This window comes from Ramlibacter sp. GCM10027632 (assembly GCF_042675325.1).
GTDB lineage: Bacteria > Pseudomonadota > Gammaproteobacteria > Burkholderiales > Burkholderiaceae_C > Ramlibacter.
Genome location: NZ_JBHTGW010000006.1, coordinates 109,011 through 218,191, shown reverse-complemented (window position 1 = coordinate 218,191; position 109,181 = coordinate 109,011). Strand labels below are relative to the sequence as shown.

The 109,181-nt window shown below is 71.5% G+C and carries 103 protein-coding genes and 1 riboswitch (2 of these 104 cut by a window edge); of the genes, 48 read left to right on the top strand and 55 right to left on the bottom strand.

The genetic code is table 11. The features are described from left to right. A protein-coding gene (locus tag ACFQZY_RS11445) for an SDR family NAD(P)-dependent oxidoreductase (RefSeq protein ID WP_377415797.1) crosses the window boundary here: on the bottom strand, nt 1-161 show its beginning. Its footprint begins 757 nt before the window's first position; only the first 161 of its 918 coding nucleotides appear in the window; it begins with the start codon at nt 159-161; the stop codon falls past the left edge of the window. Then, nucleotides 158-958, bottom strand: coding sequence for a citryl-CoA lyase (locus tag ACFQZY_RS11440; RefSeq protein WP_377415795.1), 801 nt, complete (start codon nt 956-958; stop codon nt 158-160). The genes ACFQZY_RS11445 and ACFQZY_RS11440 overlap by 4 nt, the downstream gene beginning before the upstream one ends. A gap of 111 nt (nt 959-1,069) precedes the next feature. Between ACFQZY_RS11440 and ACFQZY_RS11435 the strand changes: the two genes are divergently transcribed. Then, nucleotides 1,070-1,990 carry a LysR family transcriptional regulator gene (locus tag ACFQZY_RS11435; RefSeq protein ID WP_377415793.1) on the top strand — a complete coding sequence of 307 codons (921 nt, stop codon included), beginning with the start codon at nt 1,070-1,072 and terminating at the stop codon, nt 1,988-1,990. A gap of 28 nt (nt 1,991-2,018) precedes the next feature. On the opposite strand, the gene ACFQZY_RS11430 is transcribed toward ACFQZY_RS11435, so the two are convergent. After that, nucleotides 2,019-2,996, bottom strand: a complete 978-nt coding sequence (locus tag ACFQZY_RS11430) for a Bug family tripartite tricarboxylate transporter substrate binding protein (protein ID WP_377415792.1) — start codon at nt 2,994-2,996, stop codon at nt 2,019-2,021. Nucleotides 2,997-3,183: 187 nt separating this feature from the next. Here ACFQZY_RS11430 and ACFQZY_RS11425 point away from each other — a divergent pair, with 187 nt between their 5' ends. Beyond that, entirely contained in the window at nt 3,184-4,173 is a 990-nt protein-coding gene (locus ACFQZY_RS11425) for a Bug family tripartite tricarboxylate transporter substrate binding protein (RefSeq protein ID WP_377415790.1), read from the top strand. A 12-nt stretch (nt 4,174-4,185) separates the two neighbouring features. On the opposite strand, the gene ACFQZY_RS11420 is transcribed toward ACFQZY_RS11425, so the two are convergent. Continuing rightward, nucleotides 4,186-4,632, bottom strand: a complete 447-nt coding sequence (locus ACFQZY_RS11420; RefSeq protein WP_377415871.1) for a MaoC family dehydratase — start codon at nt 4,630-4,632, stop codon at nt 4,186-4,188. Between the two features lie 68 nt (nt 4,633-4,700). After that, on the bottom strand, nt 4,701-5,678 hold the full coding sequence (locus ACFQZY_RS11415; protein ID WP_377415788.1) for a Bug family tripartite tricarboxylate transporter substrate binding protein: 978 nt from the start codon (nt 5,676-5,678) through the stop codon (nt 4,701-4,703). Nucleotides 5,679-5,899: 221 nt separating this feature from the next. On the opposite strand from ACFQZY_RS11415, the gene ACFQZY_RS11410 reads away from it, so the two are divergent. From ACFQZY_RS11410 to ilvB, 5 genes are all read left to right on the top strand, one after another. Continuing rightward, nucleotides 5,900-7,405: an aldehyde dehydrogenase family protein gene (locus ACFQZY_RS11410; protein ID WP_377415786.1), complete on the top strand. Its 1,506-nt coding sequence runs from the start codon at nt 5,900-5,902 to the stop codon at nt 7,403-7,405. Beyond that, nucleotides 7,402-8,475, top strand: a complete 1,074-nt coding sequence (locus tag ACFQZY_RS11405; protein WP_377415784.1) for an alcohol dehydrogenase — start codon at nt 7,402-7,404, stop codon at nt 8,473-8,475. Before ACFQZY_RS11410 ends, ACFQZY_RS11405 begins: the two co-directional genes overlap by 4 nt. Before the next feature lie 73 nt (nt 8,476-8,548). Next, nucleotides 8,549-9,859, top strand: a complete 1,311-nt coding sequence (locus ACFQZY_RS11400; RefSeq protein ID WP_377415782.1) for a M16 family metallopeptidase — start codon at nt 8,549-8,551, stop codon at nt 9,857-9,859. A gap of 89 nt (nt 9,860-9,948) precedes the next feature. After that, the gene (locus tag ACFQZY_RS11395) at nt 9,949-12,675 is read left to right on the top strand and encodes a response regulator (RefSeq protein ID WP_377415780.1); all 2,727 of its coding nucleotides are present in this window, start codon (nt 9,949-9,951) and stop codon (nt 12,673-12,675) included. A gap of 113 nt (nt 12,676-12,788) precedes the next feature. Continuing rightward, the gene (gene ilvB, locus ACFQZY_RS11390) at nt 12,789-14,561 is read left to right on the top strand and encodes a biosynthetic-type acetolactate synthase large subunit (RefSeq protein WP_377415779.1); all 1,773 of its coding nucleotides are present in this window, start codon (nt 12,789-12,791) and stop codon (nt 14,559-14,561) included. Between the two features lie 51 nt (nt 14,562-14,612). Here ilvB and ACFQZY_RS11385 read toward each other — a convergent pair whose 3' ends face one another. Then, nucleotides 14,613-16,064 carry a PLP-dependent aminotransferase family protein gene (locus ACFQZY_RS11385; RefSeq protein ID WP_377415778.1) on the bottom strand — a complete coding sequence of 484 codons (1,452 nt, stop codon included), beginning with the start codon at nt 16,062-16,064 and terminating at the stop codon, nt 14,613-14,615. Between the two features lie 192 nt (nt 16,065-16,256). Here ACFQZY_RS11385 and ACFQZY_RS11380 point away from each other — a divergent pair, with 192 nt between their 5' ends. Beyond that, nucleotides 16,257-16,604, top strand: a complete 348-nt coding sequence (locus ACFQZY_RS11380) for a DUF2917 domain-containing protein (RefSeq protein WP_377415776.1) — start codon at nt 16,257-16,259, stop codon at nt 16,602-16,604. Here ACFQZY_RS11380 and glcF read toward each other — a convergent pair. Genes glcF through ACFQZY_RS11365 form a run of 3 tightly spaced genes read right to left on the bottom strand, consistent with a single transcriptional unit; the run spans nt 16,541 to nt 19,822 of the window. Next, entirely contained in the window at nt 16,541-17,764 is a 1,224-nt protein-coding gene (gene glcF / locus ACFQZY_RS11375; protein WP_377415774.1) for a glycolate oxidase subunit GlcF, read from the bottom strand. The two genes, ACFQZY_RS11380 and glcF, sit on opposite strands and share 64 nt — an antisense overlap. A gap of 10 nt (nt 17,765-17,774) precedes the next feature. Then, on the bottom strand, nt 17,775-18,860 hold the full coding sequence (gene glcE, locus ACFQZY_RS11370; protein WP_377415773.1) for a glycolate oxidase subunit GlcE: 1,086 nt from the start codon (nt 18,858-18,860) through the stop codon (nt 17,775-17,777). 53 nt (nt 18,861-18,913) lie between these two features. After that, nucleotides 18,914-19,822, bottom strand: coding sequence for an SMP-30/gluconolactonase/LRE family protein (locus tag ACFQZY_RS11365; RefSeq protein WP_377415771.1), 909 nt, complete (start codon nt 19,820-19,822; stop codon nt 18,914-18,916). A 72-nt stretch (nt 19,823-19,894) separates the two neighbouring features. Between ACFQZY_RS11365 and ACFQZY_RS11360 the strand changes: the two genes are divergently transcribed. Then, on the top strand, nt 19,895-20,593 hold the full coding sequence (locus tag ACFQZY_RS11360; RefSeq protein WP_377415769.1) for a hypothetical protein: 699 nt from the start codon (nt 19,895-19,897) through the stop codon (nt 20,591-20,593). A gap of 86 nt (nt 20,594-20,679) precedes the next feature. Here the strand turns inward: ACFQZY_RS11360 and ACFQZY_RS11355 are convergent, their stop codons facing one another. From ACFQZY_RS11355 to ACFQZY_RS11345, 3 genes are read right to left on the bottom strand one after another with little or no spacing between them, the layout of a single operon-like run. Continuing rightward, the gene (locus ACFQZY_RS11355) at nt 20,680-22,194 is read right to left on the bottom strand and encodes an ammonium transporter (protein ID WP_377415767.1); all 1,515 of its coding nucleotides are present in this window, start codon (nt 22,192-22,194) and stop codon (nt 20,680-20,682) included. A 25-nt stretch (nt 22,195-22,219) separates the two neighbouring features. Next, on the bottom strand, nt 22,220-22,558 hold the full coding sequence (glnK, locus tag ACFQZY_RS11350) for a P-II family nitrogen regulator (protein ID WP_377415766.1): 339 nt from the start codon (nt 22,556-22,558) through the stop codon (nt 22,220-22,222). A 21-nt stretch (nt 22,559-22,579) separates the two neighbouring features. Further along, nucleotides 22,580-23,326 carry a TorF family putative porin gene (locus ACFQZY_RS11345; RefSeq protein ID WP_377415764.1) on the bottom strand — a complete coding sequence of 249 codons (747 nt, stop codon included), beginning with the start codon at nt 23,324-23,326 and terminating at the stop codon, nt 22,580-22,582. A 217-nt stretch (nt 23,327-23,543) separates the two neighbouring features. Here ACFQZY_RS11345 and ACFQZY_RS11340 point away from each other — a divergent pair, with 217 nt between their 5' ends. Beyond that, nucleotides 23,544-25,073, top strand: coding sequence for a YifB family Mg chelatase-like AAA ATPase (locus ACFQZY_RS11340; RefSeq protein WP_377415762.1), 1,530 nt, complete (start codon nt 23,544-23,546; stop codon nt 25,071-25,073). 79 nt (nt 25,074-25,152) lie between these two features. Here the strand turns inward: ACFQZY_RS11340 and ACFQZY_RS11335 are convergent, their stop codons facing one another. From ACFQZY_RS11335 to ACFQZY_RS11300, 8 genes are read right to left on the bottom strand one after another with little or no spacing between them, the layout of a single operon-like run. Then, nucleotides 25,153-26,514: an MmgE/PrpD family protein gene (locus ACFQZY_RS11335; protein ID WP_377415761.1), complete on the bottom strand. Its 1,362-nt coding sequence runs from the start codon at nt 26,512-26,514 to the stop codon at nt 25,153-25,155. Beyond that, nucleotides 26,511-27,452 (bottom strand): NAD(P)-dependent oxidoreductase, encoded by a 942-nt coding sequence (locus ACFQZY_RS11330; RefSeq protein WP_377415759.1) that lies wholly within the window; start codon nt 27,450-27,452, stop codon nt 26,511-26,513. The genes ACFQZY_RS11335 and ACFQZY_RS11330 overlap by 4 nt, the downstream gene beginning before the upstream one ends. 22 nt (nt 27,453-27,474) lie before the next feature. After that, nucleotides 27,475-28,767, bottom strand: coding sequence for a TRAP transporter large permease (locus ACFQZY_RS11325; protein ID WP_377415757.1), 1,293 nt, complete (start codon nt 28,765-28,767; stop codon nt 27,475-27,477). 6 nt (nt 28,768-28,773) lie between these two features. Next, nucleotides 28,774-29,286, bottom strand: a complete 513-nt coding sequence (locus ACFQZY_RS11320) for a TRAP transporter small permease (RefSeq protein ID WP_377415870.1) — start codon at nt 29,284-29,286, stop codon at nt 28,774-28,776. Nucleotides 29,287-29,288: 2 nt separating this feature from the next. Next, nucleotides 29,289-30,305 carry a TRAP transporter substrate-binding protein gene (locus ACFQZY_RS11315; protein ID WP_377415756.1) on the bottom strand — a complete coding sequence of 339 codons (1,017 nt, stop codon included), beginning with the start codon at nt 30,303-30,305 and terminating at the stop codon, nt 29,289-29,291. A 36-nt stretch (nt 30,306-30,341) separates the two neighbouring features. Next, complete coding sequence (gene styD / locus ACFQZY_RS11310) at nt 30,342-31,823, bottom strand: phenylacetaldehyde dehydrogenase StyD (RefSeq protein WP_377415754.1); 1,482 nt, start codon at nt 31,821-31,823, stop codon at nt 30,342-30,344. A gap of 36 nt (nt 31,824-31,859) precedes the next feature. Then, nucleotides 31,860-32,876: a fumarylacetoacetate hydrolase family protein gene (locus tag ACFQZY_RS11305; protein WP_377415752.1), complete on the bottom strand. Its 1,017-nt coding sequence runs from the start codon at nt 32,874-32,876 to the stop codon at nt 31,860-31,862. Nucleotides 32,877-32,880: 4 nt separating this feature from the next. Next, entirely contained in the window at nt 32,881-33,408 is a 528-nt protein-coding gene (locus ACFQZY_RS11300) for a VOC family protein (RefSeq protein ID WP_377415750.1), read from the bottom strand. A gap of 146 nt (nt 33,409-33,554) precedes the next feature. Between ACFQZY_RS11300 and ACFQZY_RS11295 the strand changes: the two genes are divergently transcribed. From ACFQZY_RS11295 to ACFQZY_RS11275, 5 genes are all read left to right on the top strand, one after another. Further along, nucleotides 33,555-34,310, top strand: coding sequence for a helix-turn-helix transcriptional regulator (locus ACFQZY_RS11295; protein WP_377415749.1), 756 nt, complete (start codon nt 33,555-33,557; stop codon nt 34,308-34,310). Nucleotides 34,311-34,414: 104 nt separating this feature from the next. After that, nucleotides 34,415-36,076, top strand: a complete 1,662-nt coding sequence (locus ACFQZY_RS11290; protein WP_377415748.1) for an FAD-dependent oxidoreductase — start codon at nt 34,415-34,417, stop codon at nt 36,074-36,076. 7 nt (nt 36,077-36,083) lie between these two features. Next, complete coding sequence (locus ACFQZY_RS11285) at nt 36,084-36,296, top strand: DUF2783 domain-containing protein (RefSeq protein ID WP_377415747.1); 213 nt, start codon at nt 36,084-36,086, stop codon at nt 36,294-36,296. Nucleotides 36,297-36,299: 3 nt separating this feature from the next. Continuing rightward, complete coding sequence (locus tag ACFQZY_RS11280; RefSeq protein ID WP_377415745.1) at nt 36,300-37,253, top strand: MBL fold metallo-hydrolase; 954 nt, start codon at nt 36,300-36,302, stop codon at nt 37,251-37,253. A 46-nt stretch (nt 37,254-37,299) separates the two neighbouring features. Then, nucleotides 37,300-38,514 (top strand): MFS transporter, encoded by a 1,215-nt coding sequence (locus ACFQZY_RS11275; protein WP_377415743.1) that lies wholly within the window; start codon nt 37,300-37,302, stop codon nt 38,512-38,514. Here ACFQZY_RS11275 and ACFQZY_RS11270 read toward each other — a convergent pair. The 6 genes from ACFQZY_RS11270 to metH form a co-directional block, all read right to left on the bottom strand. Continuing rightward, entirely contained in the window at nt 38,511-39,068 is a 558-nt protein-coding gene (locus tag ACFQZY_RS11270; protein WP_377415741.1) for a VOC family protein, read from the bottom strand. The two genes, ACFQZY_RS11275 and ACFQZY_RS11270, sit on opposite strands and share 4 nt — an antisense overlap. Then, the gene (locus ACFQZY_RS11265; protein ID WP_377415740.1) at nt 39,065-40,249 is read right to left on the bottom strand and encodes an alpha/beta hydrolase family protein; all 1,185 of its coding nucleotides are present in this window, start codon (nt 40,247-40,249) and stop codon (nt 39,065-39,067) included. Before ACFQZY_RS11265 ends, ACFQZY_RS11270 begins: the two co-directional genes overlap by 4 nt. 1 nt (nt 40,250) lies before the next feature. Continuing rightward, nucleotides 40,251-41,753, bottom strand: a complete 1,503-nt coding sequence (locus tag ACFQZY_RS11260; protein WP_377415738.1) for a bifunctional 3-(3-hydroxy-phenyl)propionate/3-hydroxycinnamic acid hydroxylase — start codon at nt 41,751-41,753, stop codon at nt 40,251-40,253. A 26-nt stretch (nt 41,754-41,779) separates the two neighbouring features. Then, nucleotides 41,780-42,715: a tripartite tricarboxylate transporter substrate binding protein gene (locus ACFQZY_RS11255; protein ID WP_377415737.1), complete on the bottom strand. Its 936-nt coding sequence runs from the start codon at nt 42,713-42,715 to the stop codon at nt 41,780-41,782. A 148-nt stretch (nt 42,716-42,863) separates the two neighbouring features. After that, nucleotides 42,864-43,625 (bottom strand): IclR family transcriptional regulator, encoded by a 762-nt coding sequence (locus ACFQZY_RS11250; RefSeq protein WP_377415735.1) that lies wholly within the window; start codon nt 43,623-43,625, stop codon nt 42,864-42,866. Nucleotides 43,626-43,752: 127 nt separating this feature from the next. Beyond that, nucleotides 43,753-46,449: a methionine synthase gene (gene metH / locus ACFQZY_RS11245; RefSeq protein WP_377415733.1), complete on the bottom strand. Its 2,697-nt coding sequence runs from the start codon at nt 46,447-46,449 to the stop codon at nt 43,753-43,755. A gap of 73 nt (nt 46,450-46,522) precedes the next feature. Next, a riboswitch (S-adenosyl-L-homocysteine riboswitch) is annotated at nt 46,523-46,594 on the bottom strand. A gap of 94 nt (nt 46,595-46,688) precedes the next feature. Here metH and ACFQZY_RS11240 point away from each other — a divergent pair. Continuing rightward, complete coding sequence (locus tag ACFQZY_RS11240; protein ID WP_377415732.1) at nt 46,689-47,828, top strand: hypothetical protein; 1,140 nt, start codon at nt 46,689-46,691, stop codon at nt 47,826-47,828. Between the two features lie 21 nt (nt 47,829-47,849). Here ACFQZY_RS11240 and ACFQZY_RS11235 read toward each other — a convergent pair whose 3' ends face one another. After that, nucleotides 47,850-48,899 (bottom strand): homocysteine S-methyltransferase family protein, encoded by a 1,050-nt coding sequence (locus tag ACFQZY_RS11235; RefSeq protein WP_377415730.1) that lies wholly within the window; start codon nt 48,897-48,899, stop codon nt 47,850-47,852. Between the two features lie 93 nt (nt 48,900-48,992). Between ACFQZY_RS11235 and recQ the strand changes: the two genes are divergently transcribed. Then, on the top strand, nt 48,993-50,870 hold the full coding sequence (gene recQ / locus ACFQZY_RS11230) for a DNA helicase RecQ (RefSeq protein ID WP_377415728.1): 1,878 nt from the start codon (nt 48,993-48,995) through the stop codon (nt 50,868-50,870). 33 nt (nt 50,871-50,903) lie between these two features. On the opposite strand, the gene ACFQZY_RS11225 is transcribed toward recQ, so the two are convergent. Genes ACFQZY_RS11225 through ACFQZY_RS11215 form a run of 3 tightly spaced genes read right to left on the bottom strand, consistent with a single transcriptional unit; the run spans nt 50,904 to nt 53,625 of the window. Continuing rightward, the gene (locus ACFQZY_RS11225; RefSeq protein WP_377415726.1) at nt 50,904-51,887 is read right to left on the bottom strand and encodes a tripartite tricarboxylate transporter substrate binding protein; all 984 of its coding nucleotides are present in this window, start codon (nt 51,885-51,887) and stop codon (nt 50,904-50,906) included. A 33-nt stretch (nt 51,888-51,920) separates the two neighbouring features. Beyond that, nucleotides 51,921-52,412, bottom strand: coding sequence for a MaoC family dehydratase (locus tag ACFQZY_RS11220; RefSeq protein ID WP_377415724.1), 492 nt, complete (start codon nt 52,410-52,412; stop codon nt 51,921-51,923). Nucleotides 52,413-52,464: 52 nt separating this feature from the next. Further along, nucleotides 52,465-53,625, bottom strand: coding sequence for a CaiB/BaiF CoA transferase family protein (locus ACFQZY_RS11215; protein WP_377415722.1), 1,161 nt, complete (start codon nt 53,623-53,625; stop codon nt 52,465-52,467). A 134-nt stretch (nt 53,626-53,759) separates the two neighbouring features. Here ACFQZY_RS11215 and ACFQZY_RS11210 point away from each other — a divergent pair, with 134 nt between their 5' ends. Continuing rightward, a complete protein-coding gene (locus tag ACFQZY_RS11210) occupies nt 53,760-54,698 on the top strand; it encodes a LysR family transcriptional regulator (RefSeq protein ID WP_377415720.1) in 939 nt (312 codons plus the stop codon). Between the two features lie 15 nt (nt 54,699-54,713). Here ACFQZY_RS11210 and dbpA read toward each other — a convergent pair whose 3' ends face one another. After that, a complete protein-coding gene (gene dbpA / locus ACFQZY_RS11205; RefSeq protein ID WP_377415719.1) occupies nt 54,714-56,102 on the bottom strand; it encodes an ATP-dependent RNA helicase DbpA in 1,389 nt (462 codons plus the stop codon). Nucleotides 56,103-56,231: 129 nt separating this feature from the next. Here dbpA and ACFQZY_RS11200 point away from each other — a divergent pair, with 129 nt between their 5' ends. The 3 genes from ACFQZY_RS11200 to ACFQZY_RS11190 are packed head-to-tail and all read left to right on the top strand — an operon-like array spanning nt 56,232 to nt 58,059. Beyond that, the gene (locus tag ACFQZY_RS11200) at nt 56,232-56,462 is read left to right on the top strand and encodes a hypothetical protein (RefSeq protein ID WP_377415717.1); all 231 of its coding nucleotides are present in this window, start codon (nt 56,232-56,234) and stop codon (nt 56,460-56,462) included. A gap of 15 nt (nt 56,463-56,477) precedes the next feature. Further along, nucleotides 56,478-57,755 (top strand): DEAD/DEAH box helicase, encoded by a 1,278-nt coding sequence (locus tag ACFQZY_RS11195; protein ID WP_377415716.1) that lies wholly within the window; start codon nt 56,478-56,480, stop codon nt 57,753-57,755. 46 nt (nt 57,756-57,801) lie between these two features. After that, entirely contained in the window at nt 57,802-58,059 is a 258-nt protein-coding gene (locus tag ACFQZY_RS11190) for a DUF3297 family protein (RefSeq protein WP_377415715.1), read from the top strand. Between the two features lie 16 nt (nt 58,060-58,075). Here ACFQZY_RS11190 and ACFQZY_RS11185 read toward each other — a convergent pair whose 3' ends face one another. Continuing rightward, nucleotides 58,076-58,972: a LysR family transcriptional regulator gene (locus tag ACFQZY_RS11185; RefSeq protein WP_377415714.1), complete on the bottom strand. Its 897-nt coding sequence runs from the start codon at nt 58,970-58,972 to the stop codon at nt 58,076-58,078. Between the two features lie 106 nt (nt 58,973-59,078). On the opposite strand from ACFQZY_RS11185, the gene ACFQZY_RS11180 reads away from it, so the two are divergent. The 3 genes from ACFQZY_RS11180 to ACFQZY_RS11170 are packed head-to-tail and all read left to right on the top strand — an operon-like array spanning nt 59,079 to nt 62,240. Further along, the gene (locus ACFQZY_RS11180) at nt 59,079-60,038 is read left to right on the top strand and encodes a hydroxymethylglutaryl-CoA lyase (protein ID WP_377415713.1); all 960 of its coding nucleotides are present in this window, start codon (nt 59,079-59,081) and stop codon (nt 60,036-60,038) included. Then, nucleotides 60,035-61,237, top strand: a complete 1,203-nt coding sequence (locus ACFQZY_RS11175; RefSeq protein WP_377415712.1) for a CaiB/BaiF CoA transferase family protein — start codon at nt 60,035-60,037, stop codon at nt 61,235-61,237. Before ACFQZY_RS11180 ends, ACFQZY_RS11175 begins: the two co-directional genes overlap by 4 nt. 34 nt (nt 61,238-61,271) lie before the next feature. After that, nucleotides 61,272-62,240: a Bug family tripartite tricarboxylate transporter substrate binding protein gene (locus tag ACFQZY_RS11170; RefSeq protein WP_377415711.1), complete on the top strand. Its 969-nt coding sequence runs from the start codon at nt 61,272-61,274 to the stop codon at nt 62,238-62,240. Between the two features lie 18 nt (nt 62,241-62,258). Here the strand turns inward: ACFQZY_RS11170 and ACFQZY_RS11165 are convergent, their stop codons facing one another. Continuing rightward, on the bottom strand, nt 62,259-62,759 hold the full coding sequence (locus tag ACFQZY_RS11165; protein WP_377415709.1) for a prepilin-type N-terminal cleavage/methylation domain-containing protein: 501 nt from the start codon (nt 62,757-62,759) through the stop codon (nt 62,259-62,261). Between the two features lie 143 nt (nt 62,760-62,902). Next, complete coding sequence (locus tag ACFQZY_RS11160) at nt 62,903-63,883, bottom strand: tripartite tricarboxylate transporter substrate binding protein (protein ID WP_377415707.1); 981 nt, start codon at nt 63,881-63,883, stop codon at nt 62,903-62,905. A 132-nt stretch (nt 63,884-64,015) separates the two neighbouring features. Here ACFQZY_RS11160 and ACFQZY_RS11155 point away from each other — a divergent pair, with 132 nt between their 5' ends. The 5 genes from ACFQZY_RS11155 to ACFQZY_RS11135 all read left to right on the top strand — a co-directional run bounded on the left by ACFQZY_RS11155 (nt 64,016) and on the right by ACFQZY_RS11135 (nt 69,734). Next, nucleotides 64,016-64,813: an enoyl-CoA hydratase/isomerase family protein gene (locus ACFQZY_RS11155; protein ID WP_377415706.1), complete on the top strand. Its 798-nt coding sequence runs from the start codon at nt 64,016-64,018 to the stop codon at nt 64,811-64,813. Nucleotides 64,814-64,834: 21 nt separating this feature from the next. Beyond that, nucleotides 64,835-66,025, top strand: a complete 1,191-nt coding sequence (locus ACFQZY_RS11150; RefSeq protein ID WP_377415705.1) for a CaiB/BaiF CoA transferase family protein — start codon at nt 64,835-64,837, stop codon at nt 66,023-66,025. Nucleotides 66,026-66,086: 61 nt separating this feature from the next. After that, the gene (locus ACFQZY_RS11145) at nt 66,087-67,247 is read left to right on the top strand and encodes an acyl-CoA dehydrogenase family protein (protein ID WP_377415703.1); all 1,161 of its coding nucleotides are present in this window, start codon (nt 66,087-66,089) and stop codon (nt 67,245-67,247) included. Nucleotides 67,248-67,330: 83 nt separating this feature from the next. Beyond that, nucleotides 67,331-68,689: an MmgE/PrpD family protein gene (locus ACFQZY_RS11140; RefSeq protein WP_377415702.1), complete on the top strand. Its 1,359-nt coding sequence runs from the start codon at nt 67,331-67,333 to the stop codon at nt 68,687-68,689. 25 nt (nt 68,690-68,714) lie between these two features. Continuing rightward, entirely contained in the window at nt 68,715-69,734 is a 1,020-nt protein-coding gene (locus tag ACFQZY_RS11135) for a Bug family tripartite tricarboxylate transporter substrate binding protein (protein WP_377415700.1), read from the top strand. Between the two features lie 16 nt (nt 69,735-69,750). On the opposite strand, the gene ACFQZY_RS11130 is transcribed toward ACFQZY_RS11135, so the two are convergent. Then, a complete protein-coding gene (locus ACFQZY_RS11130) occupies nt 69,751-70,152 on the bottom strand; it encodes a YkgJ family cysteine cluster protein (protein WP_377415699.1) in 402 nt (133 codons plus the stop codon). Between the two features lie 78 nt (nt 70,153-70,230). Beyond that, a complete protein-coding gene (locus tag ACFQZY_RS11125) occupies nt 70,231-72,531 on the bottom strand; it encodes an ATP-binding protein (protein ID WP_377415698.1) in 2,301 nt (766 codons plus the stop codon). A gap of 121 nt (nt 72,532-72,652) precedes the next feature. On the opposite strand from ACFQZY_RS11125, the gene ACFQZY_RS11120 reads away from it, so the two are divergent. The 3 genes from ACFQZY_RS11120 to ACFQZY_RS11110 all read left to right on the top strand — a co-directional run bounded on the left by ACFQZY_RS11120 (nt 72,653) and on the right by ACFQZY_RS11110 (nt 76,270). After that, the gene (locus ACFQZY_RS11120; protein WP_377415697.1) at nt 72,653-73,855 is read left to right on the top strand and encodes a threonine ammonia-lyase; all 1,203 of its coding nucleotides are present in this window, start codon (nt 72,653-72,655) and stop codon (nt 73,853-73,855) included. 70 nt (nt 73,856-73,925) lie between these two features. After that, entirely contained in the window at nt 73,926-74,066 is a 141-nt protein-coding gene (locus ACFQZY_RS11115) for a hypothetical protein (protein WP_377415696.1), read from the top strand. Nucleotides 74,067-74,413: 347 nt separating this feature from the next. Then, nucleotides 74,414-76,270 carry a phosphoenolpyruvate carboxykinase (GTP) gene (locus ACFQZY_RS11110; protein ID WP_377415695.1) on the top strand — a complete coding sequence of 619 codons (1,857 nt, stop codon included), beginning with the start codon at nt 74,414-74,416 and terminating at the stop codon, nt 76,268-76,270. A gap of 102 nt (nt 76,271-76,372) precedes the next feature. Here ACFQZY_RS11110 and ACFQZY_RS11105 read toward each other — a convergent pair whose 3' ends face one another. Beyond that, on the bottom strand, nt 76,373-76,534 hold the full coding sequence (locus tag ACFQZY_RS11105) for a hypothetical protein (RefSeq protein ID WP_377415694.1): 162 nt from the start codon (nt 76,532-76,534) through the stop codon (nt 76,373-76,375). Between the two features lie 19 nt (nt 76,535-76,553). After that, the gene (locus tag ACFQZY_RS11100; RefSeq protein WP_377415693.1) at nt 76,554-76,862 is read right to left on the bottom strand and encodes a hypothetical protein; all 309 of its coding nucleotides are present in this window, start codon (nt 76,860-76,862) and stop codon (nt 76,554-76,556) included. A 115-nt stretch (nt 76,863-76,977) separates the two neighbouring features. Here ACFQZY_RS11100 and ACFQZY_RS11095 point away from each other — a divergent pair, with 115 nt between their 5' ends. From ACFQZY_RS11095 to ACFQZY_RS11085, 3 genes are all read left to right on the top strand, one after another. After that, complete coding sequence (locus ACFQZY_RS11095) at nt 76,978-77,955, top strand: LysR family transcriptional regulator (protein WP_377415692.1); 978 nt, start codon at nt 76,978-76,980, stop codon at nt 77,953-77,955. Continuing rightward, nucleotides 77,952-78,797 (top strand): metallophosphoesterase, encoded by an 846-nt coding sequence (locus ACFQZY_RS11090; RefSeq protein ID WP_377415691.1) that lies wholly within the window; start codon nt 77,952-77,954, stop codon nt 78,795-78,797. The genes ACFQZY_RS11095 and ACFQZY_RS11090 overlap by 4 nt, the downstream gene beginning before the upstream one ends. Before the next feature lie 93 nt (nt 78,798-78,890). Further along, nucleotides 78,891-79,868, top strand: coding sequence for a Bug family tripartite tricarboxylate transporter substrate binding protein (locus ACFQZY_RS11085; protein WP_377415690.1), 978 nt, complete (start codon nt 78,891-78,893; stop codon nt 79,866-79,868). 45 nt (nt 79,869-79,913) lie between these two features. Here the strand turns inward: ACFQZY_RS11085 and ACFQZY_RS11080 are convergent, their stop codons facing one another. The 5 genes from ACFQZY_RS11080 to ACFQZY_RS11060 all read right to left on the bottom strand — a co-directional run bounded on the left by ACFQZY_RS11080 (nt 79,914) and on the right by ACFQZY_RS11060 (nt 86,783). Beyond that, the gene (locus ACFQZY_RS11080) at nt 79,914-80,828 is read right to left on the bottom strand and encodes a LysR family transcriptional regulator (protein ID WP_377415689.1); all 915 of its coding nucleotides are present in this window, start codon (nt 80,826-80,828) and stop codon (nt 79,914-79,916) included. 60 nt (nt 80,829-80,888) lie between these two features. Beyond that, the gene (fahA, locus tag ACFQZY_RS11075) at nt 80,889-82,244 is read right to left on the bottom strand and encodes a fumarylacetoacetase (RefSeq protein WP_377415688.1); all 1,356 of its coding nucleotides are present in this window, start codon (nt 82,242-82,244) and stop codon (nt 80,889-80,891) included. 41 nt (nt 82,245-82,285) lie between these two features. Beyond that, nucleotides 82,286-83,473, bottom strand: coding sequence for an FAD-dependent monooxygenase (locus ACFQZY_RS11070; RefSeq protein WP_377415687.1), 1,188 nt, complete (start codon nt 83,471-83,473; stop codon nt 82,286-82,288). Nucleotides 83,474-83,587: 114 nt separating this feature from the next. Beyond that, a complete protein-coding gene (locus tag ACFQZY_RS11065) occupies nt 83,588-85,921 on the bottom strand; it encodes a xanthine dehydrogenase family protein molybdopterin-binding subunit (protein ID WP_377415686.1) in 2,334 nt (777 codons plus the stop codon). A gap of 88 nt (nt 85,922-86,009) precedes the next feature. Beyond that, entirely contained in the window at nt 86,010-86,783 is a 774-nt protein-coding gene (locus ACFQZY_RS11060; protein ID WP_377415685.1) for an alpha/beta fold hydrolase, read from the bottom strand. A 79-nt stretch (nt 86,784-86,862) separates the two neighbouring features. Here ACFQZY_RS11060 and ACFQZY_RS11055 point away from each other — a divergent pair, with 79 nt between their 5' ends. From ACFQZY_RS11055 to ACFQZY_RS11025, 7 genes are all read left to right on the top strand, one after another. Beyond that, nucleotides 86,863-87,372, top strand: coding sequence for a flavin reductase family protein (locus ACFQZY_RS11055; RefSeq protein WP_377415684.1), 510 nt, complete (start codon nt 86,863-86,865; stop codon nt 87,370-87,372). Nucleotides 87,373-87,507: 135 nt separating this feature from the next. Then, nucleotides 87,508-88,797: a solute carrier family 23 protein gene (locus tag ACFQZY_RS11050; protein ID WP_377415868.1), complete on the top strand. Its 1,290-nt coding sequence runs from the start codon at nt 87,508-87,510 to the stop codon at nt 88,795-88,797. A gap of 21 nt (nt 88,798-88,818) precedes the next feature. Then, nucleotides 88,819-89,241: a hotdog fold thioesterase gene (locus tag ACFQZY_RS11045; protein ID WP_377415683.1), complete on the top strand. Its 423-nt coding sequence runs from the start codon at nt 88,819-88,821 to the stop codon at nt 89,239-89,241. 216 nt (nt 89,242-89,457) lie between these two features. Continuing rightward, nucleotides 89,458-90,015, top strand: a complete 558-nt coding sequence (locus ACFQZY_RS11040; RefSeq protein WP_377415682.1) for a TPR end-of-group domain-containing protein — start codon at nt 89,458-89,460, stop codon at nt 90,013-90,015. A 91-nt stretch (nt 90,016-90,106) separates the two neighbouring features. Beyond that, the gene (locus tag ACFQZY_RS11035; protein WP_377415681.1) at nt 90,107-91,816 is read left to right on the top strand and encodes a hypothetical protein; all 1,710 of its coding nucleotides are present in this window, start codon (nt 90,107-90,109) and stop codon (nt 91,814-91,816) included. Between the two features lie 2 nt (nt 91,817-91,818). Then, on the top strand, nt 91,819-93,945 hold the full coding sequence (locus ACFQZY_RS11030; protein WP_377415680.1) for a hypothetical protein: 2,127 nt from the start codon (nt 91,819-91,821) through the stop codon (nt 93,943-93,945). Nucleotides 93,946-93,959: 14 nt separating this feature from the next. Next, complete coding sequence (locus ACFQZY_RS11025) at nt 93,960-94,619, top strand: hypothetical protein (protein WP_377415679.1); 660 nt, start codon at nt 93,960-93,962, stop codon at nt 94,617-94,619. Between the two features lie 6 nt (nt 94,620-94,625). On the opposite strand, the gene ACFQZY_RS11020 is transcribed toward ACFQZY_RS11025, so the two are convergent. After that, complete coding sequence (locus ACFQZY_RS11020; RefSeq protein ID WP_377415678.1) at nt 94,626-95,189, bottom strand: cob(I)yrinic acid a,c-diamide adenosyltransferase; 564 nt, start codon at nt 95,187-95,189, stop codon at nt 94,626-94,628. A 173-nt stretch (nt 95,190-95,362) separates the two neighbouring features. On the opposite strand from ACFQZY_RS11020, the gene ACFQZY_RS11015 reads away from it, so the two are divergent. Beyond that, entirely contained in the window at nt 95,363-96,787 is a 1,425-nt protein-coding gene (locus tag ACFQZY_RS11015; protein ID WP_377415677.1) for an FAD-binding oxidoreductase, read from the top strand. A 92-nt stretch (nt 96,788-96,879) separates the two neighbouring features. On the opposite strand, the gene ACFQZY_RS11010 is transcribed toward ACFQZY_RS11015, so the two are convergent. From ACFQZY_RS11010 to ACFQZY_RS10975, 8 genes are all read right to left on the bottom strand, one after another. Beyond that, on the bottom strand, nt 96,880-97,809 hold the full coding sequence (locus tag ACFQZY_RS11010; protein ID WP_377415676.1) for a ParB/RepB/Spo0J family partition protein: 930 nt from the start codon (nt 97,807-97,809) through the stop codon (nt 96,880-96,882). A gap of 29 nt (nt 97,810-97,838) precedes the next feature. Beyond that, nucleotides 97,839-98,378 carry an RBBP9/YdeN family alpha/beta hydrolase gene (locus tag ACFQZY_RS11005; protein WP_377415675.1) on the bottom strand — a complete coding sequence of 180 codons (540 nt, stop codon included), beginning with the start codon at nt 98,376-98,378 and terminating at the stop codon, nt 97,839-97,841. A 48-nt stretch (nt 98,379-98,426) separates the two neighbouring features. Then, on the bottom strand, nt 98,427-99,206 hold the full coding sequence (locus tag ACFQZY_RS11000; RefSeq protein WP_377415674.1) for a ParA family protein: 780 nt from the start codon (nt 99,204-99,206) through the stop codon (nt 98,427-98,429). 79 nt (nt 99,207-99,285) lie between these two features. Beyond that, nucleotides 99,286-99,900 carry a LysE family translocator gene (locus ACFQZY_RS10995; RefSeq protein WP_377415673.1) on the bottom strand — a complete coding sequence of 205 codons (615 nt, stop codon included), beginning with the start codon at nt 99,898-99,900 and terminating at the stop codon, nt 99,286-99,288. Nucleotides 99,901-99,943: 43 nt separating this feature from the next. After that, nucleotides 99,944-100,600, bottom strand: a complete 657-nt coding sequence (gene rsmG, locus ACFQZY_RS10990) for a 16S rRNA (guanine(527)-N(7))-methyltransferase RsmG (RefSeq protein ID WP_377415672.1) — start codon at nt 100,598-100,600, stop codon at nt 99,944-99,946. A 26-nt stretch (nt 100,601-100,626) separates the two neighbouring features. Next, entirely contained in the window at nt 100,627-102,582 is a 1,956-nt protein-coding gene (mnmG, locus tag ACFQZY_RS10985; RefSeq protein ID WP_377415671.1) for a tRNA uridine-5-carboxymethylaminomethyl(34) synthesis enzyme MnmG, read from the bottom strand. A gap of 2 nt (nt 102,583-102,584) precedes the next feature. Further along, nucleotides 102,585-103,004 carry a type II toxin-antitoxin system VapC family toxin gene (locus ACFQZY_RS10980; protein ID WP_377415670.1) on the bottom strand — a complete coding sequence of 140 codons (420 nt, stop codon included), beginning with the start codon at nt 103,002-103,004 and terminating at the stop codon, nt 102,585-102,587. Next, nucleotides 103,004-103,204, bottom strand: a complete 201-nt coding sequence (locus ACFQZY_RS10975; RefSeq protein ID WP_377415669.1) for a type II toxin-antitoxin system Phd/YefM family antitoxin — start codon at nt 103,202-103,204, stop codon at nt 103,004-103,006. The genes ACFQZY_RS10980 and ACFQZY_RS10975 overlap by 1 nt, the downstream gene beginning before the upstream one ends. A 124-nt stretch (nt 103,205-103,328) precedes the next feature. On the opposite strand from ACFQZY_RS10975, the gene ACFQZY_RS10970 reads away from it, so the two are divergent. The 5 genes from ACFQZY_RS10970 to ACFQZY_RS10950 all read left to right on the top strand — a co-directional run bounded on the left by ACFQZY_RS10970 (nt 103,329) and on the right by ACFQZY_RS10950 (nt 106,989). Beyond that, nucleotides 103,329-103,919: an NADPH-dependent FMN reductase gene (locus tag ACFQZY_RS10970; protein WP_377415668.1), complete on the top strand. Its 591-nt coding sequence runs from the start codon at nt 103,329-103,331 to the stop codon at nt 103,917-103,919. A gap of 5 nt (nt 103,920-103,924) precedes the next feature. Then, on the top strand, nt 103,925-104,206 hold the full coding sequence (locus ACFQZY_RS10965) for a YkgJ family cysteine cluster protein (protein ID WP_377415667.1): 282 nt from the start codon (nt 103,925-103,927) through the stop codon (nt 104,204-104,206). Between the two features lie 94 nt (nt 104,207-104,300). Continuing rightward, entirely contained in the window at nt 104,301-105,194 is an 894-nt protein-coding gene (locus ACFQZY_RS10960) for a DUF4382 domain-containing protein (RefSeq protein WP_377415666.1), read from the top strand. A gap of 69 nt (nt 105,195-105,263) precedes the next feature. Further along, complete coding sequence (gene gstA / locus ACFQZY_RS10955) at nt 105,264-105,869, top strand: glutathione transferase GstA (RefSeq protein ID WP_377415665.1); 606 nt, start codon at nt 105,264-105,266, stop codon at nt 105,867-105,869. A 13-nt stretch (nt 105,870-105,882) separates the two neighbouring features. Then, nucleotides 105,883-106,989, top strand: a complete 1,107-nt coding sequence (locus ACFQZY_RS10950) for an alkene reductase (RefSeq protein WP_377415664.1) — start codon at nt 105,883-105,885, stop codon at nt 106,987-106,989. A gap of 15 nt (nt 106,990-107,004) precedes the next feature. Here the strand turns inward: ACFQZY_RS10950 and gloA are convergent, their stop codons facing one another. The 3 genes from gloA to ACFQZY_RS10935 form a co-directional block, all read right to left on the bottom strand. Next, the gene (gene gloA / locus ACFQZY_RS10945; RefSeq protein WP_377415663.1) at nt 107,005-107,541 is read right to left on the bottom strand and encodes a lactoylglutathione lyase; all 537 of its coding nucleotides are present in this window, start codon (nt 107,539-107,541) and stop codon (nt 107,005-107,007) included. Between the two features lie 53 nt (nt 107,542-107,594). Then, nucleotides 107,595-108,161 carry a hemerythrin domain-containing protein gene (locus ACFQZY_RS10940; RefSeq protein WP_377415662.1) on the bottom strand — a complete coding sequence of 189 codons (567 nt, stop codon included), beginning with the start codon at nt 108,159-108,161 and terminating at the stop codon, nt 107,595-107,597. Between the two features lie 119 nt (nt 108,162-108,280). After that, nucleotides 108,281-109,181, bottom strand: the final stretch of a protein-coding gene (locus ACFQZY_RS10935) for a heavy metal translocating P-type ATPase (RefSeq protein WP_377415661.1). 1,343 nt of this gene lie beyond the right edge of the window; only the last 901 of its 2,244 coding nucleotides appear in the window; the start codon falls outside the window, past its right edge — the gene reads right to left on this strand; the stop codon is at nt 108,281-108,283.

Below are 109,181 nucleotides of genomic sequence, written 5' to 3'. Positions count from 1 at the left end.
GCGCGGGCCAGGTCGCAGCCCTCGCCGTTGACCGTGGCGCCCAGGTCGTTCACCACCACCTTGGCCCCCTCGCGGGCCAGGGCCAGCGCGAAGTCGCGGCCGATGCCGCCGCCCGCGCCGGTGACCAGGACCACCTTGTCCTTGACGAAGGTTCCGCTCATTTCGATTCCTCCCCGGAAGCCGGTCGCATGTGCGCGGTGGCGATCTCGTCGATGTGGTGCCAGATCTCCTCGCCCATGGGCCGCCGCGACTCCTCGAGGATGTGGCCGACCAGGCCCACCGCACGGGCCATCACGCCCAGGCCGCGGCAGATCTTCCAGTCGAAGCCCATCGTGCAGCACAGCGCGCCGATGGCGCCGGTGGCGTTCATGGGAAGCACCTTGCCGGTGGCGCGCCCGGCCTCCTCGGCGATCGCCTCCATCAGGCGCATGTACGGGCCGTCGAAGCCGGTCTCGCGGGCGATCTCCTGCAGGCGCGGGGCGCGCGGGTCCACCGGCTTGTGCACCGGGTGGCCGATGCCGGGGATGATGCGCTTGCCCTCGTGGGCGGACTTGACGACCTGGCGCGCGATCGCGGCGAAGTCGGCCTGCGCGTCGGCCTGGGGCATCACCTCGTACAGCAGCTTGGCCACCGCCTCGATGCTGCCCACGAACACGGTACCCAGGCCATTGAGGCCGGCGGCCACCGCGGACTGCATGGCCTCGGGCGCGCCCAGGTAGGTCAGGCGGGCGACCAGGGCGCTGGGCGTGATGCCGTGCTCCACCAGCGTGACCACCATCGCGTTGAACATGCGGGACTCGTCGGGCGAAGGGAAGCGCCCGGTCAGTTCCAGGAAGCCCATGTCGCCCAGGTTCAGGTTCCCCAGGATGTCGCGGGTGAAGTCACGCCCGAAAAGCGTGATGCTGCTGGCATTGCTCCAGCCGATGTCGGTGCGTATTTCCTTCTTCCTGCGCGGCATGGTTCTTTCCTGGTCTCCGGGTTGGCGATGCTAGGATCGGCACCGCCCAGGCACAAGTCAAATAATCTGAGTGATTGTTCATATCGGAACAGGCATTCCCACGGAGACGGCATGAAGGTCAACTTCAAGGTGCTCTCGACCTTCCTCTCGGTCGCCGAGCACACCAGCTTTCGCAAGGCCGCCGAGCAGCTGCACCTGTCGCTGCCGGCGGTGAGCATGCAGGTCAAGCAGCTCGAGGAGCGCCTGGGCGTGGCGCTGTTCCAGCGCACCACGCGGCGGGTGGAGCTCACGCCCGAGGGCGAGCAGCTGATGATCAGCACCCGCAAGGCAATGGCCGAGATCGACGGCGCGCTGGCGCGCCTGCAGCAGGCGGCCGACGCGCAGCAGGGCCACCTTTCCTTCGCCTGCGTGCCCACCATCGCCAGCACCCGGCTGCCGGCCCTGCTGGTGGAGTTCTCGCGCCAGTACCCCGGCATCACCGTGCGGGTGTTCGAGCTCACGCAGCCCGAGCTGCTGGAGGCGGTGCGCCGGCGCGAGGTGGACTTCGGCATCGGCCCCGCGCCCGACCGGCCCGGCGAGCTGGAGGTGCAGGCGCTGTTCGACGACGACTACGTCGCGGTGCTGCCCGCCGGGCATCCCTCGGCGGGCAAGTCCGGCATCACGCTGCGCGAGCTGTCGAAGATGCGGATGCTGGCGCTGGGCACCTCGCAGTTCCGCAAGCACCTGCACGCCACGCTGGAGGCCGAGGGCCTGCAGCCCGACCTGGGCTACGAGTTCACCCACGTGAGCACCACGATCGCGATGATCGAGGCCGGCCTGGGCGTGGGCATCCTGCCCGGCGTGGCGGTGCCCCGGCGCACCTCGCTGGCGGTGGTGCGCATCGTGCGGCCGGTGATGACGCGCACGATCTCCGTCATGACCATCCGCGGCCACACGCTCTCGCCCGCGGCGGCGCGCTTCGTGGCGATGTGCGGGCTGCTGGCGCCGCCGCCCGCGCCCAAGGGGCGCCGGGGGGCCCAGGCCGCGGCCTGAGGCCGGCGGCGGCCCGGGCGGAGCGGCGTTACTGCGGCTCGATGCCGGCCTGCTTCATCAGCCGCTCCCAGCGCGGGTTGTCGGTGCGCAGGCGCGCGGCCAGGTCCTTGGAAGACAGCGGCAGCACCGAGGTATTGAGCACCTGGAATTGCGCCTTGACGGGCGTGGTCGCCAGCGCCTGGCCGAGGGCGGCTTCCAGCTTGGCCACCACCGGCGCGGGCGTGCCGGCCGGCGCCATGATCGCGATGATCGTCTCCAGCGAGCCGGCGGCGCGCGGAAAGGCCTCCTGCAGCGTGGGCACCTCGGGCGCGCCGGCATAGCGCTGGGCCGAGGAGATGGCCAGGGCGCGCGCGGTCTTGCCGTTGATCTGCGCCAGGGCGCTGCCGATGTCCACCGCCGCCACCTGCACCTGGCCGCCGATCAGGTCGGTGATGGCCTGGGGGATGCCGCGGTAGCTCACCGCGATCGGCTTGGAGTCGGTGACCGTGGAGAACAGCGACACCGCCACCTGCCCGCTGGGCGAGCCGTAGGCCATGCTCACCGGCGGCTGGGCCTGCTTCGAGGCCTTGGCCAGGTCGGCGATGCTGCGCAGGGGCGAGTTCGCGGCGACCAGGAACATCATGGCGGTGGAGCCCACGCCGGCCACCGGGGTGAAGCTCTCCATCGGGTCATAGGGCAGCGTCTTGTACAGGCTGCGGGCCACGAACATGCCCGAGGAGCCGACCAGCAGGGTGTAGCCGTCCGGCTTGGCATTGGCCACGTAGGCCGCGCCGATGGTTCCCTGGGCGCCGGCCTTGTTCTCCACGACCACCGGCTTGCCCAGCGAGGTGGACAGGGCGGTGGCGAGCACGCGGGTGACGGCGTCGGTCACCGAGCCGGCGGGGAAGGGGGCGACCAGGGTCACCGGGCGGGAGGGGAAGTCGTCGGCCTGGGCGTGTACGCCAGCGGCGGCCGCGGCCAGCAGCGGCGCGGCGACGCAGGCCAGCAGGCTCCTGCGAGGGAACATCGTGTCTCCTGGTTGGAATAGGTTTTGCCGCAAGCCTAGGGCTTCGCACACGGTCGGACAAATCAAAGAATCTGAACGATTGTTCAGGCGCGAGTTCAGCCGCCCTGAACTATCCTTCCAATCATCTGAGTTGTGACGGCGTCGGGCGCTGCCTAGCATCCCGCAACCAGACAGGAGACCCGCCGCCATGGAGACGCCCCGCCCCAACCGACGCACCGTGGCCGCCGGCCTCGCCGCTGCCCTCGCCACCCTGCCGGCCCTGGCGCCCCTGCCGGGCCTCGCGCAGGACTTCCCTTCGCGCCCGGTGACCATCGTCGTCCCCTATGGCCCCGGCAGCTACACCGACCTGGTGCTGCGCCCCTTCGCGCCGGTGCTGCAGAAGCTCCTCGGCCAGCCGGTGGTGATCGACAACAAGGCGGGCGGCAACGGCGTGATCGGCAGCCAGTTCGTGGCCCGCGCGCGGCCCGACGGCTACACCCTGCTGGCCGGCTCCTCGACCACCCTGGCGGCCAATGCCGGCCTGTTCAGGGCCCTGCCCTACGACCCGCTCAAGGACTTCCAGCCGGTGGCGGGCCTGGCCTCCACCTCGATGATGTTCCTGGTACGCGCGGACGCCCCGGCGCGGGACCTCAAGTCCTTCCTGGCCCATGCCGCGCGCCAGCCCCAGCCGCTAGCCGTGGGCTACGGCTCCTCGAGCGCCCAGGTGGCGCTGGCGCAGCTGGCCAAGGCCAGCGGCGTGCGCTTCACGCCGGTGCCGTACAAGGCCACGCCGCAGGCGATGACGGACCTGATCGGCGGGCAGGTGCCGGCGGCGATCTCGGATGTGAGCAACGGCGTGCCACACGTGCGCGCCGGCAAGCTGGCCGCCCTGGCGATCTCGGCGGGCAAGCGCAGCCTGGCCGCGCCCGAGGTGCCCACGCTCGACGAGGCCTTCCCCGGCACGCAGCTGGTCACCTGGATCGGACTGGTCGCGCCGGCAGGCACGCCGCCCGCGGTGGTGGAGCGCATCGGCCAGGCCGTCACCGCCGCCCTCGCCTCGCCGGAGTTGCGCCAGCAGATGGCGGCGCTGTCCACCGACCTCGAGCCCATGTCCGCAACCGAGATGGGCCGGCGCATGCAGCAGGACCACGCCCAGTGGCTGGACCTGATCAGGGCCGCCGGCATCCAGCCCGAGTGACCCGGGCCGCCCTCAGGCGGGGCGTTTGCGAATCAGGTATTTCTGCAGCCCCTCCATCACCAGTTCACCGCGCTGGTTGTGGACGGTCGATCGCAGCGTGAGCACGCCGGTCGTGCGATTGGGCTCCAGCCCCGTGACCTCGAGCGCGGGGTAGACCGTGTCGCCTACGAACACCATCCCGAGGAAGCGGCTGCTCTGCTCGATGAAGCCCTTGAGCGAGTCCTCCACGTAGTAGGCGAACAGGCCCGCGCCGCCGCAGGTCTGCGCCAGCACCTGGAATCCGTGGGCCAGCATGTGCGGCATGCCGCGGGCCCGGCAGTACTCCACGTCGTAGTGGACCGGATGGTTGTCGCCGCTGGCCATCTGGAAGGCGGCGAAGACGCCGTCGGTCATGGTGCGCGAGGGCAACACGAAACGGTCACCGAGCCTGAAGTCCTCGAACCAGCGGGTCTCGACCATCCGGTGCTGGCGCGGATCGAAAGGCGGCTGCGCAGCGCCGCCGGCCGAGGGGGTATTCGTGCGCACACTCATTGCGGGCGCAGCCCCAGCTCGCGCACCAGTGCGCCGGTCGCCGCGCTCTCGACCTGGACCGAGCGGGCCAGCTCGGCGCCGTCGCGCCAGGCCGCCTGCACGCCCAGGGCTGCGAGCTTGTCGACCACGTCGGGCTTGTTCATGACGAACTGCAGGTCAGCCTGGATCCGATCCTGGACCACCTTGGGCAGGCCCTTGGGCGCCAGCACGATGTGCGAGAGCGAGATGCGCTGGTCGCGGATGCCCTGCTCCTGCAGCGTGGGCACCTGGGGCAGCGTCTTCAGGCGCACCGGCGTGGTCACCGCCAGCGCGCGCAGCTTGCCCGATTGCAGGTGGGGCAGGTTGTTCACCACCGCGTCCACGCCGACCTGGATTTCACCACCCAGCAGGGCCTTGGTCACGTCCGGCCCGCTCTTGTAGGGAACCCAGGTGAACTTGACCTTGGCCTCACGGGCGAACTGCTCCTGCACCAGCTGCGTCACCGTGGCCGGGCCGCCGGAGTTCAGCGCGCCAGGCTTGGCGCGGGCCTGGTCCACCAGCTCGGACACCGAACGCGCAGGGAACGCGTCGGGCACCAGCACCAGCATGGGCACGTCGGTGGCCTGGCCGATGAAGGTGAAGTCAGTCATCGGGTCATAGGGCACCTTGAGGGTGTGGGGCGTGAGCGTGAGCGTGGAATTGATCGCCATCAGCAGCGTGTAGCCGTCGGGTGCGGCGCGCTGCACCTCGGCGGCGGCGATCACGGTGTCGCCGCCGGGCTTGTTGTCGACGATGACCTGCTGGCCCCAGCGCTCGGACAGTTGCTGCGCGATGGTGCGGGCCGTCACGTCCGCGGTGCCGCCGGCCCCGAACGGAATGACCAGTCGCACGGAGCGCGCCGGCCAGGCCGGGGACTGGGCGTGCGCTGCCAGCACGGGCGCGAGGAGAGCGAAGCCGGCCGCGCACGCGGCGAGGCGACGACTGATGCGAGTCATGGGGATATCTCCTGGTGTAGTTCTGCGTCACAAGCGAAGACGCGGTGCCTGCACTCCACGCAGTGCCGCGCCAGTGTCTGGCAGGCGCAGGCCCGACCACAATTCATTTAAGTTGAAGCGGTGTTCAGGCTGCGGCGCGCATGGCGCAGCCTCAGGAAAACCGAACCACTCTTCACCAAATCTGACTTGTGCGCGGCGCGGAGGCGTCACTAGGATCGCTCATGCTTTCTCCTGCTGACTCCACGGCGGGCGCGCTGCCCCGCCCTGCCCTCGTCACTTCCCGCGAGGACAAGCGCCTGCTCATTGGCGGGCGCTGGGTGCCCTCGCTGTCGGGCCGGACCTTCGAGACCGCCGACCCGGCCACCGGGGAGGTGCTGGCGCGCCTGGCTCGCGGCAGCGCCGCCGATGTGGACGCCGCCGTCACCGCCGCGCGCCGAGCCTTCGAGAATGGCTGGAACCGCGCCAAGCCGTTTGAACGCCAGCGCCTGCTGCTGCGGTTCGCCGACCTGGTGGAGGCGCACTACGATGACTTCGCCATGCTCGACACGCTCGACATGGGCATGCCGATCTCCCGCAGCACGCTCAATCGCAACCGCGTGGTGGGCATGATCCGCTTCTACGCCGGCCTGGCCACCGCGCTGCAGGGCCAGACCATCGAGAACTCGCTGCCCGGGTCCTTCCTGTCGTACACGACCAAGGAGCCCGTGGGCGTGGTCGGCGCGATCACGCCCTGGAACGGGCCGACCACCCAGGCGGTGTGGAAGATCGCGCCGGCGCTGGCCGCCGGCTGCACCCTGGTGCTCAAGCCGGCGGAGCAGGCCAGCCTGTCATCGATCCGGCTCGCGGAATTGATCCAGGAGGCGGGCTTTCCCGACGGCGTGCTGAACGTGGTCACCGGCGACGGCGAACCCGGCGCCGCGCTGGCCGCCCACCCCGGCGTGGACAAGGTCGCCTTCACCGGCTCCACCGAGACCGGCCAGGCCATCGTGCGCGCCTCCGCCGGCAACGTGAAGCGGCTGTCCCTGGAGCTGGGGGGCAAGTCGCCCGACATCGTCTTCGCCGATGCCGACGTCGAGGCCGCCGCGGCCGGCGCGGCGGCGGCCATCTTCGCCAACTGCGGGCAGCTGTGCGTGGCCGGCAGCCGGCTGTTCGTGCAGCGCGGGATCTATGAGGAGTTCGTGCAGCGCGTGGCCGACATCGGCAGCCGGCTGAAGATCGGCTCCCCCCTGGACCGTGCAACCGAGCTGGGCCCGCTGGCCTCCCCCGAGCAGCTGGACAAGGTTGCCGGCTTCCTCGATGCCGGCCCGCGCGAAGGCGCCCGCACCATCACCGGCGGGCGCCGCCTCACCGAGGGCGCGCTGGGGCGCGGCTGCTTCGTGCAGCCCACCGTGTTCGCCGACGCCGACGAGCGCATGCGCATCGTGCGCGAGGAGATCTTCGGCCCGGTGCTCAGCGCCATGCCCTTCGACACCGAGGAGGAAGTGGTGCGCCGCGCCAATGACACGCCCTACGGCCTGGGCTCGGGCGTATGGACCCGCGACATCGGCCGCGCCCACCGCATGGCCGGCGCGCTTCGCAACGGCACGGTGTGGATCAACTGCTACCTGCAGATCGACCCGGCCATTCCCTTTGGCGGCTACAAGATGTCCGGCTACGGGCGCGAGTCCGGCACCGAGCACATGGACCACTACCTGCAGACGAAATCCGTGGTGGTGAATCTCGCATGAGCGCCGCCATGCAGACCATGGAAAGCTACCAGCTGGTCGAATGGGGCAAGCCCCTGCAGCTGCGCCTGCGCGAACGGCCCCGGCCGCAAGGGCAGGAGGTGCTGGTCAAGGTGGAGGCCGCGGGCGTGTGCCACAGCGACATCCACCTGCGTGACGGCTACTTCGACCTGGGCGGCGGCAAGCGCCTGACCGCGGCGCAATACGGCGCCAAGCTGCCCATGACCCTGGGCCACGAGATCGCCGGCACGGTGGCCGAGGTCGGCCCCGAGGTACAGGGGCTGGCGGTGGGCACGCGGGTGGTGGTCTACCCCTGGATAGGCTGCGGTCGCTGCGAGGCCTGCCAGGAGGAGCGCGACACCGACTGCGAAGCCCAGCGCAGCCTGGGCGCCAAGGGCGATGGCGGCTTCAGCGACCACGTGCTGGTGCCCAAGGCACGCTACCTGGTGCCCACCGGCGCGCTGGACCTGCGCCTGGCGGCGACCTTCGCCTGCTCCGGCCTCACCGCCTACGGCGCCCTCAAGAAGATGCCGCCGATGCGGCCGACCGACCGCCTCCTGGTCATCGGCGCCGGCGGCCTGGGGCTGGCCTGCCTGTCGGTCGCGCCGCAGGTGACTCAGGCGACCACCGTGGTGGCCGACATCGACCCGGCCAAGCTGGAGGCGGCGCGGCGCCAGGGCGCGGGCATCACCTTCGACTCGCGCACGCCGGACACGGCATCGGCGCTCAAGGCGGCGGCGGGCGGGCCGATCCGCGGGATCATCGACTTCGTCGGCTCCAGCGAGACCGCGGCGCTGGCGATGGCCGTCAGCGTCAAGGGTTCGGTGATCGTCATCGTGGGCATGATGGGGGGCAGCCTGGAGGTGCCGCTGCCGCTGCTGTCGCCGCGCAACCTCACCCTCCGCGGCTCGCATGTGGGCACGCTCGACGAGCTCAAGGCCCTGGTGGCCTTCGCCAACGAGGGCCGCATGCAGCCCCTGCCGGTGGGCACGCGGCCGATGCGGGAGGTGAACGAGGCGATCGACGACCTCGAGGCCCGCCGCACGGTGGGCCGGGTGGTGCTGACGCCCTGAGTTCCCGCGCGGCGGCACGGACCGCGCGCGGATGCGGGAAAATCGGGGCCGTTCGCCACTTCCCCCTGCGCGCGTGCCCTCCTCCCCGAACGCCCCCGCCCGGGCCGCCCCCTCGCCCCGCTTCGAGACCCTGCCCAACGGCCTGACCCTGCTGGCGGTGCCCATGCCGCAGCTGGCCAGCGCCAGCGTCGCCATCTTCGTGCGCGCCGGCTCGCGCGACGAGGCGGCGGCCCAGGCCGGGGTGAGCCACTTCCTGGAGCACATGGCCTTCAAGGGCACGGCCACGCGCACGGTGCAGGCGATCAACCTGGCCGCCGAGTCGCTCGGCGCGGACCTCAACGCCTACACCGACAAGGACGCCACCTGCTACTACCTCGAGGGCCTGGGCGAGCACGCGCCGCAGATGCTGGAGCTGCTGGCGGACATCGTGCTGGCCAGCACCTTCCCGGCGGACGAGATCGAGCGCGAGCGCGACGTGATCCTGCAGGAGGCCACCGAGTACGACGAGGACCCGCAGCAGCTGTCCTACCAGCTGCTGGACGCCGCGCTGTGGGGCGACCACCCCATGGGCCGGCCCATCATCGGCACGCCCGGGACCATCGGCGCGATCACCCGCGACGACCTGGTGGCCCATGTCGGCGCGCACTACCGCGCGCCCCGCATCGTGGTGGCCTGCGCCGGCCACTTCGACGTCGACGCCTTCCTGGCCCAGGCCGCCCGCCTGTTCGCCGCCGCGGCGGCGGGCGAGGCCCCCGGCCGCACCCCGCCGCGCGCCCCGGCGCACCGCGGCCAGGCCAAGGCCCGGCGCCTGCCCGGAATCTCGCAGACCTGGGTGAACGTGGCCTGGCCCACCGCCAGCCGCGCCGAGCACCCGCACCTGGCCAGCCTCGCGGCCACGCTGTTCGGCGGCGGCATGAGTGCGCCGCTGGTGGACGCCGTGCGCGAACGCCTGGGCCTGGCCTACTCGGTGGGCGCGGCCGCCGAGGTCGGCGACCTGCACGGCGTGTTCATGGTCGACGCCACCACCACCCCCGACAAGGTCGAGGCCTTCACGCGGGAGCTCGCGCGCCTGATGGCCGTGCATGCGCAGGGCATCGCGCCGGTGGACTTCGAACGCGCGCGCAACCAGGTCCGCGTGGGCCTGGTGCGCACGGCCGAACGGCCCCTGCGCATGCTGCAGCGCTGCGTCGACCAGCTCTGGGCCGGCGGCGGCACCTTCACCGTGCGCGAGGCGATCGAATCGGTGGACGCCATCGGCCCCGAAGCGCTGCGCCAGGCCTTCGAGGCGATGCGGGCCCACCCGCCGGCGACGGTGCTGGTGGGGGCCGGCGCGACCGCCCGCGCCGCCCGCGAGGTCCAGGAGCGCCTGCGCCTGGGCGCCTGAAAGCGCTTCTTCAGCGCCGCCGTATTCCGTAAGATGGGCAGCCCGGCCCGGGGAGCCCTGCCGGGGCTGCCAGCCGGACGGAGTCACACATGAGTGAACTGCTGCCGCTCGAGCTGCGGGGATTCCAGCGCAAGGTGCTGGCCATCTTCGGGATCGTCGCGGTTCTCATTGCCGGCCTGGCCGGCGTCACCTGGAAGGTGGCGGCCGACGCCGCCGACGCCGCGAAGTGGGTGAACCACACCTACGAGGTGCTGGACCACCTCGGGCGGATCCAGCTCGACACCGTGCGCATCGAGCTCGCCACGCAGGGCTTCCGGGTGTCCGGGGACCCCGCCCGGATCGAGGAGCGCGACCGCCTCGCCGATGCCCGCGAGCGGTCACTGGCGCAGGTCGAGGCCCTGGTCCGCGACAACCCGGCGCAGGAAGACCGGCTCGCGACGCTGCGCGCAATCATCGCCCAGCGCCTGGCCATCAGCCGCGAGGTGGAGGCCGTGCGCCGGTCCGCCGGCGCCGAGGCGGCCAACGCGCACGTGCAGACCCTGCCGCTGGCGCAGACCCGCCAGGCCGCCGCCGGGATCCTCGACGCGATGATGGGCGAGGAACGGCGCCTCCTGCGGGAGCGCCAGGAGCTGCGCCAGAGCCGCCAGCGCCTCGTGGTGGCCGGGAGCGCGGCCTCGGCCGTCCTGGTGCTGGCGCTGCTGGCGGCCACCTACGTCCTGATCCGCCGGCAACTGGGGCTGACGGAAGCCAGCCGCCAGGCCCTGGCGCGCAGCGAGCGCAGCCTGCAGGCGACGCTGCTGTCCATCGGCGACGGCGTGATCGCCACCGACACCGGGGCCTGCCTGGTCCACATGAACCCGGTGGCCGAGGCGATGACGGGCTGGAGCGCCGAGGAAGCCCGGGGCCGGCCGATCGCCACGGTGTTCCGCATCATCAACGAGCACACCCGCGAGCCCGCGCCCATCCCGGTGCAGGAGGCGCTGGCGACCGGCGAGGTGCGCGGCCTGGCGAACCACACGGTGCTGGTGGCGCGCGACGGCGTCGAGCGGCCCATCGCCGACAGCGCCGCCCCGATCCGCAACCTGGACGGCCAGATCACCGGCGTGGTGCTGGTCTTCCGCGACATGACGGCCGAGCACGAGGTGGCCCGGCTGGTCCAGGAACGCAATACCCGCCTGGAGAGCGAGGTCGCCGCGCGCACGCAGGAGCTGCGCGAGAGCCAGGCCCGCCTGCAGGCCTACCAGGCCGAGCTGGAGGTGGCGAACCAGGAGCTGCAGGCCCTGTTCGATCATGCGCCGGTGGGCATCCTGGTCAGCCGCCAGCGCCGGGTGGTCAGCTGCAACCGCAAGCTCGAGGAGCTGCTCGGGTACGACGCCGGCGAGCTGCAGGACCAGGTCACGCGCCCCTGGTACGGCAGCGAGGAGGAATTCCTCGCCGTGGGCGCCGAGGTCCGCGAGGCCCTGGCCGCCGAGGGCACGAGCTCGCGCGAGATGCCCCTGGTGCGCAAGGACGGGACGCGGCGCTGGTTCCGCTTCCGGATGCAGGCGCTCAACCCAGGCGAGGCCGCCGGCCTGGTGCTGACCATCATCGAGGACGCCAGCGAGGAGCACGAGACCCTGGAGCGGCTCGAGCAGCAGAAGGCCCGGGCCGTCGCGGAGAACGCGGCCAAGGGCTCCTTCCTCGCCAACATCAGCCACGAGATCCGCACCCCGCTCAATGCCATCACCGGCATGGCGCAGCTGATGCGCCGGCGCGGCCTGGAGCTCGACCAGCGTGCCCGCCTGGACAAGATCGAAACGGCCGCGGAACACCTGCTGTCGGTGGTGAACGACGTGCTGGACCTGTCGAAGATCGACGCCGGAAAGTTCGTGCTGGACGACCAGCCGATGCAGGTCGGCGCGGTCATCGCCAACGTGGTCTCCATGCTGCAGGACCGCGCCGCGGCCAAGCAGCTCGAGCTGGCCAGCGAGGTGCAGGCCCTGCCCCCCAACCTGTGCGGCGACGCCACCCGCGTGCAGCAGTGCCTGCTCAATTACGCGGGTAACGCGATCAAGTTCACGCACCGCGGCAAGGTCACCCTGCGCGCCCTGCTGGCGGCGGAGGACGACGAGGGCGTGCAGGTGCGCTTCGAGGTGGCCGACACCGGCCCCGGCATCGCCCCGGCGGACCTGGACCGCCTGTTCGCCGCGTTCGAGCAGGCCGACAACTCCATCACCCGCCAGCATGGCGGCACCGGCCTGGGCCTGGCCATCACGCAGCGCCTGGCCAACCTCATGGGCGGCGAGGCCGGGGCCTCGAGCACGCCGGGCCAGGGCAGCACCTTCTGGTTCACGGTGCGGCTTCGCAAGGCCGCCGGCGAGGTGGCGGCCCCGCCCGAACAGGCCTGGGAAGACGGCGAGCTGGCCCTGCGCGCGCGCTGCGCCGGCGCCCGCGTGCTGGTCACGGACGACGACCCGATCAACCGCGAGCTGACCAGCATCCGCCTGAAGGAGGCCGGCCTGCTGGTGGACCTGGCCTGCGACGGCGAAGAGGCCCTGGAGATGGCGCGCGCAGCCCCCTACGACCTGATCCTCATGGACATGCAGATGCCCCGCGTGGACGGGCTCGAGGCGACGCGTCGCCTGCGCCGCATGCCCGGGCTGGCCGGCATCCCCGTGGTGGCCATGACGGCCAACGCCTTCGCCGAGGACCGCATCCGCTGCCTGGAGGCGGGCATGAACGACTTCATCCCCAAGCCCTGCAAGCCCGAGCAGTTCTACGGGACCATGCTGGCGTGGCTCAAGCCGCGGCCCGGCGCCGGAGGTTTTTCCGGATAAGCCGCCTTGCGCGGTCATCCATCCGGATTTCGGCGGAATCGCCGAATGATTTTCGGAGTCCGTCCGGATGCATGACGCGTTTCCGAAGCCCTTTCTGCGCGGCCGGGCGAACAATGCTCTCCATGGAACAGCAAGAACTCGACCGCCCGGCGGCCCCGCCCGCCACGCCCGCGGCCCGCTCCCGCAACGGCGCCGAAACCCTCCTCGACACCCTGGTGGCCTGCGGCGTGGACACGATCTTCGGCTACCCCGGCGGCGCCGCGCTGCCCCTGTATGACGCGCTGCACGGCCAGCCCGCGATCCGCCACATCCTCGTGCGCCATGAGCAGGCCGCGGTCCACGCCGCGCAGGGCTATGCCCGTAGCACCGGCCGCCTGGGGGTGGTGCTGGTGACCTCGGGGCCGGGCGTGGGCAACACCATGACCGGCCTGCTCGACGCGATCAGCGACTCGATCCCGGTGCTGTGCATCAGCGGCCAGGTGGCGACCTCGGTGATCGGCACGCAGGCCTTCCAGGAGAGCGACGCCCTGGGCATGTCGCGGCCGGTGACCAAGTGGAACTGCCAGCCCTGGCATGCCAACGACGTGGCGCAGGCGGTGCGCACCGCGGTCCACACCGCGCTGTCGGGCCGCCCCGGCCCGGTGCTGATCGACGTGCCGAAGGACGTGCAGCTGCAGCGCGTGGACGAGCCCTCGCCCGCCACCCCCGCCCCGCCGGCGGCGCGCCCCGCCCTGCCGGCCGAGGCCGACCTGCGCCGCGCCGCCGAACTGATCGCCGGCGCCAGGCGCCCGGTGCTGTACGGCGGCGGCGGCCTGGTGAACGCCGGGCCGGCGGCCTGCGAGGCCTTCACCGCCCTCGCCCGGGCCTGGGACCTGCCCACCACCCTCACCCTGATGGGCCTGGGCGCCTTCCCCGGCTCGGACCCGCGCTTCCTGGGCATGCTGGGCATGCACGGCACGCTGGAGGCCAACCTGGCCATGCACCATGCCGACCTGGTGGTCTGCGTGGGCGCGCGCTTCGACGACCGCATCACCGGCCGCCTGGCCGACTTCTGCCCCGGCGCGCGCAAGGTCCACATCGACATCCACCCCGGCAACATCAACAAGGTGGTGCCGGTGGACGTGGCCCTGGCCGGCGACTGCGGCGAGGTGCTCGCGGCCCTGGCGCCCCACCTGCCCGCGGGGCCGGCGCCGGACCGCGGCGACTGGTGGGCCCGCATCGGCCGCTGGCGCGCGCAGGACTGCCTGGCCTTGCGCGAGGCGCCGGGCCAGATCCTGCCGCAGCGCCTGATGTCCGAGCTGCAGCGTCAGCTGGCCGGGCGCGACGCCATCGTCTCCACCGACGTCGGCCAGCACCAGATGTGGGCCGCCCAGTACCTGCGCTTCGACCGGCCCCGGCGCTGGCTCACCTCGGGCGGCGCGGGCACCATGGGCTACGGCCTGCCGGCGGCGATCGGCGCGCAGGTGGCGCACCCGGGCGCGCTGGCGGTCTGCGTCAGCGGCGACGCCTCGATCCTGATGAACATCCAGGAGCTGTCCACCGCCATGCAGCACCGCGCGCCGGTGAAGGTGGTGCTCTCGAACAACGGCTACATGGGCATGGTGCGCCAGTGGCAGGAACTGATCCACGGCAACCGCCTGAGCCACAGCTGGAACGCCGCCCTGCCCGACTTCGTGGCGCTGGCGCGGGCCTTCGGCTGGGGCGCAGGCGTGGTGGAGCGGCCCGAGGACCTGGCCGGGGCGCTGGCGCAGTGCCTGGCCTGGGAAGGCCCCTACTTCCTGGATGTGCGCGTCGCCGCGCAGGAGAACTGCTACCCGATGATGCCCGCGGGCCGCGGCCACCACGAGATCCTGCTGGCGGACGGGCACTGGTACCGGGAGGACTGAGCGCCGGGACCGGGCGCGCCAGGCTTCAGCGCCGGGCCTCAGCGCCAGGCCTCAGCGCCGCGGCCCCATCGTCCGCGCCAGCTCGCCGATGCGCGCCAGCCCGCGGCGCTCGGCGTCCCCCCAGGTGCCGGCGAAGCTCAGTCGCAGGCAGTGGCCGAAGCGGTCCGTCGCGGTGAACAGCGAGCCCGGCCCGAAGATGATCCCCTCGGCGCGGCAGGCCTCGAACAGCCGCATGGTGTCGAAGCCCTCGGGCAGCTCGACCCACAGCGTGTAGCCGGTCCACGGCGCGCTGACCCGCGTGCCGCGCGGGAAGGACTCGCTGACGATGCGGCGCGCCTCCCCCAGGCGCTCCTTCATCTGCGCGCTCAGGCGGCGCAGGCGGGCCTCGTGGCTGCCCTGCGTGAGCAGGTCGGCCAGCGCATGCTCCAGCACCGGGTTGGTGGGCACGCCCTGCACCCGCTTGAGGCGGGCCACGGTGTCCTTCCAGCGCCCGCCCTCCACCCACCCCAGGCGCATGCCGGGCGCCACGGTCTTGGAGAAGGAGCCGCACAGCATCACCCAGCCGCCGGTGTCGAAGGCCTTGGCGGCCTTGCGGCGCTCGTCGGAGGCGAGCAGGTCGTTGAAGATCACGTCCTCGATCAGGGGCACCTCGCGCGCGGCCAGCATCTCCACCAGGGCGCGCTTGTCGGCATGGCGCATCACCGTGCCCAGGGGGTTGGACAGCGTGGGCACCGCCAGCACCGCCTTCACCGGCTGCGTGTCCAGCGCCAGCTGCAGCGCCTGCAGCGACAGGCCGTCGCGCGGGTGGGTGGGGATCTCCAGCGCGCGCAGGTTCAGCGACTCGAGCAGGTCCAGAAAGCCGAAGTGCGTGGGCGACTCCAGCGCCACGATGTCGCCCGGCTTCGTCACCGCCTGCAGGCACAGGCCCACCGCATGGATGCAGCCGGCGGTGATGACGATGTCCTCGGCGGCGAGCTGGCACCCCATGTGCAGGGCGCGCCGCGCCACCGCCTCGCGCAGCGCCGGGGTCCCGGGCGCGTCGCTGTATTCGACCAGGGTGTGGCGGTGCACGCGGGTGGCCCGCTGCACCGCGATGCGCACGCGGGATTCGTCGAAGAACACCGGGTCCTTGGGGCAGGCGCCGCCGAAGCTCACGCCCTGCACGCTGGCCTGGGCGTTGAGCAGGTCGGCGCGGCTGGCGCGGTCCACCGCCAGGCTGTGGCGCGGCGGCCGGCTCATGGCGGGCAGCGCGGGCCCGCGGCTGCGCGGCGTGACGAAGTAGCCCGACTTGGGCCGGGCGGTGACGAGGTGGCGCTCCTCCAGCCAGCGGAAGGCCTGCACCGCGGTGGCGATGGACACGCCGTTGTGCGCGGCGATGTCGCGCACCGAGGGCAGCTTCTGGCCGGCCTTGAAGACGCGCTCGTCGATCAGGCCGGCCATGCGCTGGCCGATCTGGGCGTACAGGGGCAGGTCGGCGGCAGTGACGGGGGCGGCGGCGTCCATGGCCGGTTCATTGTGTCGAATCGGCGGTCGCATTTGAAGGGAAGGACCGGTACAGATCGGCCCGGATCCGGACGAACAGTCCGGCCGGCTGGATGGGGTGGCCCGGCGCACAAGGCGCCGGCCTGTGCCTGTCGCCCGCGGCCCGCAGCGCCGACAGTGAAGGCTCCCCCATGCCCCGCCAAGGAGCCCGCCATGTCCGCCCACGACTTCCTGCAGACCCTGCCTCCCGGCCGCCCGCTGACGCTGCGCGCAGCGGCCGGCACCGTGCTGCGCGTGCTGCGCGGGCGGGTCTGGCTGACGCGCTCGGGGGATGCGGCCGACCACTTCCTGCAGGCCGGCGAGGCGCTGCGCCTGGACGGCGCGCGCACCGTGGTCGAGGCCGACCGGGGCGAGGCCGCGCGCTTCGTTCTGGAGGCGCCGCAGGCGGCGACCGCGGCAGCGCCGCCGCGTCAGGCGGCCGCGCGCCCTTCAGCCTCTCAGGCCAGCGCTTCGTCCAGCACCTCGACCCAGTGCCGCACCGGGGTCTCGGTGCCGCTCTGAAGGTGGGTGATGCAGCCGATGTTGGCCGAGACGATGGCCGCCGGCTGCAAGGCGCCGAGGTGGCCCAGCTTGCGGTCCCGCAGCTGCTCGGAGGTGCCGGGCTGCAGGACCGAGTAGGTGCCGGCCGAGCCGCAGCACAAGTGCGACTCGTTGGCCGCCACGCGCACGGTGAAGCCCAGCTCGCCGAGCCACTGCTCGACGCCGCCGCGCAGCTTCTGGCCATGCTGCAGGGTGCAGGGCGGGTGGTAGGCGAGCAGGCGCGCGTCGGCCTTCACCCGGCCCTTGAGCGCGGGCACCAGCGAGGGCAGCAGCTCGCTCAGGTCCCGGGTGAGCTCGCTGATGCGGCGGGCCTTGTCGGTATAGGCCGGGTCGTCCCGCAGCACATGGCCGTACTCCTTGACCGTGACGCCGCAGCCCGAGGCATTCATGACGATGGCCTCGACCTGGCCCGACTCGACGTAGGGCCACCAGGCGTCGATGTTGGCGCGCATCTGGGCCTTGCCGCCGTCCTGGTCGTTCAGGTGGAACCGGACCGCGCCGCAGCAGCCGGCGGTCGGCGCCACCACCACCTGCACGCCGGCGGCATCGAGCACGCGGGCGGTGGCGGTGTTGATGTTGGGGGCCATCGAGGGCTGCACGCAGCCGGCGAGCATCAGCACCTGGCGCGCGTGCTTGCGCGACGGCCAGTCACCGGCCGGTTGCGGCGCGGGCACCTTTTTCTTCAGGGCCGCGGGCAGCAGGCCGCGGACCTTCTGCCCCATCTTCATCGCCGGGCCGAACAGCGGGGAGGACAGGCCCTCCTTCAGCGCCCAGCGCAGCGCGCGCTGGCCCAGGGGGCGCGGCACGCGCTCGTCGACCAGCTTGCGGCCGATGTCCACCAGGTGGCCGTACTGCACGCCGCTGGGGCAGGTGCTCTCGCAGTTGCGGCAGGTCAGGCAGCGGTCCAGGTGCAGCTGGGTCTTCTCGGTGGGCGGCGCGCCCTCGAGGACCTGCTTGATCAGGTAGATGCGGCCGCGCGGCCCGTCCAGCTCGTCGCCGAACAGCTGGTAGGTGGGGCAGGTGGCGGTGCAGAAGCCGCAATGCACGCACTTGCGCAGGATGGCTTCCGCCTCCTGGCCTTCGGGCGTGCCCTGGAACTCGGGCGAGAGCTGGGTTTGCATGCGGTGCGTCTCAGAAATCGGGGTACAGGCGGCCGGGGTTGAGGATCCCGGCGGGATCGAACTCGCGCTTGAGTTCACGGTGGATGCGGTCCAGGGGCGCGGCCAGCGGCGCGAAGCGGCCAGTGGCCTGGGCGTCGGCCGGCAGGAACAGCGTGGCGCTGCCGCCCGCGGCCCGGGCCGCGGCGCGCAGGCGCGCGGCCTGGCCCGGCTCGGCGCGCACCCAGCGCTGGCCGCCGTGCCACTGCACCAGCGGGTCCTCGGGCAGGTCGAGCACGGGCGCGGTCTGCGGCACGGACAGGCGCCAGAGGTCGCGGGCGCCGCGCTCGGCGAACCAGGGCAGCTTCAGGTCGCGGGTGGCGGCCCAGTCCTCGGCCACCGCCTCGACGCGCTCGCCGCCCAGGCTGCGGCAGGCGGCCTGGACCGCGGCGACCGCGCCGCGCAGGCGCAGGTACAGGGTGGGCACGCCGTTGTCGACGACCCAATCGCTGGCGTTCAGCGGCAGCGGGCGGCCGCCCCAGGCGTTGAGGCGGTCCAGCGCCTCCTGCTGCTTCATCTCGAAGCGCAGCGTGGCCTCGGCGGGCGCGACGGGCAGCACCTTGAGGCTCACCTCGGCGACCAGGCCCAGCGTGCCCATGGAGCCGGCGAGCAGGCGAGAGACGTCATAGCCGGCCACGTTCTTCATCACCTGGCCGCCGAACACCAGCACCTCGCCCCGGCCATTGACCAGGGTGGCGCCGAGCACGTAGTCACGCACCGAGCCGACGCTGGCGCGCGCCGGGCCCGACAGGCCCGCGGCCACCATGCCGCCGACGGTGGCGCCGCCGCCGAAGTGGGGCGGCTCGAACGGCAGGCACTGGCCCTGCGCGGCGAGCGCGGCCTCCAGTTCGGCCAGCGGCGTGCCGGCGCGCACGGTGACCACCAGCTCGCTGGGCTCGTAGCTGACGATGCCGGTGAGCTCGCGGGTGGAGAGCACCTCGCCCGGCGCGCCGGGCTCGCCGTAGAAGTCCTTGCTGCCGCCGCCCCGGATGCGAAGCGGCTGGCGCGCGGCGGCGGCGGCGCGGATGCGGTCGGTGAGGGCGAGCAGGGCGGGTTCCATGGGGCGAGATGGTAAGCGGCGCGGCCCCGGCCGCACCCGAGGGGAAACAGGTGTCAGGCGTCGGCGAAGTCCACCGGCCGGCCGGGGACGTCGACCCGCAGCCACAGCACGCGGCCGGACAGCGGGAGCTCGGCCAGCTCGCCGGCGGGGCGGCCCTTGCGGGCGCTGGTGAGGTAGAGGGTGCGCAGGTCGTCCCCGCCGAAGCAGGGCATCGTGGGGCAGCGCGCGGGCACCGCGAGGTCCCGCAGCAGCCGGCCCTGCGGCGAGAACTGCAGCAGGCGCGCGCCTTCGAACATCGCGCACCAGTAGTTGCCCTCGGCGTCGACGGCCGCGCCGTCGGGGCGGCCGCCGTAGCCCGCGTCACCGGGCTGCCAGCCGGCGGGCTTGGCGGGAAAGCGCAGGAACTCGCGCTCGCCCGAGAGCGTGTTGGCGGCGGCGTCCCAGTCCCAGGCGCGCACGGTGTGGGCGGGGGTGTCGGCCCAGTACACGGTGCGGGCGTCGGGCGCGAAGGCCAGGCCGTTGGCGGTGGTGGCCCCGCCCGCCATGCGGCGCAGCGCGCCGCCTTCCAGGCAGTACAGGGCGGCCGCGGCCTGGTCCTTGGGCTCGTAGAGGTTGCCGGCCCAGAAGCGGCCCAGGGGATCGGCCTTGCCGTCGTTGAAGCGCATGGTGGCGGTGTCGTGCGGCGCGGGGGCCAGGCGCTCCAGGGCGCCGCCCCAGGCGCGGGCGCGCCAGATGCCGTCACGCAGGGCGATGACCAGGCCGCCGGAGCGCGCCGGCGCGATGCATCCCGGCTCCGAGGGCATCGCCCAGTCCTGCACCTCGCCGGTGGCGGGGTCGGCCCGGCGCACCCGGGCGCCCGGCGTGTCGACCCAGTACAGCCTGCGTTCGGCGGGGTGCCAGAACGGCGATTCGCCCAGCGCGTCGGGCGACGCGGGCAGGGAGTTCCAGGGATGCGTGTTCATGGGCAAAGGCGTGGATTGTGCACACCGGCGCGCGCAGGCCGGCGCTTAACATGGCCCCGGGATTGTTCCACGATGACCGACCGCCCCGCCCCCTCCCCTGTCCCCTCCGGCAACGACGACGCGCTGCGCGTGGAGGCCGCGCGCCACGCCCTGCTGCGGCGCCTGGCGCCGTCGCTGCGCCACGAGGCCGTGGCGCACCTGCAGCCGATCGCCATGGTGGGCGGCGTGCTGGAGCGGCGCATCGCCGCGCCCGCGCCCGAGCTGCCGGCGCTGCGCGAGGGCGTGACCCGGCTGGTGGACGCGTCGCGCGCGGCGGTGCAGTCCAGCCTCGACCTGATCGCCTGGCTCGCCCCCGAGCCCGGCACACGGGCGCTGCACGAGGCCGTCGCCGAGACAGTCGCCCTGCTGCGGGGCAGCCTGGGCTTTCGCGGCTTCACGCTGCACGACGAGACCGCGGGCGCGGACAGCCCGGTGGCCCGCGCCGGCCTGCGCTACCTGCTGCCGGCCTGCCTGCTGTGGCTCACCGACCGCGCGGGCGCGCCGGCCGACGTGCGCCTGCGCGCACAGGTGGAGCCGGGGCTCGCGCGGCTGGCGCTGGCGCTGGCCCCCGGCGAGGGCTCGGCCGGCATGGACACGCCCCCGGCCTACCGGCCGCTGCGCCGCGAGGAGCTCGAGGCGCTGGCGCGCTCAGAGGGCATCGGCCTGGAAAGCGACGGCGACCGCCTGGTGCTGACGCTGCCCACGGCCGCCGGCGCCGCCCCCGCCGCCTGAGGCCGGCGCGGCAGGCAACGCACGAAAAAAAGGCCCGCCGAAGCGGGCCTTGGAGGCTTGGAGAAACCGGGTCCTGGCAGGAGGGATCAGCGGTGGTAGGCGGTCTCGCCGTGGCTGCTGATGTCCAGGCCTTCGCGCTCTTCCTCTTCGGAGACGCGCAGGCCGACCAGGAGGTCCACCACCTTGTAGGCCACGAAGGAGACGACGGCCGACCAGATCACGGTGGTGATCACGCCCTGGAACTGGATCCAGACCTGGGAGGCGATCGAGTACTCCTCGCCGACCTTGTTGGCGACGTAGTCGTAGATGCCGGTGCCGCCCAGGGAGGGCGCGGCGAACACGCCGGTCAGCAGCGCACCCAGGATGCCGCCCACGCCGTGGACGCCGAACACGTCCAGGGAGTCGTCGGCGCCGAGCATGCGCTTGAGGCCGTTGACGCCCCACAGGCACACCAGGCCGGCGATCAGGCCCATCACGATGGCGCCCATCGGGCCGACGAAGCCGGCGGCCGGGGTGATCACCACCAGGCCGGCGACGGCGCCGGAGGCGGCACCCAGCATCGAGGCCTTGCCCTTGGACAGCGCCTCGCCGGCGATCCAGGACAGGGTGGCGGCGCCGGTGGCGACCAGGGTGTTCACGAAGGCCAGGGCGGCGACGCCGGTGGCTTCCAGGTTGGAGCCGGCGTTGAAGCCGAACCAGCCCACCCACAGCAGCGAGGCGCCGACCATGGTCAGGGTCAGGCTGTGCGGCGTGAGGGACTCACGGCCGTAGCCGATGCGCTTGCCGATGACGTAGGCACCCACCAGGCCGGCGATACCGGCGTTGATGTGCACCACGGTGCCGCCGGCGAAGTCCAGCGCGCCCTTGGCCCACAGCCAGCCGGCGGCGGCGACGACCTTGTCATACGAAGCGGCGTCGGTGATGGCGTCCGGGCCGTCCCAGTACCAGACCATGTGCGCGACCGGCAGGTAGGCGAACGTGAACCAGATCACCACGAACAGCAGCACCGCGGAGAACTTGATGCGCTCGGCGAAGGCGCCGACGATCAGCGCGCAGGTGATGGCCGCGAAGGTGGCCTGGAAGGCGACGAAGGACAGCTCCGGCACGACCACGCCCTTGCTGAAGGTGGCCGACACGGACTCCGGCGTCACGCCCTTGAGGAACAGCTTGTCGAAGCCGCCCAGGAACGCGTTGCCGCCGGTGAACGCCACGCTGTAGCCGTAGATGACCCACAGCACGTAGACCAGCGAGGCGACGACGAAGACCTGCATCAGCACGGACAGCATGTTCTTGCTGCGCACCAGGCCGCCGTAGAACAGGGCCAGGCCGGGCAGGGTCATGAGGATCACCAGCAGGGTGGACACGGTCAGGAAGGCCGTGTCGCCCTTGTTGGGGGTGGGCGCCGGGGCGGCCTCGGCCTTGGCAGGCTCGGCGGCGGCGGCCGGTGCGGTCGCGGCGGCAGCGGCGGGGGCGGCCGCGGGCGCTGCCGTCTCCGCCTTGGCGGCGGCTGCGGCCGGCGCGGCGGGGGCCTGCGCCAGTGCGGCGCCGCCACCGGTCAGGAAAGCCAGGCCCAGGGCCAGGCTGGCAAGAAGCTTCTTCATGGTTGCTTGCTTTCCGTGAGGGGGATTAGAGGGCTTCCTTGCCGGTCTCGCCGGTGCGGATGCGGACGACCTGCTCGAGGTCGTAGACGAAGATCTTGCCGTCGCCGATCTTGCCGGTGCGGGCGGCGCCCTCGACGGCTTCGATGACGCGCTCGACGAGGTCGTCGGCCACGGCGGCCTCGATCTTCACCTTGGGCAGGAAGTCGACCACGTACTCCGCGCCGCGATACAGCTCGGTGTGGCCCTTCTGGCGGCCGAAGCCCTTGACCTCGGTGACGGTGATGCCCTGCACGCCGATGCCGGAGAGGGCTTCACGCACCTCGTCCAGCTTGAACGGCTTGATGATGGCGGAAACGAGTTTCATGGGATGTCCTCGGTGGGGGGCTCAGAAGCTGTACTTGACGCCGGCCACGGCGCCGGCCTTGCCGACGTACTTGCCGCCCCAGGTGTACAGGGCTTCCTTGGCGGTGGTGTCCACCAGCATCAGCGAGGCGGACAGGCCGTTGCCCAGGTCCTTGCCCAGGGTCACCGAGTAGTCGGTGTAGTTGTAGGCCTCGTTGTTCTTGATCACCTGGCGGCCCACGTGCGGGGTCACCGTCCAGCCGCCGCCCAGGTCGAAGGTGGCGTTGATGTCGAGGTACTGGCTGTTCTTGCTGTCGAGGTAGCCGAACAGGTTGGAGACGCTGTGCGAGTACTTGGCGGTGAACGGGCCGACGGTGACGGCGGCGTACAGCTCGTTGGTGTTGGCGTTGGCGAAGCCGGGGACGTTGCCCAGCTTGTTGCCGACGTACTCGTAGCGCAGGAAGCCGACGTCGTAGCCGATGTCGCCCGCGGTGCCCTTGTAGCCGCCGTAGATGTCCAGCTCGATGCTGCCGTCGGTGGCGCCGGAGTCCTTGATCCACTTGATGTTGGTGGCCCAGGTGCCCAGGTACAGGCCGCTGCTGTGACCCAGGTCGGCGCCGGCCTGCACGGCGGGCTTCAGGCGGGTCTGGGAGATGCCACGGTAACGGTAGTCGGTGACCACGCCGGCATTGAACGACAGGGTGTAGTCGGGCTCGGGAGCCTTGGTCTGGGCGAACACGGCGCCCGACAGCGCGAGGGTGGACAGCAGGACGGTGGCTTTCAGCTTCATGGTCTTCTCCGTTGATCCGTTGATGGTTGAAAAGGTTGGCAGCACCTTTAAGCATGACCCGTGCCACCCGGGCAGCAGGTTGTACGGACGCGCCCCGGCGGTCCCGGCCGCACCTGGACGGCACCGGCGCGCACCGAAACATGAACCAAATCGGTGCAATTTCAATGGGAAACGTGCGCCCGGGACCGAGGCGCACTGATCTGGGGAGGAGGCCGCCATGAGCCTTTGTTTGGTGCATAGCCGCGCCCTGGTGGGCCTGCGGGCCGAGCCGGTGGCGGTGGAAGTCCACCTGGCCAACGGCCTGCCCGGTTTCACGCTGGTGGGCCTGGCGGAGATGGAGGTGCGCGAGGCCCGCGAGCGGGTACGGGCCGCCCTGGCGACCTGCGGTCTGGAGTTCCCCCACAACCGGCGCATCACCGTCAACCTGGCGCCGGCCGACCTGCCCAAGGACTCGGGCCGGTTCGACCTGCCGATCGCGCTGGGCCTGCTGGCGGCCAGCGGGCAGGTGGACCCGTCCGCCCTGGCGGGGCACGAGTTCGCCGGCGAGCTCTCGCTGTCGGGCGAACTGCGGCCGGTGCGCGGCGCCCTGGCCATGAGCCTGGCCCTGCAGGGCCAGGGCGAACGGGTGCAGCTGGTGCTGCCCCCGGGCAGCGCGGAGGAGGCGGCCCTGGTGCCCGGCGCCGCGGTGTGGCGGGCCCGGCACCTGATGGACGTGGTCCGGCGCTTCCGCCCGGGCGGGCCGGCGGACCCCGGCGAGGGCTGGGCCCGGCCCGGCCCGCCGCCGGCGCAGGCCGCGGCGCAGGCGCCGGACCTGGCCGACGTGAAGGGACAGCACGGGGCGCGCCGGGCCCTGGAGATCGCCGCGGCGGGCGGCCACAGCCTGCTGCTGGTGGGGCCGCCGGGTTCGGGCAAGTCGATGCTGGCGCAGCGCCTGGCCGGCCTGCTGCCGCCCATGACCGCGCAGGAGGCGCTGGAAAGCGCCGCAGTGGCCAGCCTGTGCGGCGGCTTCGACCCGGCGCACTGGTCGCAGCGGCGCACCTGCGCCCCGCACCACTCGGCCAGCCCGGCGGCCCTGGTGGGCGGCGGCTCGCCGCCCCGGCCGGGGGAGGTCTCGCTGGCGCACCACGGGGTCCTCTTCCTGGACGAGTTGCCCGAGTTCCCGCGCAGCACGCTGGAGGCCCTGCGCGAGCCGCTGGAGACGGGACAGATCCGCATCTCGCGCGCCGCGCGGCAGGCGCTGTTCCCGGCGCGCTTCCAGCTGGTGGGCGCGATGAACCCCTGCCCCTGCGGCTGGCTGGGCGCGGCGCAGCGCGCCTGCCGCTGCACCGGCGAGCAGGTGGCGCGCTACCAGTCCCGCCTGAGCGGGCCGCTGCTCGATCGCATCGACCTGCAGGTGGAGGTGCCGGCGCTGGCGCCGAAGGCGCTGGTGCAGGCGCCGCCCGGGGAGGCCTCATGCGCCGTGCGCGAACGCTGCACCGCCGCCCGCGAACGGGCGGTGGCCCGCCAGGGCTGCGCCAACCAGGCGCTGCAGGGGCGGGAGATCGACGCGCAGGCCCGCCTGCAGCCCGCGGCCGCCGCCTTCCTGCAGCAGGCCGCGACCCGGCTCGCCTGGAGCGCGCGCGCCACCCACCGGGCGCTGAAGGTGGCACGCACCATCGCCGACCTCGAGGCCTCGGCCGAGGTGCAGGTGGCGCACGTGGCCGAGGCGGCGCAGTACCGGCGGGCGCTGGCGGCGGCGCGGGACTGAGTCGCGCCCCCCGGCGCATTTCGCGGCGCGCCGGGCGCAGCCCCCCGAAGGGGCCCCGGCCCGGGCGCGCCGGCCCGCCTCAGGCGACGAGGTGCCGGAGCAGGTCGCGCACGTCGCGCAGCTCGTGCAGCCGCTCGATGGCGGTGAGCAGGGCGTCCACCTGCGACGCCGCCAGCGGGTGGGCGGCATAGGCCATGCAATCGCGGAAGCGCTTCTGGTGCTGGTCGTCGTCCAGCTCATTGCCCGGGTAGCCGGGCGCGATGTCCAGCGTGCGCACATGGGACTGGCCGTCGGCGGTGACGAGGGTGACGTCGACCGACGAGTGCCCGCGCGCATCGAGCGCCGGGTCGGCCACCGCGCTGACGCGGCGGGCCAGGGCCAGCACCGCGTCATCGGCCACCTGCTCGGGACGGAAGTGGGCCAGCTGCGAGTCGCCGCGCACGATGGCGTTGGCCACGCAGTACTGCACGCTGAACTGCGCGTTCACCCGCGGGTTGTCGCCCATCTCGAATTCATGGCCCACCAGGCGGTGGCAGTACGGGTTGAGCCGCACCTCGGCGCTGCGCACCTGGTCCGGCGTGAGCGACAGCTCGCGCACCAGCTGCAGCGTCAGCTCGGTCAGGCCCTGGGTGGCGCCGCAGCTGGGGTACTTCTTGAACATCATGCGGTTCAGGCGCCACTCCTGGCCCAGGCCCGCGACGACATCGGCCGGCTGGAGCTGCCCACGGCCGTACAGGTGGGCGTAGCCATAGACCCCGCCCAGGAAGTTGCGCGGCCCGGTGAGGCCGGCCCGGGCCATCTGCGCGCACTCGACGCCGATGGCGGCCACCCAGCCCTGGATCACGCGCACGGCCAGGGTGCCGTCGATGTTGCTCTGGAAGCTGCCGCCGCAGCGGTTGAAGGCCAGGCCCAGGGCGTTGAGCGTCTGCTTCTCGTCGAGGCCGAGGACGCGCGCCGCGGCGGCGGTGGCCGGGAAGACGATGGCCACGCCCGTCGGGTCGAAGCCGTCGTACATGGCCTCGGTGAGGTTGAAGCGGGCGCCGAGTTCGCAGCCCGCCACCAGGGCGGCCAGGAAGGTCTCGCCGCTGCAGCCGCCCGCCAGTTCGGCGGCGGCCAGCGCCGCCGGCACCAGCGAGGAGCCGATGTGGATGCCGGGCGCCATCGCGTCGCAGTAGTCCAGGGCGCGGCACATCGTGCCATTGAGCTGCGCCGCCACCACCGCCGGCAGGGCGTCGCCGAACACCAGGCTGCGGGCCTCGGCCTTGCCGCCGCGGTCGACGAGCAGCTGGCGCAGGGCGGCGATGCCGTCCTCGCCGGCGCCGGCGATGCCGGTGCCCAGGGCCGCCATCAGCACACGGCGGGTGGTGCGCAGGGCCTGCGGCTCGACGTCGCCGGCCTGCAGCCCGGTGACGAAGCGGGCGAGGGACTGCTCGGGCGTCATGCCGCTCCCCCGCGTGCGGCCTGCCGGGGCTCGGCTCCCGGCGTGAGCTCGGTGCCGGACTGGTTCTCGACCCAGCGCACCAGCTCGCTCACGCTGGCGCCGGGCCCGGCGGCCCGGTCGGCCATGCGCCAGAGTTGCTGGCCCAGCCCCCAGATCGGCACGGCGGACGCGGTCTCGCGGGCGAGTTCGACCGCGATGCCCACGTCCTTGAGCATCAGCTCCAGCTTGAACGGGTCGTCGAAGGCGCGGTTGAAGACGCGCTGGTTGAAGTGGGTCTGGGTGATCCACGAGCCGCCGGTGGATTCATTGAGCACATCGACCATCACCTTCGGGTCGAGGCCGTAGCGCTTGCCGGCCACCAGGCCCTCGGCGGTGTTGGCCAGCGTGATCGCGGTGATGCAGTTGTTGATGCACTTCATCGCATGGCCGCAGCCCAGGCCGCCGAGGTGGAAGACCGCGCGGCCCATCACGTCCAGCAGCGGGCGCACGCGGGCCACGTCGGCGTCGGCGCCGCCGACCATGAAGACCAGCTTGGCGTCCTGCGCGCCCCAGGCCGCGCCGGAGACCGGCGCGTCGACCATGGTGGCGCCGCGCCCGGCCAGCGCGCGGGCGGTCTGCTCGGTGAGCCAGGGCTCGCAGCTGGATGTGTCCAGCAGCAGCGCCCCCGGGCGCAGCCCGTGCAGCACGCCCTCCTCGCCCAGCACCACCTGCTGCACCACCTGGCCATTGGGCAGCATGGTGATGATCACGTCGCTGTGCTGCGCCACCTCGCGCGGCGTGCGCACGGCCTGCGCCGGCGCGCCCAGGCGGGCGGCCAGGTCGCGGGCCACGCCCTCCTGGGCATCCAGCAGCGTCAGCCGGTGGCCGGCGCGCGCCAGGTGCGTGGCCATCGGGGCGCCCATGACGCCCAGGCCGATGAAGCCGATGTCGATTCCCATCGTCGGTCCTTCCTTCGAAAACTCAGTCCATGAAGCGCAGGATGAACAGCGCGATGTCGGGGAAGGCGATCAGCAGGGCCAGGCACACCAGCTGGGCCCACATGAAGGGCCACACCCCCCGGAAGACGGTCTGCAGCGAGACGCGCGGCAGCAGCGAAGTCAGCACGAACAGGTTCATGCCCACCGGCGGGCTGATCAGGCCGACCATGACCACCACCACGATCAGCACGCCGAACCAGTGCGGGTCGAACCCGAGCTGCACGATCAGCGGGAAGAACACCGGTACCGTGAGCAGGATCATGGAGAGTTCCTCCATCGCCGTGCCCAGGATCACGTAGATCACGCAGATCGCGACCACCACCAGGATCGGATGCACGCCGAACTGCATCACGAACTCCTTGAGCGCATCGGGCATGCCGGAGAAATTGACGAAGTTGCCGAAGATCAGCGCGCCCATGAGGATGGTGAACAGCATCGCCGTGGTGCGCGCCGACTCGGACAGGATCTCGCCCAGCACCCGCACGGTGATGACGCGCCGCGACAGCGCGAACGCGAAGGCGCCGAAGGCGCCGAAGCCCGCACCCTCGGTGGCGGTGAACAGGCCGCCGTAGATGCCGCCCATGACCAGCCCGAACAGCAGCACCACGCCCCAGATCTCGCCGAGCGCCCGCAGCCGCAGGCCCCAGCCCTGGCGCTCGCTGCGGTTGGCCATCTCGGGATGGCGCCAGACCATCCACGCCACCGCCAGGCACAGGAGCACCGTCATCAGCAGCCCGGGCACGATGCCGGCCGCGAACAGCTTGCCGATGTTGGTCTGGGTCATGATCCCGTAGATCACCATCACCGTCGACGGCGGGATCAGGATGCCCAGCGTGCCGCCCGAGGAGATGGCGCCGGTGGACAGGCGATCGTCGTAGCCCAGGTCCTTCATCGCCGGGTAGGCCACCTTGGCCATGGTGGCCGCGGTGGCGATGGAGGAGCCGCAGATCGCCCCGAAGCCGGCGCAGGCGCCGATGGTGGCCATGGCCAGGCCGCCGCGGCGGTGGCCCAGGAAGGACCGGGCCAGGTCGAACAGCTCGCGGGCCATGCCGGCACGCGCGGTGAAGTTGCCCATGAGGATGAACAGCGGCACCACCGACAGGGTGTAGGAGAAGCCGGTGCTCTTGACCACCTCCAGGGTGCTGGCGACGGCCACGTTCCAGTTGCGAAGCAGGGCCAGGCCGGCGAAACCCACCACGCCCATCGCGATCGCGATGGGAATGCGCAGGGCCATGAGCAGGAAGATGGCCGCGAAGCCGAGAAGACAGACAGTCATGGGGTATCAGCTCCCGGACGGGAGCGCCTCGTCGGGTTCGACCGGGTCGCGGTCCACGGTGGCGGCGCGCACCAGGTGCATCACGGCGGCGACGCCGACCAGCACGGCGATCAGGTAGACGAACCAGCCGATCGGCCACTTCAGGTAGACCGTGACCTCGCCGTCCTCCATGGTGCGGCCGGCGAACTTCCAGACCGCCGCGGCGAGGGCGCCGAAGACCACGCCGCAGAACAGGTCCATGAAGACCCGGGACCAGACGGCGGCCGCGCCGCGGTACATCTTGTCCACCAGCTCGAAGCACACGTGCTCGGCGTGCCAGGCCACCAGCGGCAGCCCGGAGAACAGCAGGACCACCATCAGGATCTCGCTGACCTCCAGCGCGCCGGGCACGGAGACCCAGAACTTGCGACCCATGACGTCCAGGAACGTCAGCACCATCATGGCCAGCAGGGCCAGGCCCGCCACCCCGGTGAGGGCGCGGTCCAGTCCCCGGGCCAGGGCTTCCAGAGCCGCGCGCATCGTCACGGCTTGCGCGCCTCGGCGCGGAACTCCTGCAGGACCTTGTCCGGATTGGCCAGGCCCTTGCCGCGCGCGGTCTCGATCCACTTCTGGTCCAGCACGCCGACCTTGGCCTGGATGGACTTGACCATGTCCGGCGAGGCGGGCGTGACCTTGATGCCGCTGGCCTGGGCCAGTGCGGTGCCTTCCTGGTCCTTCTCGTCGAAGGAGCGGCCCAGCGCGCGGGCGAAGGGCTCGCCGGCCATCTTGTCCACGATGGCGCGGTCGGACGCCGGGATGCGCTGGTAGGCGTCCCTGTTCATCATGACCAGGAAGGCCGAGTTGTACAGGCCGCCGGGGAAGGTGGTGGCATGGCGAATGAGCTTGTCGATCTTGTAGGTCGAGATCGACTCGAACGGCAGGAAGACGCCATCCATCACGCCGGTGGACAGCAGCTCGTACGACTCGGTGGCGGGCTTGAGCGTGGTGTTGGCGTCGATCAGCTTGCCCACCTCGTTGACCACGCCGCCGCCGACGCGGAACTTCAGGCCCTTGAGGTCGTCCAGGGTCTGCACCGGCTTCTTCATGTTGAAGATCACGCCGGGGCCGTGGGTGAACAGCGCGAGTACCTTCACGTCCTTGTATTCGGCCATGAACTGCGGGTGGCGCTCGGCCACGCGCTGCAGGGCCACCGAGTTCGCCTCGGCGGTGATGCCCATGAGCGGCAGCTCCGCGAGTTCGGACAGGGCGAAGCGGCCCGGGGTGTAGCCCAGCACGGTGAAGCTCACGTCGGCCAGGCCGTCACGCACGGCGTTGTAGTGCGCCTGGGGCGTGGCCACCGCCTTGGGCAGGGTCTGGAACTTCACGCGGCCGGCGGTGGCCTTCTCCACGTCCTGGATCCACTTGTTCATCGCGTTGGCGACGGGATGGCCCACGGGCACCCAGTTCGACACGGTCAAGGTGGTCTGGGCCTGCGCGGGCGCGGCCAGGACGCAGGCGACGGACGCGGCGAGCGCGCAGAGGGTACGGCGATTCCACATGGTGCTTGTCTCCTTGTAGTACGGGATGGGTGGGATTCAGTAGGCGATGCAGACCGACTTGAGCTCGGTGTAGGCCTCGATGGCGCTGCGGCCATGCTCGCGGCCGACCCCGGAGGCCTTGAAGCCGCCGAAGGGCATGTGGGGGTCGACCATGTTGTGGGTGTTGACCCAGACGGTGCCCGCCTCCAGCGCGTCGATCGCGCGCTGCGCCTTCTGGAGGTGGTGGGTCCAGACGCTGGCGCCCAGGCCGTAGGCGCTGGCATTGGCCTGCTGCAGCACCTCGTCCAGGTCGGTGAAGGGCATGGCCACCAGGACCGGACCGAAGACCTCCTCGCGCACCAGCGTGAGGTCCTTGCCGGCGGTGTTGGCCACCACGGTGGGACGCACGAAGTAGCCCGGGCCGTCGCCGCGGCGGCCGCCGGCGACGACCTCGCCGCCCTCGGCGGCGGCGGTGCCGATCAGGCCCATCACCCGGTCGCGGTGGCGCGCCGAGACCATCGGTCCCATCTGCGCGTTCGCATCGAAGCCGCCGCCCAGCACCGTGGCATCGGCCGCCTGCGCGAGGCCGGCCACCACCTTCTCGTACAGCGGCTTGGCGACGTACAGGCGCGAGCCGGCGGTGCAGACCTGGCCATGGTTGAAGAAGATGGCGCCGGCCGCGCCGGCCACGGCGGTCTCGACGTCCATGTCGTCCAGGACGATCACCGGGCTCTTGCCGCCGAGCTCCAGCGCGACGCGGCGGATGTCGCGGCCGCACTGCGCGCCGATCAGGCGCCCGACCTCGGTGGAGCCGGTGAACGAGACCTTGTCCACGCCGGGGTGGCGCACCAGGGCGGCGCCGGCGGTCTCGCCGTCGCCGGTGACCACGTTCAGCACGCCGGGCGGGAACCCCGCCTCCAGGGCCAGTTCGGCCAGGCGCAGCGCGGTCAGCGGCGTCTCCTCCGCGGGCTTGAGGACCACGGTGCAGCCGCAGGCCAGGGCCGGCGCAATCTTCCACACGGCCATCGCCAGCGGGAAGTTCCACGGCACGATGGCGCCGACCACGCCGACCGGCACGCGCTGGGTCGAGGCGCGGTACTTCGTGCCGGGCGGGAAGGGAATCGAGACCTCGAAGGTGCTGCCCTCGATCTTGGTGGCCCAGCCCGCCATGTACCGCAGCCACTGCGCGCTGCCGCCCACCTCGATGGCCTGGCTCCAGGGCAGCAGCTTGCCCTGGTTCAGGGTCTCCAGCCGGGCGAGTTCGTCGCCGTGTGCCTCGACCAGGTCAGCCAGCTTGTGGATCAGGCGCTCGCGGGCGTAGGGCGTGAGGCCCCTCCACTGCGGCGACACCAGCGCCCGGCGCGCCGCCTGGACGGCGCGGTCGACATCGCGCTCGCTCGCCTGGGGCACGCGCGCGATCACCTCGCCGGTGGCGGGATTGAACACCTCGAAGGTGGCGCCGCTGTCAGCGGCGGCCCACGCGCCGTCGATCAGCATCTGGTCGCGCAAGGGAGGCACCGCGGGATGGGGAGCATTCATGGTGTGGCCTGTCGGAACGGGAGTCGGGAACGGGTATCAGCGCGCGACGCGCACCTGCACGCGGTGGTCGATCGCGCCGAAGACGCTGCGCCCGTCGTCGAGCGCCTCGATGCGCACGCGGTCGCCGTGGCGCAGGTAGGGCCGCAGCCGGTCGTCCGGCACGCCGGCCAGCGTGGCGCGCACGCGGGCCTCGGTGATGCAGGCGCTGCCGGTGCGCTCGTCGGCGTTGGAGATGGTGCCGCCGCCGACGATGGTGCCGGCCGCCAGCGAGCGGGTGCGGCACAGGTGCTCGATCACGCGGCCGAAGTCGAACACCACCTCCTCGCCCGCGTTGGGCGCGCCGAACCACTCGCCGTTGATGTGGACCTGCACCGGCAGGTGCAGCGTGGCGTTGCGCCAGGCGGCGCCGAGGGCGGCGGGCGTGACGGCCAGCGGCGCGAAATGCGTCGCCGGCTTGCTCTGGTAGAAGCCGAAACCGCGCGAGACCTCGCCCGGGATCAGCCCGCGCAGGGACACGTCATTGATCAGGACGACCAGCGCGATGTGGTCCACCGCCTCGGCCGCCCGGGTGCCCATGGGGACGTCGGTGGTGATCACGCCGATCTCGGCCTCGAGGTCGATGCCATGGGCCTCGTCCACCGCCTCCAGCGGGTCGCAGGGCCCGAGCATCACGTCGGAGCCGCCCTGGTAGACCAGGGGCTCGTCTTCGTAGCGCGGCGGGATCGGCTCGCGGCGCCACTGGTAGATCAGGCGCGCGTGGTTGCGGTAGCAGGAGGCGTCGGCCCACTGGTAGGCGCGCGGCAGCGGCGCCATGCAGGCGGCCGGGTCGAAGGCCTGCGCGCCGGGCCAGCCCGCGGCGTCCAGGCGCGCCTGCTCGGCGGCGAGCCGGGGGGCGGCGGTGGCCCAGTCGTCGAGGGCGGCCTGCAGGTGCGCCGCGATGTGGGGCACGGCGAGGCAACGGCGCTGGCCGGCGTCCACCAGCACCAGGCGGCCGTCGCGGCTGCCATCGCGCAGGGACGCCAGGCGCAGCGAGAGGGAGGTGTCGTGAGCCATGGGGTCAGCGTCCCTGCTTGTCCCGGGTCCAGCGCGCGAGCTGCTCGTGCGCGCTGCGGGCGTAGCCGTCGACCGTGGCCGCCGAGGCGACCTCGGTGGTCAGCTCCAGGCGGATGCCGTTGGGGTCGAAGAAGTAGATGGAGTGGATGTAGTCGTCGTGGTTGGTGACCCCGAGCACCGCCACGCCGTGGGCCAGCAGGCGCTGGCGCATGGCCTCCAGGTCCTGCGGGCCGTCCACCCGCAGGGCGATGTGGTTCACCCAGGCCGGCGTGTTGGGCGAGGGCTGGGCGGCCTGGCCGTCGCCGAGGTCGAAGAACGCGATGCACGAGCCGTCGCGCATGCGGAAGAAGATGTGCACGTAGGGGCAGTACTCGCCGGTGCTCGGCACGTGGTCCTTCTGGATCACGTGCACCAGCGGCAGGCCCAGCAGGTCCTCGTAGAAACGGCGCGTCTCCTCGGCATCGCGGCAACGCCATGCGAAGTGATGCAGTCCGTGCACCGGGCGGGGCTCGGTGGCGTGGGCGGTGGCCATGGGGCTTGTCTCCTGTCGCGGCGGATTCTTCCCCTGCCCCCGGGCGGCGTCTGTCCTGTCGAACAACGACAGCACTTTCTTCTCAATGGAAAGTACCAATCCCGCAGGGGGCCGCGCGGGCCGGCGCCTGCACGGACAATGTCCGCATGAAGACGATCTCCCTGTCCGGCGATTGCGCATCGCCTGTGGCGAGCGCGATGTGGGGCGTGGTCGAAGCCATCGGCGACGAGCATTTCGTGCCGTCGCTCCTGGGCTTTTGCCGCGAGGCCGTCGGGGCCAGCGACTGCTCCCTCTTCGTGCATGCGGGCGCGGCGCCGGTCCGCATCGGCACGGCCCGCCTGCCCGGGCTGGAGGCCCACAGCGTGGGCGAGTGCTATGTGCGCGACGGCTTCTACCGCGTGGACCCGACGGCGCGCGTCGTCGAGCACGCCCGGGACGATCTCCTGCTCAATTGCCTGAGCCGCGAGGAGCTGCCCGACCACCAGTGGGCCCGCAGCTACGAGGACATCGGCCTGGCCGAGCGGCTGTCGCTGATCGTCGCGGTCGATGGCGGATGGGGCGTCCTCAACGCCTACCGGCCGTCGATCTGCGACGTGCCCCTGGAAGGCGCGCTCGCGGCCTTCGGCGGCCAGGCGCGGCTGGTGGCGTCGGCGCTGCGGCGGCACCTCGCGCTGGCCGCCCCCGCGGTGGCGGCATCGCCCGGGCCGGACGGGCGCTTCGCCCTGCTGTCCCCGCGCGAACGCCAGGTGGTCGACGCCATCCTGGACGGCCGCAGCGCCAAGGAGTGCGCCCGCGACATGGGCCTGAGCCCCACCAGCGTGGCCACCTACCGCCAGCGCGCCTTCGAGAAGCTGGGCATCCAGCGCCAGCGCCAGCTGTTCCAGTTGCGCGGCGTGCACTGAGGCGGCCGCACCTGTCGTTGTCCGACAGGACAGACGCGGCAGCGGCGCGCCGGTAACTTCCATGGCCTGAAGGAGTCCGCATGCGGACCCGGGAGACACAGACCATGGAGACAAGCACCCACTACCGCCTGCCGGAGTTCGAGTTCGTGCCGCCGCCCGAGCTGGCGCCCGGCGCCGGCGGGCAGCAACGTAAGCGGCACTCCCTCGTCATCGTCGGCGCCGGCCTGGCCGGCCTCACGCTGGCGGCCGACCTGGCCTCGCGCGGCGTCGCCTGCACCGTGCTGGACGAGGACAACACCGTGGGCGTGCGCGGCGCCTCCAGCCGCGGCATCGCCTACATGCAGAAGACGCTGGAGATCATGGCGCGCGTGGGCATCTACGAGCGCATCGCCGCCAAGGGCACGCGCTGGTCGGTGGGCAAGGTGCTGTCCGGGCCGGACGTGCTGTACGAGTTCGACTTCCAGCCCGCCAGCGTGTCGCTGCAGCCGCCCTTCGTGAATATCCAGCAGTTCTACCTGGAGTGGTACCTGGTCGACCGCCTCCTCGAGCTGGGACTGACGGACCTGCGCTGGAAGAACAAGGTCACCGGCGCGCGCAACCTCGACGACCGCGTCGAGCTGGACGTGCAGACGCCCGCGGGCGCCTACACGCTGGAGGCCGACTGGGTGGTCGACGCCGAGGGGGTGAACAGCGCGGTGCGCCAGCTGCTGCAGCTGCGCGAGCACACCGAGCGCGGCCTGGACCGCTGGTGCATCACCGACGTGAAGTTCACCCACAAGCGCCTGAACGAGCGCTGGACCTGGGTCGAGGCGCCCTTCAACGACAACCGCGGCGTGTGGCAGCACCTGATGGCCGACCAGGTCTGGCGCCTGGACTTCCAGATGGCGCCGGACGCCGACCCGGCCTACGTGAGCCGCCACGACGTGGCCCGCGAGCGCGTGCGCGCCATGCTGGGGCCGGACGTGGACTTCGAGATCGTCTGGGTCGGCGCCTATTCCTACCGCACCATGCTGATGGAGCGTTTCCGCCATGGCCGCCTGGTCTTCATCGGCGACGCCGCCCATGCCAAGAGCCCGTTCGGCGCGCGCGGCGGCAACTCCGGCATCGCCGACGCCGACAACCTGGGCTGGAAGCTGCAGCTGCTGCTGCAGGGACGCGCCGGCCCCGAGATCCTCGACACCTACCACCTCGAGCGGCACCGCGCGGCGCAGGAGAACATCCGCATCACCAGCCGCTCGGGCCGGTTCATGCAGCCGCGTTCGCCGATGGAGTTCACGCTGCGCCAGGCGGTGGTGCAACTGGCCCGCGAGCAGTACGCCTTCGCCCGCGGCCTGGTGAACACCGGCCGGATGATGTCCTCGCACCACTACGGCGGGCTGCCGACCGTGGGCCCGGGGCCGCAGGACGGCCGGCTGATTCCCAACGTGCCGCTGCGCGCGGGCGGCCGCGACCTGGGCCTGGTGGACGTGCTGCGCGAGACGGGCTGCGAACACGCCGCCTTCGTCTTCCCCGCGGCTGGCTCCGCGCCCGCCCTGGGCGCGCTGGCCGCCGCCACCGACGGCCTGCCGGTGCGCCTGTGGGTCGTGGGCCGCGACGTCGAGGACCCGCAGGGCCTGCTCGCCGCCCAGGCCGGCACCGCGCCCGGCGGCATCGCCCTGGTGCGGCCCGACGGCCACCTGGCCACCGCGCTGGCCCGCCACGACGGCGCGGCCCTGGCCGCCGCCGTGCGCCGCAGCCTCGGCCAATCCCTTCCCGTGACCTCCTGAGGCCTCCATGCAAGCCGACCTCTCCACCTCGCGGCTGTCCGACCCGGACGGCTTCTACGCCGCGCTCGTCGCCGCCCACGAAGGCCTGGGCGACGGCGACAGCGCCCTGCTCAATGCGCGCCTCGTGATGCTGCTGGCCAACCAGGTCGGCGATGCCGCCACGCTGCAGGCCTGCATCGACGCGGCCGCCGCCCCCCTTCGCAACCCCCGGCCCGCCTGAACCATGACCACCGTCTCCTTCGCCTCCGCCGCCGACAGCCGCCAGCAGACTGCACGCCTGGTGCAGCTGTCCGACAACGCCTGGGCCTATGCGTCCGACTACGACCCCAACTGCGGCTTCATCGTCGGCCCGGACAGCGTGCTGGCCATCGACACGCGCGCCACGCCGGCGATGGCGCGCGACTTCCTGGCGGCGATCCGCAGCGTGACGCCGCTGCCGGTGCGCCATGTGTTCCTGACCCACTACCACGCGGTGCGCGTGCTGGGCGCCAGCGCCTTCGAGGGCGCGACGGTGATCGCCAGCGACGGCACCCAGGCCTGGATCCGCGAGCGCGGGCAGGCCGACTACGACAGCGAGCGGGGCCGCTTCCCGCGGCTGTTCCAGGGCCACGAGCAGATCCCCGGGCTGACCCACCCCCACATCACCTTCGGCGACCGCCTCACGCTGTGGCTGGGGGACCTGGAGGTGCAGCTGCTGCACGTGGGCCGCGGCCACTCGCGCGGCGACAGCGTGGCCTGGATCCCCTCGCAGCAGGTGCTGTTCGCCGGCGACCTGGTGGAGAACCAGTGCGCGGTGTATGCGGGCGACGGCTACATCCGCGAATGGTCGTCGACGCTGTCGCAGCTGGAGGCCCTCGCCCCGCGCGCGCTGATGCCGGGTCGCGGCGCGCCCCTGATGGAGGCCGCCGGCGCGCGCACGGCCATCGCCGCCACGCGCGGCTTCCTCGACGACCTGTGGGCCTGCGTGGCCGAGGCCCACGGCCGCGGCTGCAGCCGGCGCGAGACCTACGAGGCCGCGCTGGCCGCCATGCGGCCGAAGTACGGCCAGTGGCCGGTGTTCCAGCACGTGATGCCGTTCGACGTGTGCCGCGCCCTCGAGGAGCTGGCCGGCGGCGGCGAGCCCTCGATCTGGACCGACGCGCGCGACCGCGAACTCTGGAACGAACTGAACGGGTGACACCCCCGGGCATGCCGGCCCCACCGTGCGTGGAAGAATCACGCGCATGAGCCTGTCCCCGCCCAGCGACCGCTACGACCGCCGCGTGGTCGGTTGGCTGTCGCTGGGGCAGCTGGTCACCTGGGGGAGCGTCTTCTATGGCTTCTCGCTGCTGATGGAGCCGGTGGAACGCGAGCTGGGCCTGGGCCGCGCCCAGAGCTCGCTGGCCTTCAGCCTGGCGCTGCTGGTGGAGGGCGCGCTGGCCTACCCGGTGGGCCGATGGATCGACCGCGGGCACGAGCGGCTGGTCATGGCCGGGGGCTCGCTGGTGGTGGCCGCAGGCCTGGGGCTGCATGCCTTCGTCAGCGGCATCGCCTCGTTCTACGCGGTGTGGATGCTGCTCGGGGCGGGACTGTCGGCCACGCTCTACCCGCCGGTGTTCGCGGTGGTCACGCGCCGCTACCCGCAGGATTTCCGGCGGGCCATCATCACCCTCACCTTCCTGGGCGGGCTGGCGAGCACGGTGTTCATTCCCCTGACCGCCTGGCTGGTCGACACGCTGGGGTGGCGCGGCGCGGCCGGCGTGCTGGCGCTGCTGCACCTGGGCCTGTGCGTGCCGCTGCATGCGTGGGTGCTGGCCCGGGGCGTACCGCCGCCGGCGCCGCCCCATCCCGCGCATGCGCCGCACGAGGCGCCGGGCCGCCTCATGCGCGGCGCGCCCTTCCTGCTGGTGGCGGTGTTCACCGTGGGCATGATGGGCGTGGCCGCGGCGCTGCCCGCGCACATGGTGAGCCTGCTGCGCGAGGCCGGCCTGCCGGCGGCGTGGGTGGTGGGCGTGCCGGCGAGCGTGGGCGTGATCCAGGTGCTGGGGCGGGCCCTGCTCTATGTCTCGGACCAGCGCTTCGACCCGCACCTGGCGAACCGGCTGGTGCCGCTGCTGATCCCCCTGGGTCTGGCCACCCTGCTCGCCTGCCTGGCCGCTGGCGGTTCGTTCACGCTGGCCCTGGTGTTCATCGGAGTGTACGGCCTGGGCAACGGGATGATCACCATCGTCAAGGGCACGGCCATCGCGCAGTACGTGAGCCGCGCCCACGTGGCCACGCTCAATGGCGCGCTGGGCCTGCCGATCGCGCTGGCGCGGGCGCTGGCACCGTGGCTGATGGGGTTGCTGTGGACGCCCGCGGGGGGCTACACCGCGGGCCTGTGGGTGATGCTGGGAGCCAGCCTGCTGGCGGCGCTGGCGCTGTGGGGGGCGCAGCGGCTGGCGCGGCAGGCTGCCTAGGACTCCAGCCCCATGCGGCGCGCCATCTCGCGCCGCCACTCGCTGCGGGGACGGAAGCCGGGCAGGGTGCGCGCGTGGCGCTCGGCCCAGGCCATCAACTCGTCGGGTGGCAATTCGATCGGAGCCGGCACGCGACAGGGCTGCGTGACGTACCAGGGCGTGTCGACATAGAGCTCGACGCGGTTGCCCTCCGGGTCGCGGAAGTAGACCGACAGGGCATTGCCATGGGTGACCGGAAGGATCTCGGCCGCCCCGGCTTCCTGCAACCGGCCGTGGAACTGCTGCAGCGTCGCCAGCGAGTCGGCCTTGAGCGAGACCTGGTTGATCACGTTGAACGGGACCTGCGCGGGCCGCCCCGAGATCAGCACGATCTGGTGGTGTTCGTCCGGGTCACGGCTGAGGAACACGAGTTGCATCGGACCCTGCGGGCCCTCGAGCAGGCCGCGGTCGGTCTCGGTGAATTCGAGGACGCGGGTGTAGAAGTCGGCCTGCCGCTCGAGGTCGGTGACGAAGAAGCCGACATGGCTGAAGGTGAGGCCGGGACGCTGGCTCATGGGTGGCTCCGGGAGGCGGCGGGTGCGAGCTGGTGCGCGAACCAGCCGGCGATCACGCCATTGCGTTCGGCCGCGTGGTTGTAGAGGCAGTGCCCGCCCTCGGGCCAGGCCTCGAGCGTCGCCGCGTCGGCGCCACGCCGTGCGACGAGGCGGTGCATCTCCTCGTCGGTCACCAGCGGGTCCTGGCCGCCATGCAGGCACAGCAACGAGGCACGCATGCGGCGGGCCGCCTGCGTGAGGTCGACGGCGTCGAAGAAGGCGGCAACCTCGGCCTCGCCGACGCCGACGCCAGCGCCAGCGCCAGCGCCAGCGCCAGCGCCCAGCATCCGGCCGAACCGCTGGAGGACGCGCGGAAACTTCTGCAGGCCCCGCAGGAGCTGGTCCGAGCTGCCGTTGCTGCAGCAGGCCCGGATGCGGTCGTCGGCCGCGGCGGCGGCCAGTGTCAGGGCGCCGCCGGCGCTGTGGCCGGCGACCCCGAGGCGCTGCGGATCCGCTCCGCGTTCGACCAGCGCGTCGAGCGTGGCCGAGACCAGTCGGGTGAAATCGGGCTGCAGGAAGGAGCCGTGACGCAGCCGCGCGAGCCCCTGGCCCGGCAGCTCGAGCAGGCACACCGACAGACCACGCTCGAGGTAGGCGGACACGCCGGCGTGGAAAGCCTCGCACCAGCCGTCGGCGCCGCCCCAGACCACTACCGCGGGACCGCCCGACGACAGCGTGGCGGCGGGAAACAGCCACGCCGCGTGCGAGGCCCCGTGGTGCCGGACCTCGAAGTAGTCGCTGCCGGTCCCTGGCGCCGGCCGCAGGGCAGCGCGGAACAGGCGAGCCTGGCGCTCGTAGACCGCCAGGCGCTGCGCGGGTTCCTCCTCGAGGCTCGCCTGGGCCACCCGGCAGCAGGCCGCGGCGTGCAGGAGGTAGCGCGTAGCGGTCGCCGACTGGCCGGCGCTCGCAGCCGCCTCGGCCCGCACCTCGTTGTCGTCCGCCAGCAGGCGGGCGACATCGGGCCAGGCGTGGCCGGCCTCGACGCGGCGGCGCAGCTTCAGCACGTCTTCGAGGGCGCAGCCGTAATCGACCATGCGCTCGATGGAATACGCGCGCAGCATGGCCTGGTCCAGCTCACGGTCAGGACTGGGCGGCGGCGATGCCGCGAGGAAACTGTCGACGTGCAGCGGGGCGCCCGGCATCTCAGGCCAGCGCCACGGGCAAGGCGTCGAGGACGGCCTGCAGCTGCGCGCCGTCCTGGATCGTCGCGTGGACATAGCGGTCGGGTCGCAACAGGAGGGCAGGCGCGCCGTAGGGCGCCAGGGTCTCGGCCTGGCCGGCCGGCAGGGTCACCACGCGCAGGCCGCCGCAGGCCACTTGACGCCGGGCCGCGTCGGCGTGGCTGCGCACGAAGTCCTCGGTGGCCACCAGAGCGAAGGCGTGGCCGATGCGGTCGTCCATCAGCACGCCGTGCAGGCGCGGCTGCACGAATTGGCGGCCCAGGCCACCCTGCCCGTGGTCATCGCGCAGGCCCGGGCCGAGCGCGGGGTTGGGCGGCGCATAGGCCTTGGGGTTGGCGCGCATGTCCTGGGCACGGGCGGCGAGCGCGACGGGGTCGGCCATCTGGATCAACGTGCCCGCCTCGACCGCCCCCCGGATGAAGGCGCGCACATGGGGCACGCGCTCGGTCTCGTAGGTCGCCAGCAGGTCCTCGCTGGCACGCCCCTGGCAGACGGCGGCCAGCTTCCAGGCCAGGTTGGCGGCATCCCGGATGCCGGCGCACATGCCCTGGCCGAGGAAAGGCGGGGTGCGGTGGGCCGAGTCGCCGGCGAGCAGCAGCCGGCCCTTTCGCCACTGGTTCGCGATCAGGGATTCGAAGGTATAGACCACGGCCCGCGTGATCTCGCCATCCTCACGCCGGATCGGGCGTACCGAGTTCTCGATGAAGTCCCAGACGACGTTCTCTCGCGTGATGCGGGTGACGTCGTCGCCGGGCATGACCATGAGCTCCCAGCGCAGCTTCCCGCCGGACGTGCTGCTCGCGAAGCTCGGGCGGGCCGGGTTGCAGTGCTGCGTGCTCACGGGCTCCAGGCCCAGGTCGCGGGATGTCTGGACATCCACCACGAGCCACCGTTGCTTGAAGCCCAGGTCCTCATGCTCGGAACCGATGGTGCGGCGCACGAGCGAGCGGGCCCCGTCGCAGCCGACCACGTAGCGGCCACGCAGGCTGACGAGGCGGGCGTTGGCGGTGTCCTCGGCGCGCACGACGACATGGTCCCCCCGCTCCTCGAGCGCGTAGACATCATGCAGGAGGAAGGACTTCGCGCGCGGCGAGCCGGCGAGCCGGGCGCGCAGGATGCGCTCGAGGTCGGGCTGGTGGAACATGTAGTCGCTCACCCAGCCCGAGGGCCCCTTGGCCCCCCCGCGCTTCCACTCCATCAGCAACTGGCCGTCGGCGTCGACGAAGCGCATGCCCGTGGTGATGCCGCATTGCGGCTCCATCTCGTCGGCGACGCCGATGCTTTGCAGGACCCGCATGATCTCGGCGTCGAAGTGGCCAGCGCGCGCGAGGTGGTAGACGCTGGCCTCGCGCTCGAGGATGGCGACCGACAGGCCCTGCTGCACCAGCAGGTTGGCGAGCGTGGCGCCAACAGGGCCATACCCGACGATGACGACGTCGAACAGGCCGGAATCGTGGGGATCCATGGGGCGGTCCTGACAGGCGATGTCTGTCAGTCGAGTTTGATGTTGAGGTCCGTGATCAGCTTGCGATAGAGGTCCTGCTCGCCGCGGATCTGGTCGGCGAAGGGTGCACCGGCCAGGTAGGCTGACTGCACGCCGGCGGGCAGCCGGGTGCGCAGCTCGGGCCGGGCCGCGGCGTTGCGCAGGGCCGTCGACAGGCGCGCGGTGAGGGCTGGGGGCACGTTCTTCGGCGCGAAGATGCCGAACCAGCCGGCCTGGTCGTAGGCGATCTTCAGGTCACGGGTGGTGGGCACCTCGGGCAGGTCCGGCAGGCGGGCGTCACCGACCACGGCCAGGGCCCGCGCGGTGCCGGCCTTGACGTGGGCGATGTTGGCGGGCTCGGAGTACACGTCGATACGGCCCGCCAGGAAGTCCTGGAGGGCCGGGCCCATGCCCTTGTAGGGAACATGCAGCAGCTTGAAGCCCGCCGTCGATTGCAGCGCCTCCATGCCCATGTGCAGCAAGGTGCCCTCGCCGGGCGAGGCGTAGCTGTACTTGCCGGGGTTCTGCCTGGCCAGCGCCACGAACTCGGCCCAGGTCTTCGCCGGGAAGCCGCTGGACACGGCGACCACCAGGTTGATGGTGGCGATGCGCGCCACGGGGGTGAAGTCCGAAGGCGCGTAGGGCGCCTTCCGCACGAAGGGGGTGATCGACATCATCGCGGTGGTGCCGAGCAGGAAGGTCGTCTGGCTGTTGCTCCGCGCCACCGCGTCGGCGGCGATGAAGCCGGCGGCGCCGGGCTTGTTGTCCACGACGATGGGGACCTTCAGTTCCTGGGAGGCCGCCTCGGCCACGGCACGGGCAGTCGCGTCGAGTGCATCACCCGGCGGGAAAGGCACGACCAGGGTCAGGGGGCTGTCCGATTGGGCCTGGGCAGAGAGCGCGAGGCCCAGCAGGGCCGCGGCAGCAAAGGATCGACGCTTCATGGGGGTGTCTCCTAGGAGAAGGGGAGACTGTGCGACGCCAATCATTTATTTGCAATATATGGGAAACCCTCAGTCTTTGACGCCAAGCCCAATCATTAGACTGGGTTGCGTTTTCAACATTTTTGCCGCCATTTGAAAATTCAATAAATCATAGGCGAACGTCACCGCGCAGGGGCTCGAGCGCGGCGCTCAAAGCGTCCGACGCGAGGCGCATCTGCTCGAGCAGCCCTTCGCGGCTCAACACCTTGGCCCGGGCGCTGGAGAACACCAGGCTCACGCTGCCAACCACGGAGCCATCGGCCATCACGGGCACGCCCAGCCCATGGAGGCCGGGATCGAGTTCGCCGTGGCTCTCGCTGAAGCCCTGGCGACGCAGGGCCTGCATGTGCCGCCAGAACGCGAGCCAGTCCTCGCCCAGCCCGCTGGCGGCGATCTCGGCCTGGCGGGCCGCATGGATCTTCAGCAACTGCGCCCGGCTCATGAAGGGGAGGATGGATTTGGCGACCGCGCCGCGGAACAGGGGGTGCTGCCGGCCGCGGGTGTACGAAACGTTCAGGGACTCGACGCCGGGGACATGCAGCACGTTGATGATGTGGGAGCCGTAGACGTTGGACAGCAAGGCGTCGCAGCCGGTGGTCTGGGCCAGGCGCTGCAGGATCGGCAGGCCCACCTTGCCCACCGGGTCGGAGGTGCGCATCACGTACTCGAGCTCGATCACGCGCGGCCCGAGGACATACATGCCCCCGGTCAGGCGGGTCAGTAGGCCGGCTGCCGAGAGTTCGCGGATGTAGCGGTAGCCGCTCGAGGTGGAAAGCTGCAGGTGCTCGCAAATGGCATCCGCCGTCCAGTTCGCGTGCCCCTCGTCGAACAACTCGAGGATCGAGAGCATCTTGCTGAGGCTGGTGGCCATGGCGGTCGGCGGGCGTCGGGCACCGGCACATCCCGGCTGGGCAAGTCTAGCAACCTGACCCGACGGCTCTCTGCGAGGCCGGCACCGCGTCGTGCCGCGGGCCGCGGCCTCCAGCGGCACGGCAGCCTCAGAGATTCGGCGCCAGCAGCCGCTCGAGCTGCGCCACCTCCTCGCCGCGGCGGCGGGCCAGGTCCTGCACCTGGTCGTCGCCGATCTTGCCGACGTTGAAGTAGGTGGCCTGCGGGTGGGCCAGGTAGAAGCCGCTCACGCTGGCGGCCGGCGTCATCGCCAGGCTCTCGGTCAGCCCCATGCCGATTTCCTGCGCCTGCAGCAGCTCGAACATGCCGCGCTTGGCGCTGTGGTCGGGGCAGGCCGGGTAGCCGGGCGCGGGACGGATGCCGCGGTACTTCTCGCCGATCAGGTCCTCGTTGGACAGCGCCTCGTCCGCCGCATAGCCCCACAGGTCCTTGCGCACGCGCTCGTGCAGGCACTCGGCGAAGGCCTCGGCCAGACGGTCGGCCAGGGCCTTGAGCATGATCGCGGAGTAGTCGTCGTGGTCGTCGAGGAAGTACTGCTCCTTCTTGTCCACGCCGATGCCGGCGGTCACGGCGAAGACGCCCACGTAGTCCTTCGCCACGCCCTTGGGCGCGACGAAGTCGGCCAGGCAGCGGCTCGGGCGCATCACGCCGTCCACCGCCTGCTTCTCGGCCTGCTGGCGCAGGCCGTACCAGGTCATGGCCACCTGCGAGCGCGACTCGTCGGTGTACAGCTCGATGTCGTCGTCGTTCACGGTGTTGGCAGGCCACAGCCCCATGACCGCATTGGCGGTGAGCCAGCGGCCCTCGATCAGGCGCTTGAGCATGCGCTGGCCGTCGGCGTAGACACGCACGGCCTCGGTCCCCACGACCTCGTCCTTCAGGATCGCGGGGAACGGCCCGGCCAGGTCCCAGGTCTGGAAGAACGGGCCCCAGTCGATGTACTTCGCGAGCTCGGCGAGGTCGAAGTTGCGGAACACACGCCGGCCGATGAACTTCGGCTGCGGCGGGGTGTAGGCCGACCAGTCGATCGGCGTCTTGTTCGCGCGCGCCTTGTCCAGCGGCCACAGCGGCGCCTGCTTCTTGCCGGCGTGCTGCTGGCGCACCTTCTCGTAGTCGGCGTTCACCTCGTCGATGTACTTGGCCGCCTGCTCGGACAGCAGGCTGGTGGCCACGCTCACGCTGCGCGAGGCATCGGGCACGTAGACCACCGGGCCCTCGTAGTGGGGCGCGATCTTCACCGCCGTATGCACGCGGCTGCAGGTGGCGCCGCCAATGAGCAGCGGGATCTTGCGCAGGCGGAAGTGCTCGTCCTTCTGCATCTCGGCGGCGACGTACTGCATCTCCTCCAGCGAGGGCGTGATCAGGCCCGACAGGCCGATGATGTCCGCGCCCTCGACCTTGGCCCGCGCCAGGATCTCGTGGCAGGGGACCATCACGCCCATGTTCACCACCTCGAAGTTGTTGCACTGCAGGACCACGGTGACGATGTTCTTGCCGATGTCGTGCACGTCGCCCTTGACGGTGGCGATGACGATCTTGCCCTTGGCCTTGACGTCCTCGCCGGCCGCCTCCTGCTGGCGCTTCTCCTCCTCGATGTAGGGGATCAGGTGGGCCACCGCCTGCTTCATCACGCGGGCGGACTTCACCACCTGGGGCAGGAACATCTTGCCCTGGCCGAACAGGTCACCCACGATGTTCATGCCGTCCATCAGCGGGCCTTCGATCACGTGCAGCGGGCGGCCGCCCTGGGCCAGCACGTTGCGGTAGGCCTCCTCGGTGTCCCCGGTGATGAAGTCGGTGATGCCGTGCACCAGCGCATGCGACAGGCGCTGTTCCACCGTGCCGTTGCGCCACTCGTTGCGCTTGCTGTCGTCCTTGGCCGCGCCCTTGGCCTGCTCGGCGATCTCCACCAGGCGCTCGCCGGCGTCGGGCCGGCGATTGAGCACCACGTCCTCCACGCGCTCGCGCAGGGTGGGCTCCACCTCGTCGTAGACGCCGACCATGCCGGCGTTGACGATGCCCATGTCCATGCCCGCCTGGATGGCGTGGTACAGGAACACGGTGTGGATCGCCTCGCGCACCGGGTCGTTGCCGCGGAAGGAGAAGCTCACGTTGGACACGCCGCCCGAGACCTTGGCGCCGGGCAGGTGCTGCTTGATCCAGCGGGTGGCCTCGATGAAGTCGACCGCGTAGTTGTCATGCTCCTCGATGCCGGTGGCGATCGCGAAGATGTTGGGGTCGAAGATGATGTCCTCGGGCGGGAAGTCGAGTTCGTCCACCAGCAGCCGGTAAGCCCGCTCGCAGATCTCGATCTTGCGCTGGTAGGTGTCGGCCTGGCCCTTCTCGTCGAAGGCCATCACCACGGCGGCGGCGCCATAGCGCTTGATCAGCTTGGCCTGGTGGCGGAACGGGGCCTCGCCTTCCTTCAGGCTGATCGAGTTGACGATGGCCTTGCCCTGGATGCAGCGCAGGCCGGCCTCGATCACCTCCCACTTGGAGCTGTCCACCATGATCGGCACGCGGGCGATGTCGGGCTCGCTGGCGACCAGGTTCAGGAAGCGCACCATCGCCGCCTGGCTGTCCAGCATGGCCTCGTCCATGTTGATGTCGATCACCTGGGCGCCGTTCTCCACCTGCTGGCGGGCCACGGCCAGGGCCTCCTCGAACTGGCCGTTCAGGATCAGGCGGGCGAAGGCCTTGGAGCCGGTGACGTTGGTGCGCTCGCCGATGTTGACGAACAGCGTCTTCTCGCCGACCAGCACGGGTTCGAGGCCCGCGAGGCGCATGGGAGGGACGGGAAGGGTGTCGGGATGGGGAGCGTCGGTCTGCATGTGGACTCACCTGGCGGGGAAACACGGGGCTAGGTGAGCGCGGTTGGATTCCTCAAGCCTGACGCCGGGCGGGCCCGGCGCTGCAGCGCTCCTTGAGTGGACCGGCATTTTACCGGCTGCGCCGCGGGCGGGACAGGGCAGGCAACTCGACCGGAGTGGTTGTTACGGACCGGTCTTGCCCGCAGGAACCCGCCATGTTCAAGACCACCAGCCAACGCTTCCTCGCCCCCACCCTGGTCCACGCCGCCCAAGTGGCGACGCCCCGGGCCGCCAGCTCGTCGTCCTCGCTGACCTCGCTCAACTACGCCCTGTGCAGCCGCCTGTCTGACCTCGACCCCCACCACCCCTCGGCCCACCGGGCCGATTCGATCGAGCGCCTGCACGAGGAGTTCGCCGAGTCCCTGGCGGAGGAGTGGCGGGCCCTGGGGTCGCAGGCCCGCTCCGGCCTTTCGCCCGAGGAGCAGGACACCCTGCGCCTGAACCGCACCATCAACGCCAACCTCTCGACGACGCTGGAACACGCGCCCCGGCTGCTGCGGGCCTTCACCCCCGATGCCGACCCCGACGTGCCGGGCCACGCCGCGCTGAAATCCGAGTCGGGCAAGGTGTTCTCCCGCATGGTGCAGCACCCCACCCGTCGGGCGCAGGCCATGGTCTATGCCGCGGCCACCCGTTCGGGTGACCACAAGGCCCTGGGCATCCTGCTGCCCACCCCGCAGGAGCGCCGCGAGGTCGAGCGCATGCGCGAGCAGGCCGGCGACCGCGGGCTGGACCTGCGCACCGTGGTCCAGCTCCGCGACTACGCCCACTTCGCCACCGGCTCCTTCAACTTCTACCGGGCGGCCTCCATCCTGAAGACGATGCATGCCACCTTGGACGTGGCCCTGCTGGTGGAGGACGTGACGGCGCCGTTCACCGAGGCCATCGAGCGCCTGTGGGCCTTCCCCGACGCCCGCGTGACGGGCGACGACGTGCACAAGGGGTGGGTGGGCACCAAGGCCCTGCCGCTGGCACCCGGCACCGGATTCGAATTCAGCCGCCCCATCTCGGCCACGGTGCGGGCGGAGGGCAGCTACGTGCTGCGGGTCACGCCCGACTTGCGCAGCTACAACGTGCACCTGGTCATGCGCGGCGGTGAGGGCCAGCGGGTCAAGGCCGTCCACTTCAGCCTCTACAACGCGCTGTCCACGGTGCACGAGGGCGAGGTCATGGTGCTGCCGAACCAGCGCTTCGTGGTGAAGTCGGCCACCGAGGAGGACGTGCGGGACGGCCAGTCCCTGCAGCCGGTCACCCGCTGCATCGCGCAGAAGGTGGGCGAGCCCCACGTGCTGTGAGGCCCGCGCCGCGCCCGTGCCTTACGCGGCGTCCCTGTAGAAGAAGTCCTTGCGCACGCTGCGAGCGGCCAGCGGCGCGACGGCCTGGCCGATGGCGGCGATGTGCTCCGGCGTGGTGCCGCAGCAGCCGCCGACGATGTTGATCAGCCCCTCGGCCGCGAACTCCCGCAGCAGGCGTGCCGTGACCTCGGGGGTCTCGTCGAAGCCGGTCTCGCTCATGGGGTTGGGCAGGCCGGCGTTGGGGTAGCAGCTGATGTAGGTGTCGCCGGCCACCTTGGCCAGCTCCTGGATGTAGGGGCGCATCAGGGCCGCGCCCAGCGCGCAGTTCAGGCCCACGGCCAGCGGCTTCGCATGGCGCACCGAGTACCAGAAGGCGGTGACGGTCTGGCCGCTGAGGATGCGGCCGGAGGCGTCGGTCACCGTGCCGCTGATGATGATCGGCAGGCGCTCGCCCGATTGCTCGAAGTACTCGTCGATCGCGAACAGGGCAGCCTTGGCGTTCAGCGTGTCGAAGATGGTCTCGACCAGGATCAGGTCCACCCCGCCCTCCACCAGCGCCTGCACCTGCTCGAAGTAGGCGGCGCGCAGCTGCTCGAAGGTGACGTTGCGCGCGCCCGGGTCGTTGACGTCGGGGCTGATGCTGGCAGTGCGCGGCGTGGGGCCGAGGGCGCCGGCGACGAAGCGCGGCTTGTCCGGGGTGGAGAACTTGTCGGCGGCCTCGCGGGCCACCTTCGCGGAGGCCAGGTTCAGCTCGCGCGCCAGGTGGCCGAGCTCGTAATCGTCCTGGGCGATGGAGGTGGCGCCGAAGGTGTTGGTCTCGATCAGGTCCGCGCCGGCGGCCAGGAAGCCCTCGTGGATGTCGCGGATCACGTCCGGGCGGGTCAGGCTCAGGAGCTCGCCGTTGTTCTTCACGTCCACGCCGTGGTCGGCGAAGCGCTCGCCGCGCACCTGTTCCTCGGTCAGGCGCAGGCGCTGGATCATCGTGCCCATGGCACCGTCGATGAGGGCGATGCGCTGGGCGAGGATGCCGGGCAGGGCCTGGCCGCGGGTGTAGGCGATGGGGGAGCTCATGATCCCCGTGATTGTAGGAACTGGCAGGGTCCGGCGCGGGGCCGGGGGATCCGATGACACACCCCCGGGCGTTGCGACGACAATTCCCGGATCTTGTCCGCTCTCCTGAATTCCCCCGCCTCCGCCCCCCTCGCCGTGCTGCGCGAGGTGTTCGGCTACGAGCAGTTCCGCGGCCCGCAGGCCGCCATCATCGACCACGTCAGCGCCGGCGGCGATGCCCTGGTCCTCATGCCCACCGGCGGCGGCAAGTCGCTGTGCTACCAGGTGCCCGCCATCGTGCGCCAGCGCGCCGGGCACGGCGTGACGATCGTCGTCTCGCCCCTGATCGCGCTGATGCACGACCAGGTCGGCGCCCTGCACGAGGCCGGCGTGGAGGCCGCTTTCCTCAACTCCACCCTCAGCGGCGAGGAGGCCAGCGCGGTCGAGCGGCGCATGCTGCGCGGCGAAATCACCCTGCTGTATGCGGCGCCCGAGCGCGTGACCACGCCGCGCTTCCTGGCGCAGCTGGACTCGCTGCACGAGCGCGGGCTGCTGTCGCTCTTCGCGATCGACGAGGCGCACTGCGTGAGCCAGTGGGGCCACGATTTCCGCCCGGAATACCGCGCCCTCACCGTGCTGCACGAACGCTATGCCGGCGTGCCGCGCATCGCCCTCACCGCCACGGCCGACGCGCTCACGCGGCAGGACATCGTCGAGCGCCTGCAGCTCGAGGAGGCGCGCCAGTTCGTCTCCAGCTTCGACCGGCCGAACATCTCCTACACCATCGTCGAGAAGAAGGACCCGTCGCTGCAGCTGCTGCGCTTCATCGAGAACGAGCATGCGGGCGAGGCGGGCGTCGTCTACTGCCAGTCGCGCAAGCGGGTCGAGGACACCGCGGCCTCGCTCAAGGAGCAGGGCATCAACGCCCTGCCCTACCACGCCGGCCTCGATGCCGAGGTGCGCCAGCGCCACCAGGACCGCTTCCTGCGCGAGGACGGCATCGTGATGGTCGCCACCATCGCCTTCGGCATGGGCATCGACAAGCCCGACGTGCGCTTCGTCGCCCACCTGGACATGCCCAAGAACATCGAGGGCTACTACCAGGAGACCGGCCGCGCGGGGCGCGACGGACTGCCCGCCGCCGCCTGGATGGCCTACGGCCTGCAGGACGTGGTGAACCAGCGCCGCATGATCGACGAGAGCCCCGCCGGCGAGGAGTTCAAGCAGGTCATGCGCGGCAAGCTCGATGCCCTGCTCGCCCTGGCGGAGGCCACCGACTGCCGCCGCGTGCGGCTGCTCGGGTACTTCGGCGAGGCCAGCCAGCCCTGCGGCAACTGCGACAACTGCCTGAACCCGCCCCAGGTCTGGGACGGCACCGACGCCGCGCGCAAGCTGCTGTCCACCATCTACCGCGTGCAGCAGCTCAGTGGCATCAGCTTCGGCGCCGGCCACGTCATGGACATCCTGCGCGGCAAGGCGACGGAGAAGGTCAAGCAGTTCGGCCACGAGCAGGTCTCGACCTTCGGCATCGGCGCGGAGTTCAGCGAGGCGCAGCTGCGCGGCGTGCTGCGCCAGCTGATCGCCGTCGGCGCGCTGTCGGTCGATGCCTCGGCCTTCAACACCCTGCAGCTCACCGAGGGCTCGCGCGCGGTGCTGCGCGGTGAGCAGCAGGTCATGCTGCGCGAGGCCGTGGCCGCGCCCGCCTCGCGGGGCCGCCGCACCGCCACGGCCAAGCCCGCGGCGGCGGCGGTGGTCGCGGGGCTCACCGAGGCCGGCCAGGCGCGCTTCGCCGCCCTGCGGGCCTGGCGGGCCGAGGTGGCGCGGGCGCACAACCTGCCGGCCTACGTGGTGTTCCAGGACGCCACGCTCGCCGCCATCGCCGCGCAGGACCCGCACAGCCTGGACGACCTGCAGGGCATCAGCGGCCTGGGCGCCAAGAAGCTCGAGGCCTACGGCGAGGAAGTGCTGCGGGTGGTGGCCGGGGTGCGCTGAGGCCGGCGGGCGGGCCCGGCCGCGCACGCGGCATCACTCGAGGGACACCCCGGTCGCCTCGACGACCGGGCGCCACTTGTTCACCTCTGCCTGCAGGTAGGCCTGGAAGGCGGCGGGATCGCGGACCTGCTGCTCAAGCACCAGCCCCTGCGCTTCGAGCGTGGCGACGATCGTGGCGTCCGCGAGGACCTTCTTCAGGGCCTGGTCGATGCGCTCCACCACCGGGCGCGGCGTCCCGGCCGGGGCCAGCAGCCCGTACCAGGTGCTGGCGGAGTACCCCGGCAGGCCGGACTCGGCCACCGTGGGGATCTCCGGCGCGATCTTCACGCGCGAGCTGCTGGTGACCGCGAGCGCCCGGATGCGGCCGGACTTCACATGGGGCAGCAGCGTCATCATGCTGGAGACCATCACCGGCACTTCGCCCGACAGGAGCGCAGGCATGGCCTGCCCGGCGCCCTTGTACGGAATGCGGGTCATGCGGGTGCCCGCGCTCAGGTTGAACAGCTCGGTCGCGAACTGCGTGATGCTGGAGCTGGAGGCGTAGTTCAGGGGCGGGTTGGCCGACTTCGCGTGGCTGACCAGTTCGGGGATGGACCTCACTGGCAAGCCGGCATTCACCGCGACGATGTTGGGCGACTCGCCGACCAGGGTCACCGCGGTGAAGTCCCTGACCGAGTCGAACGGCAGCTTCCGGTAGAGGGAGGCATTGATGGCGTGAGTGCTCGGCGCGAGCAGGAGCGTGAAGCCGTCCGGCTTGGCGCGGGCCACCTGGGCCGCGGCGATGCCGCCATCGGCGCCTGGCCGGTTTTCCACCACGACGCTGGTGCCCAGCGCGCCGCCCAGGGCCTTGGACAAGGTACGGGCGACGAGGTCCGCCGGCCCACCGGCCGAAAAGCCGACGACGAGCTGGATGGCGCGGTCCGTCGGGGCGTTGCTGGCCAGGGCCGGCGCTGCGAGGGCGGCGGCCAGCCCCGCCAGGGCGGCCATGAGCGTACGGCGCGAAGGTTCAGGTTTCATGGGCTCTGTCTCCTCTTGTCATGGGTGATCGGTTCAGGCCGCGCCCCGCCCGGGGTCGCCCGCCAGCAGGCGCTTGGCCACGTAGCGCATGACGGTCACGTCGTCCTGGTTGATGATGGCCACCTCGGATGCCACGACCGCCCGCCCGTGCTTGGAAGTCGGGCGGATGCCCGTGATGCGCACATGGCCGTGGACGGTGTCGCCGACGCGCACCGGCGCCAGGATTTTCTTCTCGACCTCGAGCAGGGCCATCCCCGTGCCCTGGATCATTCCCTGGACCAGCAGGCCCTCGATCAGCGTGTACGTCAGCGCCGCCGGGACGACGCGCCCCGTCATGGCGCCCTGGTGGAGGATGTCGGTGAAGATCACCTCGGTCATGCCGGTGACGGTGATGAAGTTCATCAGGTCGGTCTCCGTCAGGGTGCGCCCGTAGGTCACGAATTCCTGCCCGGGCGCCAGGTCCTGCCAGTAGTAGCCGCGGCCGATCAGGGTGGGGGTAGGGGTGGGGGTGCTCTGGGTGTCCATCGGGTGTCGCTCTCGTCGAAGGGAAAAACGGGAAGGGCGGCCTGGCCGCGGTTCAGGTCGCGGCGGGCGCCGGTCGGCCGGCCAGCTCGGCGATGAGCGCCTCGGTGTGTTCGCCCAGGCGCGGCGGCACGCCCAGCTCAGGCCGGACCCCGTCGAACAGGACGGGCGCGCCGGGAAAGCAGAGAGGCCCCATCACCGGGTCGTCGATCCGCTGGAAGTAACCCACCGCCTGCAGGTGCGGATCGCCCGGCAGGTCTTCCGGCTCGCAGACGGCTGCCGCCGGGATCTCCAGGGCCCCGAGCCGCTCGAGCCAGTCGGCGGTCGGCCGCAGCGCCAGCAGCGAGGCCAGCGTCTCGTACACGAAATCGGTGTGTTCACTGCGCGCCGCGATGTTGGCGAACCGGGGGTCGTCCACCAGGTCGGCGCGGCCGGCATCGTGCAGCAGGTCGCGCCAGTGGCGGTCGGTGTAAGGCATCACGCAGAGATAGCCGTCGCGCGTCGCGAACGGCTTGCGCCACCGCCCGAGGGCCCGTGGATAGCCCATCGTTCCGTCGCGGCCGGCGAAGGTCCGGCCGTGCATGTGTTCCACCAGGGTGTACGACACGATCGACTCGAACATCGGCACTTCGACCGTGCAGCCCCCGCCCTGGCGCTCGCGCCGCACCACGGCGGCCAGGATGGCGCCCGCGGCCATCGCGCCGACGGTCTTGTCCGCGACGATGGTGGGCAGGTAATGCGGCGCACGCTGGCCGTGTCGCCCGGCCAGCGCGGCCAGGCCGGACATGCCCTGGATGATGTCGTCGTAGGCCGGCTTGCCGCCGTAGGGGCCGTCCTGCCCGAAGCCGGTCAGGCTGACATGCACCAGGCGGGGGTTCAGGGCGCGGGCCTGGTCGGCAGCCAGGCCCAGGGCATGCAGCTTCTGGGGCCGGATGTTGTGGACGAGGACATCGGCCGAGCAGATCAGCCGCGCCAGCAGCGGCCGCGAGGCCGGGTCCTTGAGGTCCAGCACGAGGCTGCGCTTGCCGCGGTTGACCCCCAGGAACAGCGAGGCCATGTCCTTCTCGGTCGAGACCCCGGTGCGACGGGAGTCGTCCCCCTCGGGCGGCTCGATCTTGATCACGTCGGCGCCGTAGGACGCCAGGAGCTGGGTCGCGTAGGGGCCCATCACGACATTGCAGAAGTCGATGATCCGGATTCCGTCGAGGGGCAGCATGGTCGGCGTACAGGCCAGTAGTGAAGGGATGGCCGCCACGATAGGACTGGCATCGATCACAAGCCAATACAATATTTCGACGGATTGATCGCATTTCGCGATCAGCCTCAGGCTCCCGCCCGGCAAGGCTCCCCATGAACGACCGGCAGCTTCGGCATTTCCTCGCGCTCGGCGAACTGCTCAATTTCCGCAAGGCCGCGGAGCGGCTGAACATCGTGCAGCCCGCGCTGTCGGCGTCGATCCGCCGCCTCGAGGAGGAGTTCGGCACGCCCCTGTTCGAGCGCACCACGCGCCATGTCCGGCTCACCCCGTCCGGCGAGGCTGCGCTCGCCGAGGCCCGCAAGGCGGTCCAGCACCTCGACCAGGCCCTGCACAATGCCCGGGCCGCGGTCGACGGCACGTTCGGCCACCTGTCCATCGGCTTCGTCGGTTCGGCCAGCTACACGCTGCTGCCCAAGGTCGTGCGGGCCTTCCGCACCGAGTTCCCCGACGTCGTGCTGTCGCTCCAGGAATCCGCCGGCCGCCGGATCCTGCAGTTGATCGAGCAAGGCGAGATGGACCTGGGGCTGGTGCGGACCCCCGCCGTCTTCAGCCCGCACGTCGTGCTCACCCCGGTGGAGCGTGACCAGCTGGTGGCGGTCCTGCCCAACGACAGCCCGTGGGCACCGCCGGCGAAGGCCCGCAGCCTCCCGCTGGCGCGGCTCGCCGCGGCGCCCTTCATCAACTATTCCCATGCCGAGTCGCCGATGCTGCACATGGCGGTGGTCAATGCCTGCCGGGAAGCCGGGTTCTCCCCGAACATCGTGCAGGAAGCGATCCAGGTGCAGACCGTGATCACCCTGGTCGAGAGCGGCCTCGGCGTCGGCCTGGTGCCGGCCGTGGCCGCCCACCACAAGCCCGGCAATGCGCGCCTGATCAAGCTGGCCCACCCGACCCCGGCCTGCGAGACCGGGCTGGCGATCGCCTGGAACCCCGCACACCTGCGCGGGGTGAGCCGCAACTTCATCGATACGCTGCGGCGGGTCACCGCCGCCCGACCGTCCCGCCGGCCGGCGCCGGCCGCCGGGTCGTGAAGGGGGCCGGGCGCCTCAGGCCCCGTCCAGCAGCCGCACCTTCACGCCACGGCCCTTGATGCGCGCCGCATTCAGGCGGCTGGCCGCCTGCGCCGCGATGCTGCGCTCCACCGCGACATAGGTCGAGAAGTCGTTGATGTCGATCTTGCCCACCTGCTCGCGGGTGTAGCCCAGGTCGGCGGTGAGCGCGCCCAGCACGTCGCCCGCGCGGATCTTGTCCTTGCGGCCGGCCTGGATCTGCAGCGTGGCCATCGGCGGCACCAGCGGGCCGCCCGGGGCGGGCTTGAGCTCGGACAGCGGGTGCCATTCGCTCTCGCGGCCCTGCAGCTGGTCGATGCGGCCGACCGCGCCCATCTCGTCCAGGCTGGCCAGGCTCAGCGCCAGGCCGCTCTCGCCCGCGCGGCCGGTGCGACCGATGCGGTGCACATGCACCTCGGGGTCGGGCGTCACGTCGACGTTGATCACCGCCGCCAGGCTGGCGATGTCCAGCCCGCGCGCGGCCACGTCGGTGGCCACCAGCACCGAGCAGCTGCGGTTGGCGAAGCGCACCAGCACCTGGTCGCGCTCGCGCTGCTCCAGTTCACCGTACAGGGCCAGGGCATGGAAGCCCTCGGCCTGCAGGGCGGCGACGAGGTCGCGGCAGCGCGCCTTGGTATTGCAGAAGGCCAGCGTGCTGGCCGGGCGGAAGTGCAGCAGCAGCTGGCTCACCGCCGGGATGCGCTCGCGCTCGGCCACCTCGTACCAGCGCTGCTCGATCTGGCCGCCGGTGTGCTGGGCCTCCACCTTCACCGTGACCGGCTCGCGCATGAAGCGGCTGGCCAGCTTGGCGATGCCCTCGGGGTAGGTGGCGGAGAACAGCAGGGTCTGGCGCTGCGCCGGGCACTGGCTGGCGACCTTGGCGATGTCGTCGAAGAAGCCCATGTCGAGCATGCGGTCGGCCTCGTCCAGCACCAGGGTGTTGAGCGCGTCGAGCTGCAGGCTGCCGCGGTCCAGGTGGTCCATCACCCGGCCCGGCGTGCCGACCACGATGTGGGCGCCATGGCCCAGCGTCGTCACCTGCCCGCGCAGCGGCACGCCGCCGCACAGGGTGACGACCTTGATGTTGTCCTCGGCCCGCGCCAGCCGGCGGATCTCGGCCGTGACCTGGTCGGCCAGCTCGCGCGTGGGGCACAGCACCAGCGTCTGCACCGCGAAGCGGCGCGGGTTGAGGTTGGCCAGCAGGGCGAGTGCGAAGGCGGCGGTCTTGCCGCTGCCGGTCTTGGCCTGGGCGATCAGGTCCTTGCCGAGCAGGGCCGTCGGCAGGCTGGCGGCCTGGATGGGGGTCATCGCCAGGTAGCCCAGGCGCTGAAGGTTGGCCAGGGTGGCGGGAGACAGGGGAAGGGTCGAGAAGTCGGTCGCGGGCATGGTCGATTGTCCGCCATGCCCGGCCGCAGCGCAGCCTTGGCGCCGCCGCGGCGGCCCCGGCGCGGCCACCCGGGTGGGAATGGCGCACGCATGGCGGACAATCGGTGCTTTGGATCAGGACGACAGACGATGGTGGCGCGCAAGAGCGAATGGGCGGTCAAGGTGATGGCGGTGCTGCGGACGGGCAACACCGCCGCCGCGATCGCGCAGATCAAGGTCGCGCCCAGCGTGAAGGACCTCAACGCCCTGCGCACGGCCATGGCCGCCGCCCAGCTGGCCGGCCGCTGGCGCGACGTGGACCTGGCCATCGACGAGAACCATGCCCTGCTCAGCGCACCGCGCCTGCACCGCGCACCCTGAGAAGCGGTGAACCCCATGTCCTTCGACTCCCTGGGCCTGTCCCCGGCGCTGGTGCAGGCCGGCGCGAAGCTCGGCTTTGCCGAACCGACCCCGATCCAGGCCCAGGCCATCCCCGCCGTGCTGCGCGGCGCCGACCTGCTGGGCCTGGCGCAGACCGGCTCCGGCAAGACCGGCGCCTTCGCCCTGCCGGTGCTCGAGCGCCTGCTGGCCCGCCCCGCCGAGGGCCGGCGCCGCGTGCGCGCCCTGGTGCTGGTGCCCACCCGCGAACTCGCCGCGCAGGTGGGCGAGGTGTTCCGCAGCCTGTCGCGTGACGCGGCGCGGCCGCCCAAGGTGGCGGTGCTGTTCGGCGGCGTCTCGGTCAACCCGCAGATGATGGGCCTGCGCGGCGGCGCGGACGTGGTGGTCGCCACGCCCGGCCGCTTGCTGGACCTGCTCGATCGCAACGCGCTGCGGCTGTCCGACGTCGAGGTGCTGGTGCTCGACGAGGCCGACCGCCTGCTGGACCTCGGCTTCGCCGAGGAGCTGGCCCGCGTGCTGGCCCTGCTGCCGGCGCGGCGCCAGAACCTGTTCTTCTCGGCCACCTTTCCGCCGGCGGTGCAGGCCCTGGCCGAGCCGCTGCTGCGCGACCCGGTGCGGGTGGAGCTCACCGCAGCCGACGCGCCGGTACCCGCCATCGTGCAGCGCGCGATCCAGGTCGACGCGGCCCGCCGCACCGCCCTGCTCAAGCACCTGGTGCAGGAGGGCGGCTGGGACCGGGTGCTGGTCTTCGTCGCCACCCGGCATGCCGCCGAGCATGTGGCGCTGAAGCTGTACAACGCCGGCCTCTACGCCACGCCGCTGCACGGCGACCTGACCCAGGGTCAGCGCAACGAGGTGCTGCGCCAGTTCCGCGACGGCGGCTTCGACATCGTGGTCACCACCGACCTGGCGGCGCGCGGCATCGACATCCCCGAGCTGCCGGTGGTGGTGAACTACGACCTGCCGCGCTCGCCCACCGACTACACCCACCGCATCGGCCGCACCGGGCGCGCCGGCGCCAGCGGGCAGGCGATCAGCTTCGTCAGTGCCGCCACCGAGGCGCATTTCCGGCTGATCGAGAAGCGCCAGGGGCTGGTGCTGCCGCGCGAGCAGGTGCCGGGCTTCGAGCCGACGGACCCCTCGCCCGCCGAGGCCGCGCCCGCGCCTGGCCAGGCGCCCGGCAAGCTGCCGCCCGGCACCGGCGGCATCAAGGGCAAGCGCCCGAGCAAGAAGGACAAGCTGCGTGCGGCCGCGGCCGGCAAGGGCGGAAGCTGATCACCGCGCGCCGGGCACGGCCCGCGATGCGGGACAATCCGGCGCCATGACTGACGCCACCCAAAGCCCCGATCGCCCCGCACTCCCCGACCACCTCTCCATCGACCCGCGCAGCCCGCACTACGTCGCGGCCGTGTTCCAGCACGACGTGGGCATTCGCTTCAACGGCAAGGAGCGCCACGACGTCGAGGAGTACTGCGTGAGCGAGGGCTGGATCAAGGTCCCCGCCGGCAAGACCGTGGACCGCAAGGGCAACCCGCTGATGATCAAGCTCAAGGGCCAGGTCGAGGCGTTCTACCGCTGACGGCCCCCGGAGACCCTCAGGCCTTCGCCCGCAGGGCCTCCAGCAGCAGCAGGGCTGCCGGCGGCAGGGTCTCACGCCCCCGGTGGCACAGCACGAACTGGCGCCGCACCCAGGGCTCGTGCAGCGGCAGCAGCTCCACGGCCAGCGCCTCCCCGTAGATCTGCGCCACCTCGCGCGGCACCAGGGCCACGGCCGAGCCGGCCTGGACGAAGCGCAGCGCGGCCTCGTAGCTGCGCACCGTCACCCGGTAGCTCACCGCCTTGGCCACCCGCGCCGCCTCCCGGTGCAGCATCAGCTCCAGGTGCGAGCTCAGGGGCATGCGCACCTGCTCGAAGTCCAGCATGTCGGCATAACGCACCCGTCGCAGCCGCGTCAGCGGGTGGCGCCGGGGCACGGCCACGCAGAGGTGGTCGTTGCGGTAGGGCTCGGTCTTGAGGCCGCCCAGGTCGATCGCATCCCAGCAGATGCCCAGCGAGGCCGCGCCGGCGCGCACGCCCTCCACCACGGCGGGCGAGACCATCTCCTCCACGTCGACCCGGATGTCGCGGTGGGCGGGCTGGCCCAGAAAATGGGCCAGGTCGGCCGCCAGCGACTCCAGCATCACCGCCCCCGTGGCCAGCAGCTGCACCCGGCCGTGCAGGCCGCGGGCCTGCAGCGCCACGTCCCGCTCGATGCGGTCCGCGCTCAGGAGGATGGCCCGGGCATGCTCCAGCACCCGTTCGCCCACCGCCGTGAGCACCACGCCCTGGCGCCGCCGCTCGAGCAGGCGCGCGCCCACCCGGTCCTCCAGCTGCGTCAGCCGCTTGCTCACCGACGAGGCCGACAGCCGCGCCCGGTCGGCCGCACGCCCCAGGCTGCGGCTCTCGCACACCTGCACGAAGACGCGCAGGGAAATCAGGTCGAGGTCGTGCACGGCTCGCTTTCTTTTTGGGAATTTGATGGATTCTAAAAATGAAAAGATTTCCATCAAAGAATCTCTAGACTCGCGCCATCGAGAGACCCCCGCCCGAGGAAGACCCATGGATCCCACCGCCTGGCCCCCCCGCGTGACCCTGCGCGAAGTCGGCCTGCGCGACGGCCTGCAGGCCATCGCCCGCACCCTGCCCACCGAGCAGAAGAAGGAATGGATCCGCGAGGCCTGGGAGGCCGGCGTGCGCGAGATCGAGGTCGGCTCCTTCGTCCCCGCCCGCCTGCTCCCGCAGCTGGCCGACACCGCCGACCTGGTGAGCCATGCCCGCACCCTGCCCGGCCTGAGCGTGTCGGTGCTGGTGCCCAACCTCAAGGGCGCCGAGGCGGCCATGGCCAGCGGCGCGCACTGGATGCTGCTGCCGCTGTCGGCCAGCCACGCGCACAGCCTGGCCAACCTGCGCCGCACACCGGACGAGGTCGTGGCCTCGGTGGCGGAGATGGTCCGCGCCCGCAACGAGCGCGGCAGCGACATCCGCATCGAGGTCGGCATCAGCACCGCGCTGGGCTGCACCCTGCAGGGCGAGGTGCCGGTGGCCGAGGTGCTGCGCCTGCTGGAGGCCGTGCTGGCCCTGGGCGTGGACCGCGTGAGCATCGCCGACACGGTGGGCTACGCCGACCCGCGCCAGGTGGCCGACCTGTTCCGCCAGGCCCGCGCCGTCTGCGGCGACAAGCTCGACGCCGCCCACTTCCACGACACCCGCGGCCTGGGCATCGCCAACGTGATGGCCGCGCTGCACGAAGGCCAGACCCGCTTCGACGCCTGCCTGGCCGGCCTCGGCGGCTGCCCGCACGCGCCCGGCGCCAGCGGCAACGTCGCTACCGAGGACCTGGCCTACCTGTTCGCCAGCATGGGCATCGCCACCGGGATCGACCTGCCGCGCCTGCTCGCGCTGCGCGCCAAGGTGGCCGGCTGGCTGGCGGGAGAATGCCTGAGCGGCAGCATCGCCCGCGCCGGCCTGCCCAAGACCCTTGCCCCGCGCGAGCCCCTGGAATCCCCATCCCACGCATGAACGAGAAGAAAACCTCCCTCCCCCTCGAAGGCCTGCGCGTCGTCGAGTTCACCCACATGGTCATGGGCCCCACCTGCGGCGTGGTGCTGGCCGACCTCGGCGCCGAGGTGATCAAGGTCGAGCCCATCGAGGGCGACCGCACCCGCCACCTGCTCGGCGCGGGCTCGGGCTTCTTCCCGATGTTCAACCGCAACAAGAAGAGCATCCGCATCAACCTGCAGGACCCGAAGGGCGCCGAGGTGGCGCGCCGGCTCTGCGCGACGGCCGACGTGGTGGCCGAGAACTTCAAGCCCGGCTCCATGGCCAAGTACGGCCTGGACTACGCCAGCCTCTCGGCCCGGGACCCGCGCATCATCTACGCCAGCCTCAAGGGCTTCCTGCCCGGCCCCTACGACCACCGCACCGCGCTCGACGAAGTGGTGCAGATGATGGGCGGCCTGGCCTACATGACCGGCCGCCCCGGCGACCCGCTGCGCGCCGGCACCAGCGTGAACGACATCATGGGCGGCCTGTTCGGCGCCATCGGCGTCATGGGCGCGCTGATCCAGCGCGGCATCACCGGCCGCGGCCAGGAGGTGCAGTCGGCGCTGTTCGAGAACAACGTCTTCCTGGTCGGCCAGCACATGCTGCAGTACGCCATCACCGGCAAGCCGGCCGAGCCCATGCCGAACCGCATCTCGGCCTGGGCGGTCTATGACGTCTTCACGGTGAAGGACGGCGAGCAGATCTTCCTGGCCGCGGTGAGCGACCCGCAGTGGCAGACCTTCTGCGACATCCTCGGCTTTGCGGACCTCCAGGCCGACCCGCGCTACGCCACCAACAACGCCCGCGTGGAGCTGCGCGACGCCGAGCTGCTGCCCACCCTGCGCCAGCGCCTCGCGGCCTTCAGCGCGCGCGAGCTGGCCGAGCGCTTCGAGCGCGCCGGCCTGCCCTTCGCGCCCATCGTGAAGCCCGAGGAGCTGTTCGACGACCCGCACCTGCAGGCCACCGGCGGCCTGGCCGAGGTGCGCCTGACCGACGGCCCGCGCGCCGGCTCCACGGCCCGCGCCGCGCTGCTGCCCTTCACGATGGGCGGCGAGCGCCTGGGCGTGCGCGAGCAGCCGCCGACGCAGGGCCAGCACACGGACGAACTGCTCGCGGCCCTCGGGATCGACGCCGCAACCATCGCCCAGCTTCGCGAGACCCGCGCGGTCGCCTGAACCGCCCGCGCACCGACACGACAGGAGACGACGCATGCCCCCCCTCACGATCACCCGCCGCCAGGCCCTGGGCTGGCTCGGCGCCACCGCCGCCGGCAGCGGCCTCGCGCAGGCCGACCGGCCGGTGCGCATCATCCTGCCGGTCAGCGCCGGCTCGGGCGTGGACGCCATCACCCGCGCGGCCTCCGCGCAACTGGGCAAGGCCCTGGGTCAGACGGTGGTCGTGGAGAACCAGCCCGGCGCGGGCGGCGTGGTGGGCACCACGAGCCTGGTGAAGTCGGCGCCCGACGGCCAGACCCTGGGCATGGTGTCGAACAACCACGTGATCTACCCCTCGGTGCTGAAGTCGGTGCCCTTCGACCCGGTGGCCGACATCACCCCGATCAGCGTGGTCTGCGCCACGCCCATGCTGCTGGTGGTCAACCCCTCGGTGCCGGCGAAGAACCTGCGCGAGTTCGCCGACCTGCTCAAGTCGCGGCCCGGCAAGCTGAACTTCGCCTCCTCGGGCAACGGCACCATCCTCCACCTGGGCGCCGAGTTGTTCAAGGACGTCACCGAGACCTTCTCGACCCACATCCCCTACCGCGGAACCGGGCCGATGCTGCAGGACCTGGTGGGCGGCCAGGTGGACTGGGGCGTGGTGGCCCTGCCCGCCGCCCTGGGCCAGGTGCGCGCCGGGCAGCTGCGCGCACTGTGCATCGCCTCGCCCCAGCGCAGCGCCGCGGCTCCGGAGATCCCCACCGCGGCGGAGCAGGGTTTCGCCAGGTACATCGTGGAAGGCTGGGTCGCCGCCGTCGGGCCCAAGGGTCTCGCGCCCGACCTGGTCAGGCGCCTGCACCAGGCCTTCATCACCGCCTACTCGGCGCCCGAGGTGCGCGAGGCGATGGCCAAGCAGGGCAACACCATGATCCTGGGCACCCCTGAAGCAGCAGCGCCGCATTTCCGCGCGGAGCTGGCGCGGTATGCGGCGCTGGTGAAGAAGGCGGGGGTGGTGCCGCAGTAAGCGGCACGGGCGCCGGGATCAGCCCGGCTGCACGTCCTGGCAGCTGGCGGGCAGGTACTTGGCCGGGAAGGGCTTGCCCTTGGCGGGCCCGCACTTCCATTCGCTCACTGTCTTGCCGCCGTCCGCGGTGCCACTCAGCGCCGCGCCGGTGGCGGACAGGGGCCACATGGCAATGGAATTGGCCGACGACGTGACGTCGCCGCCGAGGGTGTTCTCGTCGGCGACCACGGTGATGGCGCCATTGGCATCGACCGGCGCGGACGCCGCGGTCACGTACTTCGACGCCTCGATGCTGCAGACCTGGGGCAGCTTCTTGGAGATATCGGTTTCGGTCGAAGTCTGGTACAGCTCCGACACCGCCGTGCGGCAGCTCGAAAGGGCCAGGAGCAACGAGGTCGACTTGGCCCGGATGGTGTAGTTCTTGTAGGTCGGCATGGCCACGGCCGCCAGGATGCCGACGATCGCCACGACGATCATCAGTTCGATCAGGGTGAAGCCCTGTGCGCTACGCTGTTTCATCTTTCCTCCCTGGCTCGCTTGAGCACTAAAGTTTTACAAAAGGGGGGAAATCGTACGGTCAAACGCGCGTAGCGCGACCGGGCTGCGGGGCCGCAAGCCCGGTTTTTCATTTCGGGAGGCTGACGGCGGCGCGCCGCCGCAGGTCAGTCGAGCTGGGCGCCCGAGTCCTTCACGATCTTCGACCAGCGCACCAGGTCGTCACGCACCAGCGCCGCCAGCTGCTCCGGGGTGCTGGGCGCGGGCTCCACGCCCAGCCCCAGCAGGCGCTCCTTCATGTCGGGCGCGTCGAGCAGCTTCGTGATCTCGGCTTGCAGCTTGGCCACGATCTCGCGCGGCGTGCCCGCCGGCGCGAACAGGCCATACCAGGCGTTCGCATGCAGGCCGGGCAAGGTCTCGGCCAGCGTCGGCAGGTCGGGCGCGAGCTGCGTGCGCTTCTCGGTGCAGGTGCCCACCGCGCGCAGCTGGCCCGTCTTCACGAAGGGCAGCAGGCCGGCGATGCTGCCGAAGGTCATCTGCGCCTGGCCCCCGATCACGTCGGTGGCCGCAGCGGCCGCGCCGCGGTACGGCACGTGGACGATGTCGATGCCGGCGGCGGTCTTGAGCATTTCGCCCAGCATGTGGTTCACCGTGCCGTTGCCGGCCGAGGCGTAATTGAGCTTGCCGGGCTGGGCCTTGGCCAGGGCCACCAGCTCGCGCAGGTTGCGCACCGGCAGCGCCGGGTTCACCGCCAGCATGTACGGGGCCACGCCCACCGTCATCACCGGCTCGAAGTCCTTCACCGGGTCGAAGCCGACGCGCTTGTACAGGAAGGGGTTGATGGTCTGCACGCTCTGCGCGTTCAACAGGAGCGTGTAGCCGTCCTTGGGCTGGCGGGCCACCCAGGTCGTGCCCAGGTTGCCGCCCGCGCCCTGGCGGTTGTCCACGATCACCGGGTTGCCCAGCGCGGTGGCCAGGCGCTGCGCCAGGGCCCGGCCGATGACGTCGTTGGCGCCGCCGGGCGCCTGCGGCACGACGATGGTGATCGGCTTGGTCGGGTACGGGTCGGCGGCGCGGGCGGCACCGGTCCACAGCAGGGGCGCGGCGAGCGACGCGGCGCCCGCCAGCAGTTGGCGTCTGGAGGTCATGAGGGTCTTCATGCGGCGACGGCGGGCGTCGCTATACTTGTACGGACAAGTAGACAGCGTAGCACCGCCGTACCCCAGCGGCAATCCGAGAAGTCACGGATGCGTCGGTGCCGGCTGCCGCACGAGGACCCCATGACCTTTCCCGCCTACGACACCCTCGCGGTGAGCCCGCACGGCGAGCATGTGCTCGTCGTCACGCTGAACCGCCCCGCGGCCCTGAACGCGATCAACACGCAGATGGGGCGCGACCTGCTGGATTGCTTCTCGCGCATCACCGCCGAGCCCGGTGCGGTGCGCTGCGTCGTGCTCACCGGCGCGGGCGACCGCGCCTTCTGCGCTGGCGGCGACCTCAAGGAACGCGACGGCATGACGCAGGCCCAGTGGCAGGCGCAGCACGAGCTGTTCGAGCGCGCGTTCGTCTCGATCATGGAGTGCCCGACCCCGGTGATCGCCGCGGTCAACGGCCACGCCTACGGCGGCGGCCTGGAGACCGCCCTGTGCTGCGACTTCATCTACGCCAGCCGCGAAGCGCGCTTCGCGCTGTCCGAGGTGCGCCTGGGCATCATGCCGGGCGGCTGCGGCACGCAGAACCTGGCGCGCGCGGTGGGCGAGCGCCGCGCCAAGGAGCTGGTGATGACCGCCCGCCCCTTCAGCGCGCAGGACGGCCTGGCCTGGGGCGCCATCAACCAGGTGTGCGAGCCCGGCGCCGTGCTGGCCGAGGCCCTGGCCACTGCGCAGGCCATCGCCGACAACGCGCCGCTGTCGGTGAAGCAGGCCAAGAAGTCGGTCCACTACGGCCTGCAGATGGACCTGCTCACCGGCTACCGCTTCGAGATCGAGGCCTACAACCGCCTCGTCGACACCGAGGACCGCCGCGAGGGCGTGCGCGCCTTCAACGAGAAGCGCAAGCCGGTGTTCACCGGCCGCTGAAGGACAGCAAGGAATCCCCGCATGAAGCCCCTCTCGAGACAACGGGTCATCGACCTGACCCAGAACGTCGCCGGCCCCTACTGCACGCAGATCCTGGCCGACCTCGGCGCCGACGTCGTCAAGATCGAGCGCCCCGGCGCCGGCGACGACACCCGTCACTGGGCGCCGCAGATCGGCGAAGGCATGTCGCCCACCTATGCCACCCTGAACCGCGGCAAGCGCAGCCTCGCGCTGGACCTGGACCATCCCGAGGGCCAGGCCCTGCTGCGGCGGCTGCTGCGGCCCGGCGACATCGTCGTCCACTCGCTCAAGCCCGGCAGCGCCGAGCAGCGCGGCCTGGGCTACGAGGACCTGCAGCCCCTGTGCCCCGGCCTGATCTACTGCGCGCTCAGCGCCTTCGGCAACCTCGGCCCGCTGGCGGCCCTGCCCGGCTACGACCCCCTGATCCAGGCCTACGCCGGGATCATGTCGGTCAACGGCCACGACGGCATGCCGCCGGCGCGCGTGGGCGTGTCGATGGTGGACATGGGCACCGGCCTGTGGAGCGTGATCGGCATCCTCGCCGCGGTGGCCCGCCGCAAGGACACCGGCGAGGGCGCGCGTGTCGACACCTCGCTGCTGGAAACCGGCATGGCCTGGATGACGAACCCCATCGCCAACTACAGCGCCAGCGGCAAGCTGCCGCGCCGCATGGGCTCGGCCACCGCGATGCTCGCGCCCTACGAGGTGTTCGAGACGCTGGACGCGCATGTCTTCATCGGCTGCGGCGCCGACCGCATGTTCCAGAAGCTGGCCGCCGCCCTCGGCCAGCCCGGCCTCGCCGAGGACCCGCGCTTCGCCCGCAACGCCGACCGCGTGGCGAACCGCGACGCGCTGCACGAGGCCATCGCCACCCTCACCCGCGCCCAGACCACGCAGGCCGTGGTCGACCTGCTGCGCGCCGCCGGCGTGCCGGTGAGCGCGGTGAACGACCTGGCCCGCCTGCTGCGCGACGCGCAGGTCGAGGCCCTGGCCCTGCACCACACGATGGACACGCCGGGCCTGGACCCGGTCTGCGCGGTGGGCACGCCGATCCGCTTCGACGGCGAGCGCGCCTACACCCCCCACCTCAGCGCCCGCGTGGGCCAGGACGGCGCGGCCCTGCTGCGCGAGGCCGGCCTGGGCGATGCCGACATCGCCCGCCTGGTGGCCGCCGGGGCGCTGCAGACCTGAGCCCGCGAACCGACCGCCGAGACGACCCGAGCCTACCGAGAGACCCACCGAGAGACCCCCCATGGACTTCGCCTACTCCCAGACCCAGAAGGACATCGCCGAGGCCGTGCGCGGCCTGTGCGCCCGCTTCCCCGACGCCTACTGGCGCCAGTGCGACGCCACCGAGGCCTACCCCGAGGACTTCGTGCGCGCCATGACCGAGGCCGGCTGGCTGGCTGCCCTGATCCCCGAGGCCTACGGCGGCTCCGGCCTGGGCCTGCTCGACGCCTGCGTGATCCTGCAGGAGATCAACGCCGCCGGCGGCAACGGCGCCGCCTGCCACGCCCAGATGTACACCATGGCCAGCGTGCTGGGGCATGGCAGCGAGGCGCAGAAGCAAGCGATCCTGCCGCGCATCGCCGACGGCTCGCTGCGCCTGCAGGCCTTCGGCGTGACCGAGCCCGACGCCGGCTCCAACACGCTGAAGATCAAGACCTTCGCGCGCAAGGTCAACGGCGGCTACGTGATCAACGGCCAGAAGATCTGGACCTCTCGCTTCCGCCAGTCCGACATGTACCTGCTGCTGGCGCGCACCACGCCCTACGAGGACGTGAAGAAGAAGACCGACGGCCTGAGCCTGTTCCTGGTGGACATCGCCAAGGCCGGCAAGTCGCTGCAGCCCCGCACCATCGACACCATGCTCAATCACCACACCAACGAGGTCTTCATCGAGAACCTCGAGATCGGTGAGGAGTGGCGCATCGGCGAGGAAGGCAAGGGCTTCTCCTACCTCCTGGGCTCGCTCAACGCCGAGCGCCTGCTGGTGGCCAGCGAGTGCGTGGGCGACGGCAAGTGGTTCATCGAGCGCGCCCGCCAGTACGCGACCCAGCGCGTCGTGTTCGACAAGCCGATCGGCGCCAACCAGGGCGTGGCTTTCCCCATCGCCAAGGCGCACATGAACCTGAGCGCCGCCGAGCTGATGCGCAACCAGGCCGCCACGTTGTTCGACGCCGGCCAGCCCTGCGGCGGCGAGGCCAACATGGCCAAGTACCTGTGCAGCGAGGCCTCGTGGGAGGCGGCGGAGGCGGCGATGACCACCTTCGGCGGCTTCGGCGTGGCCCGCGAGTACGACATCGAGCGCAAGTGGAAGGAGACCCGCCTGTTCCGCACCGCGCCGATCTCCAACAACCTGGTGCTGGCCTACGTCGCCCAGCACCTGCTCGAGATGCCCCGCTCGTACTGAGTCCCGCCGGCGCGGCGGCTGGCGTGTGCAGGCCCCCGCCGCACCGTCTCCCGCCGTCATCCTCCACCGACCAGGCCCACCGCATGACCGCACCCGCCCCGCTCCCCGCCTTCCTGGCCGCCTGGCAGGCCTGCGCCCGCCGCGCCGACGCGCCCCTGCCCGCCGAGGTGGCGCAGGCCGCGCGCCGCAGCGCCTTCGACACCCTCGCCGCGATGGCGGCCGGCACGGTGGAGAACTGCACCCGCGCCGCGCGCGGCGCCTGCGAGGGGACACCGCCGTCCGCCACCGAAGCCGCGCTGGTCCTGGGCACCGCCTCGCACGCGCTGGACTACGACGACGTGTGCATGCTGGCCACCTGCCACCCCAGCGCGCCGGTGCTGTCGGCGCTGCTGGCGGCGCAGCCCCTGCTGGCGCGTGAGCGCCCCGCCCTGTCGCTGGGCGGGTGGCTGGCCGCCTTCGCCCTCGGCACCGAGACGATGCTGCGACTGGGCGAGTGGCTCGGCTTCCGCCACTACGCGCTGGGCTTCCATGCCACCGGCACGCTGGGCACCGTGGGCGCGGCCGCCGCCGTGGCGCACGCGCTGGGCCTGCCGCCGGCGCAGGCGCATGCGGCCCTGGCCATCGCCGCCAGCAGCGCCTGCGGCCTGCGCGCCAACTTCGGCACCGACACCAAGCCCCTGCACGTGGGCCTGGCCGCCTCGGCCGGCCTGCGCGCGGTGCTGCTGGCGCGTGCCGGCGCGACCGCCAGCGACGACGTCTGGGGCCCGCAGGGCTTCGCCCTCGCCTTCAACGGCGGCGACCCCCTGGCTCCCCTCGCCTGGGACGGCACCCAGGACTGGGCCCTGGCGAGGCCCGGCTTCGAGCTCAAGCGATTCCCCAGCTGCTACCTGACGCACCGGCTGATGGCGGGCCTGCTGGCGATCCGCGCGCGCCAGCCCGAGGCGGTGCGCGGCCAGCCGGTGCGCATCGACATCGAACTCGCGCACAACGGCACCGCCCCCCTCAAGCACCCGCAGCCCGCCACCGGCCTGCAAGGGAAGTTCAGCGGCCCGTACAGCGCCGCGGCCGCCTGGATCGACGGGCGTGCCGACCTCGGCACCTTCACCGACGCCGCGGTGCAGCGCCCCGCGCTGCGCGCGCAGATGCAGCAGGTCACGCTGCGCGAACGCGAGCGCGCCGGCGAGAGCCTGGACACCGCGCCGGTGACCGTCGCGGTGGAAGGCGCCGGCTGGTCCGACCGCATCACCGTCGACTGGGCGCCCGGCTCGCTGGCCGACCCGATGACCCGCGAGCAGATGCTCGCCAAGTGGCGCGACTGCCTGGCCCATGCCGGCCTGTCCGCCGACGCGGTGCCCGCGCAGGCGCTGCTGGACGCGCCGCTGGACGCGCCCGCCGCGACGCTGCTGGCCCCCGTGCGCGAGGCCCTGCTGGCCGCGCAATGACCCCCTGACCCAGGAGAGAAAGACGATGTCCCCGAACCGCCTCCCGACGATGTCCCCCGCCGCCGGCCCCCGCCGCCGCGACCTCCTGCTCGGCGCCGCCTCCGCGCTCGCCGCCCCCGGCCTGCTGGCGCAGGAGCGCTGGCCGGCGCGCCCGGTGAAGATGGTGATTCCCTTCCCGGTCGGCCAGGCCACCGACATCTACGGCCGCCTGTTCGCCGACCGCCTGGCCCGCGCCTGGGGCCAGGGCGTGGTGGTGGAGAACCGCGCCGGCGGCAGCAGCATCATCGGCATGGAGGCGATCAAGGCCGCCGCGCCGGACGGCTACACCCTGGGCATGGTCTCCAGCGGCCCGCTGGCGATCAACCCCTCGGTGTTCTCGCGCCTGTCGTACGACCCGCAGAAGGACTTCACGCCGATCTCGCTGGCCTTCGTCGCGCCGCTGGTGCTGCTGGTGAACAACGACCTGCCGGCACACAGCGTGGCCGAACTCGTGGCCCTGCTCAAACGCCAGCCCGGCCGCCTGAGCTACGCCTCGGGCGGGCCCGGCACCTCGCAGCACCTGGCCTGCGAGCTGTTCAAGATGGCGACCCAGACCTTCGCGGTCCACATCCCCTACCGCGGCAGCGGCCCGGCGATGACGGACCTGATCAGCGGCCAGGTGCACTTCATGATCGACAGCGTCTCCGCCGCGCTCACGCACATCCAGTCCGGCCGGGTACGCGCGCTGGCCGTGACCAGCCTGAAGCGCAACGTCTCGATCCCCAACGTGCCCACGCTCGCCGAGAGCGGCGTGGCCGGCCTGAAGGATTTCGAGGCGGTGGGCTGGGCCGGCCTGGTGGGCCCGGCAGGCATGCCGGCGGCGGTGCGCGAGAAGGTCACGCGCGACTTCCTCGACGTGCTGCGCGACGAGTCCGTGGTGCAGCGCGTGAACGGCAGCGGCTCGGTGGTGCGGGCCCTGCCCGGCGCCGAGTTCAGCAAGTTCATCGGCGACGAGATCGCCAAGTGGAGCGGCGCCGCGCGCGTCTCGAACACCCGCCTGGACTGAGCCCCGGCCACCGCCCTCAGGACCGCGCGCGCAGGCCGTAGGGGCAGTGCCCCGGCCGCGGGCCCACCTGCGGGTGCTTGCGGCAGGTGTCGGGCCGCTGCGCGTAGACGGTGCAGCGGCGCGTGTCCTTGTCCAGGAAGCGGCAGTCGCCGCTGGCGCGGCGCGCCAGCGTGTAGATCTCGTTCTTGAAGTTGAAGTGGTCCAGCAGGCCGGCCTTGGTCAGGCGCCTGGCGATCTGCTTGGGCTCCTCGTGCTCGGCCTCGAACGGGTCGACCAGCCCCAGGCGCACCAGGTCGGCCAGGCGCACCTCCACCGGCATGGTGCAGCAGTTGGCCGCGCAGGAATCGCACAGGCCCGGGCGGTACCGCGTCCAGGTCTCCGGGCGGTCGACGTCGACGATGTGGATCGAGGATCTCATGGCGGGTGCCGATGGTAGCGGCACCGGGGCACCGGTCCCCGCGGCACGCCGGCCTGCCGCCGATGGCTCGCGCGACGGCTACTGCATGAAGCCGATGCCGCGCGCCTCGCGCACCTCGGGCTTGATGCGGTGCTCCGCCTCCAGCTGCTCGACGAAGTCCTCCGGGCTGAATTCCGCGCTCAGGATGGTGGACTGCCGCTTCACCGCGGCGAAGTCGCCGGGGCACAGCTGGTCCAGCCGCGCCAGGCGGGTGGCCAGCGCCGGCGTGAGCCGCGAGGGCTGGCCCGCCAGCGCCTCGGTGATGAACATGCGCTCGCGCTGCTCGCGCGTCAGCGGCTTGAAGCGGATCTTGAAGGTGAAGCGCCGCAGCGCCGCCTGGTCGATGCGGTCCATCAGGTTGGTGGTGCAGATGAACACGCCGGCGAAGCGCTCCATCTGCTGCAGCATCTCGTTGACCTCGGTGACCTCGTAGGTGCGCTGCGCACCGCGGCGGTCCTGCAGGAAGCTGTCCGCCTCGTCCAGCAGCAGCACCGCCTTCTCGGCCTCGGCCTCGCGGAACATGGCCGCCATGTGCTGCTCGGTCTCGCCGACGAATTTGCTCATGAGGTCGCTGGCCTGCTTGACCATCAGCGGCCGGTCGAGGCTGCGCGCGATGTGCTCGGCCAGGGCGGTCTTGCCGGTGCCGGGCGCGCCGTAGAAGCACAGCGAGCCGTGGCCGCTGGCCTTGAGCGCGGCGACGATGCGCGGCACCTCGAAGCGGGACTCGACATGCAGCATGCCCAGGTCGTAGGTGGTGACGCACAGGCGCCCGCCCAGGCTGGTGCTGCGCGAACCCAGGGCCAGGTCGGCGTTGTGCAGCTGGCGCTCGATCAGGCTCTCGGTGCTGGCCGCCTCGCACTGCGCGAGGCCGGCGAAGCGCACAGCGGTGCGGATCTGCGCCGGCGTGAGGCCCTTGCGCTCGGTCAGGCGGGCCACGAAGGCATCGGACACGGCCACGCCCTCCAGCGTCTTGCGCACCAGCTGCTCGCGCGCGCCGGGCGGCGGGGACTTCAGCTCCAGGTGGTAGGCGAAGCGGCGTCGGAAGGCCGGGTCGATCTGCTCGATGCGGTTGGTGATCCAGATCGTGGGCACGGTGTTGGTCTCGAGGATCTGGTTGACCCAGGCCTTGCCGCTCACGCTGCCACTGGCCGGCGCCACCACATGCTCGGCGCGCGCCATCATCTGCGCGGCCTCGGTGCTGATGGGGGGGAACACGTCCTCGACCTCGTCGAACAGCAGCGCCGCCTGCGCGCTGCCCTTGAGGAAGACCTGGGCGATCTGCAGCGAGCGGTAGCGGTCGCGGCCCGAGAGCGAGTTGCCGTCGCGGTCGGCGTACTCCACCTCGAACAGCTCCAGCCCCGCCGACTGCGCCACCACCTTGGCCAGCTCGGTCTTGCCGGTGCCCGGCGGGCCGTACAGCAGCACGTTGACCCCGGGCTCCTTGCGCACCACCGCGTTGCGCAGCAGGGCCGAGAGCACCTGGGCATCCTCCTCGACGAAGGCGAAGTCGGACAGGCCCAGCGCGCTCTTGGAGCAGGGCCGCGTGAACACCGCCATCAGCTCGGCCTGGTCGCGATACTCGCGCATCAGCACGGGCGGCAGCTTCTCGCTGACCTTCATCAGGTCGGCGAGGTCGGTGATGTTGTGTTCGGAGATGAGGTTCTCCACCAGGCCGATGCGCTCCAGCCGCGAGCCGGCGCGCAGCGCCTCGCCGACCTCGGCGGCATTCACGCCCGCGATCTCCGCGATGGCCGCATAGGCCTCGGGGGCGTTGTTCACCTTGAACTCGACGAGGAGGCTGCGCAGGTCACGCTGGTAGCGCGCCAGCGTGCCATACAGCAGCAGCGCGCGCTCGGCGCGGTTCAACTGCAACAGGCTGGCCAGCGCGTCGATGTTCTTCTCGACCAGGGTCGACTGCTTCTTGAGGGCGTGCGTGAGCCATTCGCCGGTCACGGTGAGCACCGACAGCAGGTCCTTGGGCTGGTCCTTGGCGTACTCGTCGAGGTAGAAGAACAGCGTGCCTTCCTCGTAGGGGCCGCGCCAGGTGCCGTGGCGCTCGAGGAACTCGCGGGCGGTCAGGGCCTCGTGGCCGCGCCAGAACTCGTTGTCCTTGCAGCGGCGGGCGAGGAACTCGCGCAGGCGCGCGAGGGTGGAGACGGGCCACACCAGGTGGCGGCCGGCCAGCGAGAGCAGGCCATTGAGGTCGCGGCGCACGTTGAACTTGCCGCCCTGCTTGGCCGCCAGCGTCAGCACGAAGTGCGAGCACATCATGTCCAGCACCGGCGCCTCCACGAGGCCCGGCGACGGAAGCACCTGCACATCGACCGAACGCTTGCCCATGACGGACTCCAGCTGCCAACGCGGCACACGATAACGCGGGACGATGCTACATGGAATACCTGTTTTGCGGACAGCCCCGCCGGCCTCGCCGGGCCGGCCCGAATCGGCCCACAATGGCCCCATGGTCGAACTGTCGGACATCCGCCGGGCCGCGCAGCGCATCGCCGGCCAGGTGCTCGAGACGCCCTGCGTCGAGTCGCGGGTGCTGTCACAGGCGGCCGGCTGCCAGGTGTTCCTGAAATTCGAGAACCTGCAGTTCACGGCGTCGTTCAAGGAGCGCGGCGCGTGCAACAAGTTCGCCGCGCTGGCCGAGTCCGGCGGCGCGCCCGCCGGGGTGGTGGCGATGAGCGCCGGCAACCATGCCCAGGGCGTGGCCTACCACGCCCAGCGTCGCGGCCTGCGCGCGGTGATCGTGATGCCGCGCTTCACCCCCGGGGTGAAGGTGGAGCGCACCCGCGGCTTCGGCGCCGAGGTGGTGCTGCATGGCGACACGCTGGACGAGGCCCGCGCGCACGCGCTCGCGCTGGCACGGCAGCAAGGACTCACCCTCATCCACCCCTACGACGACCCGGAGGTGGTCGCCGGCCAGGGCACCCTCGCCCTGGAGATGCTGCAGGCCGTGCCGGACCTGGACACCGTGGTCGTCTCCATCGGCGGCGGCGGGCTGGTGGCGGGCATGGCCACCGCGCTCAAGGCCCTGCGCCCCGGCATCGAGGTGGTCGGCGTGCAGGCGCTGCGCTTCCCGAGCATGTACAACGCGGTCAGGCACCAGCACCTGCCGGTGGGCGAGACCACCATCGCCGAAGGCATCGCGGTGGGCACGCCGGGCCGCATCACGCGCGAGGCGGTGGAGCGGCTGGTCGACGACATCCTGCTGGTCGACGAGGGCCCGATCGAGCATGCCATCCTGACCCTGCTGGAGGTCGAGAAGACCCTGGTGGAGGGGGCCGGCGCGGCCGGCCTCGCCGCCCTGCTCCAGTCGCCGGACCGCTTCGCCGGGCGCAAGGTCGGCCTGGTCCTCACCGGCGGCAACATCGACCCGCTGCTGCTTGCCGCCATCATCCAGCGCGGCATGGTGCGCGCCGGGCGGCTGGCCCGCATCCGCGTCGGCGCGCGCGACGTGCCGGGCTCGCTGGCGCGCATCGCCGTCACCGTGGCCGAGGCCGGCGGCAACGTGGAGGAGGTCCACCACCAGCGCGCCTTCACCTCGCTGGCGGCGCAGAACGTGGAGATCGAGCTGGTCGTCCAGACCCGCGGCGCCGACCATGTGCAGGCCGTGCTGGCGGCCCTGCGGGCGGCGGGCTTCGCCGCCGCCCTCGCCTGAGGCCGGCGCCGGCGCGGCTTCGCTAGAATCGGGGGATCTGCGAAAGCCCCCAACGCGAAGGAATCCCGACATGTCCCAGCAAGACACCCAACACGCCGCCGAGACCCACGACCCGGTGGAATCCGTCGTCCACAGCATCCCCGTCGTGCTGCCCCTCGTCGGCGGCGTGCTGATGTTCCTGCTGGCCTTCATCGCGATTTCCATGGCCTGAGGCCCTTCCGGCCCCTGCCGCCGGCTCCGGCCGGCACCCTCCGACGGCCCGCCCGCGCATCCCGCGCGGCGGGCCGTCGGCATTTGCGGCCTGTGCGCGTCACGGCCGCGACAGCCCGCACGGCCGCAGGCCCTGGATCGCATAACGTCATGCAAGTTTTGCATGAAATCAGGCCGTAACACGAACCTGTCATGAGGCTGGCTCCCTAAAATCGAAGGTCCAGCCGATCCGCAGCCCTGTCTCATCAGCTGGGAAAGCCCGATTTCCCGAGGGCAGAGCCCGCCACCACCCCCGCGTCCAAGCTCTTCCTTCGGGAAATCAGGTTTTAACTTCAGGAGCTTTTGGACATGAACTCTCCCGTGATGCAGGGCCTCGGCCTCAACGCACCGGCTTGGGTGAAGAACGCGAAACTGATTGCCTGGGTGGCCGACATGGTCGCCCTGTGCAAGCCGGACTCGGTCTACTGGTGCGACGGCAGCCAGGAAGAGTACGACCGCCTCTGCCAGCAGCTGGTGGACGCCGGCACCTTCAAGAAGCTGGACCCGGTCAAGCGCCCCAACTCCTACCTGGCCTGCTCCGACCCGTCCGACGTGGCCCGCGTGGAGGACCGCACCTTCATCTGCTCCGAGAAGAAGGAAGACGCCGGCCCGACCAACAACTGGAAGGCTCCCGCCGAGATGCGCGCCACCCTGCAGCCCCTGTTCGACGGCTGCATGAAGGGCCGCACCATGTACGTGGTGCCCTTCTCCATGGGCCCCCTGGGCTCCAAGATCGCCCACATCGGCATCGAGCTGTCCGACAGCGCCTATGTGGCCGTGAACATGAAGATCATGACCCGCATGGGCAAGGCCGTGTACGACGTGCTGGGCGTGGACGGCGAGTTCGTCCCCTGCGTGCACACCGTGGGCGCCCCGCTGGCCGAGGGCGAGAAGGACCAGACCTCCTGGCCCTGCAACCCCACCACCAAGTACATCGTCCACTACCCCGAGACCCGCGAGATCTGGTCCTACGGCTCCGGCTACGGCGGCAACGCCCTGCTGGGCAAGAAGTGCCTGGCCCTGCGCATCGCCTCCACCATGGGCCGCGACCAGGGCTGGCTGGCCGAGCACATGCTGATCCTGGGCGTGACCAGCCCCGAGGGCAAGAAGTACCACGTGGCCGCCGCCTTCCCCAGCGCCTGCGGCAAGACCAACTTCGCCATGCTGATCCCGCCCAAGGCCCTGAATGGCTGGAAGGTCACCACCATCGGCGACGACATCGCCTGGATCAAGCCGGGCGCCGACGGCCGCCTCTACGCGATCAACCCCGAGGCCGGCTATTTCGGCGTGGCCCCCGGCACCAACACGCTGACCAACCCGAACTGCATGGCCAGCCTGGACAAGGACGTGATCTTCACCAACGTCGCCCTGACCGACGACGGTGATGTCTGGTGGGAAGGCATGGGCGACGCCCCGGCCCACGCCATCGACTGGCAGGGCAAGGAGTGGACCCCGCACATCGCCAAGGAGACCGGCGCCAAGGCGGCCCACCCCAACGCCCGCTTCACCGTGGCCGCCACCAACAACCCGGCCCTGGACAGCGCCTGGGACGACCCGGCCGGCGTGCCGATCGATGCCTTCATCTTCGGCGGCCGCCGCTCCACCACCGTGCCGCTGGTGACCGAGGCCCGCAACTGGATGGAAGGCGTCTACATGGCCGCCACCATGGGCTCCGAGACCACCGCCGCGGCCTTCGGCCAGCAGGGCGTGGTGCGCCGCGACCCGTTCGCGATGCTGCCGTTCGCCGGCTACAACATGTCCGACTACTTCCAGCACTGGCTCGACATGGAGCACAAGCTGGAAGACAAGGGCCGCACCCTGCCCAAGATCTTCTGCGTGAACTGGTTCCGCAAGGGCGCCGACGGCAAGTTCGTCTGGCCCGGCTACGGCGAGAACATGCGCGTCCTGAAGTGGATGATCGACCGCCTGGAAGGCCGCGTCGAAGGCATCGACAACCTGTTCGGCATCGGCCCCCGCTACGAGGACATCGCCTGGGAGGGCCTGGAGTTCACCCGCGCCCACTTCGAGACCGTGACGCACCTGGACAAGGGCGACTGGACCAAGGAGCTGCAGCTGCACGCCGAGCTGTTCGAGCAGCTGGCCTACCACCTGCCCCAGGAGCTGGTGGACACCAAGGCCAAGATCGAAGCGCGCCTGGCGGCCTGATCCCCGCGGGTGCCCCGGGGCGCCCGGGGCCCGCGGCCGCCGGCCCCGGCGGCCATGAAAAAAGCCACCCCGCGGGGTGGCTTTTTGCTGGGCGTCGCGGGTTCAGCGCCGGCCGCTCGACCGCGCCGCCTGCTGGCGGCGGCGCTCGGCACGGCGGCGGGCATCGCGGGCGACCCAGGCATCCAGCAGGGTGCGCAGCTGCGCCGGGAGATGGCGCAGCAGCCAGAGCACCGCCGGGAATGCCACGGAAAACGCTTGGCTCACTTCAGGACTCCCGGGCGCCTCAGGCGCGGACCTTCCAGAAGGCGTCGGCTTCCTCGGCCGAGGCGCTCATCGCGCGGCTGATGTCGGCCATCACGCGGGCGTCGCCCAGGGCGGTTTCCCAGTACAGCGCGTCGGCGCGCGCCAGGCGGCGGGCGGCGCGCCAGGCCTTCAGCGACTGGCCCAGGCGCACGACCGGCGAACCGATCAGGGCCAGCAGGCCCAGCAGCAGGTTGCCGTGGCCGGCGGCCGACAGGGCGGCGTAGGTGCGCTCGGCGCGGACGACGCCGGGGTGCTGCAGGGAGTAATCGACGTGGACGAAGGTGGTCATGGTTAGCCTCTCAACTCTGAACAGGGGCTGGTTCATCCAGCCGATGGATGAATACTAGGGTTGACCCTGATATTTTCCAAATTTTGATTGATGATGGATAACATTCACGGCAATGATGAATGCACCCAACTTCCGGACGCTGGACCTGAACCTGCTGCGGGTCTTCGACCAGGTCATGAGCGAGCGCAACCTGACCCGGGCCGCCCGCAACCTGGCCATGACCCAGCCGGCCGTGAGCAATGCGCTGGGCCGGCTGCGCGACTTCCTGGGTGACCGGCTGGTGGTGCGCAGCGGCTACGGCGTGGAGCCCACGCCGCGGGCGCTGGCGCTGTGGCCGGCGGTGAGCGACGCGCTGCGCCAGCTGGAGGCCTCGCTGGCCCCGGGCGAGTTCGTGCCGGCCCAGGCCGACCGCAGCTTCGTGCTGGGCATGGCCGACGCCACCGCGGCCACGGTGATGCCGGGGCTGGTGGACATCCTCTGGCGCGAGGCGCCCCGGGTCTCGATCCGCGTCGTGCCCCTGACCACGCGCGACCCGCGCCAGCGGCTGGATGAGGGCCAGATGGACCTCGCCGTCGGCTACTTCCCCGCGGTGCTCGCCGACCTCACCGCCCAGGCCCAGGCCGGCATGACCGCCGCCTTCGAGCACCACCGGCTCTACGACGGCCAATACGTCTGCGTGATGCGCAAGGACCACCCGCTGGCCACCGGCCCCTTCACCATCGACCAGTTCTGCACCGCGCAGCACATGCTCGTGAGCTTCTCGGGACGCGCCTACGGCTTCATCGACGAGGCCCTCGCCGCCCTCGACCGCCAACGGCGCATCATGCTGACCGTGAACCAGTTCTTCACCGCGGGCCGGGTGGTCGCCACCTCGGACCTGCTCACCGTGCTGCCCCGCCACTTCGTGCCCGAGACCGGCATGGCCGACGTGCTCGCGATGCGCGAGCTGCCCTTCGCCGTGCCACCGGTGCACGTGGACGCCCTGTGGCACCGCCGCCAGGGGCGCGACAGCGCCCACGCCTGGCTGCGCGCCGCGGTCGAACGCGCCGCCTCGCGCGGCTTCACCGCCCACCAGCCTGGGGCCGACGCATGAAGATCCAGCTGCTGTCCGACCTGCACCTCGAGGTCCATCCCCACCTGGAAGTGCCGCCCGCGCCGGGCGCCGACCTGCTGGTCCTCGCCGGCGACATCGGCTCCTACCAGCGGGGCAGCCAGTTGCCGGGCGACGACTTCGGCCTCGAGCGCTTCGCCCCTGCCCGCGGCTGGCCCACGCCGGTGCTGTACGTGCCCGGCAACCACGAGTACGACGGCCTCGAGTTCGACGAGGCCCACGCCCGCCTGCGCGCCACCTGCGAACGCCTGGGCATCACCTGGCTGGAGCGCGAGGTGGTGGTGGTGCAGGGCGTGCGCTTCGTCGGCACCACGCTGTGGACTGACTTCGAGTCGCTGGTGCCGCGCGAGGCGCCGCTCACGCAGCAGCTCAAGGCGCGCGAGAAGGCCTGGCGCGCCGCCGACTTCTACCTGCGCAAGAACACCACGCTGCGCGGCGGCGAACCGGTGCTGGCCGCGCAACTGCGCGAGCTGGGCGTGGCCTGCCAGCAGTGGCTGCGGGAGGCGCTGGCCGCGCCCTTCGAGGGCACGACCGTGGTGGTCACGCATTTCGCGCCCAGCCTGCGCAGCGCCGACCCGCGCTACGGCCTCACGCCCGGCACCGCGGGCTTCTGCAATGCGCTGGACGACCTGTTCGGGCAGGCCCAGTGGTGGCTGCACGGCCACCTGCACTGCCCGCAGGACTACGTGGCCGACGGCTGCCGCGTGCGCGCCAACACCCTGGGCTACGCGGTCAAGGGCGAGCAGGAGGCCTTCCGGCCGCTGCAGCTGATCGACCTGGGCCGGCCGGCGCGGGCGCAGCCATCGGATTCGCTTGTGAAGTGATCGGGATTTCCTGTTTCCCGGGTTGCGACGGATTCCCTAGCATCGTGCGAGCCCGTACAACGGGCACCGAGACCACCACCACAAGGACAGCCCATGGAGACACGCCGCCAGGCGCTGCTGGCCGCGCTCGCGCTCGTCGCGGCGCCGGCCATGGCGCAGACGCCCCCCGCCTACCCCACCAAGTCGATCCGCCTGGTCGTGCCCTTCGGGCCCGGCGGCCCCACCGACATCGCCGCGCGCGCCGTGGCGCAGAAGCTCGGTGAGGCACTGGGCCAGCCGGTGGTGGTGGACAACAAGCCCGGCGCCGGCGGCAGCGTGGGCTCGGCCGAAGTGGCCCGGGCCCCGGCCGACGGCTACACCCTCCTGTACGGCAGCAGCAGCACGCTGGCGGTGAACCCCTCGCTGTACGGCGCCCGGCTGCCCTACGACCCGGCGCGCGCGTTCACGCCGGTCTCGCTGGTGGCGCGCGGGCCGCAGGTGATGATCATCCACGCCGGCATCCCCGCGACCAACCTGCGCGAGTTCATCGAGTACGCGCGCAAGAACCCCAACGGCGTGAGCTTCTCCTCGGCCGGCGTGGGCTCCATCGGCCACCTCACCGGCGAGCTGCTGGTGGACACGCTGGGCATCAAGGCCACGCACGTGCCGTACCGCGGCGGCGCGCCCGCCATCGGCGCGGTGGCCGCGGGCGAGACCGCCTTCACCGTCGATGCCGTGGGCACCACCGCCGCCGCGGTGAAGTCGGGCCGCGCCCGCACGCTGGCGGTGCTCAGTGACAAGCGCTCCGGCTTCGCCGCCGAGGTGCCCACCGTGGAGGAAGCCGGCGGCAAGCCGGTGATGGCCGACTTCTGGAGCGGCGTGGTCGCGCCCGCCGGCACGCCCGAGCCGGTCGTGCGCCGGCTCAACGCCGAGATCGTGAAACTGCTCAAGCTGCCCGAGGTCGCCACCCAGATGCGCACCCTGGGCGCCGAGGCGCAGGGCACCACGCCCGCGGAGTTCACCCGCTTCGTCGAGGAGGAGACGCGCAAGTGGGCGCGCGTGGTGAAGATGACGGGGGCGACCGCGGAGTGATCCGCGCCTGATCCGCGCCGGGCCCGGGGAATCCGATGACACACCCTAGGCCGCGTCCTCGAAGGGCACGGCGTGGCGCATGCGGCGGATCATCAGCTGCGTGAACCCGTCGAGCGCGTCGCCGGCCTCCTTGCCGGCCTTGGCGACGCGGTAGTAGCCGATGCTCGCCGGCGGCTCGATCTCGCTGGCGCGCACCTGGAAGCGGCGCCAAGCCGCCCGGGCGAACGAGGGGAACACCGCCACCCCGAAGCCGCGCTCCACCAGGCCCAGCGCGGTCTCCAGCTGGTGCACCACCATGCGCGGGCGCAGGTCCGCGCCGACCTCGCGCGCCATGCCGTTCACCAGCTGCTGCACCGGGCTGGCCTCGGTGAGGGCCACCAGCGGGTGCTCGAACACCTGCGGCCAGGCGATGCGCGGGCCGATGCCGGCGAAGGGCTCGCCGTGCACCAGCATCAGCGTGGCCGGCGCGATCTCCAGCTGCGACAGGCCCGAGCGCTTCTGCGCGAAGGCGCCGAAGGCGGCGTCGAGCCGGTCGGCCTCCACCTGCGCCAGCAGGTCGGCGGGACCGGCGTCGACCAGGTCCACCTGCACCTGCGGGAACTGGCGCTGGAATTCCTCCAGCACCTCGGGCACGACGTTGGACGCGAGGATGGGCGTGAAGCCCAGGCGCAGGCGGGAGATGCCGTCGCGCCCGCGCTGGTGCAGCTCGCGCGCGGCGCGCTCCAGCGCCTCCACCACCGACTGCGCCACCGGCAGGAAGTCGCGGCCGGCGGCGGTGAGCTCCACGCTGCGCGTGGTGCGCTCGAACAGGCGGCAGCGCAGCTGCCCCTCGAGCTCGCGGATGCTGGCGCTCAGCGCCGCCTGGCTCAGGTGGAGCTTCTGCGCGGTGCGGGTGAAGTTGCTGGTGTCGGCAACGCCCAGGAAAGCCTTGAGCTGCCGCAGGTTCAGGTTGAGGTTCATCGGCGCCACCCGTGCGGGGTGGCCGCGATGATAACGACGCGCCGCAAGCCGCCTGCGGCCTCAGGGCGCCGCGGCGGGCAGCGGGTAGTCCACCGCCGGCAGCACGCGGCCGGTGCAGGCGCCGAAGCCGATGGACACGCGGCCCGGGGCGCTGGCGCGCGCGCGGATGGTGAACTCGTCGCCGTCCTGCAGCCAGCGGCGCTCCTCGCCATTGGGCAGGCGCAGCGGCTCGCGGCCCGAGCGCGTGATCTCGGTGATGCAGGCCATGGACTCGTCGGGCACGCCGGAGATCGTGCCGGTGCCGAACACGTCGCCGGGCTGCAGGTTGCAGCCGTTGGAGACATGGTGCGTGATCATCTGGCCGAAGGTCCAGTTCAGGTTGTCCAGGTGGGTCGAGGTCAGGCGCACCGGGCCCAGGCCCGCGGCCCGCATGGCCTCGGTGGACAGCCAGCCTTCCAGGGCCACGTCGAGCCCGCCCCGCTCGCGGTCCCGCGGCGAGTGCAGGTACGGCAGCAGCGGCGGCATCCCGGGCAGGCGCGGCGGGGCGGCCTTGGCGAAGGGCGCCAGCGCCTCGGCGGTGACGACCCAGGGCGAGAGGCTGGTCATGAAGCTCTTGCCGAGGAAGGGGCCGAGCATCTGCTCCCACCACTGCACCGACTTGGCCGACCAGTCATTGAGCAGCGCATAGCCGAAGATCCGGCCCGGCGCCTCGTCGAGCGACAGCGGCTGGCCCAGCTCGGTGCCGGCGCCGACCAGGGCGGCCATCTCCAGCTCGAAGTCCAGCGCCTCCACCGGGCCGAAGCGCACCTCGCCCTCGGGGCTGCGCCACTGCCCGTTGGGCCGGCGCACCGGCGTGCCCGAGACGCGGATGGACGAGGCCCGCCCGTGGTAGGCCACGGGCAGCGAGTCGAACACCGGCGGGACCGGCTCGGCCAGGCCCTTGTAGCGGCCCAGTCGGTCGCAGTGCGCGCGCGAGGAGAGGAAGTCGGAGTAGTCGCCGACCACGCAGGGCAGGTGCATGCGCACGCCGGCCTGCGGGTGCAGCAGGCTCGCCGCGCGTTCGCGCAGGCCGCCGGGGCCGCCCTCGCGCAGCAGGTCCGACAGCTGCGCGCGCAGCGCCGAGGCGGGGCCGAGGCCCAGCGCCATCATCCCGTTGAGGCCGGCGCTGCCGGGGGGCACGGCGCGCACCGCGCGCGCGGCCTCGTCCGTGAGCAGGCCCGCGGCGTCCAGCGCGCGCAGGTCCACCACCTGGTCGCCGATGGCCACGCCCGGGCGCGGCGCCGCGCCCGCGGGCTCGCTGGCCAGGGTGAACAGGCCCAGGGGCAGGTTCTGCACCGGGAAGTCGGCGCCCTCGGCGTTGGCCGGGGTCACCCAGCTGCGGCGGGCGGGATCATGGGTGGCGTTGAGAGGGATCACGAGGGGCTTCCGGTGGGTCGGGGGCAGGAAAGGCGGCGGCGTCAGAGAGCGACCGTGTCGGCCTGGTATTCGAACAGCCACTCGTAGCGCTCCTTCACGCGCGCCTCGCTCCACTGCTCGTCGACATAGCGCGCCGCGCCCTCGGCATGGGCCAGGGCCGGGTTGTGGAAACGCTTGGCATTGCCGGCCGAGCCCTCGACGATGCGGCGGGTGCGGTCGACGCGGGCGGCCTGGTAGCGGGCCAGCGCGGTCTCGGGGTCGTCCTTCCAGGCCTCGAGGCAGCGCGCGAGCACCAGGCCGTCTTCCAGCGCCATCACCGCGCCCTGGGCCAGGAACGGCAGCGTGGGATGGCAGGCGTCCCCCAGCAGGGTGATGCGGCCGAAGCTCCAGCGCGGCAGGGTCTCGCGCCCCATCAGGGCCCAGCGGAACGGCGTGCGCAGCGCGCGGATCAGGGTGTGCACGTCCTCGTGCCAGCCGGCGAAATCGGCCAGGCATTCCTCGACGCTGCCCTGCGCGGACCAGGACTCGACCTCCCAGCCCTGTTGTTCCACCGCGCCGACGAAGTTGTACAGCGTGCCCCGGCGCAGCGGGTAGTGGATCACGTGCCTGCCGGGGCCGACCCAGTTGTAGCCATAGGGCTGGCGCATGTGGGGCGGCAGGCGCTCGGCATCGATCACGCCGCGCCAGGCGATGATGCCGGAGAAGACCGGGCGGTCCTCGCCGATCAGGCACTGGCGCACCTGCGAGTGCACGCCATCGGCGCCCACCACCACGTCGGCGGTGGCGACCACCTGGCCGCCGCATTCCACCACCACCTCGTCGCCGCGCGGGGCCACGCGGTCGATGCGGGTGTTGGTGCGGATCGCGTCGGGCCGCATCGCCCGCACCGCGTCCACCAGCACCTGGTGCAGGTCAGCGCGGTGCAGCGTGAGGTAGGGAAAGCCGTAGCGTTCGCGCGAGGTCGCGCCCAGGTCGAACAGGTTCCAGGTCTGGCCGGTATTCCACAGCCGCACCTTCTTGCCGGCGGGCTCCGCGGCCACGCGGGCCACCGCCTCGGCCAGGCCCAGGTGGGCCAGCACGCGGTTGCCGTTGGGGCTGATCTGCACGCCCGCGCCGACCTCGCCGAGCTCGCGCGCCTGCTCCAGCACCTGCACCTCGAAACCCCGTCGCATCAGGGCCAGGGCTGCCGTCAGCCCGCCGATGCCCGCGCCGATCACCGCGATACGCATGCCTGTCTCCTCCTGGAAAGCGAGCGCACTGTACGGGGTGGCGCGAGGGCGGGGAAGCTCAAAGTTCCGTTGGCTTGATCGCCCGCGCCGATGAATCCGCCGCCCGCCGGGGCCTCAGGCCGCCGCGTTCACCAGGCTCCACAGGCGGGCCGGGCTCAGCGGCATCTGCAGCACCGGCGACAGGTCCGCGCGGCCCGCGCGCGCCAGGGCGTCGGCCACTGCATTGACCGCGCAGGGCGTGGCGCCGATGGTGCCCAGCTCGCCCACGCCCTTCACCCCCAGCGGGTTGTTCTTGCAGGGGGTGGACTCGTCGGTCGTGGTCACGAAATCGCAGGCCATGAAGTCGGCGCGCGGCGCGGCGTAGTCCATCAGGCTGCCGGTGATCGGCTGGCCGGTGGCCTCGTCATAGACCATGGCCTCGCACAGCGCCTGGCCCAGGCCCTGCACCGCGCCGCCATCGAGCTGGCCGCGAACGATGGTCGGATTGACCACCTTGCCGATGTCGTTGACGCCGCTGTAGGCCACCACCTGCACCTGGCCGGTGGCGGGATCGACCTCCACCTCGCAGACATGGCAGCCGTTGGGCCAGGTCGGGCCGGAGACGGCGCTGGTGCTCTCGAGGTGGATACGGCCGCCGGCCTGGCGCGCGGCCAGCGTGGCCAGGTCGATGCCCAGGTCGGTGCCGCGCACGTGGAAGCGGCCGGCCTCGTAGGCCAGGTCCTCGGCGCTGGCCTCCAGCTCCTTCGCGGCCAGCTGGCGCGCCGCGTCGAGCGTGCGCTCGGCGCCGATGCGCATGGCCGAACCGCCGGTGAACAGCGAGCGCGAGCCGGCGGTGCCGAAGCCGTCGCCGCGGTCGGTGTCGCCCAGGACCACGCGCACCTTGTCGATCGGCACGCCGAAGACATCCACCACCAGCTGCGCCAGGGTGGTGGCGATGCCCTGGCCCATGGCATTGACCGCGGAGAAGACCTCGATGGTGCCGTCGGCCAGCACCGTGAGCGTGACGCGCTCCTCGAACACGTTGCCCCCGGTCCATTCGAGGAAGGTGGACAGCCCCAGCCCGCGCCACAGCCCGCGCGCGCGGCTGGCGGCGGCCCGGGCCTCGAAGCCGGCCCAGTCGGCCTGGGCCAGGCCCTGGTCCATCACATGCTCGAAGCGGCCGACGTCGTAGGTCTGGCCCATCGGGTTCTTGTACGGCATCTGCTCGGGGCGCACGAAGTTGCGCCGGCGCAGCTGCACGCGGTCGATGCCGGTCTGGCGGGCGGCCTCGTCCATCAGGCGCTCGATGATGAAGATGGCCTCGGGCCGGCCCGCGCCGCGGTAGGCCGAGACCGGCGCGGTGTTGGTCAGGATGGCCTGGAACTGGAAGTCGACCAGGGGAATGTCGTAGACGCTGGTCTGCACCCAGGGACCGATCAGCAGCACGATGGCCGTGCCCGTGGGCAGGGCGTAGGCGCCGACGTTGCCCTGCGAGTGCACGCGCAGGCCCAGGATGCGGCCGTCCGCGGCCAGCGCCAGCGAGGCCTGCGTGTGCAGGTCGCGGCCCGGCACGGCGCTGAGGAATTCCTCGCTGCGGTCGGCGATCCACTTCACCGGGCGCCGCAGCTTCCAGGCGCACAGGGCGGTGGCCACGTCCTCGCTGTAGGCGCCGGTCTTCATGCCGAAGCCGCCGCCCACGTCGCCCAGCGTGGCGCGCACCTGCGCCTTGTCCAGGCCGAGGCAGGCGGCCACGGTGTCGCGCAGGCCCGAGGGCATCTGGCTGCTCAGGCGGATGGTGAGTCGGCCGTCCTCGGCGACCCACGCCAGCACCGAACGCGGCTCCAGGGCCAGCGCCGACAGGCGCTGGTTGTGGATCTCCAGGGACACCACGTGGTCGGCCCGCTCGAAGGCCTGGCGCGTGGCCTCGGCGTCGCCGTAGCGGCTCTGGGCCACCAGGTTGTCGGGCGCGGCCTCGCACAGCGCCGGCGCGCCCTCGGCGGTGGCCTGTTCCACGGTGACCACATGCGGCAGGTCCTCGTACTCGACCCACACCGCCTCGGCGGCGTCGCGGGCCTGCTGCAGGGTCTCGGCCACGACCACGGCCACCGCCTCGCCCACGAAGCGCACGCGCTCGTGCGCCAGCACCCGCCGCACCGGCGAGGCACCGGGCGAGCCGTCGGGGCGCTTGAAGCCGGCGGTCACCGGCATGGGCTTGATGCCCTCGGCCGCGAGCTGCTCGCCGGTGAGGACCAGGGCCACGCCGGGCATGGCGCGGGCGGTGTCGGCGTCGATGCGCACGATGCGCGCATGGGGGTGCGGCGAACGCACGAAGCAGGCCTTGAGCCCGCCCTCGGGGGCGAGGTCGTCGGTGAACTGGCCCTGGCCCTTGAGCAGGCCATCGTCCTCGAGGCGGGGCACGGCGCGGCCGCTGCCGAAACGCGCGGCGATCTGGGGGTCGTCTTGGCTCATGGTGTGTCTCCTGGGCGCGATTGTGCGGCGCACCTGGCGGGCCCGGTGTCACCCGGGCGATCCCGCCGGGTGACGCCGTGCGGCAGCCTCAGTGCAGCAGCCGCGGCAGCGCGAGGAAGTTCAGCAGCGCACCGTCGAAGTCGTCGGGCGCCTCGAGGTTCTGCAGGTGGCCGATGCCGCGCATCTCGAGGAAGGTGCTGCCGGGGATCCGCCGCGCCATGTCGCGCATCACCGCCGGCGGGACCTCGCGGTCGTGCTCGCCCGCGAGCAGCAGCGTGGGCACGTGGATGCGGGCGAGGCCATCGCGCCGGTCGAAGGCGGCCATGGCCTGCAGCGCCCGCCGGTAGGTGGAGGCATGCACCATTCCCATGGCGTGCTGCGCCAGCCGCACGCCCTCGGGCATCGCGGCGTGGCCGATCCACTGCGGCACCTGGACCTCGGCCAGGCCGGCCATGTCGCGGCCCTCGTCGAGCAGCGCGGTGCGCCGGGCCACGAAGCCCGCGCGGTCCGCCTCGTCGAGCGCGGCGCGGGTGCCGCACAGGACCAGGCGCCCGACCAGCTCGGGCCGCCGGGCCACCACCTCCTGGGCCACCATGCCGCCCATGCCGTGGCCGATCAGGGCCACCGGGCCGGCCTGCAGCGCCTCGACCAGGGCGACGCAGCGCTGGGCCAGGCCCTTGAAGGCATAGGGTTCGATCGGCGGGCTCTGGCCGTAGCCCGGCATGTCCCAGGCCACTGCCCGGTAGCCGGCCATGGCCAGCGACTCGACCTGCGGCGCGAAGGCCAGGTGGCCGCCGGCCTCGCCATGCAGCAGCAGCACGGTCGGGCCCGCGCCCAGCGTGGTGAAAGTGGGCAAGCTCATGGTCTTCTGCGGCTCCTGCGGCTTGCGGTCATACTACCCGCGTTCCCGCTGACCGCCCGCCCCCCGCTGCCTCCCGACGATGACGCCTTCCCGCCAAGCCCAGACACCCAGCTTCTCGACGCGCGAATTCCGCGCCGCGCTGGGCATGTTCGCCACCGGCGTGACCATCGTCACCACCCGCGCCGAGGACGGCACCCCGATCGGGCTGACCGCCAACTCCTTCAATTCGGTCTCGCTGGACCCGCCGCTGGTGCTGTGGAGCCTGTCGCAGGCCGCCGCCTCGCTGCCGGCCTTCCGTGCGCACTCGCACTACGCGATCAACGTGCTGGGCGCCGACCAGAAGGAGCTGGCCGAGCGCTTCGCCACCAAGGGCATCGACCGCTGGCGCGGCGTGGAAAGCCAGACCGGCGCCGGCGGCGTGCCCCTGATCGCGGGCGCGGCCGCCACCTTCGAGTGCTTCAACCGCAGCCGCTACGACGAGGGCGACCATGTCATCTTCGTCGGCGAGGTCGAGCGCTGCACGCTGCGCGCGGGCGCCTCGCCGCTGTTGTTCCACGGCGGCCGGTTCTACACCGAGCACCCGCTCTGACCGCGGCGGGCCGCGCCCGCCCTCCCCCGCAGCCCCGACGCGCCCCGGCCGCGCGCGTCGCCCGCTTGACTGTCGCGGCACGGCCATTGCTTGTAGGATCGCTCCACTTTTTGTAGCAAGGAGCGATACATGGGAATGTTCCACTGGGCCGAGAAGCCCGCGTCCACCCTGGCTGCCGGCGGCGTGATCGGCCCCGATGAGCGCCTGCCCTGGCCGCAGACGGCGGCCATGGGCGTGCAGCACGTGATCGCGATGTTCGGCGCCACGGTGCTGGCCCCGATCCTCATGGGCTTCGACCCGAACACCGCCATCCTCATGAGCGGCATCGGCACGTTGATCTTCTTTTTGATCACGGGTGGCAAAGTGCCCAGTTACCTGGGGTCGAGCTTCGCCTTCATCGGCGTGGTGATCGCGGCCACGGCGTATGCGGGCAAGGGCCCCAACGCGAACATCGGCGTGGCGCTGGGCGGCATCGTCGCCTGCGGCGCGCTGTACACCGTGATCGGCGCGGTGGTTCAGGCCATCGGCACCGGCTGGATCGAGCGCTTCATGCCGCCGGTGGTCACCGGCTCGGTGGTGGCGGTGATCGGCCTGAACCTGGCGGGCATCCCCGTCAAGAACATGGCGGCCAACAACTTCGAGTCATGGATGCAGGCCGTGACCTTCGTGTGCGTGGCGCTGGTGGCGGTGTTCACCCGCGGCATGGTGCAGCGCCTCCTGATCCTGGTCGGCCTGATCCTGGCCTCGGTGGTCTACGCGGTCCTCACCAACGGCATGGGCCTGGGCAAGCCGATGGACCTGTCCGGCATCGCCAGCGCCGCCTGGTTCGGCGCGCCGACCTTCGCCGCGCCGGTGTTCGAGGCGCAGGCCATGCTGCTGATTGCCCCGGTGGCCATCATCCTGGTGGCCGAGAACCTGGGCCACATCAAGGCGGTGACCGCGATGACCGGGCGCAACCTCGATCCGTACATGGGCCGCGCCTTCATCGGCGACGGCATCGCCACCATGGTCAGCGGCGCCTCGGGCGGTACCGGCGTGACCACCTACGCGGAGAACATCGGCGTGATGGCCGCGACCAAGATCTATTCGACCGCGGTGTTCCTGCTGGCGGCGCTGATCGCGGTGGTGCTCGGCTTCTCGCCCAAGTTCGGGGCCGTGATCCAGGCCATCCCGCTGCCGGTGATGGGGGGCGTGTCGATCGTGGTGTTCGGCCTGATCGCGGTGGCCGGCGCCAAGATCTGGGTCGACAACAAGGTCGACTTCTCGCAGAACCGCAACCTGATCGTGGCCGCCATCACCCTGGTGCTGGGCACCGGTGACTTCACCCTGAAGTTCGGCGGCTTCGCCCTGGGCGGCATCGGCACCGCCACCTTCGGCGCCATCCTGCTGTGGGCCTTGCTCGGTCGCGGCACGAACGGCAAGTGAGCGGCCGGTAAGATCGTCCACATGCCCACCTGGACCCACCCCATCTCCGTCGAGTCGCTCACCTCGCTGAGTCGCGGCACGGCGGCTGAACACCTCGGCATCGAGTTCCTCGAGGTCGGCGACGACTTCATCCGCGCCCGCGTGCCGGTGGACCATCGCACCAGCCAGCCCTATGGCCTGCTGCATGGCGGGGTGAGCGTGGTGCTGGCCGAGACGCTGGGCTCGCTGGGCGCGGCCCACAGCTGCGCGCCGGGCCACAAGGTGGTGGGCCTGGACATCAATGCCAACCACCTGCGCGGCGTGAGCGCGGGCTGGGTGACGGGCACGACGCGGCCCGTCCACATCGGCCGCACCACCCAGGTGTGGGCCATCGAGCTGCAGGACGACCAGGGCCGGCCGACCTGCGTCTCGCGCATCACGATGGCGGTGCTGGCGCCGCGCTAGCGCACCGCCCCCCGCGGGCCCGCTCCCTGCATCCATGCCGGCCGCAGCCTCGCGGCCCGGCCCTGTCGCGCCCGGCCGCCCTTGCGGCTCAACACCCGCGCGGCGCCACCCCCCCTGCAAGACACACCCTAGGCACTTTTGCTGCATTGCAATTCGTGCACCGCACAAATAACATTCACGTTGACCACTATATTCAATTTAACTTTTTTCTAGTCGATGCGTCGCCTAGTCTTCATCGCATTATTTGCACTTTCTGCCTCACTGATTGCCTCGGGCTGTGACCAGGCCCGCGAGCAGTTCGCCAGTTTCATCCGGCCGAAGACCGACCCATCGGCGCTGCAGGAGGCCAACGCGGCGCTGGAGCAGGGCCGGTTCCAGCAAGCCATCGAGCACGCCACCCCGCTGGCGCAGAAGGCCGGCGCCGCGCGCGGTGACGCCGCGCTGGTGGTGGCACGCTCGTCCGCACGGCTTGGCGACACCGACAAGGCCTTGGCCTACCTGCGCATCGCCGCGGACCACGGCGCGGTCGACCCCACCCGCTTGCTGCTGGACGACCACTTCGCCCTGCTGCGGACCGACCCGCGTTTCCTCGCCCTGATCGTCTCGGCCAGCCCGGGCGCGGCCACGAGCGCGCAGGCGGCTTCCGCCGCACCGCAGCCGTCCGCACCGCGGGTCGGCACCCCTGCCCCGGCACCGGACGCCGTGGCCCGCGTCCTGCCAGGCGGTGGCCTCGAGGTCCGGGCGGGCGACGCCTCGGCCTCCGTGAAACCCTGAGCGCCGCAGCCGCCGGCACTCCGCACACCCGGGCCACCTGGCGCTTGCGGCCAGGCGAGCCCCGTCCCCTCCCCCTGTTGAAAGGTCTCCCTTGAAATTCAAGAAGCTGGTCCTCGGCATGGCTGCGGCCGCCGCCTGTGCCTCCTCCGTCGTCGCCTGGGCCGAGGCGATCAACCAGGTCGGCCAGGCGGAGGTGAGCATCAAGTCCCACAAGGACCCGATCGCGGCCCGCGCCGCGGCCCGCCGCCAGGCCGAGTACGACGCGATCCGCGCCGCCCTGAAGCTGCGGTTGAACGTCGAAGCCAAGGGACCGAAGGCGGACGAAGCCATCGGCGAGCTGGTCAAGAACTTCGGCCCCAACCTCAAGACCACCTACGTCACCGAGGGCGACATCCTGACGGCGCGCACCACGCTGTCCGTCGACAGCGCGGAGTTGACCGACCTGTCTCGCTCGCTCGGCCTGCAGAACGCCAACGTGATGGAGGCGGCCTCCATCGTCTTCCTGATCGACGAGTACTGGGGCATCGCGACCAACCTGGACCCGAGCAAGCCGATCGTGAGCGAGGTCGAGTTCTTCCAGGACAAGAGCAGTTCCTCCGACACCAGCTCGCGGTCTTCGGGCGCGAGCTTCTCCGACACCAGCAGCAAGTCGTCGTCCGCCTCGTCCTACCAGGGTTCGATGGCAGCCTCCTCGCGCGAGTCCTCCAGCTACGCCGCCAACCGCCAGGCCAGCGTGGCCGGCAGCCAGTCCTCCTCGTTCGCGGGCAGCGACCGCCGCGCCGCGGCGGTGCAGGACGGCTACGGCGGGTCCGCCGCCGCCGCGCGCGACACCCAGGTCGCCGGCGCCCAGCGCAGCGCCTACGCCGGCAGCTCGCAATCGAGCGTGGCAGCGGCCGCCAGCTCCGACACCCGCGTCGCCTCGAGCGTGAATGCCTCGAGCGCCTCCGCCTCGGACCGCAAGAACGTGCAGTCCGGCAGCTTCGCGCAGCAGCAGAACAACATCGTCAACCAGAAGGACGTCACCAGCTTCAAGTCGAAGACGGTCTTCCCTGACCTGAACAACGCCAAGCCCGCGGACGCGGCCTCCGCGCTGATCGCGCAGCGACTGGCCCAGGTCACCCGGCAGTACGGCCTGGAGTACACGCCGGAGCGCGACCTGCGCGAGACCGGCAAGGGCAAGATGCTGATCTCGGACATCGAGACCCAGGGCAAGTTCGAGATGTACGCCCAGAAGGCCGCGAAGAACCCCTTCAACGCCAAGTACGTCGTGTTCGGCTCCTCGGTGATGAACGCCGAGGGCAAGAGCGCCAGCGGCCGGACGCTGTGCTCCGGCATGCTGAAGCTGGATTCGTTCAATGTGAACACCGGTCGCGGGCTCGTGGTGGGCACCCTGGTCAAGCGCGCCGATGGCAGCTCCGACCAGGACTGCCGCTCCAACCTGGCCTCCGCCCTGGCGACCGAGCTGGCGCAGACCGTGGGCAACGCCGCGACCCGCGAGCTCCAGCGCCTGGCCCAGATGGGGCAGTCCTACACCGTCACCCTCTTCAGCTCGGAGCGGATCACGCGCGGCATCGGTGGCGGCTTCGAGGACGCGCTGCGTGAACTCGTCGGCGAGCTGCGCGAGGACCGCCGCACCGAATCCACCCGCGTCTACACGATGTCGTCCAAGGGCGGCGACCTGGCGCGCCGCATCGAGCGGATGCTGGACAAGCTCGGCGCCGAGATGAAGAACGCCGAGGTGCAGACCAAGGGCAACCGCGTGGTGGTCTGCGTCGAAGGGCGCTGCCCCGCGGATTACTGAGCATGGAAGCCCGCACCTTGCATGCCGCCCCCTGGCGGCGATCCGTGATCGCCCTGCTGGTGGCCAGTGGCGCCGCCTGCGCCCAGGCGTCCCAGTTCTTCGTCTTCCCGGTCAAGGAGCTGGAGGGCGTGAGCAACAGCCTGCCGCCCGAGAAGCGCCCGCTGGTCGATCCGCGCGTGCGCCGCCTCATCGACCCCGCGATGCAGGCGTCGATCCTGGAGCACTTCGCGGGCCAGGTGGAACGCGCGTTCCCGGACAGCGTGGTCCACGCCCGCCAGGTGCGCAACGTGCGCTCCGGCGGCGCCTACCGCTACATCAACAACGACAGCCTGGGCTGCGCCGAGGGCTTCAATGTCCCGGTCCAGCAGTCCTATGCCGTGGTGGCGGGGATCACGCGCGCGTCCTGGTACCAGGTGCCGCGGGAGCGGGGCGCGGTCGAACTGCTGGTCCCGATCACGCTGAACCTCCAGCTGGTCAAGCCCGAGAAGGCCAAGGTGGTCTATTCGCTGTCGGAGACGCTGTATTCGCGCTTCCGCTTTGGCTCGGAAGCGGAGCTGCAGGCGAGCACGGCCTCGATCGCGCAGGAGATCGCCAAGGGCCTGGCCAGCCAGGTCTCGGAGCTGGTCAAGGGCCTGCAGGCGGGCTTCAAGCCCAAGGACGCAACGGTCAGGATCGTCGGCCAGTCCCAGGGCGTGTTCGTCGCCGACAAGGGCTTCGAGGCCGGCTTCGTGGTCAATGACGAGGCCGAGGCGGTGAACACCCGGACGGGCCAAACGGTCCTGGTGCGGGTCCTCGGCGCGGAATCGCGCTACGCGATCCTGAAGCCGAGCGAAGGCAGCCTGGCCACCGGCGACGAGCTCACCTTCCAGTTCGGCATGGAGGCGGACGACTCGCGCAAGCCGCGGGTCATGCCCGTGGTCGGCGAGGCCGAGCCCCGGGCTTCCGCGATCGCGGACCTGTTCGCCAAGGACATCGGCGTCCACGCCGGCTTCCAGATCGCCGCCGTCGACGCCAACTTCAAGGACACGCAAGCCAGCATCGAGGCCAAGGCCGCCTGCGTGCCCTGGAGCAAGTTCGCCTCGGTTCGCAAGGATTTCGAGAGCCGGCAGGATGCGCCCGATTTCTTCCTGAGGTTCCAGCACTCGCTGTCCCCGGTCACCCTCGAGGCCGGCGCCGGGGGCGTCGAGACGCGCGAGTCCTTCGCCGCCACGGTGACCGCGCAACTGGTCGACCACGCGGGCCATGTGCTGTTCTCGGAGATGGGCCAGGACTACTACCAACTGGACAAGAAGGGCGGTCGCGGGCTCGACCTCGCCAACGCCTTCGAGGTCTCGCTGAAGAACGCGACGCGGGCCGTCGCGAAGAAGTTCGTGGCCAACGTCAGGTTCCAGCCCGGCGAGTACGAGGTCTCGTCCGCCAGCCGCAACGCCTTCACGGTGCAGGGGTTGGCCCTGCCGCCCGGCACGTCGGTGAGCTTCGACGTCCTGCGTCCGCTGAACGTCCAGGTCCATGGCCAGCAGGCTGCCTGGCGGCTGGCGCTTGGCAGCGGCGCCGGGGAGCCCCGGGCCGAGGGAGACGCGACGGTCTTCTCGTACACACCGCTCGACACCGAGGTGCGCCGGGGCGACCGCGTCGTGATCGCCAACATGCCGCGCAAGGGGCAGGTGCGAATGAGCGAGTGCGAGACGCCCTATGTCGCCCCGGGCTCCATCCCCGCCGGCTTCCTGCTGCCGGTGCTGCAGCACGGCGCCTACAGCGCGGCGAAGCTGCAGGTCGCCCTGGCGGATCCGGCGTTCTACGCGGACGCCAACCGGCTCCTCGACGAAGGCAAGTTCAAGCTGAAGCTGCAGCGCCCCACCGCCACCGAGGTCTGCGTGCGCCCCGGCTACCTGGTCAAGCCGGAGCCGCCCGCCTGCCAGGGCGACAGCTGCGGCTTCGACATGCTGGCCGCCGCGACCGTCATCCTCGAGAAGGGGGCCGAGCGCGTGGCGAACTTCGTCCAGGCAGAGAAGCTGAGCATCAAGGGCGTGGCAATGCCCCAGGTCACCCATTTCGCCGGTTCCAAGGCGATCGAGAGCGTGTCCAAGAACTTGCCAAAACTCATCGAAAAACTCAACGCAACCAAGTGAGCCTACCCATGACCATGAAACGCAGATCCCTCGTGACCGGCGCCGTCGCCCTGACGGCCGCTCCCGCCTTCGCCCAGTTCGGCGGCCTCCTGGGGGGTGCCCGCGGCGGCTCCGGCGGCGGCAATGTCGATGCCGACGTCGCCGCGTTCCTGACCAAGAGCTTCAACATCGAGAAGACGCTGTCCAAGGCCTACCTCGCCATCGCCGCGGCCTACCTGAAGGAAGGCGAGCTGGCCAAGACCCGGACCCTGTTCGAGGAGGTGGGCAAGCTCACCGAGCCGAAGGAGGCCGGCGCCAAGTTCCAGGAAGTCCAGCAAAGCGCGCTCGCCGAACTCAAGCGCCTGGGCGAGAGCAAGGACCTGGAAGCCCAGACCAAGGCCCTGAGCGCCGAGAAGCAGCAGCAGGTCGCCAAGGGCGTGGGCAACTTCCTGCTGGGGGTGTTCCAGTCCAAGGACCTGGTGTCCACCGGCCAGAGCCTCGTCAGCTCCGTGGCGTCCAACCCCATGAGCGTGGGCAAGGTGCTCCCCGTCAAGGACTCGCTGACCCGCCTGGGCCGCGCCGCGGAGCTCGCGGGCGCCACCCTGCCGGCGTTCGTGAACGTCCTCAAGGGCGTGAACGTCAGCGTCGCCCCGGCGTCGACCAGTTCCACCGAGGAGAAGGTCGACTCGATCTGACCGGACTCAGGCCCCGCCGCCGGCGAGCCGCTTGCTTTTCCAGTAAACGTCGTCGCCGCCGTCGAGGCGATTGAGCACCCGCGCCAGCACGAACATCAGGTCCGACAGCCGATTCAGGTACTGGCGCGGCGCATCACGCAGCGGCTCGGCCGCGCCCAGGGCCACGACCGCGCGCTCGGCGCGGCGCGAGACGGTGCGGCACACATGGGCCTGGGCCGCGCCGCGCGTGCCGGCGGGGAGGATGAACTCCTCGAGCCGGGGCAGCGTGGCGTTGTGGTCCTCCAGCGCCTCGTCCAGCGTGATCACCGCCTCGGCCTGCAGCAGCTCGAAGCCGGGAATGGACAGCTCGCCGCCGAGGTTGAACAGCTGGTGCTGCACCTCGACGAGCAGGTCGCGCACCGACTGCGGCATGGGCTCGCACAGGAGCAGGCCGATGTGCGAGTTGAGTTCGTCGACATCTCCCATGGCCTGCACGCGCAGGTGGTTCTTGGCGACCCGGGTGTTGTTTCCCAGGCCCGTGGTGCCATCGTCGCCGGTGCGGGTGGCGATCTGGGTCAGGCGCTTGCCCATGGCGCAGTCTCCGGTTGGTTCGAATTGGAAAGGTGGCATTGTCCTATGCCACCTTGCACGGGGCCGACGCCGGCCCGGGGGCAGCGGGGAGGACCTGGCGCCATCAGGGGCAACCGCAGTACCGCAGCGCGGCCCGGCGAATACACTGGGGCGCTGTTTTTCCCGCCTGCCCCATGAACGCTCCCACCGCCACCTCCCACCTGGTCCCCGAACTCGCGCTGCGCGAGGTCCCGCCGGCACTGATCGAGGCGCTGCAGGCCCGCTTCGGCGCGCAGTGCTCGACGGCCCTGGCGGTACGCGAGCAGCATGGCCGCGACGAGTCGCCCTTCATCGCGCCGCCGCCGGCGGCGGTGGTGTTCGCCGAGTCGACCCAGGACGTGTCCGACGCCGTGCGCCTGGCGGCTGCCCATGACGTGCCAGTGATCCCCTTCGGCGTGGGCTCCTCGCTGGAGGGCCACCTGCTGGCGGTGCAGGGCGGCATCTGCATCGACGTGTCCCGCATGAACCGGGTGCTGTCGGTCAACCCCGAGGACCTCACGGTCACCGTGCAGCCCGGGGTGACGCGCAAGCAACTCAACGAGGCGATCAAGAGCACGGGCCTGTTCTTCCCGATCGACCCGGGCGCCGACGCCTCCCTCGGCGGCATGTGCGCCACCCGCGCCTCGGGCACCAACGCCGTGCGTTACGGCACCATGCGCGAGAACGTGCTGGCGCTCGAGGTGGTCACCGCCTCGGGCGAGGCGATCCGCACCGGCACCCGCGCCAAGAAGTCCTCCGCCGGCTACGACCTGACCCGCCTGTTCGTGGGCAGCGAGGGCACGCTGGGCGTGATGACCGAGATCACCCTGCGCATCTACCCGCTGCCCGAGGCGGTCTCGGCGGCGACCTGCTCCTTCCCCAGCATCGAGGCCGCGGTGCGCACCACCATCGCGGTGATCCAGATGGGCGTGCCCATCGCCCGGGTGGAGCTGATCGACGCGAACACCGTGCGCATGGTGAACGCCCACAGCAAGCTCACGCTGCGCGAGGAGCCGATGCTGCTGATGGAGTTCCACGGCTCGCCGGCCGGCGTCGAGGAGCAGGCCCAGACCGTGCAGGAGATCGCGGCCGACCATGGCGGCAACGCCTTCGAGTGGGCCACCACGCCGGAGGCCCGCACCCGCCTGTGGACGGCCCGCCACAACGCCTACTTCGCCGCGGTGCAGTCGCGCCCCGGCTGCCGCGTCATCTCCACCGACACCTGCGTGCCCATCTCCCGCCTGGCCGACTGCCTGCTCGACTCGGTGGCCGAGGCCGATGCCAGCGGCATCCCCTACTTCCTGGTGGGCCACGTGGGCGACGGCAACTTCCACTTCGGCTACCTGCTGGACCCGAACGCCCCCGCCGAGCACGAGAAGGCCGAGGCGCTGAACCACCAGCTCGTCACCCGCGCCCTCACCCTGGGCGGCACCTGCACCGGCGAGCACGGCGTGGGCCTGCACAAGATGGGCTTCCTGCTGGCCGAGGCCGGCCCGGGGGCGGTGGACATGATGCGCACCATCAAGCGCGCGCTGGACCCGAAGAACATCATGAACCCGGGCAAGATCTTCGCGCTGTAAGCCGGCCCTTTCGCCAAGGACAAAGCCCCGCACTGCGGGGCTTTGTCTTTCCGGGGCCGGCGGGGCCCAGGCGGTCGCGCTCAGCCTGTCGATCAGGCGGTGGCGCGCAGCTTGTCGATCAGGCCGTTGAGCTCGTCCAGCGAGCCGAACTGGATGGACACCTCGCCCATCTCCTCGATGCGGCCGTTGCGCTTCACGCGCTTCTTCACCCGCACCTCGACCTCGGCGGTCAGCAGGTCGGACAGCTCCTCCTCCACCCGCCGCAGGTCGCGCGACTTCTCCTTCTTGGGCTTGGGCGAGACCAGGTTGAACTCGGCGCCGATCTTCTTGACCAGGCTCTCGGCCTCGCGCACCGACAGGCTTTTGGCGGTGATCTGGTGGGCCGCGGTGATCTGGGCGGCCCGCTCCAGGGCCAGCAGGGCGCGGGCATGGCCCATGTCCAGGTCGCCGGCCATGAGCAGGGTCTGCACCGGCTCGGCCAGGTTCAGCAGGCGCAGCAGGTTGGACGCGGCGCTGCGCGAGCGGCCCACCGCCTGGGCGGCCTGCTCGTGGGTCAGCCCGAATTCCTTGACCAGGCGCTGCAGGCCCTGGGCCTCTTCCAGCGGGTTGAGGTCCTCGCGCTGGATGTTCTCGATCAGGGCCATCGCGGCTGCGGCCTCGTCCGGCACCTCGCGCACCAGCACCGGCACGCTGTCCAGCCCGGCCAGGCGGGCCGCGCGGCTGCGGCGCTCGCCGGCAATGATCTCGTACTTGCCGGCGTTCGGCCCGCTCTGCAGCTGGCGCACCAGGATGGGCTGCATGATGCCCTGGGCCTTGATGCTCTCGGCCAGCTCGTAGAGCGCGCCTTCGTCCATCCGCGTGCGCGGCTGGTACTGGCCGGGGACCAGCTCGTCGAGTTTGAGCGAGCCGGTCTGGCCGCCGGCGGGGCCGGCAGCGGGGGCATCGGCCGGGGCGGCGGAGGCCGACGGTCCGAGCAGGGCTTCCAGGCCGCGGCCCAGGCCCTTGGGTTTCTTGGTCACCATCGTGGCGTTTCTTTCTGAGGATCCGGGATTCAGGAGGACATCAGGTCCTGCAGCAGCACATGGCCTTCCGGCCAGCTGCCCAGGCCGGAGTCGGCATTGATGTGGCCCGCGTTGCCGTGGTCCATGCACTGCGCGCCCCAGTCGGCGGCGAATTGGCGGGCGCGAGCGAAGTGGCAGTGCGGGTCGTCCTGGCTGGCCACCAGCACGCTGCGGAATGGCAGGCGCTGCAATGCGATCGGCCGCCAGCTGTGCAGCTGGCCCTGCATGTCCGGCCGCTCGACGTCGCCGGGCGCCACCAGCAGGGCGCCCTTGACGCGGTCGGTGTTGCGGCTGACCGAGGCCCAGGCGGCCACCAGCACGCAGCCCAGGCTGTGGGCCACCAGCACCGCTGGCTCGTCGCACGTGAGCAGGACCTCCTCCAGCCGGGTGATCCAGTCGCCGCGCAGCGGCCGGTCCCAGTCGTGCTGTTCCACGCGCCGGTAGCCGTGGCGCTGCTCCCACAGCGTCTGCCAGTGGGCGGGGCCACTGTTGTGCCAGCCTGGGAGGATCAGGACGTTGGACGGTTTCATGGGGTCAATTCCGGTAGCGAGCGCTCACCTGTCGCATGGAAGTACGGCTCAACGGTATTCCAGGCGGCTGATGCGGGCGACCAGCTCCTTGGCGAAGTCGATGAAGGCCTTGCTGCCGCGCGCCGACGGGTCGAACACCACGCCGGGCAGGCCATAGCTGGGCGCCTCGGCCAGGCGCACGTTGCGCGGGATGACGGCGTCGAACACCTTTTCGCCGAAGTGGCCCTTGAGCTGCTCGCTCACCTGCTGCTGCAGGGTGATCCGCGGGTCGAACATGACGCGCAGCAGGCCGATGACCTGCAGGTCGGGGTTGAGGTTGGCGTGGACCTGCTTGATGGTGTTGACCAGATCGGACAGGCCCTCCAGCGCGAAGTACTCGCACTGCATCGGCACGATCACGCCATGGGCGGCGCACAGGCCGTTGAGCGTGAGCATGGACAGGGAGGGCGGGCAGTCGACCAGGACGATGTCGTAATCGCCGGCCACGGCGGCCAGGGCCTGCTTCAGGCGCTTCTCGCGGCGCTCCAGGCCGACCAGCTCGACCTCGGCACCGGCCAGTTCGCGGTTGGCGCCCAGCACGTCATAGCCACAGCGCTCGGCGCGCACCCGGGCCTCGGCCACGGAAGCGGACTCCAGCAGCACGTCGTAGACCGTGTACTCGATCTCGCGCTTGTCGATGCCCGAGCCCATGGTGGCGTTGCCCTGCGGGTCCAGGTCGATCAGCAGCACCCGCTGGCCGACCTTGGCCAGGCCGGCGGCCAGGTTCACCGTGGTGGTGGTCTTGCCGACCCCGCCCTTCTGGTTCGCGACGCAAAAGATTCGTGCCATGTCAGTCCCGCCCGGCCTGGGCATGAGGGGTTAGTGGTTCTTTACTTGTTACTTGTGGGCGGCCACTCACATGCCACCCCTAACGGCCCAGGGCCAGCTTGAGCCCGAAGCCGATCAGGAAGACGCCCGCCAGCTTTTCCAGCCAGGAGCCGATCCGCGGATTCGCCCGCAGCCGCTCGGCCATGAAATGGGTCAGCAGCACGACGACCAGGCCATAGGCGAAGGTCAGCGCGGCGATGGTCAGGGCCATCGCGCCGAAGGTCACCAGACCCTGGTGGCGGGCCGGATCGACGAAGAGGGGGAAGAAGGCCATGTAGAACACGATGGCCTTCGGGTTGAGCAGGGTGATGACCGCGGCCTGCCGGAAATACTGCCGGGGCTGGATGTTCAGCACGGGCTGGTCGCCCGGCTTGGCGCGCAGCATCCGCAGGCCCAGCCAGGCCAGGTAGGCGGCGCCCAGCCACTGGACGGCATGGAAGGCCGGGGGGAATGCCACCAGCAGCGCGGCCACGCCGGCCACCGCCGCCCAGAGCAGGACCTGGTCCCCGGCGATCACGCCGAGGGTGGCCGCCAGGCCGCCCCGGATGCCCCCCTTGCCGGTGGAGGTGATCAGCGCCAGGTTGCCGGGACCCGGGATGGCGAGGAACAGCACGATGGCCGCGACGAAGGCACCGTAGTCTGCAACGCCGAACATGAAAATCTGGGTTCCCGGAGTGGTCTTGGAGGATGGGCCGAGTTTACGTGAGGCCCTGCTCCCTTTTCAGCCAGACGATGCACCGCTCGGCGTCCACGCCCGGCACCGTCAAGGGTTCCACGTGAAACACCGACACGCCTGCCGGCAGCTCGGCGATCTCGTCGGCCGGATGCTTGCCCTTCATCGCCAGCCAGACACCGCCGTCGGCGAGGGCTCCACCGGACCAGGCCACGAAGTCCGCCAGCGAGGCGAAGGCCCGGGAACTGATCACGTCGTAGGGCCCGGCCAGGTTCTCCACCCGGGCATGGACGCCGCGCAGGTTCGGCAGGCGCAGCGTGACCGCCACCTGCTGGATGAAGGCAGCCTTCTTGCCCACCGTGTCCACGCAATCCACCGCCATGTCCGGGCAGCAGATCGCCAGCACCACGCCCGGCAGGCCCGCGCCGGAGCCGACATCCAGCAGGCGCAGCGCCCGCCCGCCGGCGTGCCGGCGCAGCGGCCCGACCACGGCCAGGCTGTCCAGCAGGTGCAGCCCGAACATCTCGTCCGGGTCGCGCACCGCGGTGAGGTTGTAGACCCGGTTCCACTTCTGGATCAGGCCGAGGTAGGTCAGCAGTTGCGCCTGCCGCCCCTCATCCAGCGCCAGTCCCAGTGCGGCCAGGCCGGCACGCAGCCGACCGGCATACGGCGATTCCGTCATCGCCCCTCCCCTTCCCGCTTCCGGGATCACGCGGCCTCCGGGCCGGCCTGGTTGGCGGCGGCGTCGGCAAAGCCCAGGTACTTGCTCTTCTTCAGGTGGACCAGCAGCAGCGACACGGCCGCCGGGGTCACCCCCGAAATCCGCGACGCCTGCCCCAGGGTCTCGGGGCGGTGCTTGGCCAGCTTCTGGCGGACCTCGATACTCAGCGCCGTCACCTGCATGTAGTCCAGCTCGGCCGGCAGCCGCAGGTTCTCGTAGTAGGCGGCGCGCTCGACCTCGTCCTTCTGGCGCTCGATGTAGCCGGCGTACTTGGCGCCGATCTCGATCTGCTCCACCACGGGCGCGTACAGGTCACCCAGCGTTTCACGTGAAACAGCCGGGGTCGCGTACTTGCCGCCATCCATGCCCACCAGCGACTCGTAGCCCACGCCCGGGCGGCGCAGCAGGTCGCCCAGGTTGTACTCGTGCTCGATGGCCTTGCCCAGCACCCGCTCGGACTCGGCGGCCGGCAGGATGCGCGGGTTCACCCAGGTCGCCTTCAGCCGCTCGGTTTCACGTGAAACAGCGTCACGCTTGCGGTTGAACAGGTCCCAGCGCGCATCGTCCACCAGCCCCAGTCTGCGGCCGGCCTCGGTCAGCCGCATATCGGCGTTGTCCTCGCGCAGCTGCAAGCGGAACTCGGCGCGGCTGGTGAACATCCGGTAGGGCTCGGTCACGCCCTTGGTGATCAGGTCGTCCACCAGCACGCCCAGGTAGGCCTCGTCCCGGCGCGGCACCCAGGCGCCCTCCCCCCGGCACTGCAGCGCGGCGTTGATGCCGGCGAACAGGCCCTGGGCCGCCGCCTCCTCGTAGCCGGTGGTGCCGTTGATCTGGCCGGCGAAGAACAGGCCCTGGATCTGCCGGGTCTCGAAGCTGCTCTTGAGGGAGCGCGGGTCGAAGTAGTCGTACTCGATGGCGTAGCCCGGGCGCAGGATGTGCGCGTTCTCCAGGCCCCTCATCGAGCGCACCAGCGCGTACTGGATGTCGAACGGCAGGCTGGTGGAGATGCCGTTGGGATAGACCTCGTGCGTGGTCAGGCCCTCGGGCTCCAGGAAGATCTGGTGGCTGTCCTTGTCGGCGAAGCGGTTGATCTTGTCCTCGACGCTGGGGCAGTAGCGCGGGCCCACGCCCTCGATCTTGCCGGTGAACATCGGGCTGCGGTCGAAGCCGGAGCGGATGATCTCGTGCGTGCGCTCGTTGGTGTGGGTGATCCAGCAGGGCACCTGCTTCGGGTGCATCGCGGCGTTGCCCATGAAGCTGAACACCGGCACCGGGTCCAGGTCGCCGGGCTGCTCCTCGCACCGGGACCAGTCGATGGTGCGGCCGTCCAGCCGCGGCGGCGTGCCGGTCTTGAGGCGGCCCTGGGGCAGCTTCAGCTCCTTGAGGCGTCCGGACAGCGACACCGCCGGCGGGTCGCCCGCGCGGCCGGCCGCATAGTTCTCCAGGCCGACGTGGATCTTGCCGTCGAGGAAGGTGCCGGCCGTCAGCACCACCGTCCGCGCGCGGAAGCGGATGCCGATCTGCGTGACCGCGCCCACCACCCGGTCGCCCTCGACCATCAGGTCGTCGACGGCCTGCTGGAACAGCGTGAGGTGAGGCTGGTTCTCCAGCCGGCGGCGGATGGCCGCCTTGTAAAGGATGCGGTCGGCCTGGGCGCGGGTGGCGCGCACGGCCGGGCCCTTGGAGCTGTTGAGGATGCGGAACTGGATGCCGCCCTCGTCCGTCGCGATGGCCATGGCGCCGCCCAGCGCGTCGACCTCCTTGACCAGGTGGCCCTTGCCGATGCCGCCGATCGAGGGGTTGCAGCTCATCTGCCCGAGGGTCTCGATGTTGTGGGTCAGCAGCAGGGTCTGGCAGCCCATGCGGGCAGCGGCCAGCGCGGCCTCGGTACCGGCGTGGCCGCCGCCGACGACGATGACGTCGAATTCTTGGGGATACAGCATGGTCAGATCTCGATGCATTCGGTGCGCAAGCCCACGACTTGCGCGGCGGCGGCCTGGCGGCGGTCGGCCGTCACGAACAGGTTGACCCGGGCCGCCTGGGCCGAGCCGATGTGGAGCGCGTCCATCGGGCGCAGCGGCGACAAGGCCATGGCAGCCACCGCCAGGTCCTCGACCGTCCGGGACAGCGGCTCGATCCGGTAGGCGTCGAAGTCCTCGCGCATCCGGGTGTGCACACGGCGGAATTCGGCGTCGCCGAAGGCGCCCTCCCGCCACTGCCGCGTCAGGGCCGACATCAGCTCGGTGAAGCAGTGGGCCGCGAGCACGATGGACGTGGCCCGGCCCTGGAGGGCCAGGACCTGATCCCCCCCGGCCTCGCCGGCATAGCGCTTGAACAGCGCGGAACTGTCGAACAGGACCTTCATCACCAGCCTCCGTCCCGCTCCTCGATGATCATCTCGGCGCCACCCTTGCTCGGAGGCTTGGCGTAGCGGATCGGCTCGAACGGCTGCAGGTAACTCGGCACATCCGCCGACTCCGGACGCACGGGCACCAGCTCCGCCACCGGCTTGCCGTGGCGCAGGATGCGCACACTCTCCCCCTTCTGCTCGACCAGGTCGAGCATCTCGGACACGTGCGCACGGAACTCACTCAGTGACAGGGATTGCATATGTACAAATCTCCATTTATGTACATTGTAAAACCCGTTGCCCTCGTGCCGCCCTCCACCCGTCCGATCCTGTGCTGCAATGAGGGCCATGAAGCTCCTCGTCTTCGCCGGCAGCACCCGCGCCGCCTCCTACAACCGCCAGCTCGCCCGGGCCGTGGCCGAAATGGCGCGGCCCAAGGTGGAGGGGGTGACGCTCCTGGAGCTGTCCGACTATGACCTGCCGCTCTACAACGCCGACCTGGAGGCCCACGCCCGGCCGCCGGCCCAGGTCCAGCTCAAGCAGGTGTTCTTCGACCACGCGGGCTGGATCATCTGCACGCCCGAATACAACGCCAGCTACCCGCCGCTGCTGAAGAACGTGATCGACTGGGTCACCAGCCCGGTCCAGGGCGACCCCACCTGGGGCGACGAATTCCGCGCCAGCCGCGGCAAGGTGGTGGGCATGCTGAGCGCCTCGCCCGGCGCCCTGGGCGGGCTGCGGGCGCAGAGCCACCTTGCCCCGCTGCTGCTCAACATCAAGTGCTGGGTCGCGCCGCGCAACCACGCCCTGGGCAAGGCCGCCGACGCCTTCGACGCCCAGGGCCGGCTGGTGAACGACAAGGCCCGCGCGGCCGTCGAGGCGGTGGTCGACCAGGTCATCGCGGCCGCCACCCGGCTGCAGGGGGCCTGAGCGCCATGGACTGCCGGCCGGGCTGCGGTGCCTGCTGCACCGCCCCCTCGATCACCTCGCCCCTGCCCGGCATGCCCCACGGCAAGCCGGCCGGCGTGCCCTGCGTCCAGCTGGACGCCGACCAGCGCTGCCGCATCTTCGGCCACCCCGACCGTCCCGCCTTCTGCGCCGGGCTGCAGCCCTCGGCCGAGATGTGCGGCACGACCCGGGAGCAGGCCATCACCTGGCTCACCCGCCTGGAAGCGGCGACCCGGCCCGGGAGCGGCCCGGCTCTGTTACAAACCTGACAGGCTTTTCACCAAACAACTCATCCATACGGACCGAGTCAGCATTAAGGTTGCATGGCTGCGACAGCGGCATCCAAGAAGGAGAACGGCAACCATGAATTCCCTCAAGACCCTCACCGGCCTGGCCCTGGCCCTCACGCTCGCCGCCTGCGGCGGCGGCGGCGGCGGCGGCGGGCCCGGCACCGGCACGCTGAATGTCGGCGTGACCGACGCCCCGGTCGACGACGCCACCGCCGTGGTGGTGCAGTTCGATGGCGTGGCCATCAAGCGCGCCGGCGACAACGAACAGGTCATCAACTTCAGCACGCCCCGCACCATCGACCTGCTGGCGCTGCAGGGCGGCAACGCCGCGGCCCTGCTGCAGGGCGCGACCGTCACCGCCGGCCAGTACGAGTGGATGCGCCTGCTGGTCAACGCCACCGGCAACGACCTCGCCTCGTACCTGGAGCAGACCGATGGCACGAAGGTGCCCCTGCGCGTGCCCAGCGGCTCGCAGTCCGGCCTGAAGCTGGTCAGCGGCTTCACCGTGCCCAATGGCGGCACCTCCACCTTCACCATCGACTTCGACCTGCGCAAGTCGATCACCCATCCGCAGTCCGCCGGCAGCCCGTACTTCCTGAAGCCGGCGCTGCGCATCGTGGACAACACGCAGGTCGGCACCGTCTCCGGCACCGTGGGCACCGCCTTCCTGCAGGACGCCAGCTGCCCGGCCACCGGCGCGGTCCGCGTGATCTACGTCTACGCCGGCGCAGGCGCCACGCCCGACGACGTCGGCGGCACCGGCACCCAGCCGGTCACCTCGGCGAACGTGGTCACCACCAACGGCGTGGCCAGCTACACCGCGGCCTTCCTGCCGGCCGGCAGCTACACGCTGGCCTACACCTGCCAGGCGGGCACCGACAACCCCGAGGCGAACGACACGCTGGTCTTCCTCGGCACGCGCACCGTGACCGTGACGGCCAACACCACCACGACCTCGAACTTCTGAGGACGGCGCGGGGCTTCCCGCACGTGGATAGGATCAGGGGTCTTCCACCCCTGACCCTTCCTCCACGCCATGAAGCTGTACTACTCCACCGGTTCCTGCTCGCTCTCGCCCCACATCGTCCTGCGCGAGGCGGGCCTGCCCTTCGAACTGGTGCTGGCGCCCACCAAGACGCACAAGCTGCCCGACGGCAGCAGCTACTACGCCATCAACCCCCTGGGCTACGTGCCCCTGCTGGAGCTCGACGACGGCACCCGCCTGCGCGAAGGCCCGGCGATCGTGCAGTACATCGCCGACCAGGTCCCGCAGAAGAACCTCGCCCCCGCCAACGGCACCCTGCCCCGCTACCGCGTGCAGGAGTGGCTGACCTTCATCAGCACCGAGCTGCACAAGGGCTTCGGGCCGCTGTTCAACGCCGCGGTGCCCGAAGAGGCCAAGGGCGTGTTCCGCGACAAGCTGATCAACCGCCTGCTGTGGGTCGACAGCGAGCTCGCCGGCAAGCAGTACCTCATGGGCGACACCTTCAGCGTCGCCGATGCCTACCTCTACACCGTGAGCCGCTGGGCCGCCGTGATGAAGATCGACCTGTCGGGCATGACGAACCTGATCGCCTTCCAGGAGCGCATGCGGGCCCGCCCCGCAGTCCAGGAAGCCCTGGCCGCCGAAGGCCTGAAGTAACCCCCCCGACCGGATGACGACCCTTTTCGACCCCGCCCGCGCGGGTGACCTCGCGCTGCGCAATCGCATCGTGATGGCGCCCCTGACCCGCAACCGCGCCCCCGGCGCCGTGCCCACGCCGCTGATGGCGACCTACTACGCCCAGCGCGCCAGCGCCGGCCTGATCATTTCCGAGGCAACGCCCGTCAGCCACCAGGGCCAGGGCTATGCCGACGTGCCCGGCTTGTACACGCCGGAACAGGTCGCCGCCTGGAAGCCGGTGACGGACGCCGTCCACGCCCGCGGCGGCCGCATGGTGGTGCAGCTGTGGCACGTGGGCCGCGTCTCCCACACCTCGCTGCAGCCCGGCGGCGCCGCGCCGGTCGCGCCCTCGGCCCTCACCGCCCGGACCAAGACCTACCTGATCGAGAACGGCCAGGGCCGCTTCGAGGACACCTCCGCGCCGCGCGCGCTCGAGGCGGCCGAGCTGCCCGGCATCGTCGACGACTACCGCCACGCCGCGCAGGCCGCCGTCACCGGCGCCGGCTTCGACGGGGTGGAGGTGCATGCCGCCAACGGCTACCTGCTGGACCAGTTCCTCAAGACCGGCAGCAACCAGCGCACCGACGCCTTCGGTGGCTGCGTCGAGAACCGCGCCCGCTTCCCGCTGGAGGTGGTGCGCGCGATCGTGGCCGAGGTCGGCGGCGGCCGCACCGGCATCCGGCTGTCGCCGGTGACGCCGGCCAACGACGTGGTCGACGCCGACCCCCAGCCGTTGTTCGAGTACCTGGTGCGCCAGCTCGCGCCGCTGGGCCTGGCCTATGTGCACGTGATCGAGGGCGCCACCGGCGGCCCGCGCGAGGTCGAGGGGCGCCCCTTCGACTACGAGGCGCTGCGCCGCGCCTACCGCGAGGCCGGCGGCACCGGCGCCTGGATGGTGAACAACGGCTATGACGCCGCCCTCGCCGACCGCGCCCTCGCACGGGGCGCCGACCTGGTGGCCTTCGGCCGGCCCTTCATCGCCAACCCCGACCTGGTGGAGCGGCTGCAGCGCGGCGCGCCGTGGAACGAGGGAGACCGCAGCACCTTCTACGGCGGCGGCGAGAAGGGCTACACCGACTACCCGACGCTCGCCGGGTAAGCCGCCTGCGCAGGCTCAGCGCCCCAGCCCGGCGAGCAGCTCGGGCTGGACGATCTCGATCCAGTAGCCGTCCGGGTCCTTGATGAAGGCCACGTCACGCAGCTTGCCCTGCTCGGGGCGCTTGACGTAGGCCACACCCTGCTCGTCGAACCACGCCACTGCCGCCGCGAGGTCCGGCACCGAGAAGCAGATGTGGCCAAAGCCCTGGGGCTGGGCGTTGCCGTCGTGGTACTTGAAGCCGGGGTCGGACTCGGTGCCCCAGTTGTGCGTGAGCTCCAGCAGCCCGCGCTGGCGGAAGGTCCACACGGTGCGCTCGCCGACCTCCTCGGGGATGGCCTCGCCGTCGTCGACGCGGGCCAGGAAGTACAGGCTGAACTTCATCTCGGGGAAGTCGAGCTTGCGCAGCAGGCGCATGCCCATCACGCCGGTGTAGAAGGCCAGCGAGACCGCCGGGTCCTTCACGCGCAGCATGGAATGGTTCAGCGTGAAGCCGCGGCTGGCCGCGGGGCGCGCGGCGCTCACGCCGGGCTGTTGTTCAGTGTCGAAGGCCATGGAAGCAGGTCGCGAAAAAAGGCGCGCAGTCTACCTGCGCGGGCCCTTCCCGGTCAGTCCGGGGTCTTGACCAGGATGCGGGCGAACAGGCGCTCGTAGCCCGGCTGCGGCCCGCCCGCGGCCAGCGGGTCGGTGTGGCCGCGGAAGGCGGCGTCGAGCTCGGCGACCACCTCACGCGGCAGCTCGCGTTCGGCCACCGGCAGCAGCTGCACCTCCTCCACCCGCATGTGGTCCAGGTAGAAGCGCAGGTAGGTCTGCGCCGCCTGCTCGAAGGCCTCGCGCCGCGGCTCGCCGAGCAGCTCCCAGGCGAGCAGCAGGTGCTGCAGCTCGCGCACGCGGCCCTCGCCCTGCAGGTGGTCGGTCTCGAGACGGCGGATCACCGGCATCAGCTCGGGCAGGTGCCGCACGATCTTCGGGAACAGCAGGTCCGACTCCTTCGGGTGGTGCCGGCGCTCGGGAAACTCGTCGATGTAGAACAGCATCGCGCGCAGCCGGTCGAAGAAGTCCTCGGGCGCATCGCCCGGGCCGCGCTCGATCAGCCGCGCCATCGCCCGCAGCACCGCCGACACCGCGGCGTGCTCGTCGCGAATGATCTGGAAGGCGGTCTGTGCGGGAGGCATGGCGCGCAGCTTCCCACGCGCGCTGCGAACCTTCGTTGACCCAGGTCAACGCCCTGCGGGCCTGGAGGCCGCGAGCGCGCACGGCGCGCCCCGGCAGGCCGTGCGTGCGGCCGGTTCGTTCACGGCGTCTCGCGCCAGCGGCGCAGCGTCAGCGCGTTGGCCATCACGCTCACGCTGGACAGCGCCATCGCCGCGCCCGCCACCACCGGGCTCAGGAAGCCCAGCGCCGCCAGCGGGATGCCGGCCACGTTGTAGGCGAAGGCCCAGAACAGGTTCTGGCGGATCTTGCGCACCGTGCGGCCCGAGATGTCGAGCGCGCCCGCCACCAGGCGCACGTCACCGCGCATCAGCGTGATGCCGGCGGCGTGCATGGCCACGTCGGTGCCGGTGGCCATGGCCAGGCCCACGTCGGCGGCGGCCAGCGCGGGCGCGTCGTTCACGCCGTCGCCCACCATCGCCACCACATGCCGCTCCTCGTGCCCGCCCCCGCGCAGCGCCGCGACGCGGGCGGCCTTGTCGCCGGGCAGCACCTCGGCCATCACCTCGTCCGCGGCGAGGCCGAGGCGGCGGCCCATCGCGAGCGCCGCGGCGCGGTTGTCGCCGGAGATCATCACCAGCCGCAGCCCGCGCGCGCGCAGCGCCGCCAGCGCCTCCTTCGCCTCCGGCTTGGGCTCGTCGGCAAAGGCCATGAGGGCGCGCGGCGCCAGGCCGGCGGTGGTGCGCTCCAGCATCACCGACACCGTGGCGCCGTCCTGCTGCAGGCCCTGCAGCGCTGCGTCCAGCGCGGACAGGTCCACGCCCAGCTCCTGCATCCAGCGCACGCTGCCGATGAGGAAGCTGCGCACGCCGACCTCGCCCTCGGTGCCGCGGCCGGCCACCGCGCGCACGCCCGCGGGCGCCGGCACGGCCAGGCCGCGCTCGCGCGCCGCGGCCACCACGGCACGCGCCAGCGGGTGCTCGCTGCCCCCCTGCAGGCTGGCCGCGGCGGTGAGCGCCTCGGCCTCGTCGCAGCCCGGCGCG

Bases quoted from the DNA above. Each gene is read 5' to 3' on its own strand.
- ACFQZY_RS11415 (WP_377415788.1), bottom strand. From the start codon at position 5,678: ATGACTCGCATCAGTCGTCGCCTCGCCGCGTGCGCGGCCGGCTTCGCT.
- ACFQZY_RS11275 (WP_377415743.1), top strand. From the start codon at position 37,300: ATGAGCCTGTCCCCGCCCAGCGACCGCTACGACCGCCGCGTGGTCGGT.
- ACFQZY_RS10965 (WP_377415667.1), top strand. From the start codon at position 103,925: ATGGACTGCCGGCCGGGCTGCGGTGCCTGCTGCACCGCCCCCTCGATC.
- ACFQZY_RS11325 (WP_377415757.1), bottom strand. From the start codon at position 28,767: ATGACTGTCTGTCTTCTCGGCTTCGCGGCCATCTTCCTGCTCATGGCC.
- ACFQZY_RS11065 (WP_377415686.1), bottom strand. From the start codon at position 85,921: ATGAGCCAAGACGACCCCCAGATCGCCGCGCGTTTCGGCAGCGGCCGC.
- rsmG (WP_377415672.1), bottom strand. From the start codon at position 100,600: ATGACGGAATCGCCGTATGCCGGTCGGCTGCGTGCCGGCCTGGCCGCA.
- ACFQZY_RS11300 (WP_377415750.1), bottom strand. From the start codon at position 33,408: ATGGCCACCGCCCACGCCACCGAGCCCCGCCCGGTGCACGGACTGCAT.
- ACFQZY_RS11405 (WP_377415784.1), top strand. From the start codon at position 7,402: ATGAGCGCCGCCATGCAGACCATGGAAAGCTACCAGCTGGTCGAATGG.
- ACFQZY_RS11290 (WP_377415748.1), top strand. From the start codon at position 34,415: ATGGAGACAAGCACCCACTACCGCCTGCCGGAGTTCGAGTTCGTGCCG.
- ACFQZY_RS11280 (WP_377415745.1), top strand. From the start codon at position 36,300: ATGACCACCGTCTCCTTCGCCTCCGCCGCCGACAGCCGCCAGCAGACT.
- ACFQZY_RS11425 (WP_377415790.1), top strand. From the start codon at position 3,184: ATGGAGACGCCCCGCCCCAACCGACGCACCGTGGCCGCCGGCCTCGCC.
- ACFQZY_RS11305 (WP_377415752.1), bottom strand. From the start codon at position 32,876: ATGGCTCACGACACCTCCCTCTCGCTGCGCCTGGCGTCCCTGCGCGAT.
- ACFQZY_RS11140 (WP_377415702.1), top strand. From the start codon at position 67,331: ATGACCGCACCCGCCCCGCTCCCCGCCTTCCTGGCCGCCTGGCAGGCC.
- ACFQZY_RS10960 (WP_377415666.1), top strand. From the start codon at position 104,301: ATGAATTCCCTCAAGACCCTCACCGGCCTGGCCCTGGCCCTCACGCTC.
- ACFQZY_RS11260 (WP_377415738.1), bottom strand. From the start codon at position 41,753: ATGGATCCCCACGATTCCGGCCTGTTCGACGTCGTCATCGTCGGGTAT.
- ACFQZY_RS11150 (WP_377415705.1), top strand. From the start codon at position 64,835: ATGAAGCCCCTCTCGAGACAACGGGTCATCGACCTGACCCAGAACGTC.
- ilvB (WP_377415779.1), top strand. From the start codon at position 12,789: ATGCTCTCCATGGAACAGCAAGAACTCGACCGCCCGGCGGCCCCGCCC.
- ACFQZY_RS11030 (WP_377415680.1), top strand. From the start codon at position 91,819: ATGGAAGCCCGCACCTTGCATGCCGCCCCCTGGCGGCGATCCGTGATC.
- ACFQZY_RS11095 (WP_377415692.1), top strand. From the start codon at position 76,978: ATGAATGCACCCAACTTCCGGACGCTGGACCTGAACCTGCTGCGGGTC.
- ACFQZY_RS11435 (WP_377415793.1), top strand. From the start codon at position 1,070: ATGAAGGTCAACTTCAAGGTGCTCTCGACCTTCCTCTCGGTCGCCGAG.
- ACFQZY_RS11125 (WP_377415698.1), bottom strand. From the start codon at position 72,531: ATGGGCAAGCGTTCGGTCGATGTGCAGGTGCTTCCGTCGCCGGGCCTC.
- ACFQZY_RS11060 (WP_377415685.1), bottom strand. From the start codon at position 86,783: ATGAGCTTGCCCACTTTCACCACGCTGGGCGCGGGCCCGACCGTGCTG.
- ACFQZY_RS11235 (WP_377415730.1), bottom strand. From the start codon at position 48,899: ATGAGCTCCCCCATCGCCTACACCCGCGGCCAGGCCCTGCCCGGCATC.
- ACFQZY_RS11100 (WP_377415693.1), bottom strand. From the start codon at position 76,862: ATGACCACCTTCGTCCACGTCGATTACTCCCTGCAGCACCCCGGCGTC.
- ACFQZY_RS11340 (WP_377415762.1), top strand. From the start codon at position 23,544: ATGAGCCTTTGTTTGGTGCATAGCCGCGCCCTGGTGGGCCTGCGGGCC.
- ACFQZY_RS11015 (WP_377415677.1), top strand. From the start codon at position 95,363: ATGAACGCTCCCACCGCCACCTCCCACCTGGTCCCCGAACTCGCGCTG.
- ACFQZY_RS11020 (WP_377415678.1), bottom strand. From the start codon at position 95,189: ATGGGCAAGCGCCTGACCCAGATCGCCACCCGCACCGGCGACGATGGC.
- ACFQZY_RS11365 (WP_377415771.1), bottom strand. From the start codon at position 19,822: ATGAACACGCATCCCTGGAACTCCCTGCCCGCGTCGCCCGACGCGCTG.
- ACFQZY_RS11130 (WP_377415699.1), bottom strand. From the start codon at position 70,152: ATGAGATCCTCGATCCACATCGTCGACGTCGACCGCCCGGAGACCTGG.
- ACFQZY_RS11355 (WP_377415767.1), bottom strand. From the start codon at position 22,194: ATGAAGAAGCTTCTTGCCAGCCTGGCCCTGGGCCTGGCTTTCCTGACC.
- styD (WP_377415754.1), bottom strand. From the start codon at position 31,823: ATGAATGCTCCCCATCCCGCGGTGCCTCCCTTGCGCGACCAGATGCTG.
- ACFQZY_RS11225 (WP_377415726.1), bottom strand. From the start codon at position 51,887: ATGAAACCTGAACCTTCGCGCCGTACGCTCATGGCCGCCCTGGCGGGG.
- ACFQZY_RS11295 (WP_377415749.1), top strand. From the start codon at position 33,555: ATGAAGACGATCTCCCTGTCCGGCGATTGCGCATCGCCTGTGGCGAGC.
- ACFQZY_RS11165 (WP_377415709.1), bottom strand. From the start codon at position 62,759: ATGAAACAGCGTAGCGCACAGGGCTTCACCCTGATCGAACTGATGATC.
- ACFQZY_RS11170 (WP_377415711.1), top strand. From the start codon at position 61,272: ATGCCCCCCCTCACGATCACCCGCCGCCAGGCCCTGGGCTGGCTCGGC.
- ACFQZY_RS10995 (WP_377415673.1), bottom strand. From the start codon at position 99,900: ATGTTCGGCGTTGCAGACTACGGTGCCTTCGTCGCGGCCATCGTGCTG.
- gloA (WP_377415663.1), bottom strand. From the start codon at position 107,541: ATGGCCTTCGACACTGAACAACAGCCCGGCGTGAGCGCCGCGCGCCCC.
- glcE (WP_377415773.1), bottom strand. From the start codon at position 18,860: ATGGAACCCGCCCTGCTCGCCCTCACCGACCGCATCCGCGCCGCCGCC.
- ACFQZY_RS11240 (WP_377415732.1), top strand. From the start codon at position 46,689: ATGTTCAAGACCACCAGCCAACGCTTCCTCGCCCCCACCCTGGTCCAC.
- ACFQZY_RS10970 (WP_377415668.1), top strand. From the start codon at position 103,329: ATGAGGGCCATGAAGCTCCTCGTCTTCGCCGGCAGCACCCGCGCCGCC.
- ACFQZY_RS11085 (WP_377415690.1), top strand. From the start codon at position 78,891: ATGGAGACACGCCGCCAGGCGCTGCTGGCCGCGCTCGCGCTCGTCGCG.
- ACFQZY_RS11110 (WP_377415695.1), top strand. From the start codon at position 74,414: ATGAACTCTCCCGTGATGCAGGGCCTCGGCCTCAACGCACCGGCTTGG.
- ACFQZY_RS11080 (WP_377415689.1), bottom strand. From the start codon at position 80,828: ATGAACCTCAACCTGAACCTGCGGCAGCTCAAGGCTTTCCTGGGCGTT.
- ACFQZY_RS10940 (WP_377415662.1), bottom strand. From the start codon at position 108,161: ATGCCTCCCGCACAGACCGCCTTCCAGATCATTCGCGACGAGCACGCC.
- ACFQZY_RS11000 (WP_377415674.1), bottom strand. From the start codon at position 99,206: ATGGCACGAATCTTTTGCGTCGCGAACCAGAAGGGCGGGGTCGGCAAG.
- ACFQZY_RS11160 (WP_377415707.1), bottom strand. From the start codon at position 63,883: ATGACCTCCAGACGCCAACTGCTGGCGGGCGCCGCGTCGCTCGCCGCG.
- ACFQZY_RS11380 (WP_377415776.1), top strand. From the start codon at position 16,257: ATGTCCGCCCACGACTTCCTGCAGACCCTGCCTCCCGGCCGCCCGCTG.
- mnmG (WP_377415671.1), bottom strand. From the start codon at position 102,582: ATGCTGTATCCCCAAGAATTCGACGTCATCGTCGTCGGCGGCGGCCAC.
- ACFQZY_RS11155 (WP_377415706.1), top strand. From the start codon at position 64,016: ATGACCTTTCCCGCCTACGACACCCTCGCGGTGAGCCCGCACGGCGAG.
- ACFQZY_RS11335 (WP_377415761.1), bottom strand. From the start codon at position 26,514: ATGACGCCCGAGCAGTCCCTCGCCCGCTTCGTCACCGGGCTGCAGGCC.
- ACFQZY_RS11175 (WP_377415712.1), top strand. From the start codon at position 60,035: ATGAACGAGAAGAAAACCTCCCTCCCCCTCGAAGGCCTGCGCGTCGTC.
- ACFQZY_RS11200 (WP_377415717.1), top strand. From the start codon at position 56,232: ATGGTGGCGCGCAAGAGCGAATGGGCGGTCAAGGTGATGGCGGTGCTG.
- ACFQZY_RS11255 (WP_377415737.1), bottom strand. From the start codon at position 42,715: ATGAAGCGTCGATCCTTTGCTGCCGCGGCCCTGCTGGGCCTCGCGCTC.
- ACFQZY_RS11220 (WP_377415724.1), bottom strand. From the start codon at position 52,412: ATGGACACCCAGAGCACCCCCACCCCTACCCCCACCCTGATCGGCCGC.
- ACFQZY_RS11050 (WP_377415868.1), top strand. From the start codon at position 87,508: ATGTTCCACTGGGCCGAGAAGCCCGCGTCCACCCTGGCTGCCGGCGGC.
- ACFQZY_RS11010 (WP_377415676.1), bottom strand. From the start codon at position 97,809: ATGGTGACCAAGAAACCCAAGGGCCTGGGCCGCGGCCTGGAAGCCCTG.
- ACFQZY_RS11410 (WP_377415786.1), top strand. From the start codon at position 5,900: ATGCTTTCTCCTGCTGACTCCACGGCGGGCGCGCTGCCCCGCCCTGCC.
- ACFQZY_RS11395 (WP_377415780.1), top strand. From the start codon at position 9,949: ATGAGTGAACTGCTGCCGCTCGAGCTGCGGGGATTCCAGCGCAAGGTG.
- ACFQZY_RS11055 (WP_377415684.1), top strand. From the start codon at position 86,863: ATGACGCCTTCCCGCCAAGCCCAGACACCCAGCTTCTCGACGCGCGAA.
- ACFQZY_RS11210 (WP_377415720.1), top strand. From the start codon at position 53,760: ATGAACGACCGGCAGCTTCGGCATTTCCTCGCGCTCGGCGAACTGCTC.
- ACFQZY_RS11315 (WP_377415756.1), bottom strand. From the start codon at position 30,305: ATGTGGAATCGCCGTACCCTCTGCGCGCTCGCCGCGTCCGTCGCCTGC.
- ACFQZY_RS11320 (WP_377415870.1), bottom strand. From the start codon at position 29,286: ATGCGCGCGGCTCTGGAAGCCCTGGCCCGGGGACTGGACCGCGCCCTC.
- metH (WP_377415733.1), bottom strand. From the start codon at position 46,449: ATGCGCCTCGCGGGCCTCGAACCCGTGCTGGTCGGCGAGAAGACGCTG.
- ACFQZY_RS11045 (WP_377415683.1), top strand. From the start codon at position 88,819: ATGCCCACCTGGACCCACCCCATCTCCGTCGAGTCGCTCACCTCGCTG.
- ACFQZY_RS11025 (WP_377415679.1), top strand. From the start codon at position 93,960: ATGAAACGCAGATCCCTCGTGACCGGCGCCGTCGCCCTGACGGCCGCT.
- glcF (WP_377415774.1), bottom strand. From the start codon at position 17,764: ATGCAAACCCAGCTCTCGCCCGAGTTCCAGGGCACGCCCGAAGGCCAG.
- ACFQZY_RS11190 (WP_377415715.1), top strand. From the start codon at position 57,802: ATGACTGACGCCACCCAAAGCCCCGATCGCCCCGCACTCCCCGACCAC.
- ACFQZY_RS11330 (WP_377415759.1), bottom strand. From the start codon at position 27,452: ATGGGAATCGACATCGGCTTCATCGGCCTGGGCGTCATGGGCGCCCCG.
- ACFQZY_RS11215 (WP_377415722.1), bottom strand. From the start codon at position 53,625: ATGCTGCCCCTCGACGGAATCCGGATCATCGACTTCTGCAATGTCGTG.
- ACFQZY_RS11195 (WP_377415716.1), top strand. From the start codon at position 56,478: ATGTCCTTCGACTCCCTGGGCCTGTCCCCGGCGCTGGTGCAGGCCGGC.
- ACFQZY_RS11250 (WP_377415735.1), bottom strand. From the start codon at position 43,625: ATGGCCACCAGCCTCAGCAAGATGCTCTCGATCCTCGAGTTGTTCGAC.
- gstA (WP_377415665.1), top strand. From the start codon at position 105,264: ATGAAGCTGTACTACTCCACCGGTTCCTGCTCGCTCTCGCCCCACATC.
- ACFQZY_RS11005 (WP_377415675.1), bottom strand. From the start codon at position 98,378: ATGAAACCGTCCAACGTCCTGATCCTCCCAGGCTGGCACAACAGTGGC.
- ACFQZY_RS11285 (WP_377415747.1), top strand. From the start codon at position 36,084: ATGCAAGCCGACCTCTCCACCTCGCGGCTGTCCGACCCGGACGGCTTC.
- glnK (WP_377415766.1), bottom strand. From the start codon at position 22,558: ATGAAACTCGTTTCCGCCATCATCAAGCCGTTCAAGCTGGACGAGGTG.
- ACFQZY_RS11270 (WP_377415741.1), bottom strand. From the start codon at position 39,068: ATGAGCCAGCGTCCCGGCCTCACCTTCAGCCATGTCGGCTTCTTCGTC.
- ACFQZY_RS11040 (WP_377415682.1), top strand. From the start codon at position 89,458: ATGCGTCGCCTAGTCTTCATCGCATTATTTGCACTTTCTGCCTCACTG.
- ACFQZY_RS11430 (WP_377415792.1), bottom strand. From the start codon at position 2,996: ATGTTCCCTCGCAGGAGCCTGCTGGCCTGCGTCGCCGCGCCGCTGCTG.
- ACFQZY_RS11090 (WP_377415691.1), top strand. From the start codon at position 77,952: ATGAAGATCCAGCTGCTGTCCGACCTGCACCTCGAGGTCCATCCCCAC.
- ACFQZY_RS11115 (WP_377415696.1), top strand. From the start codon at position 73,926: ATGTCCCAGCAAGACACCCAACACGCCGCCGAGACCCACGACCCGGTG.
- ACFQZY_RS11145 (WP_377415703.1), top strand. From the start codon at position 66,087: ATGGACTTCGCCTACTCCCAGACCCAGAAGGACATCGCCGAGGCCGTG.
- ACFQZY_RS11420 (WP_377415871.1), bottom strand. From the start codon at position 4,632: ATGGTCGAGACCCGCTGGTTCGAGGACTTCAGGCTCGGTGACCGTTTC.
- dbpA (WP_377415719.1), bottom strand. From the start codon at position 56,102: ATGCCCGCGACCGACTTCTCGACCCTTCCCCTGTCTCCCGCCACCCTG.
- ACFQZY_RS11120 (WP_377415697.1), top strand. From the start codon at position 72,653: ATGGTCGAACTGTCGGACATCCGCCGGGCCGCGCAGCGCATCGCCGGC.
- ACFQZY_RS10950 (WP_377415664.1), top strand. From the start codon at position 105,883: ATGACGACCCTTTTCGACCCCGCCCGCGCGGGTGACCTCGCGCTGCGC.
- ACFQZY_RS11385 (WP_377415778.1), bottom strand. From the start codon at position 16,064: ATGGACGCCGCCGCCCCCGTCACTGCCGCCGACCTGCCCCTGTACGCC.
- ACFQZY_RS11440 (WP_377415795.1), bottom strand. From the start codon at position 958: ATGCCGCGCAGGAAGAAGGAAATACGCACCGACATCGGCTGGAGCAAT.
- ACFQZY_RS11360 (WP_377415769.1), top strand. From the start codon at position 19,895: ATGACCGACCGCCCCGCCCCCTCCCCTGTCCCCTCCGGCAACGACGAC.
- ACFQZY_RS11345 (WP_377415764.1), bottom strand. From the start codon at position 23,326: ATGAAGCTGAAAGCCACCGTCCTGCTGTCCACCCTCGCGCTGTCGGGC.
- ACFQZY_RS11070 (WP_377415687.1), bottom strand. From the start codon at position 83,473: ATGCGTATCGCGGTGATCGGCGCGGGCATCGGCGGGCTGACGGCAGCC.
- ACFQZY_RS10975 (WP_377415669.1), bottom strand. From the start codon at position 103,204: ATGCTCGACCTGGTCGAGCAGAAGGGGGAGAGTGTGCGCATCCTGCGC.
- ACFQZY_RS11135 (WP_377415700.1), top strand. From the start codon at position 68,715: ATGTCCCCGAACCGCCTCCCGACGATGTCCCCCGCCGCCGGCCCCCGC.
- ACFQZY_RS10980 (WP_377415670.1), bottom strand. From the start codon at position 103,004: ATGAAGGTCCTGTTCGACAGTTCCGCGCTGTTCAAGCGCTATGCCGGC.
- ACFQZY_RS11180 (WP_377415713.1), top strand. From the start codon at position 59,079: ATGGATCCCACCGCCTGGCCCCCCCGCGTGACCCTGCGCGAAGTCGGC.
- ACFQZY_RS11265 (WP_377415740.1), bottom strand. From the start codon at position 40,249: ATGCCGGGCGCCCCGCTGCACGTCGACAGTTTCCTCGCGGCATCGCCG.